A 115,343-nucleotide genomic window follows, 5' to 3' on the forward strand; every position below is an offset into this window, starting at 1 on the left:
GTGTCTTTGTTTTTGTAGTCGTATTTGCTGTAACCCAGCTCTTCGTCCAGTTCTGCCTCAAGTCCGTTTTCCATAAACTCCGCTATGGTTTCCTTGAACAGATTTTGAATGTCCTCCATACTGCCTATGTTGGACATTTGCAGCAACTCTCTGATTTTCTCTCTGCGTGCTTTTTCTTCCGGTGTGCGATTCTTTCTTGCCATTTTTTAACCTCCATTGTGTTGTCTCTATTTTACACCACTTTGGAGGTTTACACAAATTTTGAAAGGGTCTCAAAGACGGTTGAGAGTGCTTTGTGCATATGCGTTTTTCAGTTTCTCTGCTTTTGTAGTATATTTAAAGAAGAATCCGTTTGAGTTCTTCTGTCATCAATTCCTGCCTTTTTTCCATGAACTCTTCAAAGTTGCCTAAGTCATATGAAATTCCAAGCGGCAGATACTTTGCATTTTGGGCATTTTCAGGCGATTGCAACCAATCTGCAAGGGGTGTTTTATTTTTCTGTTCATTTTCTCGCCCTTCAAGAAGTTGCAAATTAGCTAATGTATTTCTCCGGTGTTGCCAATCGTAGATCTTCACCTCGTCCAGATGGGATCCATCTGGAAGCATAACCTTTTTTAACCGATTCGTTGTGAATCCAGCATAGGGATGCATATGATCCTGATGGAATCCCTTCTGACTGTACTTGAGATTGGGATAGAGCAGAGAAAGAACCATGAATGTATAAGACCCAATTTCCCAATCAAACAGAGCATCGATTTCTTCTTGTGTATAGCACAGAGTCCGGTCACCGGAGAAATGGATTCCCTGCAATACCGATAATGAGAAGGGTTTCCCAGGATTATCTTTCAGCTTCTCTCGAATGCTCTGTAAGGCTGAATTATTGGATGCACCGAAGACTTGTTTCAACTGTGCTACCACAATATATTTTTTCAATTCCCTTTTTGAGTCGCTGTCAAAAGGACCTCCGTGAAAACGATAATACACGATGGGCATGGCTGCCACATAAGAAACAAGGTTTTCTGCATTAAATCCAAACTCACAAAGCAAGTCTACAGTTTCCGCAATGGCATTTTCTATCTTAGGCCAGCTGTTCCGAATTTCCAAAACGCTGTCCTTGCGAAAGGTTTCCACTTTTAGCGTAGTAGGAAGATTAATTAAATACAAACTGCTTCTCATAATAAAGTCATTTGAGAATCGGAAACCTTCACCTTTACGGTTAATTCTTGTCAGCAGTTCATCAATCTTATCCCTTGCCTTATCCCAATGGGACACAACCGTCGAGAAAAGCAGATCGCTCTTAGAAAGGACAGTACCGCCCGAATTAACCCGAACAAAAATATCAAGAACGCTGTCAATAGCATCCTCTTCCACTTCAAAATAATTGATTAGTTCGCTTGTTACCAGATGCTCATGAAGCTTTAGGATATTTGTCATAACTATGCTATCCGTATTCCATCCCCTAGTATTTACAATTTGCGTCATGACATCTGTTGGGGATTTATACTGAAGGATGTCTTTGACACGATACCACAGTTTATCTGGCTTAGATTCAGCAACGCTATCATGTGCCATAAATGCGAACTCATATGTAATATCATCGTCCTCTGATTCCTTCTGACTGCGCAGATTGAAATACAGCTCTTTCTGCGGGAAAGCTTCATTGTTTGCCCATCGTTTCATTGGCAGTTTACGGCTTATGCTTCCTTGAAGCGCAATATACAGTGATGTAAGCCGTTGCTGCCCATCGAGAACAGCCCAAATAGAATCCGAAGAACCATCTGCTGGAAACGGTTGAGGGGCAGGTGGATTTTTGTAGGCGTCGCGCTCATGAAAATCTTTGATGAATTCATACATGGAATATTCCTTCTGGTTAACAATTCTCTTCTTTACTCGCCAAAAAAGGAACGTCCCGATTGGGTAGTCCAACATAATAGAGTCCATCAACCTAGTAATCTGCTCATCGCTCCAAACATATTTCCTTTGAATAGCTGGAAGATACATTTGTCTGCTATTTATCGCATCTAGGATCCAGCTAATCGTTACCTTTTTATATGCCATGACATTCCTCCTATGTATCTATAAACCAATGAAAAGTTTTTGTTATTATCAATTCCGTCCTACAAAAAGCTTTATGCAAAGGGGCAATATCACCTAGGGTGTTTTTTAGCCAACTTTTTTTCTTCTTTGTCCCATTCCTCCTGTATTTTTGCAAAAAATTCTTGGCTCTGGTCTGAAAAAGTGCCTCTCATATAACTAATTTCATCCATTAACCCTTGCCCCCAAGTAACATCAATGAGTTTTTCATTATGATATGTTGCTTCGCTTGTACATCGTGGAAGCACCGAATGTCCTGTGTTGTCCATCATGGCATACGGATACTGAATCCTTAAAATTGTATTATTTTTTTCAAGAATGTCATCCTCGATATTCTTATCCCAACATAACATGAGTAATTGTAAACTGTTGAATCTAAAAACAAACGCAAAAGCACAATTTTCAAATTCTTGTTTCTCCATCTTTTCTCGCAAGGCAATATGGCCGGTATTATAATCAATATTCAAAATTATACTGTTCGATAAAAAAAGTGGAGAATCTCCCCAACGCAGTTTCCTGTTTCCAAACATAAAATCGGGAGCTGGAGAAGTATTAACTGCTAAACCAGCTAAAAGTGTAATATTCTTCAGTGGTTCATTGTTTTCCTCGTGCAATAAAAAGTCCTTGATTCCATCGTCGAAAAAAGAAACATCCTTTTTTCTTACCCTTAAATCATTAAAAGCAAATTTCAGACTCATTTTTTGAATCATTGCATAGTCATAATCTACTGCGAGTGTGTCATCTTTTTCATATTTGACTGTAAAGTATTTTTTTATAAAGTTTTTAGCATACGAGTCGATATATGAAATCCTATTATTATTGCAGTCTGCACAAACATCTTTAACCAGTGGGTCTCCTTGATGAACTGCTTTCCTTTCACTATCAATCGTTACATAGCATTCTGGAAACAATCCAAGAATTCCACTTGAAATAATATGCTCTTTTGTACCTTTCGCTTCTTTGCCACAATAAGCACAAATCATACTTAACCCTCTTTCACATCCAATCCACTGCCCAACTACCCTTTTGACCCTCGAGTGGGCGAAACTGCTGTCAAGGCAAAATATCTAATCCGCTCACTGGTGGGTTGTGGCAGGGATTTAGATAACATAAGCTTTCCTTTGATATATTCCCCTCAACAGAAATAGTCAGGTGAGGGGGATTGCTGTCGGTTCTGTAATGTGTCAGAAAATACCGCAAATCAGGCATTTTTCGGACTTTATTTTTCGGTTTTTGACATCAAAACTACCGTCTCCACATGTGCTGTTCTGGGGAACATGTCTACTGGGGTTATTTTTTGTGGGGGATAGCCTAAGGTTTTTAGGATGGCTAAATCTCTTGCCAATGTTCCCGGGTCACAGGATACATATACTATTCTTTTTGGTGACATCTCTTTTATTGTATTTAACAGCTTCTCGTCACAACCTTTTCTCGGCGGGTCTACTATTACCACGTCGGGGCGGACTCCCTCTTTTTTAAGTTCATCGGCGGCATAAGAGGCGTCGCCGCAGAGAAATCTGCTGTTTTCCACATTGTTAATCTGCGCATTTATTTTTGCGTCTTTTATGGCATCCTCTACAATTTCAACGCCTACAAGCTCTTTTACCTTATTCGCCATTGTAAGGCCTATTGTGCCTGTGCCGCAGTACAGGTCAAGCAAAACATCGTCCTTACTGAGGTCTGCGTATTCTGCGGCTATACTGTACAGCTTTTCCGCCTGGCGTCTATTGACCTGATAAAAGGAATGAGGGGATATTCTAAAGCTTACGCCCAGCAGCTGGTCGGTTATGTATTCCTGACCGAATACAACACGGTTTCTTTTTCCTAATATAACATTAGTTTTATCCCTGTTGGAGTTTACGACTATGCTTTTTATCTGAGGGAATTTTTCCGTCAGCTCTTTTACAAGGATTGGTTCGTCTTTAAGTCCGTTTCCGTTTACCACAAGACATACCATTATTTCGCCGGTTTTTTCTCCTTGTCTTAAATAGATATGTCTAAGCTTTCCTTTGTGTGTTGTTTCATCATAGACATCGTTTTTGCTTGACTTCATAAAATCCAAAACAGTTTTATTTATCTGTGAGAAGATTTCAGGCTGGAGAAGGCAGTCGTCGCAGGATACTATTCTGTGACTGTGAAGTCCGTAAAATCCGCTGATGATTTCTCCCGACTGATTTTTGCCAACAGGGTACTGGGCTTTGTTTCTGTATCTTTCTTCAAGCTCAGACCCCACTATTTTATCAACCTTTACATCGGTGATTTTACCTATTCTTTCAACAGCGTCTCGAACACGCTGTTCTTTTATTTTAAGCTCTGCATCATAGGAAATATGTCTGTAGACACAGCCGCCGCACTGATAAAAACATGGACAGTCTGTTTCGATTCTGTCCGGGGAAGGGGAGATAAGCTCTTCAATTTTTCCAAAGGAATATTTTTTCAGCTTTTTGACAATTCTTACCTTTAGTGTATCGCCGACAGCGGAGTTTGGCACAAAGATTACCTCGCCGTTTTCCGCACGACAAATTCCGTTGCCCTCTGAGCTTACCGCTTCTATATGAGTTTCGATTATATCGTTTTTTCTAAGTTCCATTTCATTCTCCGTAAGCATAATAAATTACATATAAATATGTTTTTAAACAATTTTAACATAAAGATATTTTCTTTTCAATATTTGTGTCCCATTATGTTTTTTCGGCTAAAAGGGGAAGATTTTCTAAATGTTCAACAGAATATGTTGACGAAAAATTTAGAAATTTAGAAAAAGTAAAAAGGATGAAAAAAATTAAGAAAAAGACTTTATTTTTTTGTGTTTTAGCAATATAATATGTTCAGAGTATAATGGATTATCAAGGGTAAGGAGTGTCTGTATGGATTACAATAATTGTTTAAATAACGTAAAACACATACATTTTATCGGTATTGGCGGAAGCGGAATGTGTCCGCTGGCAGAAATTCTCAGAAGTGAAGGTTTTAAAATTTCAGGTTCCGACAACAACGAGTCTGACACACTTGAAAGAGTAAAACAAGAGGGAATAGAAGTTCATATGGGTCACCGTGGAGAAAATGTTGACGGTGCTGATATGGTGGTATATACTGCGGCAGTAAAATCAGATAATCCGGAACTCGTTGAAGCCAGAAAAAGAAAGATACCTTGTCTTGAAAGAAGCGTAATGCTTGGAATAGTTACAAGACGTTATAACAGAAGCATTGCTGTTTCCGGTACTCACGGAAAAACAACAACCACAGCTATGCTTTCTCAGCTTTTGATAGGAAGCGGTTTTGACCCGTCTGCAATTATCGGAGGAAAGCTCCCATTTATCGGCGGCAACAGCTATGTTGGAAAAAGCGATATAATTGTATGTGAGGCGTGTGAGTATGTGGATACTTTCCTTCAGCTTGCTCCTTATATTTCAATAATCCTCAACGTTGATGCAGACCATCTGGATTATTTCGGAAATCTCGAGAACATCAAAAAGTCATTTAAGAAGTTTGTGGCTCTCACCACAGGTGTTATCGTGGTAAACGGCGACGACCTCAATTCTCTTGAATGTGTAAGCGAAGCAAAGATAGAGAAAATTACTTTCGGTTTTATGGATACAAACGATTACTATGCTGCAAATATTGCAGAGAGCAAAGGTGTTAAGGAAGAGTTTGACCTTATGTACAGAGGTGAATTCCTTACAAGAATTAAGCTCAGCGTTCCGGGAAAGCATAACATATACAACGCTTTGGCAGCTGCTGCAACAGCTCATTTCCTGGGTGCAACTCCTGCGGAGATATCAGAGCATCTCCATAACTTCGGCGGTGTACACAGAAGATTTGAGGTTTTAGGAGAAGCAGGCGGAATAACAGTTGCCGACGACTTTGCTCATCATCCTACAGAGCTTACAGCAACTCTTACAGCTGCTGTGGAAATGGGATTTGACAGAGTTATAGCTGTGTTCCAGCCTCATACATTCTCAAGAACTGCAATGCTTTTGGATGATTTTGCAAAGGCTCTTTCAATTCCTGATAAGGTTGTTATTTCAGAAATCCTTGCAGTAAGAGAAACAAATACCTATAATATCTATTCCACAGACTTGGGCAAAAAGGTTCCTGGCGCTGAATGTATAGATAAATTTGAGGATATAACCAAGTATATCTGCTCAGAGGCAAAGCCTGGTGATTTGGTTCTTACAATGGGCGGCGGCGATGTGTATAAGTGCGCCAACATGATAATGACAGCTTTGAAGAACAAATACGAATAACAGAATAATCAAATAATAGAAAAACGGTTCGGATTTCCGAGCCGTTTTTTGTGTCGCTTTTATTTCAGAGTTGTTTCAATTTTGTTTCAATGTTATTTCAATTTATTGTCACCTTATAAGAATATTATTAAATCACAGCAAAGAACAACGGCAAACGCCGATAACATAATATTATTACGGAGGGAAAAGATATGTCAGACTATAATAACTTTGACGGTTTGAATAATAAAGAAAACGAAACGGAAAACCTTTCCGAAGAGAAAAATGAATATAAAGCTTCCGAAAGCGAGAGCACATACAGCTCAGAAGAACAGAGCGCAGAAGAAATATTAAAGGATGTTGAGTTTGCAGAGGAAGAGACCGCTTCTGCCGCTGATGACAGCAAGGGAACAGATGCTACTGATGAATATAAGACAACAGATTATTCAGCATCAAGCAGCTACAATAACACAAATTCCTATACAACAACATCAGGAAATAACGGCGGTACAGCCTCTTATGAATGGAATAACGGACAGTACAGCGGAAAATATACCACAGGAAGCTACAGCAATAACAGCAATTCAGGTTCTTATTCCTCAAATTCCTATTCATCAGGCAATTACAGATACGGCAGTCAGCCGTATAACAGTTACAGCTCAAACACAAACAACAGCTATAACAATAACACCGGAACAAACGGAACATATGGACAGAATTCCGGCGGCGCATACGGTTACGGAAATAATCAAAACTATAACCAGCAGGCAGGATATTACAATAATTCCTATGTGAATCCGGCAGGAAAGAAAAAGAAAGCTCCTAAGGCAAAGAAGGAGAAAAAGACTGTAAGAGTTTCAGCACTGGTTTTGACTGTAAGTCTTTTGGCTTCCGCAGTGTTGGGCTTCGGCGGAGGAATGGTTGCTAATTACGTAAACGGCGGAGGCTCCGGCGGAAACGGAATGACAATCAATAAGGTTGTTACAACAGCAGAAGAAACAAACTCAACAACCGGTGAAATGAGCACAAGCGATATTGTAGCCTCTACAAAGAACAGCGTTGTTGAAATTACAACAGAAATTGTAAAAACAGGCAGCTTCTTACAGCAGTACATTGAATCAGGCGCAGGAAGCGGCGTAATCATTTCGGAAAACGGATATATTGTTACAAACAACCACGTAATCGAGGACGCTTCAAGCATCACAGTTACTTTGGCAGACGGTACAAGCTACAGCGCAGAGCTGGTTGGAACTGACGCAGATTTGGACGTAGCTTTGATTAAGATAGATGCAACAGGTCTTGATCCGGCAGAGATAGGAGATTCTTCCACAACTCAGGCAGGTGACAAGGCAGTTGTAATCGGAAATCCTCTCGGACAGCTGGGCGGTTCTGTTACACAGGGAATTATAAGTTCTGTAAGCAGAGATGTTATGATTGACGGTGTTTCTCACAACGTAATGCAGGTGGATGCTTCTATCAACCCCGGAAACAGCGGCGGCGGACTCTTTAACGGAAGAGGAGAACTGGTTGGAATTATAATTGCAAAATCAGTTAATGAATCCGTTGAGGGTATCGGATTTGCAATTCCGATTAACGATGTATCAGATATTCTTGAGGACCTTATGAACTACGGATATGTAAGAGGCAAAGTAAGTCTCGGAATGTCCTTTGTTGATATAACAAACGCACAGACAGCAATGATGTACAGAGTTTCAGAGCCTGGATGTTATGTATCCAGCGTTGAGATAAATTCAAATGCCGCAAATGCAGGTTTCCAGAGCGGTGACCGCATTACAAGCGTAAACGGCACAAGCGTTTCAACCTCTTCAGATATTGAAACAGAAATAAGTAAAATGGCAGTAGGTGATACCGTTGAATTCACAGTTGAAAGAAACGGCAGAACAGGAACATTGAGCTTGGTTCTTGAAGAGGCAGTGCCTGAGGATATAGCTGCAAAGAACGAAAGCGGCAACGAGTCAGACGGTTCAAACGGAATCAGAGACAGCTTCGGCAACGATTACAATCCTTACGACAGCACAGGAAGTGCCGATGATTATTACTACTATTTCTTTAATTGATTTAAAGAAAACTTACTAACGATGAACATATAATCTTAACAGCGGATAATATGTTCTTTTACATAGATTAAATTTGTTTCTCATTTTTATTACTTCCTTTTATGTTTTTTAGCACAGAAGAACGCCGGTCATATATGTGACCGGCGTTCTTTTTATGGAAAAAAGTTGCCATATCATATATTTAGTAATGATATAATAGTAAAAGACGTACTTTAAAATAACAACGGAAAGTTAAATAGCTTTATTGATAATATAAGTATTTATGTTTGATTTTTACATTTATAATAAATATTAAAATAAAATAGCAACTGTAAACTTTTTATGTAATTTGTATATAAAGAGCTTGCAAAATACAGGTTTAATCCTTATTATTACATCTAATAAATAAAATAATTGTATAATTGATGAAAGAAACATGTTGAGTTAAGGGGATATATGTGGTATAATGCAAATATATTGCCTTATTTGTGTTTTTAGGTAGAAATATGTATTGTTATATATATGTTATATATATTTATAAAATTTCTTTTGTTTTATCTTTCAGCGGTTATGTTTATTTTCAAACAGCAGAAACCGCCTGTTGTTTTATTTTTATACATGGTGGAGAAATAGGATGGATCGTTATTTTACTCACATTTCAAAGACAAATATAATTCAAATAACTCAAAATGATATGACGCCAGAGGAAATAGTGGAATTCTTAAAAAACGGTGCTCTTTACAGAAGTTTTGCAGATTTGATTAAATGGGTTTATCCTGGTGATGACTTAAATGAGAGGCTTGTACATGGTTTAACCGAAATAAGCGGCAAAGACGAGGACAGTATTTCCAGAAAGGTGAGAAACTGGCTGAAGGGCAGTAATGTACCGCAAAACAGAGAGCAGTTATTTCAGATTTGCTTTATTTTGAATTTGAATGAGGAATTGGCCAATAAGCTTATTGCGAGCTCTTCGGAAACAGGCATCCACTACAGAAATCCCAGAGAGATAGTCTATGCTTTTTGCCTTAGAAAGGGAAAGTCATATGCTGAAGCTTTGGAACTGTATGAGAAAATGAATAAAATCTATATTGATGAAACAAAGGACAAGGAGAAAGATTTTATAACGGACTCTGATATAGTCTATACCAAACAGCTGAAAGACGAGTTCTCTTTGGTAGAAAATGAAAGTGAATTGGAAAGCTTTTTTAAAAACTACAGCAGAAATCTGGGAGTAATCCATGAAACGGCGTACAGAAAATTTATACAGCTTTTGAATTATCTGCAAAAGCCGGGAACAGATGAAGAGCTGTATTCTATTGAAAAAACAGTTGACCAATATCTTAGAATGCATATTCCAAAGACCAGATCTTTGAATGGGTTTAGTTATCTGCAAAGGGCTATAAAGAAAAACTGGCCAACAGAAAAAGAAATTTTAAGCATGAAAAACAGGAAAACAGACGTAAGCAGAAAAGCAATGCTGCTGTTGTTTCTTGTTACTGAAGATTTTATGACCGCAGAGGAAACAAAGGAGAGCACTTATACCTATGAGGATTTAATGGATTACGATCCTGATGTGAGATTAGAGGTTCGTATAAGACAGATAAACCTTTTTTTGAATCTGTATGGAATGAACCTTCTTGATCCGGGAAATCCTTTTGATTGTCTTACACTGTACGGACTGCGTGCCGCATACGGTGACAGCGCTATAAGCGAAAAGATAGAAACAGCACTTGGAAAGCTGTTTGGTGACGATAAAAATAAGGATGATTTTTTTGATGATTCTGAAAATGAATAATATTGTCAAAAAATAAAATGGTTGATAGATTTTTATTGTTGTGCTGAAAAAGGGAAAAAAGTTGCAGAAATATTTAACCTTATCCGTTAAAATTTATTAGTGTTGTTTGACAGGTAATATAACTATTAGGTATATGGGTTAAGCAAACTTTAATTTATCTGTGATAAAATCAACGGAGGTGTAACGATAAATGTCTTACCAACGTCAGCTTAGAGAAAACGGTGAGTATATAAGTTTGGGCGGCGTTTCATATCGTATAGACGGTGTAGAGGGACTCGGAGGCAGTTCTATCGTTTACAAGGCCAGCTATTCTGACGGACTTAATACAGAGCACAGTCATCAGGTTTATATAAAGGAGCTTTTTCCGTGGCATCCCAAGGGGTATGTATATCGTGAAAAGGACGGCTCTATTGTTGGGATAAATGACGGCTCTGACCTTATGAAATACAGCAAGCAGAAATTTCGTCAGGGTAATCAGATAAATCTTAAATTGCTGACGGAGATGCCTTCTCAGGTTTCCGGAAATATTAACTCTTTTGAAGCTTACGGCACATATTATTCTGTTTTGTCTCTCCACGGCGGGGAGAATTTGGAAAGCCTTTTGGAGCGCAAGGGAGATAGCCTTACGCTTCTTGAAGCGGCAGTGATAATGAAAAGGATAATTTCCGCTTTGGAGTGTTTTCATAAAAAATCCTTGCTTCATCTGGACATAAGTCCTGATAATATTCTGCTTATGGAAAACCAGGTGCTTTTGATAGATTACAACAGCGTTTGGAATATGAAAGATAATAACGTGCAGGATTATGCGTTTTCGGAAAAAGCAGGCTATACTGCGCCGGAAATTTCACTTAGAAATTTTTCTGAAATAGGATTTACTGCGGATATTTATTCCATATGCGCAGTGTTTTTCAAAATGGTAACAGGGTGCAGGCTTACGGAAAATGATATCTACGGAAACGGTATTATAAATAAGCTTTCAGAAGGCATACCTATATTGACCCGTGAGGCAAAATCTGCGGAGTTTAAAACCTGCCAGATTATTACAAAAGGACTTCATATTATTTCAAGAAAAAGATATCAAAATTTAGATGAGCTTAAAAAGGATATAGACGAGCTTATCAACAGAATAAATAAAAAAGGAATATCAAAGGCTGCTCTTTGGGAAAGCAGCAATATGCTTTTCAGAAAGCAAAATTTTTCTGAAACATTTCTTCCCAGAAAAATTAAGACAAAGGACAATTATGTCATAGGTTTACAGGAGCTTAATTCAATAATTGAAAACGGGGGAAAGGTTCTTTTAAAGGGCGCAGGAGGCTTGGGAAAAACCTTTATACTCCATAAGCTTTGGGGAGAAGGTGTGAAAACCTACCATCCGAAAGCGCCGGTATTTTGTTATGTTTCTTTAAAGGAGTACAACGACTATTCAGATAAGACCGGATATATAAGAAGAAGCCTGCTGAAAAATCTGAGCTTTAATTTTAAGACTCAAAGCGGAACAGCGGCTTTTTATGAACTTGAAAAGCTTATAGACGGCAAGGAAACCGGAGTGCAGACCGGAAAAGCCACTGTAGTTTTGCTTTTGGACGGATTGAGCGAAGCAGGAAACCGAAAGGAAAATCTTATAAGAGAAATTGAAGAAATCGGTAAAAAGCAGTCTGTTGGAATTTTGGTGACTGACAGAACAAAAGATGTGACAGAGTACGCTTTAAGCTCCTTTAAGGTTGCAGAGCTTTTGCCTTTGGAAGAGGAAACCGTTATTGAAGAGCTTAAAAGAAAAAATCTTGAGATACCTGAAAATGAGAAGCTGAGAGAGCTTTTAAAAAATCCTATGATGCTGGAGCTTTATAAGGAGATACTGTCGGCGGAAAATGATTCTAAGGAGTTTTTTCCTAAGGTTCAAAGCGTAAAGGACGTTGACGGATTGGTTTGCGTATATCTAAATAAAATGTATTCGGCGCAGCTGAAAGTTGACCCGGGAAACAGGTCTATGCAGCTTTGTCTGAAATATATTTTTTATCATTTGCTTCCGGATATTGCAAAGGAAATGAACAGGAAAAAACGACCTTGTCTTACCCTTGAGGAGATGTACGAGGTCGTAAATAAAAATTATAAAAAGCTTCACAGTAAAAATTTCGGAAAAGCTTTTCCCGAGTATCTGGGAAAAACAAGGCTTATGCTTTCTGAAATACACAACAGTGACGAATGGTTTGATTTCTCGGTAAATGAACAGCTTGCAGGAAAGCTCGGACTTATAGTTAGAAACGCCAACAATGGATATGAGCTTGTACACGGAAGTTTTTTAGATTGCCTTGTTTCTTTTTCTGATAAGAATAAAAAAATATACATAAGCAAACAGAAAAAAACCGCAGGCACAAAAGCGGTTTTGTGTATCGTGACAGGTTCGATTATTATTGCTGTTGCCGGAGGAATACTTGTAAATATGTACGGAACAGGGGGAAGTGTTCCTGCTGAAAAAAGCATGTACGGGGATGAATACGAAACAAATGTCAAAAGAGCTTTGCTTACTTTGCAATACAATATGGGTATATTAAGCTCTCAGGTGACAGCTCAAAGAAATGTGCTGGAAGAGGCGTCTTCCGACTCTATGTTAAATTCATACCCTGATGAAAATGTAAAATTTTCTCAGCTTATTGACCAGACCTACAGTAATATGGAGTCTTTGCCTATTTCAACGCTAAAAGCCGATGTTTTGGAAGAGCTTATTGTTCAAAATCCGGATTTGGAAATTGAATATTTAAAAGAGCTTTGTCAAATGCCCAACGAAATGAAAATTACAATGGAAAACGGTCTTTCAAGGCTCGAATATATTTATTGCGATATTGACAGTCCCTATAAAACGGCCGAAACAAGGGATGAAGTAGTGGAGGTCTACAGACATTATCTTGACTGTTATGCTAAATACTGTTTTTATAAGCTGGATTATTTTCTGTTAAACATGGCTCCCGATGATATCAGCAGCTTTTTAAACGACAGTCAGTATTCTGATATGTTCCGTGATTATTTTACAACAGTAAAAATCGGAGAACAAAACATAGATGAGGTAGAGGTCGCCATGAATTATGCACTGCGTGATCTGGAAGACGCAGAGGCGGGAATGTTAGAAAAGGGTTTTAAAATACAATAAGGCATTTATTATTTTAAAGAGGGGATATAATAATGAAAAAGCTTTTATCGGTATTTTTATTTGCGGTTATTGCTATGTCGGTTTTTACAGGATGCTCTGACAATCCATCCGGCGATGACTCATTAAGGGCAAGGGTAGGAGATTTTGCAATAGTTGTTGATGAATTTAAAGAAGCGTTGCTGTCCATGGACAACGACGGATATATTTACAGCAATGCTGTCCAGACAGTATGCGACTACACAGACGGCAAGGCAACACAGCAGGAGGCTGTAGACGCAGTTGTGCAGGCATACTCAGAGCTGGAAAAGGCTGAATCTGAAATTGAAGAAAAGACCCTTGATGAGGAAACAGAAAACATTCTCAAAGAATATGGAATATATCCGGAAGAATTTGAAGTGTTTATAAATTTCAGAACACAGGATTTAAGCACCTATATAGAAAACCTTAGCTATCTGTATTACTATCTTCAAAATGATGTAGAGTACAATTCAGAATTTAACACAAACAATCTCATATTTGTTTCAAAAATTGACAGGCTCATACAGGAAAATAACAGGGATTATTATTACTATGCAAATATAAATTATTGGTTTGTAGACAGAACCGATGAAGAGGTTGAGTATCTTTTACAAGAGCTTGATAAGGATTTAAAATGGTGCAGTGTAAGCGAAGATGAGTATGTATGGGAAAACAGTGCTGAGATAGTAGAAGAAAAATCTATGGAGTATATAAATATTTATGAGGATTATCTTAGCCTTTTTGCCGAATATCTGGGACTTTCTGAGGAAGAAAGCGAAGAGATGGACGATATGCTGGACAGATTGAAAAACATTGAAAAAGACAGGGAAGATAACGACAAACAAAGTGCAATACAGCTATAAAAGAAAAAGAAGTCAGTTTTTAAATGCTGACTTCTTTTTCTTTAAAAAATAATATTCAGTCCTGTCATATTGTAAACTTCAGATTCGGTGAAATGATTGTAGAAATAATAGTTCATAGGAACCTTTTCTCCGTCTTTTATGTAGTAATAGCCGTTTCTTGTTTCGGAGTATGAGTCGGTAAATGGGTAGTCATTAAAATCGTAGGAGATTTCATAGACGCTTCCGTCAGCTCCTGTAAAGTAGTAATGCCAATAGTCACCCTCCGGATTCATGTTTTCACGTTTTAGAATTTCGTATAGTGAACCAAAGCTAATTCCATATGCGTACTTGTTGGCAATGATATCATCGTAATAGTCGATATCTCTTTCATCATAAAGACTTTTGTCTGTTTGATTCCCTCGGTATATTCCCACGGGGTACATATAATTATCAAGAGATGATTTTATCTCCTCTGGGGAAAAGGACTGTAAATCCTCATATCTATAATCGAGAACCGTGGTTATATATTCTTTCTTCATATCCTCAAAAGAGTCTATACTTTTCGTGTTTCCCCAAGCATCACCGTCGTCAATAACATAATCTGTGATATTTCTCAAAGGATGAATATACTCAATCTGATAGGCTATCTGTAGATTATCATAGCCTAAATCATCAAAAGCCTTTTTAATATTTTCAAGCTCATCGTGACAGGCTTTTAACTCTTGGAGATTTTCATATTTTCCGGTTATTTCTCCGTAGAAAATACCGTCTTTTTTGTAGGTTGAGGTTTTAATATATTCAAACTTTGGAAGCTGAGTTTCTATATATGCCAGCACTGCTTCGTCGTAATCGTTTTTTAGATAGTTGGTAACGGATTCCATGCCCCAGTGATAGTCGTCAATCACGTGAAATTCTATTCCTGAGTCGGGAATTTTTGCTGTCCATATTCTGTCCGTGTAGCCGTCCTCACCCTTAAATTCCGTATATACCGGAAAAACAATGGCGTTTTTAACTCCGATATTTTCCGAAATTTCCTTTTCAATGTCGCTTTTCTCGTAGTCGGTGACACATCCGGAAAATATCATTGAGGCGGTACACAAAACCATTGCAGCGGAAATAATCTTTTTAAAACCATTCATACAATTCACCTGCTTTCGTGATATTTTATTATCCCAAAGGCTTTTGATTTTTATAAATTCTGTCAGTACAATTACAAATGCTTCACAGTATTTATCAGTTACCAAAATAACATGCACTGCACAGTGTTTTTCCTGACTCAGTTTTGAAAATCTTTTGATAAGCATTTTTTATAGCGTCATATTCTATTGAATCCTCATAAAAATTAACAAGAAAATCAGATTCTATCAGAATTTGATAGTCGATACCGTCTATATTGCTATATGTGTGGTGATGACCAACTAAATAACATATGCGCTCTATATCAGGCTCATCAAAATCGAGTTTTTCCAGCATTTTTCTTGCATATGCAGGGCCTTCTTGTTCCTGTAGTTTTCCGTTGGATTTTCCGTATTTTTCTTCCGATGGTCTTATTCCTATATCATGAACCAAGGCGGCACATTCAACCAAAAACTGAGTATGATTATCTAAGTTTTCCATATGACCTATAAGCTGGGCAAAGCGGTGTACCTTTATAAGATGATGTATTCTCATAGGGTCTTTTCTGTTAAAAAATATCATTTCTCTTTCAAGTTTTTCAATTATCTCCGAGTGTTTCATAAATCCTCCGATTATGTAATGGATTTCAGGCAAAGCTCAAGCAATTTTGAACCTGTTTCAGTTTGAAAAATTCTTCTTATGTATTCAATTTTTTCAGGGGTTGGGTGGCTTTCATAACAGTTCACTATTAAATCAGCCTCTATTAGTAGCTGTAAAAGCTTGTTTCGTGGTTTATCGTAGTCATGATGACTTATGACAAGTTCTGTTATTTTTGGAATATATGAGGGAGAATAATCGGACTGTTTCAAAAAATTCTGAACCAGATGCGGAGCTTCTCGTTTTTGTTTATCCTGACCTGCATCTCCGTTGTAATGTTCTTTGCAATATTTTATGGCAATATCATGCAAAATAGCTGCCGCCTGCAATATAGTCTGTTCCTCCTCAGGAATGTTTTCTCTTTCTCCGAGCAGTTTCGACAGTGAATAAACCTTTAAAATATGTTGTGTACGTCTGACATGACCTTCTTCATAAAGCAGAACACTGTATAAAAGATTAGCTTCGTTATTTATCATGTTATAAAATCCCTTCAAATAAAAATAAAAAGCCGGTCCGCACCGGCTTTTTATTTTGGTGCGGGTGACAGGACTTGAACCTGCACGGTGTTGCCACCAGAACCTAAATCTGGCGCGTCTGCCAATTCCGCCACACCCGCTTTTAAATTGTTACCAAATTATTATACTACAGTGAGGCTTAAAAATCAATATTTTTTAAGGATTTTTCCTGCCGTATCTCACTATGCTGAAAAATTCTTTGTAATCCTTTATCTTGAAATCACAAAGATTTTTTTCATCATCTACATCATCATTATCGCCTAAATAAAGACATGTGGCAATTCCTGCGTTTTTTCCGCCCTGCATATCGGAAGTGAGGCTATCTCCTAAGATTATTGCTTTTGATTTATCACAAAGTCCGATTTCTTCAAAAACCTTGTCAAAGAACTCCTTTTCAGGCTTTTGAAAACCAACTTCTTCGGAGATAAAAACCTTTTTAACAACCTTATCAATTCCGCTGTCTTTCATTCTTCCTTTTTGAGCGGCGGCAAGTCCGTTTGTCACCACGTAAACCTCTGCAATTTTGCAAATCTCCTGCAAAAATTCCATAGCGCCGGGAAGCATAAATCCGTGCTGTGACAGCTTGTCAATATAGCACAGGTGAAATTTATGGCAGTCCACTTCAAACTCATATCCCAGAGCTTCAAAAAAGCGGCTGAAACGCAGAGTTTTAAGCTGTTCCCTTGTAATCTCTTTTCGCTCGAGGGATTTCCAGGTTTCCTTGTTTATGCGGCTGTAAAGCTTTTCGTCCCCCTCTTTAAAGGGGAGACGAAATTCTTTCATAGCGTTTTTAATTGCAAAGTCCTCGGATTTTTTAAAGTCCAGCAATGTTTCGTCGGCGTCCATAAGGACAACCGGATATTTAAGTGTATCAGGCAAACTCCTCGCCGTCCTTGTTGAAAATATTCAGTCTTGTTACTCTTGGGAAAATCTCAAGTGAGTATTCCTTTTCCAGAGCGTCAACCAAAAGGGTAGGGTTCACGTTTAATGTACTTCCGGCAGGAAGCATAATTTTTATCTTTACATAATCGTCAACCAATGAAACGGTGTAGTCCGTAAGGTATTCTTTTAAATTGACCTGTTTAATTCCGGACTTGGATTTTTTGTCCACCATGATTTCATCCCTTGAGAAAAGCTCCTCTGTCTTTTTCAGAAGCTCCTCCGGTGTTGTTTCATCACAGTTCAGCTTTAATATATAAAGAGCCTTGTCGATAACTCCGGCTTTCATTTTCGGTTCGGTCACGTCAAAAACTCTTATTCCCTTTGGCAGGCAGTCGTTAAGACGGTCAATAATTTCTTTAAAAGAAAAATCATCCTCTAAAAGTCTCATGTCCATACATTCTTTTTTGCCTACAAAGCCCAAAGACAAGGGCATAGGGAAAGTGATAAAGGGGTGGGGGTTAAAGCCCTCTGTGTGCCATATGGGAATACGGCTTTTTTGAATTGCCCTAATCATACAGCGGTTTAAATCAAGATGGGAAATATATATGCACTGGTCTTTTTTCTCAAACCATACTCTCACGTTTTTCAAAACATACGCCTCCCTTATACTTTGCTGCTCCGCAGTTGCTGCACTTTAAGCGGCAGTGAGGTGTCGGAGTGTCCTCGTAAGCCTTTTTACATTCCCTGATGAGAAATTCCTTTGTAACACCGTAGTCGATGTGGTCCCAAGGGAGAATTTCATCAAAGCTTCTTTTTCTGTTGGCGTAAAATGCAGGGTCTATGCCGATTTCCTCAAAGATATCAAGCCATTTCTGCAAATCAAAGCAGTCAGACCAGCCGTCAAAATGAAAACCTCTTTCTGCTGCGATTTCCATTGCCTTGCAGAGCTTTCTGTCGCCACGGGCGAAAACAGCTTCAAGGAAGCTTGTGTCGGAGTCGTGGTAGTTGTAGGTGATTTTCTTTGTGGTGATGCTGTTTTTCAAATGCTGTTGTTTCTCTCTGAGCATTTCGATTGTGTCCTGAGGCTCCCACTGGAAAGGAGTGAAAGGCTTCGGAACAAAGGAGGATGCGGAAACGGTTACCCTTACTGACTTGCCCTTTGAATGGTTGGGGCAGTGGTAATAAGCGTCAACAACCTTCTGTCCAAGGTTTGCAATCTCCGCCACATCCTCAAAGGTTTCAGTTGGCAGTCCAATCATAAAGTAGAGCTTAACTGTAGTCCAGCCGCCGCCGAAAGCCACGGTACATGTGTTTAAAAGCTCGTCCTCCTGTACGTTTTTGTTGATAACGTCACGGAGACGCTGGCTTCCTGCCTCAGGGGCAAAGGTCAAACCGCTTTTTCTAACGGTTTTAATTTTGCTCATAATCTCATCGGTGAAGCCGTCAACACGCAGAGATGGCAGGGAAATGCTGACCTGTTCGTCCTGTGACCACTTGTTAAGCTTTGTGAGAAGCTCAACGATTTTTGAATAGTCGCTGGAGCTGAGGGAAGAGAGGGAAACCTCGTCGTAGCCTGTGTTCCGGCAAAGCAGGTGGCACTGGCGGTCAATGGTTTCAGGAGATTTTTCTCTTACAGGTCTGTAGAGGAAACCTGCCTGACAGAAACGGCAGCCTCTTATGCATCCACGGAAAATTTCCTGAACTGCTCTGTCGTGGACAATTTCAACCAGCGGCACAACAAAGTTGTCCGGATAATAGAGGTTGTCCATATCCATAATAAGTCTTTTATGAATTGTTTTCGGTGCGTTGTTTTTCGGGGTAAAGCTTTTTATTGTTCCGTCCTCGTTGTATTCAACATCGTAAAGTGACGGAACATAAACGCCCTGTATCTGAGCGGCAAGCTCTAAAAATTCCTGACGTGTCTTATTTTCAGCACGGCATTTTCTGAAAAGCTCCATAACCTCAATGTCAACCTCTTCGCCCTCTCCGATAAAGAAAAGATCGATAAAGTCGGCGATAGGCTCAGGGTTACAGGCGCAGGGGCCTCCGGCAACCACGATATTTGTAAGTCCTAAATCCATTCTGTCCTTTGTAAGAATAGGAATATTTCCAAGCTTTAACATATTTAAAACGTTAGTAAAGCTCAGTTCATACTGCAAAGTAAATCCGATAAAATCAAAATCGCTTATTGGGTCGCCGCTTTCAAGAGCGTAAAGGGGAATATTGTTTTTAACCATAAGCTCTTCCATATCAAGCCAAGGGGCAAAAACCCTTTCGCACCAGATATATGGAACAGAGTTAAACTGGCTGTACAAAATTTTCATGCCCAAGTGGGACATACCCACTTCGTATGTGTCGGGAAAACAGAAAGCAAATCTTATTTCCACGTCTTTTTTGTTTTTAATAACCTGGTTCAATTCGCCGCCAACGTAACGTCCCGGCTTCTGAACTTTAAGCAAAAGCTTTTCTACTTCTTTGCTGATCATTTATTTCCTCCGTTTTTAAAAATACAGTGATACTTATAATTTAACCATTTAATAATACCATATTTAATAATATTTTTGTAGTCCCAAGGCAAAAAAGTTTTCCACATGGCAGAGGCTCTATGTGGAAAACTTTTCGCTTTTGTTTTTTCCTGAAATAAATAAAGACATGGTGAGGTAAATCCCGATGAATAAAAGGGAGAAATTATAGGGTGAGTTGAAAAGTACAATAAATCCCAGAGTAAATATTGGGATTATCAAAAGAACTGTTAATACATTTATGGCTTTGGCGGCAAAGTCTGCGCCGAAAAAATTTGAAAGAAGTATTTCCAGCCCCACGCCGCCGTCAAGGGTACAGGCAGGCATAAGGTTGAAAAATCCCAAACCTAAATTAGTGAAACATAGCAATTTTAAAAAGTCATTATTCAAAAAATAATAAAGTCCGCCGAAAGTAAAAGCAAATAAAAGGTTGGAAATTATGCCGCCGTAGATTATAAAAAGCTCTTTGGAAAGAGGTTTGGAAATTTGATTTTTCTTTATGATTTCTCCGCCGAAAATCCTTATTTTTATTTTTTCTGCCGGATAACCGGAAATCTCCATGGCAAACAGATGACCAAGCTCGTGAAGAGCGGCACTTATAAAGCAGGCGGTAATTCCTCCGGTTTTGTCCAAAAGCAGGGAAAGGGCAAAGAGAGCTACTGCGGGAAAACTGAAACTTATTTTCTCCCGCAGTTTGATTTTTCTTTTATTCATTTTCATCACCGGAAGCGTTTTCCTGTGTTGTTTCTTCTGTAGGCTGAGAAGAATTTTCAGTGTTCTCCTGCTGTGCCATATTTAATTGATTTTCAGATATAAAATCAGTTATCACATCCGGCGTATTTATAAATTGGCTGTAGTATTTTTTTATCGTGTCGTATAAATCGCCGCCTATTGATTTTATAGTAAAAACTGCGATAGCCGCCAAAAGGCAGACAATAACCTGAAAGATTAAAATAGGATGGGCGATAGGTTTTTTCTCATGTACTGGCTCTTCGTTTTCATTTTGATTATAGTCCTGGGGATAATTTTCATAACTCTGATAGTTTTTGTAGTACCTCATTTTTCTGTATTCTTCCGGATTTATGTAAAGGTTATTTTGCTCATCGTCGCTGTAATAAAAATCTCGTCTGTCCACAAAAATCCCCCCCGATATCGTATTGTTTAAGTTTATGATACCGAGGGGCGTTTTATGAAGAATAAAGCTGTCAGTTGGAATTGTAAACCGAAATGATTTTTAATTTCTTATTGTTTTTTAGCTATGTGTGCAGTTCAGTGATAATTTTTTTCAAATATTCATTATCTGTTTATCTTTGTACCGTAATTCTGCAAGAATTTATACATGCTTTTAAAATATAAATATATTTAATTTATATTTTTCTTTGACATGGCAGTTTAAAATTGTTATAATAAATAAAAAGAATATTTTAAATTTATCCTTTATTTAGTCGGATAAGAATGTTAGAAAAAGCTTTGCACATCTTTGAATTTACAGAAAACATAGAAAAGGGGTGGACTTATGAATTTAGGTGAAAACATTAAAAGACTGAGAGAAGAAAAGGGTATTTCTCAGGAATATGCGGCTCAGAAAATGGGTGTAAGCGTACAGAGCGTAAGCCTTTGGGAAGAGAACAAAACAGTGCCGTCCATTGAAAACCTTGTTATGCTCAGCGAGATACTGGGAGTTACGGTTGACGAGCTTTTGGGCAGGGAAGCGGCACAGCCAGCCGATAACAGCCGTCAGCCTGTACAGGAACTTCATATAGGAACAGCGGCAGTTTCTAAAGATGATGAAAGCAAAAAGCAAGGCGTAAAGCTTTATTACCGCAAAAATATTTTATCAAGATGTGTAATAGCGGCAATAGGTTTAATTTATCTGTTTAATTCGTGTATGTTTATGCTGTTTGAAAGAAGCAGACTAAATCCCATATTTCTTTTTGTACCTTTCATATTTGTAGCTTTGGGACTTATGGTGCCGCTTGCTTTATCCCTGTATAAAAGGCATAAAAGCTTTAAGTCCATAAAGGACAGCGACAGTATTGAAAAGCTTTATTTTTACAGGCAGGGAATAGGATTTTCAACAGAGCGTCAGGACGAATACGACGGAAATTTTTTCGCATATTACAATGAGATTAACGGTGTGTTCATAAGCAAAAAACGGCTGGTTATTTCATACGCTCGAAAACTGTATACAGTAAACATGGATGATATTCAGGGTGACAAAGATGTTATATTAAAAATGCTTATAAATAATATAAGATATTTTTATTCTCAGGATGTGGCTTATAAATACCCTTTGTGCAGTATGAGCGAAGAAAGAATAAAGCTTTTCCAAAGGATAAACTGGACTTTGTTCTGTTTGATGATTGTATCAGCAAATGTCTTTGTTATAAAATTTATGTTTTTCGCAGACGGCTACAAAGGTTTACAATCCCTGAAGATTGCCTCGGGCGCATTTATAATTTTTTCATTGGCTTCACTTGCAACCGCAATTTTCGGAAAATCAAAGGGTTTAAAAACTGTCGGATATATTGTTGTCAGCGGAATTTTGACATTCTATGGGGCTATTGGATTTTTAAGCATCATGGCGTTTTCTGAGAATTATGTTCAAACAGATTACAGCCGTATGCAGGAGATTGAAACCGTAACAGGAATTGATTTTCCCGACGGCGGCGAAGCTTTTATAAAGGACAGCTCAAAAGATACGCTGTATTCATATTCCGGAATTGACATTGATAGTTTTATGCATTATCTTTTAATTGAAAAAGACAGTCTGTATGTGGATTTTACTGATGATCAGGGAATAGCCGAATTTGAAAAATACCTTGCGGAAAGCGGAGAATGGAAAACACAAACTTCGGATTTACCTCAATATTTATCCTATTTTTTTGAAGAACCAAATCAATACGACTATGATTATTATGCGGTTTTCAATGCGACCGACGGGGAAATAAATAAAACAATTACTGAAGCGGGAAATTATGAGCTTATGTTTTTAAAATATAATCAGAATGACAACAGACTTGTAATAATCGAATATGATTTAACTTTAACAGATTAAAAAAATAAGGCGTATGGTGTGAAAACCATACGCCTCGATTTTTTATCAGTGTTTTTTAATATCTCTTATAATTTTGAAAATCTGTATCAAAACAGTTGGGATAAATGCCATTAAGGCTACAATGCCCAGTTCCTTAATGCCGAAAGCAGGGGAAATCATAAACAAGCCGTTGAGTCCCGGTACAAAGAGAACCAGCAAAAGCAGGATAACTCCGCCGAAAAATGCAAGGTTTGAATATTTGTTTGTGGAGAATTTAAGCTTGAATATTGAGTTGCTTCCACGGCAGTTGAATCCGTGGAAAAGACGTGCCATTGTAAGTGTTGAAAATGCCATTGTGGAAGCCAAAGCGGCGTCGCCGTTTTGATAGCCGATATAGAATGATATCATTGTGACAACGGCGATAAGAAAGCCCTGAACACCTATTTTAGATAAGAAATCACGGGTTAAAATAGGTTCCTTCGGGTCACGTGGTTTCTGGTCAAGAAGTCCGTCACGGGCAGGCTCCATACCTATGGCGATTGCCGGAAGTGAGTCTGTAAGCAGGTTGATAAACAAAAGGTGAACAGCCTCGAAAGGAGCAGGCAGAGCCATTAAAGCCGCATAAACAACGGCAAAAATTCCCGCTGTATTACCTGAAAGCAAAAATCCTATTGAGTTTTTGATGTTTGTATAAACACATCTTCCGTTTACAACAGCCTTAACGATAGTTGCAAAGTTGTCGTCGGAAAGAATCATGGAAGCGGCGTCCTTGGAAACCTCTGTTCCTGTGATTCCCATTGCTACGCCGATATCGGCTTTTTTAAGTGCAGGTGCGTCGTTTACTCCGTCGCCGGTCATGGAAACAATGTTGCCTTTTCTCTGCCATGCGTTTACTATACGGATTTTGTGTTCCGGAGAAACACGGGCATATACGGAAACCTTTTCAAGACGCTGGTCAAGCTCATTGTCGCTCATGGCGTCAAGCTCTACACCGGAAAGGGCTTCGTCGCCCTCACGGAAAATACCAAGCTGTTTTGCTATGGCTGTTGCGGTCACCTTGTGGTCGCCGGTAATCATTATTGTGCGGATACCGCCTCGTTTTGCGTCTGCTACAGCCTGTATAGCTTCAGGTCTCGGCGGGTCAATCATGGAGATAAGTCCTAAGAATGTAAACTCCTTTTCATCCTCCAAAGTGAGAGGACGGACGCTGTCAAGCTCACGAACTGCAAAAGCCAGAACTCGAAGTCCCTGTTCTGAAAGCTCCATATTTATGCGGGCAATTTCGCTTTTTCTTTCCTCTGTCATAGGAACCTTGCCCTTGCTTGTCATAAGATATTTTGAACGGTCAAGAAGCACGTCCATTGCGCCCTTTGTAATGAGTGTTGGAACTCCCTCAATGTCGTGGAGTGTACTCATAAGCTTTCTGTCAGAGTCAAAGGCGATTTCTCCCAAACGTGGGTGAGTATCTCTGTATATTTCCTCTTCAACGCCGAAGTGTTCACCCAACATAACAAGAGCTACTTCTGTTGGGTCGCCGATTGATGTGCCCTTTTCAGGATCATGGGTGGCGTCGCTTGCCAAAAGAGCTGACTTTAAAAGCAGTCTTTGCACGTCATTTACAAGGTCAATATCCTCGCCATCGATTAAAATGCCGTCGGCATAGATTTTCTGAGGCTTCATCTTGTTTTGGGTCAGTGTTCCGGTTTTGTCGGAACAGATTACGGAAACACATCCCAAGCTTTCAACGGCTTTCAAATCCTTCATTATGGCGTTTTGCTGAGCCATTTTCTGTGTTCCCATTGCCAAAACTATGGTTACAATGGAGGAAAGAGCCTCAGGAATTGCGGCAACAGCCAAAGCTACTGCGAACATAAGGGAATCCAAAATTCCCATTCCGCTTCTGAAAATTGACAATGCAAAAACAAGAGCGGAAATTATCATAATGATAATTGCAAGCTTTGCGCTGAATTTATCAAGGCTTTCCTGCAAAGGTGTTTTTCTCTGCTGAGTTTGGTTCATCAAAGCGGCAATTTTACCAAGCTCTGTGTTCATTCCGGTTGCGGTTACAACTATTGTTGCTCGTCCGTAGGTTACAAGAGAACCGGAGAATACCATGTTTTTCTGGTCGCCCAGTGCAACCTTTTCAGAGTTGATAACATCTACTGTTTTGTCAACGCCCTCGCTCTCACCGGTGAGGGAGCTTTCGTTGACTTTAAGGGAGAAGTTTTCTAAAATTCTTCCGTCTGCAACAACCATGTCGCCGGCTTCCAAAAATACTATATCGCCTGGCACAATCTGTGCAGATGGGATTTCCATCTTTTTGCCGTCACGGAGAACCTTTGCCGTTGGTGATGACATGGCTTTTAAGCTTTCCAGGGATTTTTCAGCTTTAAAATACTGCACTGTTCCCAGTATAGCGTTGAGGATAAGAACTGCTATGATAACTATTGTGCTTTCAAGGTTTCCGGAAAAAGCGGAAATCAGCGCTGCGGCAATGAGAATAATAACCAGCAGATCTTTAAACTGTTCTAAAAATACCTGAATTACAGATTTTTTCTTTCCCTCATAGAGCTTGTTCTCGCCGAATTTTTCAATACGGCTTGAAGCTTCCTGTCCGGAAAGTCCGGCGGAAGTGGTCTTTAAATCGTCCAAAGCCTGCTGAGGGGTTTTAGAGAAATATTGTTCCATTTTGTACATCCTTTCATAAACTAAAAAACAATACCTAAAATTGGATTATTTTTTATTATAACAAAATAAATGTCATAAGTCATCAAAATACGGCAAAGTTTACACAGTTTTTTCAATTGACCTTTCCTTTGCTTTTTATTATTTTGGGACATTTTATCCTCTCTATTTCCATTTAGAAAAAAATTATAAAATAAAACAGGCGTCCGGCTTATTGCCAAACGCCTGTAGATGATTTAATTATGCCAATGCCATTTTAAGCTCTTCTGTTTTGTCTGTGTTTTCCCAGAGAACGCCCAAATCCTCACGGCCCATATGACCATAAGCGGCGAGAGGGAGATATTTTGTTTCTGTGAGCTTCAAATTCTTGATGATTGCTGCAGGACGGCAGTCGAATACCTTTTTAACTGCCTCTGCGATAGCCTCATCATTGTAGGAAGATGTGCCAAATGTATTTACAAGGATTGAAACAGGCTTTGCAACGCCGATTGCGTATGCAAGCTGAACTTCACATCTTTTTGCAAGTCCTGCTGCAACGATATTCTTTGCAATGTATCTTGCATAGTAAGCAGCACTTCTGTCAACCTTTGTCGGGTCTTTTCCGGAGAAAGCTCCGCCGCCGTGGCAGGCATATCCGCCGTATGTGTCAACGATAATCTTTCTTCCTGTAAGACCGCTGTCACCTACAGGGCCGCCGATAACAAATCTGCCTGTTGGGTTTACATAAATCTTTGTGTTTTCGTCCAAAAGGTTTGCAGGGATAATCTCCTTGATAACCTTTTCTGTAAGGTCTTTTCTAATCTGCTCAAGTGTTGCTGTTTCCTCGTGCTGAGTGGAAACAACAACTGTGTCAATTCTTACAATCTTGTCGTCGTCATACTCAACTGTAACCTGAGTTTTGCCGTCAGGTCTGAGGTATGGGAGAGTGCCGTTCTTTCTAACCTCTGTAAGTCTTTTTGCAAGCTTGTGTGCAAGAGAGATTGCCAAAGGCATAAGCTCCGGTGTTTCGTCGCATGCAAAACCGAACATCATACCCTGGTCTCCGGCGCCTGTGGAGTTGAAAACATCCTCTTCGCCGTTTTTAAGCTCGTAAGAAGCGTTAACGCCCATTGCGATATCCGGTGACTGAGAGTCGATTGAGGTGAGAACTGCGCAGTTGTTTCCGTCAAAACCGCAGTCAAGTGTGTTGTATCCTATATCGTTTATAACTTTTCTGGCAACAGCCGGAATGTCTACATAACAATCTGTGGTGATTTCACCCATTACGTGTACCATGCCTGTGGTTGCTGTTACTTCGCAGGCTACGTGGGCGTTTTTATCCTGTTCCAATATTGCGTCCAAAACAGCGTCAGAAATCTGGTCGCATACTTTGTCCGGATGTCCCTCTGTTACTGATTCAGATGTGAAAAATCTCTTTGCCATGTTTTTTCTCCTTCCGATTTTTTATTATCTAAAATAAGATGAAACTTTTTATAAAAAAATAAAACCGCCGGTCGGTGTTCCGAACAGCGGGTATAAACTCATCTTTCGGATTTACCGCAGGACTTGGCACCTTACATTAAGCAGGTTGCCGGACTTCACAGGGCCTGTTCCCTCAGTCACTCTTGATAAGCAGTAATTATTCTCTTTTTTGTAGTTCGTAATGTATTATAACCATAGCGGGGAAAAAAGTCAACAGCAGTTTTTGTAAAAATATTGCCTTAAAAACATAATAAATGGAATAATTATCAAATTTTAGGAAAAATTCAGATTTTATCAGTTTATTTTACCGTTTTTTATCAAAGTGTTTGCAAATGGACATATTGTTTGGTATAATAAATTAGATAGTCAAAAAGTATACCTATTTGAAATTTAAAATAAAGAATTGTTTGGTGAAATAATGAGAATAAGAAAGAAACCTTGGGCGGAACCGGAGCTTGCCGCCTGCGATTTTTATATAAAAAACCCGGCAGAAACAAGAGGAAACTGGAGCAAAGTTTTTGAAAAACAGCAGCCCCTGCATCTGGAGCTTGGCTGCGGAAAGGGAAGCTTTGTTGCCCAGGCGGCTTTGGCTTATCCCCATGTAAACTTTATTGCCGTTGACATAAAAAGCGATATGCTTGGCGTGGGAAGAAGAAATATTGTAAAATTCTTTCAGGAGGCAGGAAAAACCGTTGATGATGTAAAAAATATCGCTTTGGTTGCCTGGAATGTGGAGCAGATTGAAAAAATAATTTCTCCGGAAGATAAAATAGAGAGAATTTATATAAATTTCTGCAATCCGTGGCCAAGAGGAAAGCATAAGAAGAGAAGACTTACTTTCCCTTTGAAGCTTATGAAATACAGAGAATTTCTCGAAGAGGGCGGAGAAATCCGTTTTAAAACCGACGATGACGAGCTTTTTGAGGAAAGCCTTGAATATTTTGAAGAGTGCGGTTTCAGAATTGACTATATAACAAGGGACTTGCACAACAGCGATTTTTCAAAAATCTACGGGGAAAACTTTATGACTGAACACGAGAGAATGTTTTCCCAGGAAGGTATTAAAATTAAATACTGCACGGCAGTAAAGGACGTTTTGCCGGAAAAGAAAGACGGCGAAAAGGAAGTTTCCGAATAATTTTCATTAAAAAGGGAGGCGGAAAAATGAAGATTAAGGAGTTTTTGGCCTGCTTAACGGCGGGACTGCTGGCGGTGCTTATGAGCGGATGCTCCATAGCTAATCTTGACAGCAAAGACCTTATGCGTCCGCCAAGACCTACAGGAGACAAAGCTCAGATTCAGCATCTTATAGAGCAAAATGCAGGAAATCAGAAATATACACTTAAATATCCTCAAAGCGGTAATTACCGAAGCGCAGTTATACTTTATGATATGAACGGCGACGGAAGCGAAGAGGCTATAGGACTTTACAGAACAAAGGACGAAAACCCTCAGACTCATCTGGTAGTAATAGACGAGGTGGGAGAAGAGGAGGAACAGCAGTGGCAGATTGTTGGTGAATTTACCACAGCCTTTCCTGAAGTGACAGAGGTTGATTTTGCCGACCTCAACGGAGACGGAATTGACGAGATTATAGTGGGCTGGAACGCCAACAGCACAATGACAAATGTTTTATCGGTGTACAGCTATGATAACAACCAGTGCACTCAGATGTCCTCCGATGAAATATATTACGAGTTTGCGGTAGGAGATTTTACCCAAAGCGGATTTGACAGCATTGTGCTGATAAATTTAAGCACATCGGAAAAAAGTGCGGCGGCTTCTCTTTACTGCTACAACGACAACGATAAAAAAATCACATTGGTTTCAGAAGCTGCCATGGATTCGGAAGTCACAAGGCTGTTTAATGTGACCTCGGGAAAGGTTGACAGCACAGGAACCTTTGCGGTGTTTGCCGACGGTGTTACGGGACTGAGATATAACACACAGGTTATCTATTTCGATGTTCCTCAGTTCCAGCTGAAAAGCGAAACGGTGCAGAGCGGACTTATCAGCGAATACGATTCCATAAATCTTAAATCCACCTCCATTGTATCAAAGGATATCAACGGAGACGGAATAGTGGAAATCCCGGTATGCACCAAAATGCCTTCTGACTCATCGTCAACGGGCATGGAATATGCAGGACTTATTTCATGGTGCAACTACTCAACCACTGACAACAATACTGAGATAGTCAGAACTGTTGTATACAACAATAAGGGCGGATATTACTATATAATCCCCGACGAATGGTACGGACATGTTACTGCCGTAATCTCAGACGACGGAAGAACCATGACATTTATGGAATACAGCGACGGAGTTATAGGAGAAGCATTTTTCGCATTAAGACAGTACCCTGTAGGCGAATGGATTGACGGGGCAGACATGGACGGCTATTCCTTGATACTGAAAAACGAAAATAACGCATATGGTTATGTTTTAATGGGTGACAGCGCTTATATCCCGAAAGAACAGGATATTTTGAATTCCTTTAGAGCTGCCGGAACCGGCGAAACGGTATTTTAACCGGCTGAATTGACAGATTATAATATTGGAGAAATATAGATGGAGGAAGTTATGAAAAAAATTCTTGTTTGCGAAGACGAAACTGCTATAAGAGATTTTGTGGTTATAAACCTTAGAAGAGCCGGATATGACGTGGTTGAGGCGGACTGCGGCGAAGCGGCTCTGAAAAAATACGAGGAACACAACGGAGATTTTGATGTTGCTATTCTCGATATTATGATGCCGGGAATCAGCGGTCTTGACGTGTGCAAGGAGCTGCGCAATAAAAACGGCACAATCGGAATTATCATGCTTTCCGCAAGAACACAGGAAATGGACAAGGTTACAGGTCTTATGCTTGGCGCAGACGACTATGTGACAAAGCCTTTCAGCCCCAGCGAGCTTACCGCAAGAGTTGACTCTCTTTACAGAAGAGTTGCTTTGGCACGTGCTCACAGCGAAAATAATTTCAAAGAAGAGCTTACCTGCGGAATTTTCAAGCTTAACCTTAGAAACAGGTCATTTATGAAGGGCAATAAGGTTATAGAGCTTACACAGGTTGAGTTCCAGATTATGGAATACTTTTTCTCAAACCCAGGCGTTGCCCTTGACAGAACCGATATTCTCAACCATGTTTGGGGAAATGCATATGTGGGCGAAGAAAAAATTGTTGACGTAAATATAAGAAGACTGAGAATGAAAGTCGAGGACGAGCCTTCAAACCCGAAATATATTGTAACAGTATGGGGTATGGGCTATAAATGGGAAGCTTGATAAAAAGCTTAGGTAAATTAAAAACAAAAATCAGGGAGGCGAAAGGATGACAAGAGTAAAGGGTATTACCAGAAGATGGCTTATAAATACACTGGGAGTTATTGCTGCCATAGTTATTGTAATAGTTATCTGTCTTTCTTTTGCCATTAAAGTGTTTTTCTACAACAGCATTGAACAGACAATCAGCGGACGAAGCACAGAGCTTATAAATGTTTTCGGAAGCTACACCACGGAAAGTTCCACAGACTTTATAACAATGGCAACGGAATATGTTGAAAACTTTCCCGATAAGGAGCTTATGGAGCTTATGGTTATAAACTCCGCAGGAAGAGTTGTTATAACCTCTACGGGATTTCCTCCAGATGAAAGCCAGCCTATGCCTGACTATGAAATGGCAAAAAGCTCATCGGGCGGAGTTGCCACCTGGAGCGGAACACTTGTTTCCGGCGAGCCGGTAATGGCTCTTACAAGGGTTATCACAAATTCTCAGGGAAGCTATCTGGGTGCGGTTAGATATATCGTTTCCCTTGAAATGGCAAACCAGAGGGTTATGGCGTTTGTGGCTATATTTATAACCTCCGGTGTTGTGATTATTCTGCTTGTGCTGTTCTCCGGTTCTTTCTTTATAAGGTCTATTGTAAATCCAGTTAAAAAGATGTCGGTTACGGCTAAAAGAATTGCCCAGGGCGATTTTAACGCAAAAATCGACAAGCTTCACGACGACGAAATAGGCGACCTTTGCGACGCCATAAACAATATGGCTCAGGAGCTGGGTGTTGCGGAAAAGATGAAAAACGACTTTATTTCCAGCGTTTCCCATGAGCTTAGAACGCCTTTGACAGCCATTAAGGGCTGGGCGGAAACCATGCAGCTCGGAGGAGTTTCCGACAAGGAAACCTTTGACAAGGGCATGAGCGTAATTATAAAAGAGGCGTCAAGACTTACGGGAATTGTTGAGGAGCTTTTGGATTTCAGCAGACTGCAAAACGGCAGAATGATGCTTATGATGGATAAAACCGATATTTTGGCAGAGCTTGACGAGTCTATATATATGTTAAAGGAAAGAGCCTCATCAGAGGGAAAACATCTCCTTTACGATGAGCCTGATTATGTAGGTCCTGTTCTCGGCGACAGAAACAGGCTGAAACAGGTGTTCTTTAATATTATTGACAACGCTTTGAAATATACTCCTGCTGACGGAGTTGTGGCAATAGAGGTAAGCGCCGACCAGGATAACGTAAAGATAAAGGTTACCGACAACGGCGTGGGAATTTCTCCGGAGGATTTGCCGAGGGTAAAGGAAAAATTCTATAAAGCCAATCAGACTGTAAGAGGTTCAGGAATAGGCCTTGCGGTTGCCGACGAGATAATCTCCATGCACAACGGTACACTTGATATCGAGAGCAGTCTGGGAGTGGGTACAACAGTTACAATAACTCTGCCCCTTATAAAGGAGAAAAGTTCAGACTCGGGAAATCCACAGTGATGCTTTAAATAGTTATAATCTCTGTTAGAACACAGCGGTGTCACAGAAAAATCACAATCTTGTTTTAAAATTAACGGTGGTTTATTTTGTTATTTATTTTTATTATAGAAAGGTATAAGAATGAAAAAACATAAGGAAAATGTAAAAAAAATCACCTCAATAGGCGGAAGCGCACTTATTGAGGGAATAATGATGAGAGGTCCGAAAAAAACAACGGTTGCCGTGAGAACCGGCAAGGATGAGATTTATAAAGAGGATGTGGCCTACACTACAATTTCATCAAAGGGAAAGTTTTTCAGACTTCCTTTTATAAGAGGTATTGTGGGTCTTATAGATTCAATGAAGTTAAGCTATAAATCACTGGCTATTTCTGCGGACAAAGCCATGGGGGACGCTATGGATGAAGAGCCGGAAAGCCGTTTTGAAAAATGGCTTGTGGACAAATTCGGCGAAAAGATGATGACCGTGCTTATGTGGTTTGCAGGAATAGTCGGAGTTTTGCTGGCGGTTTTGCTTTTCTTCTTTTTACCAAGCTTTTTGTTTGACCTTTCCTCAAATGTGGTTCCTGCATTTCAGGGCGACGGAAAGGATGTAGTTTTTTATAAATCTGTTTTTGAAGGTATTTTAAAAATAGTAATTTTCTTGGGATACATACTTCTGGTTTCCGGAATGGAAGATATGAAAAGAGTTTTCATGTATCACGGAGCAGAGCACAAGACAATCTTTTGCTATGAAAGCGACGAGGAGCTTACCGTGGAAAACGTGAGAAAGCACACAAGATTTCACCCAAGATGCGGCACAAGCTTTATGGTGCTTATGCTGGTTGTGGGAATAATCGTAGGTCTTTTTGTTCCGGTTGCACCTTTCGGAATACCGGTTTTAAGACCTGTTATAAAAATTCTTTTGCTTCCTATTTCCTGCGGAATTGGTTACGAGCTTATTAAGCTTTGCGGCAAATACGACAACCTTGCCACAAGAATTATTGCAGCTCCGGGAATGTGGGCTCAGAGAATTACCACAAAAGAGCCTGATGACAGCATGATTGAAGTGGCAATCGCCGCTATAAAAGAGGTAATACCGGAGGACGGAAGCGATATTCTTACCGCCGGAAAATAAAAATTAGTGTGGGATAAAAATGACGGTTAAAGAACTATACCTCACAATAAAAAATATTTTATCTCAGGGCGGAGTCAGCGACCCGTCCTTTGAAGCTTCCTATCTTATGGAAGAAATTGCAGGCTATGACAGAAACAAAATTATAGTTTACGGTGACGATGTGATTTCAGACCGTGAGGAAGAAAAACTGCTGAATATGGCAAAGAAAAGAGCCGCCGGAGAGCCTTTGCAGTATGTTATGGGACTTTGGTATTTCATGGATTTGCCCTTTGCAGTGGGAAAAGGGGTGCTTATCCCCAGAGAAGATACTCAGGTGTGCGTGGATATCTGTATAAATAGGATAAAGGAAAATCCTGAAAAGGAAATGCAGGTTCTCGACCTGTGCGCGGGAAGCGGAGCTATATCCGTGGCGATTTCCAAATACTGCAAAAATGCAAAGGTAATTGCTGTGGAAAAATCTCCCGAGGCTTACGAGTATCTTTTAAAAAATATTTATATAAATCAAGCGGATGTAAAAGCGGTTAAATGCGATATTTTTTATCCTGAGAATTTTTTGCAGGATGAAGAGTTTGACATAATAGTTTCAAATCCTCCGTATATTAAAAGAGAAGAGCTTCCCACACTTCAAAGTGAAGTTCAGTACGAGCCTAAAATGGCGCTGGACGGGGGAGAAAGCGGACTGGATTTTTATTCCTTTATTACAAAGAGATACACAGAGTTTCTCAAAAAAGACGGAATGTTAGTTTATGAGCTTGGCGAGGGTCAGTTTGAGGATGTAAAAAAGATGATGACCGACGCAGGCTTTGGAAATATCTCTTCGAGTCTTGACATCGGCGGGGTGGAAAGAGCAATTTCCGGTTTTTATAAAAATAATTAGAAAATTAGTTCGAGAAAATTCTTTAAAATCATTGAATTTTTTTCTGTTCTGAATTATAATTGTCTTACGGCAGTGTAAGCCGTTTTGTATTGAATATATGACGTTTAATTTAGAGGAAAGAAAAGGAGAAGTAAAGATGGCAGATAAAAACAAGGCTTTAGAAACAGCTTTAATGCAGATAGAAAAACAATTCGGAAAGGGCGCAGTTATGCGTCTTGGTCAAAATGAGCATATGAACGTGGGACATGTTTCCACAGGCTCTTTGTCTTTGGATATCGCCTTGGGCATAGGCGGTTTGCCAAGAGGAAGAATCATTGAGATTTACGGACCTGAATCCTCAGGTAAAACAACACTTTCCCTCCACTGTATAGCAGAGGGTCAGAAAGACGGCGGAAACGTAGCTTTTATCGACGTTGAACACGCTCTTGACCCTGTTTATGCGGCGGCTTTGGGCGTTGACGTTGACTCTTTGCTTGTGTCACAGCCTGACACCGGTGAGGACGCTTTGGAAATTGCGGAAGCTCTTATCCGAAGCGGAGCTATCGACGTAATCGTTGTGGACTCTGTAGCCGCTCTTGTTCCTAAGGCGGAAATCGAGGGCGACATGGGTGACAGCCATGTGGGATTGCAGGCAAGACTTATGTCACAGGCTTTGAGAAAGCTTGCCGGCGCAATTTCAAAATCAAACTGCGTGGCAATCTTTATTAACCAGCTTAGAGAAAAAGTTGGCGTTGTTTACGGAAATCCGGAGGTAACACCGGGCGGACGTGCTTTGAAGTTCTACAGCTCAGTGAGAATTGATATAAGAAGAGTTGAGACATTGAAGTCCGGCGGCGAAATGGTCGGTTCAAGAACAAGGGCTAAGGTTGTAAAGAACAAAATTGCCCCTCCTTTCAAAGAGGCTGAGTTCGATATAATGTACGGTCAGGGAATTTCCCGAGAGGGCGAATTGGTTGACCTTGCAGTTAAGGCAGGCGTTGTTCAGAAATCCGGCGCATGGTTCAGCTTCGGCGATGTAAGACTTGGACAGGGCAGAGAAAATGTAAAGGAATTTTTCAAGAACAACAAGGAAATCGCCGACGAGATTGAAAAGCAGCTTTGGGAAAATATCGACAAGCTGAACCCAACAAAGACAGCTAAGGAAAAGAAAAATCCTGTTGTGATTCCGGTGGCTTCTGCTCCTTCAGCTGCTCCTGCATCTCAGGATAAACTGGACATTCTGGTTGAAGACTGATGATTATAACAGGAATTGAACCGAGAAAAAAAGGTTTAAGCGCAATATATATCGACGGCGAATTTGCCGTAAAGCTTGACACCAAAACAATTTTGGAAAACAGGGTGAAGGTGGGCGCAGATATTGACGATGAACAGCTTCACTTTTTGATACAGCAGTCTGATTTGCAGAGGGCAAAGGACAAGGCGCTGTGGCTTATATCCTATCGTGACCACTCAAGTCGAGAGCTGGAGGACAAAATTTCCAGAACCTGCAACAGGGAGGCGGCAAAGGGTGCGGTTGAACGCATGGAAGAGCTTGGACTGATAAACGACGAAAATTTTGCAAGAAGATACGCTTCACAGCTTTATGAAAATAAAAAGCTTGCGAAATCGGCGGTTATCTACAAGCTTTGCTTAAAGGGAATTGACAAGGAAACCGCATCACAAATTGCCGAAGAGCTTGAGCCGGAAAGCGACAGTCAGATTTATGCTGTTATAGAAAAGAAATATAAAAATGCTTTAAATGACGAAAAAGGCAGAAAAAGAGCCGTGGCGGGACTTCAAAGAATGGGTTACCGCTACGGTGATATAAAGAGAGTTTTGAATGAGTTCTGCGATGAACAGGAGTTCCCCGCAGAGGAATTTTAAGGAAAAATAATAAATTTGGAGATACTGAAATGGCGTATAAAGTTGGTATTATTTCTCTTGGATGTGCAAAAAACAGGGTAGATGCAGAAATGCTGTTGTACCGCATAAGAAACGCAGGCTACAAGCTCTGCGAGGATGTGGCAATGGCAGATGTGGCTATTATAAACACCTGCGGATTTATAGAGTCCGCAAAGCAGGAAAGCATTGAAGAAATTTTAGAGCTTTCAGAGCTTAAAAAAGAGGGCAAAATTAAGGCTATAATTGTGACCGGCTGTTTGGCAGAGCGTTACAAAGAGGAAGTTATGAAAGAAATTCCCGAAGCCGATGCAGTTGTGGGAATAGGCGCAAACGACGACATTGTAAAAATTATAGACGAGGTTTTACAAGGCAAGAAACAGCAGTGCTTCCCGGATAAGCTTTTGCTTCCTTTGGAGGGCGGCAGAATACAGTCCACACCTTATTATTACGCATATCTTAAAATTGCCGAGGGCTGTGACAACCACTGCACCTACTGCGCAATTCCAATGATAAGAGGAAAATTCAGAAGCCGTAAAATGGAAGATATAATCGCAGAGGCTAAACATCTTGCAGAAAAGGGTGTAAAAGAACTTGTGGTTGTAGCTCAGGATACAAGCCTTTACGGAAAGGACATTTACGGCGAACTTATGCTTGCAAAGCTTTTGAAGAAGCTTTGTGAAATTGACGGTATCAGATGGATAAGAGTTTTGTACTGCTATCCGGACAAAATCACAGACGAGCTTTTGCAGGTTATGGCAGAGGAAGAAAAGATTGTAAAATATCTGGATTTGCCTTTACAGCACTGCAACGGCAGAGTTTTGAAGACCATGAACAGAAAGGGAAACAAAGAGGAGCTTGTAGAGCTTATCGCAAAGATAAGAGAAAAGGTTCCGGGAATTGTGCTTAGAACCACATTCATTGCAGGTTTCCCAACAGAAACAGAAGAGGAATTTGCAGAGCTTGAGAATTTCGCCAAAGAGGTGAGATTTGAGAGAGTTGGTTGTTTTGCATATTCACAGGAGGAAAACACACCTGCGGCAAAGCTTGAACCGCAGATTCCTGAGGATGTTAAGGAAAGAAGAGCAGAAATTATAATGGAAAATCAGCAGGAAATCATGGAGGAGTTCTGCCAGAAGCTTGACGGAAAAACCATAGAGGTTCTTGTTGAGGGATATGACCAGTACGCCGAGTGCTTCTTCGGCAGAAGCGCTTGGGACGCTCCGGAGGTTGACGGAAGCGTGTTCTTTACTGTAACAGGCAGAAAACCTGCTCCCGGTGAATTTGTAAAAGTAAAAATTGATGATTTTCTTAATTGCGACCCCATAGGGGAAATGGTGGAGTAAGCAATTTTAAAAAATTGTAGAGGATGATTTTTATGAACCTGCCTAACAAACTTACGGTGCTTAGAATTTTGCTTGTTCCGTTTTTTGTGGCATCCCTTTTAATTCCTTTTCCGCACCATTATTTGGTGTCTTGTCTGATTTTTATTATGGCGTCTGTGACAGACTGCCTGGACGGAAAGCTTGCAAGAAAAAGAAACCTGGTGACGGATTTCGGAAAGTTTGCCGACCCATTGGCGGATAAAATCCTTGTTATTTCGGCTTTTGTCTGTTTCATAGCTTTGGGCATTACAGACCCTGTAATGGTAATAATAGTTTTGATAAGAGAGTTTACCGTAACCTCAATACGTCTTGTGGCGGCATCCCAGGGAAAGGTTGTTGCCGCAAATATTTGGGGTAAGGTGAAAACCGTAAGCCAGATTATTGCAATCTGCGCTGTAATGTTCAGCAGTTATATTTTGGAGCTTATGGACCTCAATATTATTTCTGTGTCATCGGAAGTTTATCAGCAGTTTAGCTCCGGATTTATGGTAATGGATCAGATTTTCCTTTGGGTGTCCACAATATTTGCCGTTATCTCCGGCGTTATCTATGTTATGGACAACAAACATGTTATTCAGGACTGGTAATAAGAAAAATCTTGCATTTGGATTTTCTTTGTTATATAATTAACTCAAAGTACATATTAGTATTATAAATGCATTGACCGGGAGAAGTACCGAAAACAAGACTTTACAGAGAGAAGCCTGTATGCTGAAATGGCTTTAATGAGGAGTTTCGGGAAATGCACCCGTGAGCAGACAGGGGGAAACAGAGTATCTCTGTACGGCAGTCACCGTTATATGACGCAGAAGGGTGTATACTATTATAATAGTATACGCTGAACTTGGGTGGAACCACGATTTGAACCTACAAACCGTCCCTTTCATAGGGACGGTATTTTTTATATCCGCCGCCGGATAGGGTGATGTAAGCTTTGGGTTAGTGCTGCGGCGGGGCAGGACTTAGATTTAGAAATTGGATTTGCATAGCTATTCATTGGATAGATTGATATAGTCTTAGGATTAGAACTGTGTCAGGGCAAGGGTTCACTTTGGAAGTAAAGTTGCTATTGTCGTTGTAAACTATATTATATGTATTGTTTTAAATAAATAATTTAATAAATAGAATTTGATTGTAACATAACCATTCTATAAACAAAGAAAAGGTTTCGCCCGCCGTGAAATGAAGTTCAATAGTAGCAGAAACGTGAGCACGGCGGAAATAAAAAACACGGCGGAAATAAAAAAAGAGGTGAGAGTGTGTTTAAGGCTTTGAAAGAGGATTTGGATTCTGTAATCGCCAGAGACCCGGCGGCGAGAAGCAGACTTGAGGTTTATTTCCTTTATTCGGGATTTAAGGCGGTTAGAGCCTATAGAAAAGCAAATTGGTGCTTCAGACACAACCTGAAGTTTTTAGCAAGATATATTTCACAGAGGAGCAGACATAAGACGGGAATTGAAATTCACCCGGGAGCTACCATAGGAAAAGGTCTGTTTATTGACCACGGCATGGGCGTGGTTATAGGAGAAACCACGGTTATCGGTGATAACTGCACAATATATCAAAACGTAACCTTGGGCGGTACCGGTAAAGAACACGGAAAACGTCACCCGACACTTGGAAATAATGTAATGGTTGGTTCCGGCGCTAAGGTTTTAGGACCTTTTAATGTGGGCGACAATGCACGAATTGCCGCAGGTGCGGTAGTTTTAAGCGAGGTTCCGGCAAACGCAACGGCGGTTGGTGTTCCGGCTAAAATAGTAAAAATCGGTGATGTGAGAATGAATGAAAATCTCGACCAGATTCATATCTGCGACCCGATTGCACAGAAGATAAATATACTTGAAAATGAGATAGAAAACCTTAAAGCTGAATTGGAGGAGTTAAAGAAATGAAAATTTACAACACGCTGACAAGAAAAAAAGAAGAGTTTGTACCTTTGAAAGAGGGCGAGGCAAAAATTTATGCCTGCGGCCCTACAGTTTACAACTATATCCATATAGGAAACGCACGTCCTCTCTGTATCTTTGATATTCTCAGAAGATACATGGAGTACAGAGGCTTGAAAGTTACCTTTGTTCAGAACTTCACCGATGTTGACGATAAAATCATCAACAAGGCAAACGAGGAAGGCACTGACTACATGACAATCTCCGAGAGATATATCGCCGAGTATAAAACTGACGCTCAGGGTCTCGGAGTTAAAGAGGCTTCAATTCACCCGAGAGCAACAGAGAACATCGACGAGATTATCTCTATTGTCAGCGGACTTATTGAAAAGGGTTACGCTTATGTTGCATCAAACGGCGACGTTTACTTCAGCCCTCTTAAATTTGACGAATACGGCAAATTGAGCCACCAGCCTATTGAGGATTTGGAAGCAGGAGCAAGAATTTCCGTTGGCGAAGTTAAGGAAAACCCAATGGACTTTGCACTTTGGAAAGCTGCAAAGCCGGGCGAGCCATACTGGGAAAGCCCTTGGAGCAAGGGAAGACCGGGCTGGCATATTGAATGTTCCGCAATGGCAAGAAGATATCTGGGAGAAACAATCGATATTCACGGCGGCGGCCAGGACTTGATTTTCCCTCACCATGAAAACGAGGTTGCACAGAGCGAATGCTGCAACGGCGTTCCTTTTGCAAGATATTGGATGCACAACGGCTACATCAATGTTGACAATGTAAAGATGTCAAAGAGCCTTAACAACTTCTTTACCGTAAGAGATGTTGCAGAAAAATACGGCTATGAGCCTATCAGATATCTGCTTATCTCCTCCCATTACCGCAGCCCGATAAACTATTCCGTAGAAAATATCGAGCAGTGCAAGGCGGCTTTGGAAAGACTTCACAACTGCTATGACAACCTTGTTTTCGCACTTTCAAAGGCTGAAAGCGGTGAAAAAGAGGGCGAAGCAGAGATAAAAGCAAAGCTTGACACTCACCGTGACGACTTTATCAAGGCTATGGACGATGACCTTAATACTGCCGACGCAATTTCCGCTATTTTCGAGCTTGCGAGAGATATCAACACATACACAGCGGCTTCAAATGCTCCTTCAAAGGAACTTTGCCAGTATGCACTTAATTTGTTCAACGAGCTTAACGACGTTATCGGCGTTATCACAATTAAAGAGGAAAAGAGCCTTGACGAGGAAATCGAAGCTCTTATCGCTGAGAGAACAGAGGCAAGAAAGAATAAGGACTGGGCAACTGCTGACAGAATCAGAGATGAGCTGAAAGCAAGACACATTGTTATTGAAGACACACCTCAGGGCATTAAGTGGAAATACGAGGAATAATAGTTAAATAAACAGAATTAAAAAAGCAATCACCTCATAATTATTATGGGGTGATTTTTTTATGAAAATTTTTGTTCTTACAAAAAGGAATATTATTACTGCGGCAATTTGCTTGGTTCTGGCAGTTTCCGTTGGGGCAGTGAGTATCTTGGGATTGACAAAAACTCAGGAAACCGCCGAAAGTGAAAGAATTATCCCTATTTATAATGTGGACTGCGGAGATAAAAAAGTGGTTTCAATCTCTTTTGACGCCGCATGGGGCAACGAACAGACAGAGGATTTGCTGAATATATTGGATGAGAAAAATGTTAAGGCCACATTTTTCCTTGTGGGCGATTGGGTGGAAAAATATCCGGACTCTGTTAAGGAAATAGCCGCCGCTGGGCACGATATCGGAAACCACAGCAGTACTCACCCGAAAATGACGGAGCTTTCGAGGGATAAAATGATGGAAGAGATTGAAAACTGCAACAGCCTTATTAAAAATCTTACAGGAAAAGAAGTAACCCTTTTCAGACCGCCCTACGGTGATTACAACAATTCAGTTGTGGAAACGGTAAATTCCTGCGGAATGTACTGTGTACAGTGGGATGTGGATTCTCTGGACTGGAAAGACCCCACAGCTCAGGATATGGTGGATAGAATAAAAAGCAAAATCTGCCCCGGCTCAATCATTTTAATGCACAACGGCGCCACAAATACCCCGGAGGCTCTTCCCATGATTATTGATGCGGTTAGGGAAATGGGTTATGAGTTTGTTCCAATATCGGAGCTTTTGCTGAAATGCGATTACACAACAGACCATAAGGGAACAATGATTCCGGCAGAACCCGAAGCCAAAACGGAAAGCACAACAGCCGAAACAACAAAAGAGACTACATAAAAAATAAGCCGTGGTTTAAAAGCCACGGTTTTATTTTATAATTTTCTTTAAAATAATTATCTTTTGTATTCTCTGTATTATAATTAGTAATACAGAGAATACAAGAAAGAGGTGATAATATGCTTTTGGAGCTGGATTTTTCAAGTGATATACCTATTTATATGCAGATACGAAACAGTATCGTGGTGGGAATTGCCGGAGGGGAACTGAGGGCAGGCGAGAAGCTTCCCACTATCAGGGGTCTTGCCGATGAAGCCGGTGTGAATATGATGACGGTCAATAAAGCATATTCACTGTTAAAGCAGGAGGGTTACATAATCACCGACAGAAGAAACGGAGCTTATGTCAATCCAAATATAAATTCCCCTCAGGCTCAGAAAGAAGAACAAATAAAAAAATTAAAGCTTGTAATTTCCGAAATTAAACTCAACGGCGTGACGGAAGAAGAATTTCTCAATATATGCCGTGAGATTTTTCAGGAAAAGGAGTAGTTTATGAGTGACATAGTATTTAAAATAGTGATGTTTGTCTGCTTTTATATGGCTTTGCCTATTATGTACGGTATGCTTAGAAACGAGGCGAAACCTAAGAAAAATCTTTTGATAGGAGCTACAATTCCACTTTGGGAACGTGACGGAAAAGAGGTTCAGGACATTGTAAAGAAGTATAAAAAGGACATGGATATATCCTTTGTTGTTCTTACGCTGCTTTCCTTGGCAATGTTTTTCTTTAATTACACGTCTGTGTTTTTTACGTTCGCTATGGTATGGCTTGTTGTGGCTATGATTGTTCCTTTTGCTGTATATGTAAAGTATAGAAGTAAGCTTATAAAGCTGAAAAAGGAAAATGGCTGGAACGGTTATTCAATGAATAAGGTTGCGGTTGATACAAAAGCCGCAGTGGGTGAAATAAAAATTCTCAACATGAAATGGTTTATTGCGCCTACAGTGCTTTCCTTTATCCCTGTACTTTTGGGAATATGGGATTTAATAAAGTCAAACGGTGATATAATTGGCATTGTTTCAATAAGCGTATGCGCAGCAATGTTTCTCACGGTTTTGTTTTGCCCTTTGTTTTATCATTTTATAAACAGACAGAAAAAGGACGCAATAAACAGGGATGTTAACATTACGAATTTACTTACCCGTGTGAGAAGATATAACCAGACTAAAATGTGGCTTGTCTGCGCATGGCTTACCGCCCTTTACAATATTTCAGTTTATATATTTATGAAGCTTAACTATGCCGGACTTGGTTTTATAATAGCTTCAATATTGTACACAATTTTGCTTATGTATTTTGCAATACGATGTGAAATGGTGGTTAGAAAGGCTCAGCAGAAGATTTCAGAAACTGCCGTAGATGAAAAATATTTTGACGATGACGACAAGTGGATTGGCGGTCTTTTTTACTACAATCCCAACGACGTCCACAATGTAGTCAATGCCCGTATAGGAATAGGAACCACAATGAATATGGCAAAGCCTGCCGGTAAAATCCTCATGGGATTTTCAGTGCTGTGTATTTTGGCAATGCCAATTCTGGGTATCTGGCTTATGACTGAAGAATTTACACCTATTAAAATTGAAACCACAGAAAATAGCATAGAGGTAGTTCATGTTGTAAAAGAATACGAAATACCCGTTGAGGATATTGTTTCTTATGATGTGACAAACGACCTGCCTTCAATGAACAAAATTATAGGTTCCAATATGGATAAGCTTTATAAAGGACAGTTCAATGTAAAGGGTTACGGCTCCTGCAATATATGTCTTGACCCAACCGGTGATGAGTTTCTTTGGATTACCACCAATGACCGGGACGGAGAAAAGATATATATAATCGGCGTTGACGATAAAGAGGTCATGGAAAACACCCTTGAATTTATTGCGGAGGCGGTAAAAGCATAAATCCTATTAAGCGTTACGGGAAATTCAGCCTGCATGGTTTAAAGCTGTGCAGGCTTAAATTTTTATGAAATGTTGTTAGTTTAAATATTTTTTGACAAATAATATAAAGGAAAGTTAAACCCTCATTGACTTGAATTGTTTATGATGATATCATATATAAACAGTTATAATTAGTATGGATGCTTCGTGCTATAGCGTCCGTGCAAAAATGGAGGTTTAAAAATGAAAAAGAAAAAAATTCTGTCGGTGCTGCTGACCGCATTTTTGCTTTTGTCAGCTATGCCTGCATACTCACTTGCGGCTGAGGGAGAAGTGGATGTAAATGCTGAAAATTTCCCGGATGAGGCTTTCAGAAGCTATGTTTCCGAAAACATTGACAAAGACCAAAACGGAAGTCTTTCTCAGGACGAGATAAATCTGGTGTTTTTCCTTAATGTAGGAAAAAAGGGGATATCTGATTTAACAGGTATTGAATATTTTACAAAACTTATATCTCTCAACTGTAACAATAACAATATTACAAGCCTGGATTTAAGTAAAAATACTGCGCTTTTGGGACTTCTTTGCCAATATAATAAGCTTACAGAGCTTGATTTAAGCCAAAATCCCAAGATGGAAGCAGTTACCGCCAATGATAATGAAATTGAAAATATCAAATTCAACGAAAATGCTCCTATAGAGAATATAGAGTTGATGAACAACAAGCTGACATCTATTGAGATAGTAAACCCTGACAAACTTGAGTTTTTATCATTGGACAGCAATAATCTCGGAACCTTAAACCTCGAGGGCTGTGTTAATCTGACAAAGCTGTATTGCAGAAATAATCAGCTCACTTCTCTGGATTTAAGCGACTGCAATAAGCTTGATTTTTTCAACTGTACTAACAATAAGCTTACAGAATTAAATATGGGTTCAAGCCAGGTTCTCACCAATTTCCTTTGTGACAAGAACCAGCTTACTTCTCTGGATTTAAGCAAAAATACAGGCTTAGTGAGCGTAATGTGCAAGAATAATAATCTCACAAATCTTAATGTAAATAATCTTGACAAGCTTACAGATTTGGATTGCAGAAGCAATCAGCTTTCCTCTCTTGATTTAAGCGACAACACTGCGCTGTCCTTTCTAAACTGCAATGACAATAAGCTTTCAAATATTGATTTAAGCAAAAACAAAAATATGGAAAGCTTATATTGCATGAATAATAGCCTTACAGATATTGATGTGACAAATAATACAAATTTAATAGATTTCTATTGTGATAAAAATAAGATTACAAGTCTTGATGTAAGCAATAATATAAAATTGGAAGACCTTTCCTGCGCTTTAAATAACATTACAAGCCTTGACTTAAGCAAAAATACAGCCCTGAAGTCATTGTCCGGCTACGGAAATCAGTATACAATAGAGATTGTAAACGGAAAATTTGACCTTACAACTCTTCCGGGAAGCTTTGACGTTTCAAAGGCAAGCGATTGGTACGGCGGCTCTGTAGAGGGAAATATTTTAACCGTAAGGGACGGTATCTCAAATGTTGACTACAACTATGATTTCGGCAACGGAAAATCAGATTCATTTACTTTGAAAGTAGTAAGAAAAGATGATGTTGTAGAGGGCGACGTTAATATGGACGGAGTAATGAATATCAACGACGCAACTGCTATTCAGATGTATCTTGCAGGAATTTCTCTCGAGAAATTTAATGCAGACGCCGCAGATATAAACAACGACGGAGATATTTCAATTTTGGATGTAACAGCATTGCAGATAAAGTTATCTGAAAGTAACTGATTAACCTAATAATTAACCCCACGCAATTTAATGCGTGGGGTTTCTTTTATTTCAGTTCTACTATTGTAACACCGCTTTCGCCTTCGCCGAAAACGCCTAATCTGTAGGATTTTACGTATTTGTTTCTCTTTAAGTGCATTTGAATTTCTTTTCTAAGTACACCGGTTCCTTTTCCGTGTATTATGGTCAAGGTGTTTACATTTGAAAGAATGGCGGAGTCTATTGCGCTTTCAACCTCCATTATCGCCTCTATCGCCGTCATTCCTCTTACGTCGATTTCCGTTGAAGCGTGAATATCAACATTTTTAGTGACGGTTCTTGGCTTTCTGGTCTGGGTTGTGGTGACTTTTGCTTCTTCTACAAGTCGCAGATTTGAAAGCTTAACTCTGGTTTTGATGATTCCAGCCTGTACCTGTACGTTTCCGTTTTTATCAGGCAGTGACAGAACAGTTCCCTTTTTGTCTATATCGTAAATAAGAACTGTATCGCCCACTTTCAGAGGTCTTGGAAGAGTGTAGCCGCTGTTGTCGGCGGATTTTGCCACTGGGTCTGCATGGTCTTCCATGGACTTTATGCTCTTTTTGAGCTTTGCCTTGCTTTCGGCGTCTGCTGCGGATTTCTGCTTCTTGATTTTCTCGATTTCATCAAGGAGGGCATAGGCTTCCGCTCTTGTTTTGGCGGTTATAGCCTGGGCTTCCGCTTTTGCTTTTTCGATTTCCTTTTCCGCCTGTTCCTGAATCAGCTTTCTTTCCTTTATTGCTTCTTCACGTTCACGGCGTGCCTGAGATTTCAGCCTGTCGGCTTCTTTCATCTTCTGCTCAAGCGTTTGACGGCGGTTTTCCAAAGTTTCAACAACTGTTTCAAACTCTCTGCTTTCCTCGGAAACAAGCTCTTTGGCACGTGCCACAATGTCTGCGTCAAGTCCCAGTCTTTTGGATATTGCAAAAGCGTTACTCTTTCCGGGAACGCCTATTAAAAGCTTATATGTTGGTCTTAAAGTAGCTACGTCAAATTCACAGCAGCCGTTTTCAACGCCTCTTGTCTTTAATGCATAGGCTTTAAGCTCTGCATAGTGGGTGGTTGCGGCGATTTTTGAACCGCAGAAACGAAGCTTTTCAAGAATTGAAATAGCAAGAGCTGCACCCTCAACCGGGTCTGTTCCTGCTCCCAGCTCATCCACAAGACAAAGGCTTGAACGGTCAGCAACCTTGATTATGTCGATAATGTTTGTCATGTGGGCGGAGAATGTGGACAGGGATTGTTCAATGCTCTGTTCGTCGCCTATATCAACAAGGATTTTTTTGAAAACTGAAAGCTTGCTGTTTTCACGGCATGGTGTCATAAGTCCGCACATTGCCATAAGGGAGAGAAGTCCTATTGTTTTCAGTGAAACTGTTTTACCGCCGGTGTTTGGACCTGTGATAACAAGGGTGTCAAAGTCCTTTCCCAGAGAAATATCAGTTGGTACAACCTTATCTTTGGCGATAAGGGGATGACGTGCGTTTTTCAAATCAATTATTCCACGGTCGTTAAGCTCCGGCACAACGGCGTTCATCTTGTAGCCTAAATTTGCCTTTGCAAAGATAAGGTTTAAATCAACCAAATTGTGGTAGCTTCCGGAAATGCTGTCCGCAAAACCTCCTGCAAGGGCGGAAAGCTCGAATAAAATTCTCTCGATTTCGTCGGCTTCCTTGCCCTGCAACACCTTTATATCGTTGTTTGCCTGAACAACGCCCATAGGTTCTATGAAGATTGTAGCGCCGCTGGATGATGTGTCGTGAACAAGTCCCGGCACGTTTCCACGACATTCGGCTTTAACAGGCACAACAAATCTTCCGTCACGCTGGGTAACTATGAAATCCTGCAAGTACTTTTGATAGGTACTGCTGTGGATTATTTTGTCGAGAATTTCTCTCGCCTTTGATGAAGCGGTTCTTATTTTTCTTCTTATATCATAAAGTGTTGAGGATGCGTTGTCGGCGATTTCCTCTTCTGACAAAATGCAGGTATTGATTTTGTCCTCCAAAAACTTGTTTGGAGAAAGTCCCTCAAAGCGGAAATCAAGACTTGTTTCTATTCCCGCAGACTTGCTTCTCCACTCTTTAAGGGAACGGATTATTCTCAGTGTTTCAGAGATTTTCAAAAGCTCTGAGGCGGTAAGACATCCGCCGGCTTCCGCTCTTCTCAAAGAGTTTGTGACGTTTTTAACTCCACCGAATGATGGAGTGCCGAAACGTCCGATGAGTACATAGGCGTCGTCTGTTTCCTTTAACAGTGCAGACGCTCTTTTCAAATTTGTTTCAGGTTCAAGCTGTTCTGCCAAAACTCTGCTGTCCTCGCAGGTGGTTTCATCAGCCAGCATTTTTAATATTTTATCAAGCTCAAGGGCTTTATAATGTCTGTTCATATTTTCCTCTTTATTTCTTATATTACTTTAGGCGGAGTTTTGGAGTAGCCCGCCATAAATTTGTAAAAGGTCAAGGTTTGAAAATCCCTTTCAAGCATATAATTCATAAACTGCTCGGTGGCTGTGTTCAGAAGAATAAGGCTTTCTTCCGGAAGATTAAAGGAAAAAAGCTTGCTTTCCTCGGCGTAAATTGTGTGCCTTAACGCCCTTGTGACGCCTTTTCCTAAAAGTAATGCGTAAGGGAGCTTTTCCTGACTTATGCACTTGTCGCAGGTCAATATGCCCTCTCTCGGTATAAAGTACATATTGTCGCTTTCGTAACAGCCGCATCCGCTGCACATTGTAAGCTGTGGCTGATATCCTGCATAGCACATAAGGCGCATTTCCACACAGGCTTTTACAAGCAGAGGATGACGTTTGTTTTCGGAGAGAAGATACAGACCGTTTAAAATAACCTTGAGTTGATTTTCCACAGGCTGTCCGTGGGGGCAGATGTGCATGGCGAGCTCACAAAAATACTGTGCCAGACACATGTTTTCTACGTTTCTGCGAAGCTTTGAAAACATATCTACAACCTTTGCTTCGTCAATTATAAAGGTATCCTTGTTTTTTCCGCTGTACACCACAAGCTGTGAATAGCAGAGAAGCTGGGTTGCAGCACCTTTGGGACTTCTGATATTTTTTGCGCCTTTTACAAAAGCACGTATCAGACCCATGTCGGCTGTTACTGCGGTTACAAGTTTATCCTTTTCTCCTACTGTCTGTTCCTTTACTATCAGACCATGTGTGGTCAACCTCATTTTTTGCCTCCGTTATACAGGAAATGGCATTTGAAAAATCCTTGTTTTCTTCTTTGCCTTTATATGCCAGATAATCCAGCACACTTCCCGTATTCCAAAACCTTTCCCAGTTCTTATCCCGTGTCATATCATCACCTCGTGATATAATTATACTTCACAGGTCATGAGGATTAAGGGATTTATTTGTATTGGTTTTATTTACCTTATTGTTTTAAAAGCTTTTATTTTGTAATAAGGGTGATTTATCAGTCAAAGTCGCTTTTGTCAAAGCCGAAGCTTTTCAAAAGTCCCTCACGGTTTCTCCAGTCCTCTTTTACCTTTACCCAGGTTTGGAGATTTACCCTGCAGTCAAAAAAGTTTTCCATATCCTGTCTTGCCTGACTGCTGATTTTTTTAAGCATTGAACCGCCTTTACCGATGATTATACCCTTGTGGCTGTCCTTTTCGCAGTAGATTGTTGCGTCAACATCCATAATGTCGCTTCCGTCGTCACGGGTTCTCATTTTTTCAACTACAACGGCTGTGCCGTGGGGGATTTCTCTGTCTGTAAGGCGGAGAATTTTTTCTCTTATCATTTCTGCGGCAAGGTTTCTTTCAGACTGATCGGTGAGAGCGTCCTCCTCAAAGAAATGACCGCCCTCCATGGCAAATTCCTTTAAAGCTTCTTTAAGCTCGTTTATTCCGTCGCCGTCATGGGCGGAAACAGGAACGATAGCCGCAAAGTCGTAAAGCTTTGAATACTTTAAAATCTGTGCCATCAAAACCTCTTTGTTTTTAAGGGTGTCTATTTTGTTAATGGCTAAAATTGCCGGAAGGTCAAGTGACTTGAATTTTTCGATGAGCATAAGCTCTGTCTGTGTGGGTTCTCTGTCGGCCTCTGTCACAAGCAGGCAGGCGTCAACGCCGGAAACGGATTCGTTTACGGAGCGAACCATATATTTGCCCAAAGATGTTTTTGGCTTGTGCATACCCGGTGTGTCTATGAAAACAAGCTGGTCGTCACCCTCGGTGAGAACGCCCATTATTCTTGTTCTTGTGGTCTGGGGTTTATTTGAAACTATGGCAACCTTTTGTCCTATCATTGCGTTGAGGATTGAAGATTTTCCCACGTTTGGTCTTCCTACTATGGCTATAAATGCTGATTTCTGCATAATTAGTCCTTTCTTTATCTATATTTAATTTGTATTTTTGTTTTATGTATTATTTTAAGATATATCATAGAAAAAATCAAGAAAAAAGCTGTTTCCGCAAAAGTGTAATGTGCAGAAACAGCCTTTCTAAGGAGTTAGTTATATGAAAAAAATTGTCAACTGATTTTATCCCGCTTTTGAGCTATGTCCAAATTCTTATTTTTAAACAGTCTTGGAAAAAAGCATATAAACAAAAGGGAAACAACAACCGATAAAGCAAGGGGAATTATAAGCAGGGGATTGTCCGCAAAGTAAAAAATAATTCTTTTAAATGCTTCAATATCCCAGAAAAGGATAATTCCCACAGCCGCAGCTCCTATTGATACCAGCAAAACTGCGCCGGAAGCGGCGTCTTTTACCGATTTTATCATGGGGTGATATTCCTTTGTGCAGTAGTCGCACAGTGTTTCAATGGCGGTATTGAAAGCTTCTGCCGCCATAACAAGGAAAATCACCGTAACCAACAACGCCCATTTTGTTTTTGTCATGTTGTAGAAATTTGCAAAGACAAGAACATATACAGCCGCCACCAGGTGAAACCTCATGTGTCCCTCGTTTAAAAATGTATACAGTATTCCTTCTGCCGAAACCTTAAAGCTTTTTAATTGCTTTTTCATTTTAGTGGGAATTTGTTAAGGCTCAATATAGCTGGAAGAGGCGGGAAGTCCCAGCTGCTCCATAACAAGCTCTTCTTTTTCTCTCATTCTAACACGCTCAAGATTGTTGTTCTCGTGGTCATAGCCGAGAAGATGAAGCATGCTGTGAGCGGTGAGAAATCCGACTTCTCTTTGCAGGCTGTGACCGTATGCCTTTGCCTGTTCCTGAGCCTTTTCAATGGAGATAACAATATCGCCGAGAATTTTTGCTCCTGTTTCAGGGTTTACGTCATAAACGCCGTTTTCGCCCATAGGAAAAGACAGAACGTCGGTTTCAATGTTTTTGTTTCTGTACTGAGCGTTATATTCTTTTATCTGCTCGTTGTTTACAAAGGTAACGCTTACTTCCACCGAGCCTTCAAACTTTTCCATTCTCAAAACTGCGTTGCAGCATCTGCGAATGAGCATTCTCAGTCCGGTGGGGATTTTAATGTCTTTTTGTTTGTTTGTGATGATAACTCTGATTTTATTGTCTGTCATTCCTTTTCCTTGCCTCCTCGTTTTTTTCGTATGCCTTGATAATGTCCTGAACAAGCTTGTGTCTTACAACGTCTTTTTCGGAGAAGTTGCATCTTGCTATGTCGTCAACATTTCTCAGCACCCTTATACAGTCTTTAAGTCCGCTTCGCACACCGGACGGCAGGTCAATCTGGGTAATATCGCCGGTGATAACCATTTTGGAGTTGAATCCCAGTCTGGTTAAGAACATTTTCATCTGTTCCGGTGTTGTGTTCTGCGCTTCGTCAAGAATGATAAAGCTGTCATCAAGAGTTCTGCCCCTCATATATGCCAAAGGAGCTACTTCAATGTTTCCACGTTCAAAATACTTTTGATAACCCTCCGTGCCAAGCATATCAAAAAGGGCGTCGTACAAAGGTCTTAAATAGGGGTCAACCTTGCTTTGAAGGTCGCCGGGCAAAAATCCCAGCTTTTCACCTGCTTCTACGGCAGGTCTTGTCAAAATAATTCGGTTTACCTCTTTTGCACGAAAAGCAGTAACTGCCATGGCAACGGCAAGATAGGTTTTTCCTGTTCCGGCAGGGCCTACCCCGATGGTTATGGTGTTGTTTTTGATACAGGAGCAATAATTTTTCTGACCCATAGTTTTCGGCTTTATGGGTTTGCCCTTCGCTGTGATACAGATACAGTCACCGGCGAGTGTTTCGATTTTTTCGTCGCTTCCCTCGTTTACAAGGGACATGCAGTATCTGATATTCTGGTCGTTGAGGGCTTCGCCCTTATTTATAAAGGAAAGAAGACCGTCTATGACTTTGGCAGCTTTCATTACGTTTTCGGCATCTCCGGAAATTTTAAGTTCGCTGCCTCTGATTAAAACGGAAACATTATATTCCTTTTCGATGGTTTTTATGTTTTGGTCAAAGCTTCCGAAAAGGGCAACTGCTGTTTCCATTCTGTCGATATTGATGATATGTTCCGTAAGCAAACAACTCCATTACACAAGAATTTTAAACAGTTCTACAGGTTAAAGTATAGCACACTTGAAGGGTTCTGTCAGTAAAAAATGAAAAATTTTGTTTATAAAACATAAAATTCGTATATTAGCACAAAGTATTATGTTAAAAGTGTTGTTTTTGTTGTTTATTTTTGGTACTTGTTCTGATTTTGGTTATTTTCTTTTTTAACACTATGGTCAATGTGTAAAAAATTAAGCCTTGTTTAACAGAAGTTCCGTAAATTTGAATTTTTTTGTATCTCGGGGGTTATTATTGTTTAACAGTAAAGAAAAAAGCTTGACAAAGACACTTAAACATAGTATAATCTTCAAGGTGTAATGAAAAAAACTTTACAGCATGGAAAACGGGAGGGCTTTTAATGGAAAAAGACATTAGAATTTCCCTTTTGTTTGATTTCTACGGCCCTGTGCTTTCCGATAAAATCAGGAAAGCCGTGGATTTATACCACAACGACGACTTGTCCCTTTCTGAAATCTCTCTGGAAATGGGAATAACAAGGCAGGGCGTCAGAGATTTGGTAAAAAGAGGAGAACAGAGGCTTTTGGAATATGAAAGCCAGCTTAAACTCTTTGAAAGATTCAACAATGTGAAATCCGGTATTGAGGAAATAAAAACTATTTCCGAAAGGATTATTACTGAAAGCTCACAGAGTCCTCAGGAGGACGCAAAAAAGATTGAGGAGATTGCGGAAAAAATTGTTGAAGAATTTTGATTAAAATCTACTATGAACAGCGGGAGGCGTAACAGATGGCTTTTGAGGGTTTGTCAGAAAAGCTTGGCAATGCGTTTAAACGTCTTAAAAATAAGGGAAAGCTTAAAGAATCCGACGTTAAAGAGGCTATGCGAGAAGTGCGAATGGCGCTTCTGGAAGCCGACGTAAACTACAAGGTTGCAAAAGATTTTACAAACAAAGTTACTGAACGTGCAATAGGCTCAGATGTTATGGAAAGCCTTACACCTGCGCAGATGGTAATTAAAATAGTGAATGAAGAGCTTACACAGCTTATGGGCGGAGAAAGCGAAAGACTTGATTTTGCGTCAAAGCCGCCTACAGTTATTATGATGTGCGGCTTGCAGGGTTCAGGTAAAACCACACATTCAGGTAAGCTTGCCATATATCTAAAAAAACAGGGTCACAGACCATTGCTTGCTGCCTGCGATATTTACAGACCGGCGGCTATTGAACAGCTGAAGGTTGTGGGAAACAAGGCAAACGCCCCTGTATTTGAAATGGGAAAAACAAATCCCGTTAAAATTGCCAAAGAGGCAATAAAATATGCAAAGGACCACGGAAACGATATTGTTATTTTGGATACCGCAGGTCGTCTGCATATAGATGAAGCTCTTATGAACGAGCTTAAAGAGGTTAAAAAAGAAGTAAATCCAAACGAGATACTTCTTGTTATAGACTCCATGACAGGTCAGGACGCAGTTAATGTGGCAAAGAGCTTTAACGAACTTTTGGACATTACCGGCGTAATCCTCACAAAGCTGGACGGCGACACCAGAGGCGGTGCGGCTCTCTCAGTAAAGACAGTTACCGGCAGACCTATAAAGTTTGTGGGTGTGGGCGAAAAGCTTGAGGACTTGGAGGTTTTCCACCCTGACAGAATGGCAAGCCGAATTTTAGGTATGGGCGATGTGCTCACACTTATTGAAGAGGCTGAAAGCAAGTTTGACCGCAAAAAGGCGGAGGAGCTTGCAGAGAAGATGACAAAAAACAAGCTGGACTTCAACGACCTTTTGGGTCAGTTCGAGCAGATTAAGAAGATGGGCCCAATAAAGGGAATCCTTTCAAAGCTGCCGGGCATGGAAAAGAAGATAGACAGCATGGACATAAACGAAAGACAGATTGACTGGACACAGGCAATAATTCTTTCAATGACACCTGAGGAAAGAGCAAATCCTTCCCTTATCAATCCTTCAAGAAAGAGAAGAATTGCGGCAGGCTCAGGAAGAACAGTTGAAGAGGTCAACAGACTTTTGAAACAGCTCGAGCAGATGCAGAAAATGATGCGCCAGCTCAGCGGAAAAAGCGGAACAAAGAAAAAAGCCCGCAGACTTCCGGGACTTGGCGGTATGCCTTTCAACGGAGGCAATAACGGCGGAAACGGCGGTTTCCCCGGAATGTAAAAAGCAGTTCAGCCGGAGTTTTATCCGGATGGATATATAAATTGTAAATCTTAAAATAAAAAATACTCAATTCGGAGGTAATTCAAATGGCAGTAAAGATTAGACTTCGCAGAATGGGCGCAAAGAAAGCTCCTTTCTATCGTGTAGTAGTAGCAGATTCAAGATATCCAAGAGACGGACGTTTCATCGAGGAAATCGGCACATACAATCCTGTTGCAAAGCCAGCTGAGGTAAACATCGACGCTGAGGCTGCAAAGAAGTGGATTGCAAACGGTGCACAGCCAACAGATACAGTAAAGGCTCTCCTCAAGAAGAATAACATCCTTTAATTCGGAAAAGAATTCATCTGACCGAAAGGAAGATAAATTATGGAGAATTTATTGCTGACCGTAGCCAAAGGACTTGTAAACGAGCCGGAGAAGGTTAGCGTTACCGTTGACGAACCCAAAGAGGACGGCACAGTGGTTTATCACATCCACGTTGCAGAGGACGACATGGGAAGAATTATCGGTAAGCAGGGCCGCATTGCAAAGGCTATCCGTACAGTAGCACGCAGCGTGGCTATCAGAAACGACCAGAAGGTTATGGTGGAAATCGACTGATATTAAAAGAGCAAAGAAAAAGCTTTGCTCTTTTTTGTTATCACCGTGGAAAAATTCTTTTGATGTCTGCCGTTATGGCGGAAAGGAATTACATTATGCTTAAAAAATATTTGGAAGCCGGAAAGATTGTGGGAACACACGGAATCAGAGGGGAAGTAAGGGTGGAAACCTGGTGCGATTCCCCGGTGTTTTTCAGCAAGCTTAAAAAGGTTTATCTTAAAAACGGCGAAACAGAGCTTTTGGTAAAAAGCCGTCCCCATAAAAATATAGCAATAATGAAAATTGCAGGTATAGACACCATAGAAGCTGCCGATAAATATCTTGGCAAGGTTGTTTACATGGACAGAGAACATGCCAATTTGCCGGAAGACACTTTCTTTATCGTGGATTTAATCGGTCTTGATGTGGTTGATATGGACAGCGGCAGTGTTTACGGGAAAATTTCAGATGTTTTTAAAACCGGAGCCAACGATGTTTACGAGGTTACAGACAATGAAAATAAAAAATATCTTGTGCCGGTAATCGACGATGTGGTTAAGGAGATAAATCCAAAGGATGGTTTTGTGAAAATTATTCCCATGAAAGGAATTTTTGACGATGAGGATTGATCTTATAACTCTTTTTCCCGAGATGTGTCAGAATGTAATGTCGGAGAGTATAATAGGAAGGGCGCAAAATAAAGGAGCATTAAAAATAGAATGTCACCAGCTTAGAGATTATGCCTTTGACAAACATAAAAGAGTGGACGACGCACCTTACGGCGGCGGAATGGGTATGCTGCTTATGGCTGAACCGATTGCCCTGTGCTTTGAGGATATTTGTAAACAGGTGGGAGAAAAACCATACTTTATATATATGTCACCTCAGGGTAAGGTTTTAAATCAGCAGAAAATAAAGGAAATATCAAAAAACGAGAATATTTGTATTCTTTGCGGACACTATGAAGGTGTAGACCAGCGTGTCCTGGACGCATATGTTGATGAGGAAATATCAATAGGGGACTATGTTCTCACAGGCGGCGAGCTTCCGGCTTTGGTGCTTATGGACGCTTTAAGCAGAATGGCTCCGGGAGTTTTAAGCGACGACGAGTGCTTCACGGTGGAAAGTCACTATAACGGTATGCTGGAATATCCCCAGTTTACAAGACCTAATCCGTGGCGTGGGGTTGAAGTTCCGCCGGTAGTAATCAGCGGCGACCATGCCAAGGTGGATAAGTGGAGATATGAGCAAAGTTTAATATCTACTGCGCAAAAAAGGCCTGATTTGCTTGAAAAACTGGATTTAACACCGGAAGAAAAGCAAAGAATATACAGTCTTGCCGAGGAAAAAACGGCGTCAAAAACACAAATAAACACCGATTAAAGGAGTATATTCCTTATTTATCGACAGGGAGAATGTGTAATTTTTCAATAAATGGAAATTAAAAAAATATTTTGGTTGAGTTGCACAAGAAAATCAACAGCGTTTTGTTGCTAATCGTGTATGGGTACGAATTTAACGATAATCTGTTGACCTTGTCAAATAATGCGGTTATAATAGTAATGCTGGAAAATAAAGTTAAAGCATTTAGGATATTTTAACATGAATTTTTAAATTTTCAGGGAGGGTCCTATCATGTATGTTAAGGAAGTTTTAGTACAGAATAAAGCCGGACTTCATGCACGTCCTGCTACATTTTTCATCCAGAAGGCAAATGAATACAAGTCATCTGTATGGGTAGAAAAGGAAGAGAGAAGAGTAAATGCTAAGAGCCTTCTCGGCGTACTTTCTCTTGGAATTATCGGCGGAACAACAATCAAGATCAGCGCTGACGGTTCTGACGAAACAGATGCTGTTGAGGGTCTTGTAGCTCTTGTTGAGTCTGGTTTTGCTGAGTAATCTTATTTTATTGAAGACTTACTGGGACGGAGCATTATCCGTCCCGTTTTTCTTTTTACAGCGTTTTTGAAAGGAAGGTGAGAAGATGAACCCTAAAATGGGAGAACTGAGAAAAAAAGCCATGGGACTGCCGTTACAGCCAGGCGTATATATAATGAAAAACAAAAAGCAGGAGATAATATATATAGGAAAAGCGAAAGCTTTGAAAAACAGAGTTAGCCAGTATTTCGGCTCACAAAACAACCATCCTGAAAAGGTGAGAAGAATGGTTGAAAATGTTTTTGACTTTGACTATATTATCACCGACAGCGAGTTTGAAGCCCTTATTCTTGAATGTAGTTTAATCAAGCAGAACAAGCCCCACTATAACATTCTTTTAAAGGACGACAAGGGATACAGCTATATAAGGGTGACAAATGAGAAATGGCGCAGGCTGTCCTGGGTTTTTCAAAAGGAAAACGACGGCTGTACCTATATAGGCCCATATACGAGCAGTTTCTATGTAAAAAACGCCTTGGACGAAGCAGTAAAGATTTTTAAAATCCCCACATGCAGCAGAAAATTTCCGGAAGATTTCGGCAAAAAGCGACCCTGTCTGAATTTTCATATAAAGCAGTGCAGCGGAGTCTGCACAGGAAAGGTTTCATTGGAGGATTATAACGAAAGCATTGACGAGGCTTTGGAGTTTCTCAAGGGCGGTTCAAACACATCTTTAAAGCTTCTCACCGAAAGAATGAATACAGCGGCAGAAAATCTTGATTTTGAATTGGCTGCAAAAATCAGGGACAGAATAAAAGCTGTAAAAAACATGAACAACCGCCAAAAGGTTGTGAGTATGAACGTAAAGGAACAGGACGTAATAGGCTTCTGGAGCGACGGAAAAAAGGGATGCTTCGAGGTTTTCAGATTTTCCGACGGAAGGCTTGTTGACAGAGAGCATTTTATAATCGACGACCCAGGCGAGGAAAAAGAGGCGAGAACCGAATTTATAACAAGCTATTACGGTATGAGGGACTTTGTGCCGAAAAATGTTACCCTTGACGGCGAAGCGGAGGACAATGAAATCCTTGAAAAATGGCTTTCCGAAAAAAGAGGAAGCCGTGTTTATATAACAGTTCCTCAAAGGGGAGAACAGGCGCAGCTTGCCCAGATGTGCCGCCAAAATGCGGCGGAGAGAATCGCTCAGATAAAGGGAGCTACAGGCAGAGAGTATTCCGTTTTGGAGGAATTAAGGCAGATACTGGGAATGGATAAAATCCCTCAGTATATCGAATCCTATGATATTTCCAATTTCGGAGGAAGCGAAAACGTAGCCGGAATGGTTGTATTTGAAAACGGCAAGCCATTAAAGTCAGCATACAGGAAATTCACCATAAAAAGCTTTGAGGGACAGGACGACTATGCCTCAATGAGCGAGGTTTTGGAAAGACGTTTTAAAGAATATCTTTCAGACAAAAGCGGAAAAGGCTTCGGCAGACTTCCGGATTTGATTTTGCTGGACGGCGGTAAAGGTCAGGTTTCTGCGGTTTTGCCGGTGCTTAAAAATCTGGGAATTGACGTGGCTGTTTTCGGAATGGTAAAGGATAGCAAGCACAGAACAAGAGCCATAACCACCGACGGCGAGGAAATTGCCATAGGAAACAACAGGCGTGTTTTTAACTTTGTGTCCTCTGTTCAGGATGAGGTTCACCGCTTTGCAATAAGCTTTATGCACGGAAAAAGAAGCAAAAGAACATTCCACAGTTCCCTTACTGATATCGACGGAATAGGCGAGATGAGAGCAAAAGCCCTTTTAAAGCATTTTAGAACAATTTCCAATATTTCAAAAGCAGATTTGGAAGAGCTTGAAAATGCTCCAAAAATGAATAAAAATGCGGCGGTGTCAGTTTATAATTATTTTCATCGTGACAGCGAGGATGAAAATGTATAAAAAATGAGATTTTTTTAAATAGACAGGAACAAATTGTTGTAATAATTATTTTTATGTGCTATAATAACCCATGTAGTATGCATTTGTATAAAGGAGAAGTATATGCGTGTAATTACCGGAAAGGCGAGAGGCAGACGCCTTGAAACACTTACTGGAGAAGATGTAAGACCTACTGCGGATAGAATTAAGGAGGCTATTTTCTCCGCTTTGCAGTTTGAAATTGAGGGAAGACTGTTTTTGGATTTGTTTGCAGGCAGCGGTCAAATGGGAATTGAAGCCCTCAGCAGAGGAGCTGCAGGCGCAGTTTTTGTGGATGAAAGCAGAGAAAGCGCCGGCGTTGTGAGAAAAAATCTCCAAAGCACCGGACTTATGGAAAATGCTTCTGTTATGAATATGGATTCCATAGGTTTTTTAAAGATGAAATCCGGTAAATTTGATATAGCCTTTCTTGACCCGCCATACAGAACCGGTTTGCTTCAAAAAGCTTTGGAGCTTGTTGTAGGTTCGGTTAAGAAGACAGGAGTTATTGTCTGCGAAAGTCCTCTTGATGAGGAACTGCCGGAGAACTGCGGTGATTTTACCGTGGACAGAACTTACCGTTACGGCAAAATTAAGGTTACCATGTACCGCCACAAGGATATGCTGACAGAGGAGTAATTCTTGCTGACGGGTAGAAAAGAGAGGATATATAATGGGCAAAACAGTGATTTGTCCGGGAAGTTTTGACCCGGTTACTTTGGGACATTTGGATATAATTACAAGAGCTTCAAAACTTTTTGACCACGTTATCGTTGCGGTTCTCACTAATCTGGCTAAAAAGCCAAGCTTCACAATCGAAGAGAGAATAGAACTTTTAAAGAAGGCCACAAAGGGCATCGACAATGTTGAAATTGTAGGATTTACGGGACTGCTTGCCGAGTATGCTAAAGAAAGAAATGCGACGGCTGTTGTAAAGGGTCTTAGGGCCGTTTCTGACTTTGAGTATGAATTTCAACAGTGCCTTATCAATAAAAAATTAAATCCAAATCTGGAAACCGTTTTTCTGACCACAAGTCAGGAGAATATGTATCTCAGCTCCAGCATAGTCAAGCAGGTAGCATCGCTGGGGGGAGATATAAGCACCTTTGTTCCGTCATGCATACATGGCGAAATATTAAAAAGATTATCGCAAGGAGAGATGAAAGATGAAGGTTGATGGATTGATTACTGAACTCAGAGATATTATGGAAACAGCAAAGGGTATGCCTTTTTCCGGCGGTAAAGCTCTTGTGGACACAAATAATGTTCTCGATATCATCGAGGAAATAGAGCAGGAATTTCCACAGGAATTCCGTCAGGCAAAGTCTATTGTTGCTGACAGAAATCAGATAATTGCAGACGCCAAGAGAGAGGCAGAGGAGATTATCAGAGCTGCTGAAGAGCGCAAAAAGGCTATGGTTAATCAGCACGAGATTATCAGACTTGCAAGACAGCAGGCAAACGAAATCATTGCGGACGCCAAGGACAAAAACGCAAAGATGAAGGTTGTTACTAACAAGTATGTTGACGACCTGCTCAAGAAGGTTGACGATTCAATCACAGGCTATTACACAGACATCAAGAATGTAAGACAGCAGATTAAATCCATTCAGAAGACCCAGGAATAATTTACAATGAAAGATAATAATAATTCCCGCAAAGGATGTGCGTTTGCGGGAATTTTATTTTATATAATATTCTGAATTGAAAAGAGGATTGTTTGTCCATGAAAGAAAATTTTGTTATAAGACCGGCTAAACGAGAGGAAACCGGAAAAATCCTTGATTTTATAAAGTATATAGCCGAGTATGAAAAAATGCTTGACCAGGTTGTGGTCACGGAGGAACTTTTGGATGAGTGGATTTTCCAAAAGGGGCTGGTGGATGTGCTTTTCGCCGAGGAAAACGGCGAGGTGGTTGGCTTTGCCCTTTTCTTCAGCAACTTCTCCACCTTTGTGGGACGTGCAGGTCTTTACCTTGAGGATTTATTTGTAAAACCTGAACACAGAGGCAAGGGCTACGGAAAGGCCTTGCTTAAAAAGCTTGCCCAAATCGCAGTGGAGAGAAAATGCAGGAGAATGGAGTGGTGCTGTCTCGACTGGAATACTCCAAGTATAAATTTCTATAAATCAGTTGGCGCAATTCCAATGGACGAGTGGACTACATATCGTCTTGCAGGTGAAAGCCTTGATAAATTTGCAGCTGAGGAATAAATAAACAAATACTAAATAACGGCAAAGGACATTCGATTATCTCGAATGTCCTTTGTTTTGTGTCCGGATATATAGAACCCCTTTTGTCGATATATATGCAAAGCTATGATACGTGGGAACAGAAGGGTTGAATTGTCTGAAGTAATGTTGTTTTTAAGCGATGATTTCAGTATGCAAGAGTATAGCCTAATCCTCTGATTGCTCTGATTTTTGTCTTAGAATTTAGCTTGCTGAGTTTTTTTCTTAAAAAGGACATATACACTTCCGAATTATTGTATTCTGCCTCGTTATCATATCCCCATATTTTTTCCGTTATTTGTTCTTTTGTTATAATCTTTTCCTTGTTGAGAAGCAGCAATTCCATGAGCTGATACTCTTTGCCGCCAAGTTTAATTTTTTGCCCGTTGCAGCTTATCTCGCCGGTGGCTGTGTTTAAAACAAGATCACCGAAGGAGACAGAGTCGTCAGAGTCAATGGCTGTTCTTGCTCTTATCAACGTGCGAACCCTTTTCAGCAATTCCTTAGGTTCAAAAGGTTTTGTCAGATAGTCGTCTGCGTCAGCGCTGAGTGACTGCTGTTTTTCCTCAAGCTCGGCTTGTGATGCAATCAGGATAATCGGAACATTTATATTTCCTTCCCTCAAATGTATCAGCAGTTCAAGTCCGTTGATTTTTGGAAGGATAGAGTCCAAAATAATTGCGTCGTAAATACCGCTTAAAGCGCAGTCCAAACCGTACTCGCCGTCATGTGCGCAATCGGTTAGAAAGTTCTCTTTTTCAAAAGTTTTGACCAGTGCATCTGACAGGCTTTTTTCGTTTTCGATAAGAAGTAATCGCATGATCCCGCCCCATTCCATTTCGTAATATGATTGTAATAAGGTAAGACATAATTGATTGTTACGTCCTGTCTATAGCATTTAAACACGCTATTTTATTTTTTAATTATACCATAAAAAATCGAAACAATATTGAAAAAACGTGTAGTTTTATCCTTTTTTTTGCGAAAATCAAAAAAATTCCATTCATTACGTATGCGTATCTCATGCATATTTATTCTTTAGGTTTTTTTTGACTTGATTTCGCTGGAAAATATACAAAAAGGAAAATATAAAATAGGGCTGACTCAACAGAGAATGTCGAATCAGCCCTTGCTTTTACTTTTTATTATAATAATACAGAGGGAAATAATAAAGTTATTTCGCTACTGCCAGCTGTATTGCAGTTACGTCAATCACGTTAAATTCACCGTCACCGTTAAAGTCATAGTTTGCAATGCTGAGAGTGTCATACGCTTCTTTCTTTGTAAGCTTTCTCTGGAGAAGAGTTGCGTCTTCTATGCTCAGAACATTGTCATCGCTGTAATCGCCTAAAGTGATTATGCTTTCTCCGATGAATTTGATATTATTTTCTTTTGCATATCTTTCTGCGTATGAACCCTTAACACCATAAATTGTAAGGTTGGGGCAGTTATCGAAAGCTGTTTCATCGATATATGTTACATTTTCGGGTATGTATATAATGCTGAGGTTTGTACATCCCTGAAATGCGTTGAACTCGATAGATGTTACTGTTTCAGGAATAGTTACATTTGTAAGATTTTCGCAGCACTGGAATGCTGATTTATCAATGGTTTTAATACCTTCGGAAATAATTATTTCTTCAAGATTTGTACAGCCGTCGAAAGTGCAAATTCCGATAATTTCAATATTTGGAGTAACTTCTATTTCAGTTAAATTTTTACACTCGGCAAAAACAGAATTTGTAATACTTTTGGTCTCATCTCTAAGGATTGCCTGTTCAATATCTTTGTCAACAGCTATAAGGTGATTTCCCAAATAGAGCATGTGATTATCCCAGTTGTCCCTGTTGTTGAAATATGCGGTATTTTCAAAAGCTGCGTATCCGATTTCAGTTACGCTTTCCGGGATATTTATCACTGTAAGATTCGTACATCCGCTGAATGTCCAAGGTTCAATTTTCAAAACGCCCTTTGGAATTGTGATTTCTTCCAAAGATTTGCAGTCTGTAAATGCATTGTTTTCTATTACTGTAACGCTCTGCGGTATATTTATTTCTTTAAGATTTTCGCATCCGTAGAAAGCTCCGCTTTTGATTGTTTCAATGGTATCGGGAAGGGTGACTTCCGTAATATCAGTGTTAGAGAAGAAAGCGTCTTTTCCGATTGCGGTAACAGGCATTTCATCTATTTCAGAAGGAATTGAAACATGACCTTCAGCATTTGTATATCCTGTTATCGTTACAGCTCCGTTTTCAACAGTATATGTAAAATCTTCTCGTGAAGCATATTCAGAAGCGGATGCTAAATCCGGCTGGATATTTTCCTCACCGAAAGCGAATATTGTTCCCGATGCAGTGATAAAAACTGCAAGGCAAACTGCCAAAGCAAAGCGCAAAGGTCTGAATTTGTAATTCTGTTTCATATCTTTCCCTTCTTTCCATCAAAACGTGTTTTATAGTCATATATTATAAAAAGAATTAACAGTTTCTTTTTATATTTGTAGTATAGCATAATTTTAATTGATATGCAATAAAAATTATAATATTGTAATAAAAATTTTGCCGTGTTAAACGCTTGTATAGAAAATGGTTACAGACAATAATCTAAAGATTACAACATGATACTTAATTGTCAAAAGAGTAACAAAGAAACATTCCTGTAAATATGGTGGAGACTTTCCATAAATAATGAGCCAAAACTTAAAATAGTGGAAAAGGCTTTAGCTTAATAAAATTATATTAAAAAAAAGAAATTTTGTGAATTTATGCTTTATTTAAGTTTTGGCGAAAATTGATAAGAAAAATTGAAAATTGATATACTGTATATTGATTTTGTTGTACAATTATTTTTATGACAAAAACTATATTTTGTTTATATTTTATGAAACGATATAACGATATAAATATAAAAATAATTATATATATTTAAAATATATTTGATTTTATTGCTTTGTATCTTTTCGCTAATCTAAATGTAATAAAATATTTATCCAACTGGCAATTATGCTTTTTTATTTAATAAGAACAAAATATTATTTTTAATGCTGAACAGCGATTTTTATAAAAAAATCTATTTTTACGAAACTTTATAAAAAGTTTTTTAAATAAGCCAATTTTATCTATTTGATATATTTAATTTTTTAGAAAAGGAGTGTAAAAGTAGTGAAAATTGGAAATTTAAAATGGAGAAAAATAGCGTCCGCAGCGCTTGCCGGAATGATTCTTTTATCATCCCTTCCGGCTTTCTCCGCACAGGAAAAGGAGCCGCTTGTTTCCTCCGTTCAGGAAAACAGCGAATCTGACGCTCTCAGACTCTGGTATACCGCACCATCTTCTAAATGCGGAGCCAGCGGAGAGAAAGACATTTGGCAGCAGTGCACTCTCCCAATCGGAAACGGAGATATCGGTGCAAATGTTTACGGAGAAATTGTAAACGAAAGGCTTACATTTAACGAAAAAACTCTGTGGACAGGCGGCCCAAGTGAAAGCAGACCGGATTATAACGGCGGAAATCTTACTCAAAACGGTCAGAACGGCGAAACAATGAAACAAATTCAGCAGCTTTTCGCAGAGGGAAAAGACGCTGAAGCTTCAAGCCTGTGCAATAAATTGGTTGGCACAAGTGACGGATACGGCTCTTATCAGTCATGGGGCAATATCTATTTCAACCATACAGGACTTAATGAAAACAACATTACAGGTTATGTTCGTGATTTGGATTTGAATAATGCAATCGCAAGTGTTGAATTTGATTCAAACGGAACACACTATACAAGAGAATATTTCATAAGCAACCCGGACAATGTTCTTGTGGCTCATTTCACAGCAGAGGGTTCGGACAAGCTTAATATGGAGATAACTTTCCCATCCAACCAGGGCGGAAAGACAGTGGCAGAGGGCAACAGCCTTTACCTTGCCGGTGAGGTAAGCGACAACCAGCTTAAATATGACTCAGTTCTTAAAGCTGTGACAGAAACCGGAAAGGTTGACGCTTCCGGAGATAAGCTTGTTGTAAGCGGAGCCCAGGAGCTCACTGTATATGTAAGCGCAGATACAGACTATAAAAACGAGTATCCTAAGTACAGAACAGGTGAAACAGCGGAAGAACTCCACGAAAAGGTAAACACTACAGTGGAAAATGCCGCTGCAAAACCATATGAAGAGGTTAAAAACACACATGTTGAGGATTACAGCGACCTTTTCGGAAGGGTTGAGCTTGATTTGGGACAGTCTGTTTCAGACAAAACAACAGACGCACTTTTGAAAGCTTACAACAACGGAACAGCAACTGAAGAAGAGCAAAGACAGCTTGAAGTTATGCTTTTCCAGTATGGACGTTACCTGACAATAGCTTCTTCAAGAGAAAATTCTGAACTTCCATCAAACCTCCAGGGTGTATGGAATAATGTGAACAATCCTCAGTGGAGTTCAGACTATCATATGAACGTAAACCTTCAGATGAACTACTGGCCTACATATTCCACAAATCTTGCAGAGTGCGCAGACCCCCTTATAAGATACGTGGATTCACTGAGAGAGCCGGGAAGAGTTACAGCCGCTATTTATGCAGGTGTTGTAAGTGAAGAAGGGGAAGAAAACGGCTTTATGGCTCATACCCAGAACACACCATTCGGATGGACTTGTCCCGGATGGGCATTTAGCTGGGGATGGTCACCGGCTGCTGTTCCGTGGATTTTGCAGAACTGCTGGGAGTATTACGAGTACACCGGTGATTATGATTACATGGTAAATAATATCTATCCAATGCTTCGTGAAGAGGCAATGCTCTACAACTCCATGCTTATAAAGGACGAGGACGGAAAATATGTTTCATCACCAACATACTCTCCTGAGCAGGGACCTTACACAGCAGGAAATACATACGAGCAGTCATTGATTTGGCAGCTTTTTGAAGATGCAATAACTGCCGGAAAGCTTGTAGGCGAGGACGAAGAGGTTATCGCCCAGTGGCAGGAAAAGCAGGATAATCTTAAAGGACCTATCGAAATAGGTGACGACGGACAGATTAAAGAATGGTACATAGAAACTTCATTTAATAAGGACGAAAACGGAAACACATTGGGCGAGGGCTACGGTCACAGACATCTTTCCCATATGCTTGGTTTGTTCCCGGGCGATCTTATTACAGAGGATACACCTGAATGGTTCGAGGCTGCAAAGGTTTCAATGAATATGAGAACTGATTCCAGCACAGGCTGGGGTATGGGCCAGAGAATAAACACATGGGCAAGACTTGGCGACGGAAACAGAGCTCATAAGCTTATCACAGACCTGTTTAAATCCGGTATTTACATGAACCTCTGGGATACACATCCTCCTTTCCAGATTGACGGTAACTTCGGTATGACCTCAGGTGTTTCCGAAATGCTTGTTCAGAGCAACGCCGAATATATAAATCTTTTGCCGGCTCTCCCTGATGAATGGGCAGACGGAAGCGTAAGCGGTCTTGTTGCAAGAGGCAATTTTGAAATCACAATGAACTGGGAAAACAAGTCAATTCAGACTGCAACTTTGCTTTCAAATAACGGCGGCGAAGCTATAGTACAGGCTGACAGAATTTCCCTTGGAACAGTTAAAGACAGCGACGGCAACTATGTTGATTTTGAAGTATTAAAGGACAACAGAATTTCCTTTGAAACAGAGGCAGGAAAGAGCTACACAATCTCATCAATTCCTGCTGAGGAAGAAAAGGCAGAATCTCCTGCAAATATCAAGGCATACAAGCTTACAGACGGACAGACAGAAATCCTCTGGGACGCTGTTGACGCAGAAAATGCAGTTTACAATGTATACAGACAGATTAACGACGGCGAATGGTACCTTATCGGAACAGATATCTCCGATTTGAGCTTTAAGGATACTGACGCTTACGATGTTTTGGGAACCTTATCCTATAAGGTTTCTGCCGTTATAGACGGTGAGGAAACAAAACTCAGCGATGCAGTTTCTGTTATGGACATGAGAAACATGGCAGGAATGATGGACGACCAGGATTCCAGAATAGTTTACAGCGGAAACTGGGGCAACTGGACAGGGGACGCCGACAACTACAAGGGAACAATCAAATTCCTTGAAACACCGAATGGCAGTGAAACAATTTCCCTTACCTTCTGCGGTACAGGTATTGAGGTTCTCACCTGCAAAAACCACGACAGAGGAACAATGAGGGTTGATATCGACGGAGTTGACATGGGAACAGTCGATACATATTCTCCTACAACACAAAGACAGGTTAAAATATTCTCTAAGGATGATTTGGAGTACGGAATACACACAATAACACTTACAGCTACAGGCGAACATTCAGCTCAGAGTTCAAAGGCAAAGCTTGAGTTTGACGGATTTAATGTACTTGACAATTCAGTGGTCTATCCTGAATCACTGAAGGTTGTGTCATCAAACGGTATTACCACAGTTTCCAAGGCTGATACACAGCTTCAGATGAAGGCTTACAGTATGCCTGAGGGAACAGAAAATACAGGCGTTGTATGGTCTGTTGAAAGAAAGAGCGGAAACACAACTGCAAAGATAGACGAAAACGGACTTTTGACACTTGACGGTGAAAACGGCGTTGTAACAGTCAAGGCATCTATGAAGAACAACGGTAATATAGCCGGAACTGTAGATATAACAGTTGCAATTCCAACAGAGAATGATAACTATGAAATAGTAGAGGATTCCGTAAATAAGAAAAATCCGAACCCTGCTATTACTTGGAACGGTTCATGGTCAACATGGGCAGGCGAACCCACAAGACACCATGGCGGCACAAAGACAGACGGTTCAAGAGCCGGCAGTTCATTTAGCTACACCTTTACAGGAACAGGAATAGAGCTGTATGCTCAGAAGAACCTGAAATACGGCAAGTACACAGTTGTTCTTGACGGTGAGGACGCAGGAGAAGCAAGCCTTGTAGGTACTGTTCAGGGCGGCGAAGACCAGCAGCTTGTTTATTCAAAGCTTGGCTTGGAAAATAAAGAGCACACAATCACATTTACAGTTGCCGCAGTTGACGGAAATACAACCGTAAATATGGACTATTTCAAGGTTTACAAACCATCTGAAGAGATTGTTGATAAATCACAGCTTCAGGAAGCAATAGAAAAGTACGGCGACAGAACAGAAGCCGAGTACACACAGGAAGCATGGGCTCCTTTTGAGGCTGCAATGAAAGCTGCTGTAGAGGGAATGAACAGCAGTGAAACAACAGCAGAGCAGGTACAGACACTTGCAGACAATCTGAACAAAGCAGGCGAAGAGCTTGACAAGCAGGAAATTGTAGCCCCTGAATTTGCAGAGAACGCAAAGGCTGTAGTTTCAGGAATAGAGTCCGACAAGGTTACTCTTATCTGGGATAAAGCCGAATGTGCAGTGTCCTATAAGGTTGTTGTAAAGGACAACGAGGGCGCAGAGGTTAAGACAGCTGAGACAGATAATAGCTATTTGCAGATAAATGAGCTTAACCCGAATACAGAATATGTATTTGAAGTTTACGGAGTAAACAGAAACGGAAAAGCTTCCGAAACTCCGTTGACCGTAAAGGGAACAACAGCGGCTCCAATCGACAACGAAGCTCCTGCACAGGTTACAGGACTTGCTGTTACTGAAATTTCCGGAGCAAATCAGGCTAAAATAACCTGGGAGAAATCCACAGACCCACAGGGCAGCGTGATTACTTATGAAGTTTATATCAACGGTATTAAGACTGCTGAAACCCAGGAAACAGAGTTTATTTTCGACATAATCGACGGCACATCCTATAGCATAAGAATAGTTGCTGTTGACGAGGCAGGAAACAAATCTCTGCCGGCAGTTTATAACTATGCTACCGGTTCACAGTCCGTAAAAGGCGACGTAAATAAGGACGGAAAAGCGGATGTAGAGGACGTTACCTTAATTCAGAAATTTATAGTTAAAATTGATTTAGGAGAAACTATATTTGATGAAAAGGTTGCAGATGTAAACGGTGACGGTGCAATCACAGTAACCGACGCAACAGAAATACAGATAATGCTTGGCCGCAGTTAATGTTTGTAAAAGTATAAATAAGATTTAACGGTCATAAAATTGGCTGTCAGCAAAGACTTTATAAACCTCTGCTGACAGCCTTTTTAATTAGACAATTCTATAAGACAAAATAAAAAGAGCTGATTTAAAATTATTAGTTTTAAATCAGCTCTGTATTTTCTCAGTCGAAAATGTATTTTTAGAACAAGATTATTTTGCGTAATCTATAGCTCTGGATTCTCTGATGATGTTTACTTTAATCTGACCCGGATATTCCAAATCGGATTCAATTTTCTTACAGATTTCTCTTGCCAGAGGAATCATACCCTCATCTTTAACAACCTCAGGTTTAATCATTATTCTGATCTCTCTGCCCGCCTGGATTGCGAAACATCTTTCAACTCCGTTAAATGAAGAAGCAACCTCTTCAAGCTTCTGAAGTCTCTTGATGTAGTTTTCAAGATTTTCACGTCTTGCGCCAGGTCTTGCAGCAGATATTGCGTCTGCCGCCTGTACTATGCAGGCAACAACTGTTTTTGCCTCAACGTCGCCGTGATGAGCCTGAATGGCATGGATAACAGCGTCGTTTTCTCTGTATTTTCTTGCAACTTCAACACCGAGTTCGATATGGCTTCCCTCGTGCTCGTGGTCAAGAGCCTTACCGATATCGTGAAGAAGTCCCGCTCTTTTTGCAACAGTAGGATCAAGTCCAAGCTCTGTGGCTATAAGTCCGCACAGATAAGCAACCTCTATTGAATGATTTAAAACATTCTGACCGTAGCTTGTTCTGTAGCGAAGTCTTCCCAAAAGCTTTATAAGCTCAGGGTGAATTCCGTTTACACCAACTTCGATGACAGCTCTTTCACCGTCCTGCTTAATGGCAAGCTCAACTTCACGTCTTGCTTTTTCCACTGTCTCTTCGATTCTTGCAGGATGTATTCTTCCGTCGGAAATAAGTTTTTCAAGGGCAACTCTCGCAATTTCTCGTCTTACAGGCTCGAAGCAGGAAAGTGCGATTGCCTCAGGTGTGTCATCAATAATAAGGTCTACGCCTGTAAGGGTTTCGATTGTCCTTATGTTTCTGCCTTCTCTTCCGATGATTCTTCCCTTCATTTCATCGTTGGGGAGAGGTACAACGGAAACAGTGGCTTCTGCAACCTGGTCAGCAGCCAATCTCTGGATTGCGAGTGTGATAATGTTTCTCGCCTTTGCGTCGGCTTCTTCTTTCAGCCTCTGCTCATACTCCATAATCTTGGTGGCTTTCTCATGGGTAAGCTCGGAATCAAGCTGTGAAAGCAGATAGCTTTTTGCCTGCTCTGCTGTGTATCCTGAAATTCTCTCAAGCATTTCAAACTGGCTGCTCTTAATCTTCTCGATTTCCTCCAGCTTTGCATCTGCATCCTTGAGTTTTTTGGATACCTTTTCTTCCTTAGCTTCCAAGTTGTCCAGTTTCTTGTCGAGGGTTTCCTCTTTTTGCTGTATGCGTCGTTCCTGTCGCTGAACTTCCTTGCGGCGGTCAGCAATCTCTTTTTCATTTTCACTGCGCAGACGATGAAGCTCATCCTTTCCCTCAAGAACAGCTTCTTTCTTCTTAGCTTCTGCGGTCTTTATCGCTTCGGAAACAATTCTCTTTGCTTCCTGTTCGGCACTGCCAATTTCTGCTTCTGCAATCTTTTTTCTTCTCTGTATACCAAGGTAAATACCTGCGGATATACCTATAAGAAGAGCTGCGACTGCAATCACAATGGCTAACCAAAACGGCATAGAATGGACACCTCCTTGATAAGTTTTGTTCAATTTTCAAGTTTCGAATAAAATATAATTTAAGAATAATTAAAAGCAATCAAGCTCAAGTACTTTTGGGATAACAAAAAATAAATAAAAAACGTCAGAATTTGGAAATGTCCCGAAATAGAAAAGAAAACAACACATATACACAAATGTACGGATAGTCATTGCAAGTTATCCCAAATGAGTAATAGTATTGTTCTTAATCCAAAACATATTCTTTTTTTAAAAATATTTTTTATATGTATATCCATCTGCCCTGAAAGGCGAGGTTTTATATCAATTAAAATATCCTAAAAATCAATATTCACAGGAATAAAATTTCCTATAACAGCCATTCTCCTATTTGAAAATAACGACATTCAATTTATTTATTTTCTTTATTCGCAAATAAAAACGCCGATACAGACGCTTTTCAGTACAAGACAATATTGATTGACCTGAAAGGAAAAGAGTTTAAAAAATAATACAATCTGTATTGATAAAAAGAATATGCAAAAAAGCATTTACAACCAATACATACTGTACTTGCTCGTATTCCTCACCATATATAGTAATATATTTTGTGTACATTGTCAAGATAAAACCTTGTAAATAAGTCACATTTTATTTAAAGTAAGGTTTAAACGGACTTGATATTAAATTTTTAAAGTACGAAAGGTAAAAATTTTATGTGATAAAAATGGGGAAATGGTCAAAACTTAAATATGCGTAAAAATAAATCGTAAAAATCATTGATTTGAACAAATATAATAATTTTTAATAACCGTTTTTGTCGCTTAAAGGGATTTTATTAAAAATATGTAAAATTTAAAAATTTTTTTCTTTATTTTCGTATAAGCTCTTGAAATTTTACGCTAAATGTAATATTATATAAGTACCATATTTTGTATTGGAGGAATTAAAAATGGCAATTAAAGTTGGTATTAATGGTTTTGGCCGTATCGGCCGTCTTGCTTTCAGACAGATGTTCGGCGCTGAAGGATATGAAGTAGTTGCTATCAACGATTTGACAGATGCAAAAATGCTTGCACACCTCTTGAAGTACGATTCAGCTCAGGGCCGTTATGCTCTCGCTGATAAGGTTGAAGCTAAAGAGAATTCAATCGTTGTAGACGGCAAAGAGATCACAATCTATGCTGAGAAAGACGCTAACAATCTTCCTTGGGGAGAGCTTGGTATCGACGTAGTTCTCGAGTGCACAGGTTTCTACTGCTCAAAGGATAAGGCTCAGGCTCACATCAACGCTGGCGCTAAGAAGGTTGTTATTTCTGCTCCTGCTGGTAAGGACCTTAAGACAATCGTTTACGGCGTTAACGAGAAGACTCTCACAGCTGATGATACAATCATTTCTGCTGCTTCCTGCACAACAAACTGCCTCGCTCCTATGGCTAAGGCTTTGAATGATTATGCTCCTATCAAGAGCGGTATCATGGCTACAATCCACGCTTACACAGGCGATCAGATGATCCTCGACGGTCCTCACAGAAAGGGTGACCTCAGAAGAGCTCGTGCTGGTGCAGTTAACATCGTTCCTAACTCAACTGGTGCTGCTAAGGCTATCGGCCTTGTTATCCCAGAGCTCAACGGCAAGCTCATCGGCGCTGCTCAGCGTGTTCCTGTTCCAACAGGTTCTACAACAATCCTCACAGCTGTTGTTGAGGGTACAGTTACTGTTGATGGCATCAACGAGGCTATGAAGGCTGCTCAGTCTGAGAGCTTCGGCTACAACACAGACCTCATCGTTTCTTCTGATATCGTTGGTATGAGATACGGCTCATTGTTCGATGCAACTCAGACAATGGTTACAAATCTTGACAACGGCACATCTCAGGTTCAGGTAGTTTCTTGGTACGACAACGAGAACAGCTACACAAGCCAGATGGTTAGAACAATCAAATATTTCGCAGAACTCTAATTAAATATTTGAATTCCTTTTAATACCCACGTGGGCGGGAAGACGGGAGTTTTCCTGCCCATGTTTTTTTAAATCTTATTTGTTAACTTTTTTTGAAAAAAATTAAAAAAAGTCTTGACAACAGCTATTGGTTTTGCTATAATAATCAAGCACGGTAACGGAAACGACCCTGTGATATGCGGATATGGCGGAATTGGCAGACGCGTATGGTTCAGGTCCATATGAATGCAAGTTCATGCAGGTTCAAGTCCTGTTATCCGCACCAATTATGGGAGCATAGCTCAGCTGGGAGAGCATCTGCCTTACAAGCAGAGGGTCATAGGTTCGAGCCCTATTGTTCCCACCAAGAGAGAGTACATTTTGTATTCTCTCTTTTTTGTTTTAATTAAACATTATGGATAAGTGATAAAGGTTTTCATTTGCCCATATTAGTCCTTGAAAAAGTTAAAGAACTGTTTTGCTTATTCTGTATTTTAAAGTATTTTATACAGAGTATTTAAAGCTCAATTAAAAAATTAACCCCGCTGTGACTTTTCAGCGGGGTTTTTGTAATTATAAGAATGTTACGCCGTTTTCAGGGTCGGCGGATTTTATTATTGCAAGTGACTCAAGGCGCACTCCCATTTCTCTGAGGATTTTTCCTCCGTCCTGGAAACCTTTTTCAATCACAATTCCACAGCCGGCAAGCTTTGCGCCTGACTGTTTTACAATGTCGATAAGTCCCAGCAAAGCCTGACCTTTTGCCAGAAAATCGTCGATTATGAGAACATTGTCCTCGGGGCTGAGATATTTTTTTGATACCTGAACGTCATAGGTAATTCCTTTGGTAAATGAGTGAACCTTGGATTTGTAAAGTTCTCCGTCAAGATTTTTTGACTGGGTTTTCTTTGCAAAGATAACAGGAACATATCCGAAGTGACCGGAGGTCAGTGCGGCAATTCCGATGCCTGAAGCTTCGATGGTGAGAATTTTAGTAATTTTCTCGTCTGCAAATCTTTTTGCAAATTCCTCTCCTATTTGATTAAGAAGCTGTATATCCATTTGATGATTTAAAAAGCTGTCAACTTTAATAATGTTTCCGGCTTTTATGTGTCCGTCCTTTAAAATTCGCTGTTTCAAAATTTCCATAAGACATGTAACCCCCAGAAGTGAATATACACTATATTTTATCACATCTCGACGAGAAATACAATTATTTTTATTTGTTTATGAAATTTTATCTGAAAGATTTAATAGTCTTTATTTTTAAATATTTTCAAAGAACACCAGTAGGATATAAATAATGACAGATAACCAAGTATACTGCATATCCAGAATATTGTAATTAAAGTATTTGTATCCATATATACCCCGTAATAATTGACATAGCGGTAAGCGCTGCCTCCTTCATCATAGTAAATATAATTGTGCGCCTGTGAAATACAGGCATAATATATAGGAAAGACCACGCACAGAAAGGCGAACAATGAAATAAAAATTCCTTTTAAAGGGCTTGATGAGTAAGCGCAGGGGATAAATACAGCTACGGTTATGCAGATAAAAAGAATGGCAGAAGATGAAAAGAGAATTAAATCAAAATATGCGGCAGTATTTGACTCGAGAATAACTCGGATACTTCCAAAGAAAAGCATGGTAATTTGTATCAATACGATTAAACCTGTTGATACAATGAATTTCTCTCCCACGATTTCTTTTTCTGACAAAGGAAGGGACTTTACATATTTATTCCAGCCTGAGTTATACTCATTTGAAAAAAGTCCGTAGATTGCAATTGTGGGCAGCCAAAATAATATAATAAGATTTTTCATGGCGTCACTGCTTAAAGGAGCTGTCAAAACTAAAGCGTCAATAAATAAAAGTACAGATACAGGCAAGGCGATATATTTTAAATCTTTTATCAACAAAGCTTTCATAAAAATTCCCCTTTCCTAAAAATTTTAAAAATCACGTTTTTCAAATAGATGACAGGTTACAAGATAGGATATGAACATGATTGCGATGCTCATTATAAATACTGAAATATAAAATGCCATGGGGTAGCCTTGGTAGGGAACAGCCGCAGGATTTAAAATTTTTGCCTGCAATGTAAACATGAGATAAATAACTGTAAATAATAAAAAGAACATAGCCGCAGCACTTTTAATTCCCATACCTATGGCGGCAGGCAGTGATATTGAAAGGGATACCACCGCCGTAAGGTAAGCAATCATAGCAACAGCGATAATTGCTGACGGTTCAGTGTTTGAACCAGATGCCATAGAACCGGCAAATCCCCATAATACAAGGAATATACCTGTAAACAAAGCTATACACAGGGCGAGAGTGTATTTGGCTCGTACAATGTCTTTTCTTTTGATTGGCAGAGCTAATGAGAAGCTGCTCCAGCCTGAAGCGTTGTCTTTGTCTATTATATTTATAAAAGGTAATAAAGCGATGAGAACGAGAAATATTAAAAGGTCATATCTTTGTTCTATATGTCCTGTTGAAAAAATAATAAATGTTAAAAGTAAAAACGAAAATATGCCGGGCAATATGGCTTTAAATTCTTTTTTCAAAATGCTGTTCACGGAAATCACACCTTTATCATATGAATAAGCACGTCTTCCAAGGTTGTTTTCTCTGTTTCTAAGTCAATACCGTTTAACTTGCTTTTGTCCAAAATAAGCTTCAAGCTGTAGTTTGTGTTTTCCACGCTGATTACGGCTTCTTTTGGTATATCGTTGTACTGTTCCGTTGTGCAGTTGCAGAGAACGTATTTTTCAAGAATTTCGTCCTTTTCTTCAATAAACTGTATCTGTCCGTTGTCTATAAGGCAGATGTAGTCGCAGAGTTTTTCCAAGTCGCTTACAATATGTGAGCTTATAAGCACAGAGCAATCCTCTTCACGGGTAAATTCAAAGAGTATATTTACAATTTCGTCACGGGCTACAGGGTCAAGACCTGTTGTGGGTTCGTCCATGATAAGGAGCTTTGCGCCGTGGCAGATGGCTGTCATTATGGAAAGCTTTGCTTTCATTCCCTTTGAAAATTCCTTTATCTTTTGGTCAAGGGAAAGATGAAACTTTTTTGCATATTCAAGGAAAAGAGGTTCGTTCCACTCTCTGTAAATACCGCCCATAAGCTTGTTTATTTTTATCAGTGTGTAGTTTTCATCAAATATTCCGCTGTCGGGAACATAGCCTATATATTGTTTTGTGTATTTAAAATGTTTTCTGTTGTCACAGCCGAGAACGGTAATAGTGCCGCTGTCGGCTTTTGCTATGCCCAAAATTAGCTTTATAAGGGTGGTTTTACCGGCTCCGTTTTTTCCAACCAGTCCCATGATGCAGCCTGTGGGCAGGTTAAGATTTATGTCCTTCATTGAAAACTGTCCCAAAGTTTTGTTTACGTCTTTGATTTCTATAGCGTTCATATTACCGCTCCTCTCCGTATAGAATAAACATTTTTATTATTTCATTTTGTTCAAGTCCGCATATGTCGGCAATTTCATATATCTCGGCGATGTGTTCTTCAATCTTTTTAAGATTTTCTTCCATTATAAGGTCCTTGTTTTTTTCAGCCACGAAACAGCCTTTTCCCTGAACTGTATATATGTAGCCGTCCTTTTCCAGTTCGTCATAGGCTCGCTTTGTGGTTATTACGCTTATTTTCAAATCTTTTGCAATACCTCTTATGGAGGGAAGTGGCTCTCCCGGTGATAATTCGCCTGAAATAATAAGATTTTTGATTTGGTCGTACATCTGTTGATATATAGGTGCATCTTTTTTATTGCTTATAACTATATTTATATGAATCACCAGCTTTAAATCGTTCTTACTGTATATATACAGTATATACAGTTGTAACAAAAAAGTCAATAGGTTACAAAGGTTTTTTACATACAAAATTTACATTAAAGCCTAAAGTTAACATAGATTTTACACAGAGAAAAGCGTTTTAAATTTTTTATATAAAAAAGAGGGAAAGTTAACATGGATTTTACATACAGCAGATATCACAGTTAACAGGCTTTAACGTATAATCTATGTGTACCCTGAGGGCGGGGGAAACAGCCCGAATACTAAACTTAAAAATAATAAGGAGAAATAAGAAATGTTTAAGAAAGTAATTTCTGTTATGATGGCAGTAATGATGTCAGCAGCAATCTTCACAGGCTGCGGCGGCAATAACACAACCACAGAAGGTACAACAGACGGTGCAACAGAGGGCGGCTCAACAGGTGAGGCAATCACAGTTTGCTCAAGAGAAGACGGTTCAGGTACAAGAGGTGCATTCGTAGAGCTTTTCGGTATCGAGCAGGAAGATGAGAGCGGCGAAAAGGTTGACATGACAATCCCAACTGCTGAAATCACAAACAGCACATCTGTTATGATTACAACAATCGTAGGCAACAAGAATGCAATCGGTTATATCTCACTTGGTTCACTTGATGAATCAAAGGTAAAGGCTTTGAAGATTGACGGAGCAGAGCCAACAGTTGAGAACATCAACGCAGGTACATACAAGGTTTCAAGACCATTCAACATCGCAGTTAGAGAAGACGTAAGCGAAGCAGCTCAGGACTTCATCAGCTTCATTCTCAGCTCAGACGGTCAGGCAGTTGTTGAAGAAAAAGGTTACATCAAGGCTTCTGACGCAGAGGCATACACACCAAGCGGTGTTACAGGTAAAATCACAGTTGCAGGTTCTTCTTCCGTAAACCCAGTAATGGAGAAGCTTGCAGAGGCTTATGAAGCTCTTAACGAGGGCGTAAGCGTTGACATTCAGATGAACGACTCATCAACAGGTATCCAGTCAGTAGCAGAGGGCAGCTGTGATATCGGTATGGCTTCAAGAGAGCTCAAGGACAGCGAGCTTGAGAAGGGCCTTACACCTACAGTAATCGCTATCGACGGTATTGCAGTAATCGCAAACCTTGAGAACCCTGTAACAGACCTTACTTCAGAGCAGGTAAAGAGCATCTACACAGGCGAAATCACAAACTGGGGCGAGATCGAGTAATCTACATTCAGTTAGTTCAAATAAAATCCCATTAAAAATACATAGCTGTAGGTAAACCTTTGCCTACAGCTATAGTTTAGAATAGCATAATCTCTCGAAAGATGTACTCAAGCAAGAGGAGAATGGTTAGATAATGAAGAAATTTTCAGAAATTGCAATGAAAGTAGTGTTCCTGCTTTCTGCCTGTATCTCTATAGTGGCTGTTTTGCTTATATGTCTTTTCCTTTTTGCAAACGGCATACCTACTATAGGCGAGATAGGGCCTCTTAACTTCCTGCTGGGCACAACGTGGCGTCCGGGAAATGATATATACGGAATACTTCCGATGATTTTGGGAAGCGTGTATGTAACAGCAGGAGCAATCATAATAGGCGTGCCAATAGGAGTGCTTTGCGCAGTATTTCTCGCAAGCTACTGTCCTAAAAAACTTTATACATTTTTAAAGCCGGCGGTTGACCTTCTTGCCGGAATACCTTCCATAGTATACGGTTTCTTTGGTTTGGTTGTTATCGTTCCGATGTTCCAAAATCTTGTGGGAGGCGGATTCAGCGGAAAGAGTATTCTTACAGCATCAATTTTGCTGGGAATTATGATACTGCCCACAATCATCAGTGTCACAGAGTCATCTTTGAGAGCTGTGCCTGTTCAGTATTATGAAGGTGCATTGGCTTTGGGTGCTACAAAGGAAAGAAGTATTTTCAGAGCTTCAATGCCTGCGGCTAAATCCGGTATCACAGCGGGTATTATCTTAGGCGTTGGACGTGCAATCGGTGAAGCTATGGCTATTACATGGATTGCAGGAAACCAGGCGATTATACCTGACAGTATTTTCAGCGGTGTAAGAACCCTTACCGCAAATATAGTTTTGGAGATGGGATATGCAAGCGATTTGCACAGAGATGCGCTTATTGCAACAGCAGTTGTACTGTTTGTATTCATCCTTATAATAAATCTCTGTTTCTCTATGCTTAAAAGGAGGAATAAGACTTGAACCATTACATTAACAAAGTTACCTTTTCGGAGAAACTCAAAACTTACAGAAAGCACCCCCTGTCTTTTGTAATGCTTTTGATTATCTTCTTAGGCGCAATTTTGACAATAGGTACACTGCTGTATCTTATCGCTTATATTCTTATAACCGGTATTCCAAACATCAAGCCGGAGCTTTTCGAGTGGGAATACAATTCTGAAAACGTATCCATGATGCCGGCGATAATCAATACGATTACCATGACATTCCTCACATTGTTAATGGCTGTGCCAGTAGGAATTTTCTCTGCTATCTACCTTGTAGAATATGCAAAGAAAGGAAACAAGCTGGTTTCTGTAATAAGAATTACCACAGAAACACTTTCAGGTATTCCTTCAATTGTTTACGGATTGTTTGGTTTCCTTATGTTCAACGTAACCTTTAAATGGGGTTATTCCTTCCTTTCAGGTGCAATAACCCTTGCTATAATGATACTGCCCCTTATTATAAGAACAACGGAAGAGGCTTTGCTTGCGGTTCCTGACTCTTACCGTGAAGGCAGCTTTGGCTTGGGCGCAGGCAAACTTAGAACAGTTTTCAGAGCGGTTCTTCCATCTGCTGTTCCGGGAATTCTTGCCGGCGTAATCCTTGCAATAGGAAGAATTGTGGGCGAAACAGCAGCCCTTATTTATACATCCGGTACCGTTACCGGTATTCCGGAAAATCTTATGGATTCGGGAAGAACTCTTTCCGTTCACATGTACGCATTGCTTTCCGAGGGTCTTTACATGGAACAGGCGTATGCAACATCCGTAGTTCTTTTGGTTTTGGTTCTTGGCATCAACACATTGTCAGGATTTATTGCAAAAAAAGTGGGAAAGGTGTAAAAGGTACTGATGAAAAGCTTAAAATCTTTTGTAATGAACAATACTACTTCACAGACAAATGTAAGCAGTTCTGCCCCTGTTTCTGAGGCTGAGAACTCTTCTATGCCTAAATTTGAGGTTTCAAATCTTGATCTGTATTACGGCGACTTTAAAGCCCTTAAAAATATAAATCTTAAAATTCCGGAAAAGAAAATAACAGCTTTTATCGGACCTTCCGGCTGCGGCAAGTCAACATTGCTTAAATCACTTAACAGAATGAACGATTTGGTTGAGGGATGCAGAATTGACGGAAGCGTGCTTCTTGACGGTGAGAGCATCTACGGCGGTATGGACGTAAACCTTTTGAGAAAACGTGTAGGAATGGTTTTCCAGAAGCCTAATCCATTTCCTATGAGCGTGTTTGACAACATAGCTTTCGGCCCACGTACTCACGGAATTAAGTCAAAGTCAAAGCTCAACGATATAGTTGAAAAATCCTTGAGAGACGCAGCTATCTGGGATGAGGTTAAAGACAGACTTAACAAAAGCGCATTGGGACTTTCCGGCGGTCAGCAGCAGAGACTTTGTATCGCAAGAGCTTTGGCTGTAAACCCTGAGGTTCTTCTCATGGACGAACCTACCAGCGCCCTTGACCCGATTTCCACTACAAAAATTGAGGACTTGGCTGTCGAGCTTAAAGAAAAATATACAATAATTATGGTTACTCACAATATGCAGCAGGCTGTCAGAATTGCCGACAACACCGCCTTCTTCCTTTTAGGAGAAGTGATTGAGTACAGCAACACAGAAAAAATGTTTTCAACTCCTAAGGACAAGAGAACAGAGGATTACATTACAGGGAGGTTCGGTTAATGCGAGTACAATTCGACAAGCAGCTTGAAACTTTAAACATAGAGCTTATTAAAATGGGTGCACTTTGCGAGGACGCAATTTCCTGCGCCGCAACATATATGCTTGAGGGCGGAAAAAATCTTTTGGACAAGGTTTTTCAGGCCGATTCCGCTATAGACAGAAAAGAACGTGAGATTGAAACAATCTGTATGCGACTTTTGCTTCAGCAGCAGCCTGTAGCTAAGGATTTGAGAACAGTTTCATCCGCTCTGAAAATGATTTCCGATATGGAGAGAATAGGCGACCAGGCGGCTGATATCGCTGAGATTATGAAATACACAGAGGAATTCAATGTTCCAAGTAAGCTTCATATAGGCGATATGGCAAGAGCTACAATTCAGATGGTTACAGACAGTATCGAATCATTTGTTAAAAAGGACTACAATACAGCCATCGCCGTTATCAAGTACGACGATAAGGTTGACCATCTTTTTGCTAAGGTTAAGAAAGAACTTACAGACTATATCGCAAAAGACCCGGAAAACGGCGAGCTTTATCTGGACCTTTTGATGATTGCTAAATACTTCGAGAGAATCGGCGACCACGCAACAAATATTGCAGGCTGGGTATGCTATTCAATTACAGGAAAGCATAACTCAAGTATCAATTGATGAAAGCGGATTTTCGTGATATAATTTACAGGTCAGGCTATAGTATGGAGTCTGACCTGTATTGTTTGTAAATTTTAGTTTTACATATAAATTTGCTCAAGAGGTGTAATTGAAATGATATTCCTTTTGGAAGACGACGGAAATATTAGAAAACTGGTGGAATACACACTTAACGCCAACAACATGGATGTTAAGTCCTTTGGACTACCCTCTGATTTTTGGGAGGCAATGGGAAACGACAAGCTTCCGGAGCTGATTTTGCTTGATATCATGCTTCCTCAGGAGGACGGCATGGATATTTTAAGAAAAATCAGAAACGACAATGTCACAAAAAGTATTCCTGTTATAATGCTTACCGCAAAAGGCACGGAGTTTGACAAGGTTATCGGCCTTGACTGCGGAGCTGACGACTATGTGTGCAAGCCATTTTCACCACTTGAGCTTGTTGCAAGAATAAAAGCGGTAAAAAGAAGAGCCGGTCACGCAATTAAGAGTGACAGCTCTACATACAATATAAACGGAGTTATAATTATTGACGGTCAAAGCCACAGAATTGAAGTTGTCGGCGATGAAATATCTCTTACCCCTAAAGAGTTTAACCTTATTGAAATTTTGGCAAAAAATCGTGGAAATGTCCTTTCCCGTGAAGAGCTTCTTAGAAAAATCTGGGGATACAATTTTGACGGAGAAACAAGAACCGTTGATGTCCACATAAGAAAACTAAGACAAAAGCTGGGAGATTATGCGGACTTAATTGAAACCGTAAAGGGTATAGGTTACTGTATAAAAGGAGAAAACGATGAGTAAGCGAATTTTCAGAGCCATCTGCATTGTGGCATGTATTGTACTTGTTGTTTCGGTATCCTTGACCGTCGGTGTGCTTTATACTCATTTTGAAAACGAGTTAAACTACGAAATGAAAAGCGAAGCTCAGGCTTTGGCTTATGTTATGGATAAAAACGGGATTGACTTTATAGAGGAAATGCCTAAAACAGACAAAAGAATAACTGTGATCGCTTCCGACGGAACTGTCATGTATGACAACTCTGTGGACGATATTACTTCCATAGAGAATCACCTTGGCAGAGAAGAGGTATCAGAAGCTTTGCAGTATGGTTTTGGCGAAAGTTCCCGTTTTTCAACAACCATTGCGGAAAAGACGGTTTACTATGCGGTGAGAACCTCAGAGGGAAGTATATTGCGTATAAGCGATACACAGTATTCTTTGTTTACTATAATCATGGGCACTTTACAGCCTATTATAGTTATAATAATTATAATGATTGTGCTTGCCGCTTTCTGCGCTTCACGTGCTTCAAAAGCCATTGTGGCGCCAATTAACGGTATTGACCTGGAAGCTCCGGAGAACGGCAAAATCTATGAGGAGCTTGCTCCGCTGGTTACAAAAATTTCAAGACAGAACCGCACAATCAGGGAACAGCTTGAAGAAGCAAAGCAAAAGCAGGAGGAGTTTCTGGTAATCACGGAAAACATGCTGGAAGGTCTTATACTCATTGACACAAAGTCAAATATTATTACCTGCAACAGCGCCGCAAAGCGTCTTTTAAATTCCGATGTTCCTTATGACCACTGCTGTGTGCTTATTTTAAACAGAAGCACAGAGTTTTCCTCCTGCGTAGAAAAGTCCCTTGCCGGCGAGCATTGCACTGAGGTGCTGGAAAATGAGGGAAGATTTTGCAGGCTTGTTGCTGACCCCGTGAAAAACGACGGCAAGGTTGTGGGCGCCGTTATAGTTATTCTTGATATAACCGAAACGGCAAAGCGAGAGGAGCTAAGACGTGAGTTTACGGCAAATGTTTCTCACGAGCTTAAAACTCCCCTCACATCAATAGCAGGTTTTGCCGAGCTTATGAAATACGGAATGGTAAAGCCGGAAGATATAAAGGATTTTTCCGAAAGCATTTACGACGAAGCTCAGAGGCTTATCACTCTTGTAAACGATATTCTCAACCTCTCAGCCCTTGATGAGGGAGGTTTGAGCGACGAAAAGGAAAGCGTTGATTTGTTTGAATTGTCGGGGGATATTTTGAAAAGCCTTAAAATACCTGCTGAAAAGAAAAACATCACTTTGGAGCTTCAGGGAAAAAATACGACAGTTATGGGTTCGAGAAAAGTAATCAGGGAAATGATTTTTAACCTGTGCGACAACGGTATCAAATATAACGTAGACGGGGGAAATGTCACCGTTAATGTGATTGATGATGTTGATTGTGCAAAGGTTGTGGTTTCCGACAGTGGTATAGGTATACCAAAAGCCGACAGACAGAGAGTTTTTGAAAGATTTTACCGTGTTGATAAAAGCCATTCAAGGGAAATCGGCGGCACAGGCCTTGGTCTTTCAATAGTAAAGCACGGCGCCGTTTATCACAATGCTGATATTTCCCTGGAAAGCGAACCGGGAAAAGGTACTGTAATTACAATAAGTTTTCCGAAAAAGTAATAAAGATGTATGGCAGTTTTCTTTTGGTTGCTGCTGGTTTAAAGACAGGCGTCCTCGGACGTCTGTTTTTTAATATTCAAGTGTTTCCAGAAATACTTCAAGCACTTCCTCCAGATGTATAGGGTCAAGTTCTTCCGTGTTAAATTCCATTGTCATTTTGAGAATAGTTTCAAAATCCTCTGTTATGTCTTCAAACCTAAGAAATTCTTTGTTATCCATAACCGCAACTATGCCGTATGAAATCCTGTCCTTGCGGACAGTCCTGATAGCCCGATAATACATGTTCGTCCCCCGTACAGTATGATAATAAGATGTGAATATATCAATACATTATGTGAATATTTTTCACTAGTTTAATTTATCATTTTTGGGAAGGAATGTCAATACAAATTACAATTCTGTAATTATAAATTATATAAATAAAGGGTCGAGATATAGTGATTTTGGATTTTTTTAACCGGCGTTTTTTATTATAATAGGTTATTAAAGCTTGAATTTAATAACTATATATCGAAAGGTGAAAGTTTACTGAAAAATCTCAAGTTATGTTGTGAATTATTGACAAGTATTGATAAGGAAGATATAATTTAGAAGACTAGATTAAAAGTTTTATCTTTTTAAAGGAGTGTTATAGATGTCCTTTTTTAATGATTTAGGAAAGAAAATCAGCGAGACCAGTCAGGGCGCTGTCAATAAAACAAAAGCAATGGCTGAAACCTCCAGACTTAATTCAGCTATAAATGACTGCAAAAATAAAATCGATATGGCATACATGGAGATAGGCAATTTCTATGTAAATAAATACGGAGAAAATCCTAACCCTGAGGTTGCCGATAAAGTAAATATGATAAAAGAGCTTGAGGGCAATATAAAGAATATGCAGGAAGAAATCAGAAAAATAAACGGATACGCTGTATGTCCGAAATGCGGAAAAACAGTGAGAAACGACGCTTTCTTCTGCGACGGATGCGGTGAAAAGCTCAGAAGTCAGGAGCCGGATAACCGCTGCGCTTTCTGCGGAGCCACATTACAGCCAAACGCTTCTTTCTGCACAAAATGCGGAAAGCCAAGAAATGCTGCACCACAGCCACAGCCTCAACCTCAACCACAGCCACCTTATCAGCCTCCATACGGCGGCCAGCCTTTTAACGGTCAGCCGAAAATGAATGTGGACAGTCAGCCTGTCAACAATACAGAGAATGTTAAGGAACCGGCTCCCGCAAAGAAAATATGCCCGGTATGCGGATATGAGCTTGACGCAAGCCAGGAGATTTGTCTCAGATGCGGAGAAAAACTGTAAAAGCAATTGTCACGAAAGGATAATATATGGAAAAAACTTATGTAACGGCGATTATCGTTGCCGCAGGAAGTTCCACCAGAATGGGCGGTCACGTTAGCAAACAGCTTATGTGTATTTTGGGAAAATCTGTTATAGAGCACACTTTAAACGCCTTTGAAAATGCCGAAAGCATTGACGAGATTGTCATTGTTGCCAGAGACTGTGACCGTGAGGAAATTCAAAAGAGAATAGACAGAAACGGTTTTGAAAAGGTTAAAAAGATAGTGACCGGAGGAAAAACCAGAAGCGAAAGTGTTAGAAACGGTATTGCCCAGTGTGATGAAAAAACCACCCATGTGGCTATTCACGACGGCGCAAGACCGCTGGTTACCACTGAGGATATAGAAAACGTGGTTGATGTCGGTCTTTGCTACGGCGGAGCCACTTTGGGAACAAAGGTAATAGACACCATAAAGGTTATAGGAAAAGACAGTGTTATAACATCAACACCTGACAGGGATAAGCTTGTGGCGGTTCAGACTCCACAGGTTTTCAGACTTGAGGACTATATATCCGCTTTGGACGAATTGAAGTCAAAGGGAAAAGAGGCGGAGTTTACCGACGACTGCGCAATTTTTGAAGCAACCGGAAGAAATGTAAAGGTTGTGGAGGGAAGCAGAGAGAATATAAAAATCACCACCGCCGAGGATATAACCACAGCGGAAAATATTATGCGCAGCAGAAGAAAGGCGTGAGTTTATGGATATAAGAGTGGGTCACGGCTATGACGTTCATCGCCTTGTGGAAAACAGAAAGCTTATAATCGGTGGAGTTGAAATCCCCTGGGAGCTGGGACTTTTGGGTCACAGCGACGCAGACGTGTTGCTTCACGCCATAAGCGACGCAATTTTGGGAGCGGCGGCCCTGGGAGATATCGGCAGACATTTTCCCGACACCGATGAGAAATACAAGGGCGCAGACAGCCTTATGCTTTTAAAAGAGGTCTGCGCAAAGGCGGCTGAAAAGGGCTATCGTGTTTCAAATATCGACGCAACGGTTATTGCCCAGAAGCCAAAGATGAAGGATTATATACCTAAAATGTGTGAAAATGTGGCAAAGGCCTGCGGTGTTGACACTGACAGGGTGAATATTAAAGCCACCACAGAGGAAAAGCTTGGCTTTACAGGCAGACAGGAGGGCATTTCCGCCCACAGTGTTTGTCTTTTGATAAAAGAATAATAATCAGAATATTTCTGACCACGGAGGATAGTTGAAGATGCATAAAAAAAGAAAAAAGGGAGCTTCTTTCTTGAAAAAAGGGATTTCTTTGGCGATGGGAGCTTTGATGCTTGCATGCACGGTGCTGGGATTATCAGGCTGTGTTTCACAGGAGCCGGACGAATATCCGGATAAGGAAGCTTTGAAAATCGCTATTGTAAATTACTACGACTCGGATAAGGATGTGGAGTTCAATCAGGCTGTTGTCAACGAGATAAACACATATCTTGACAATATGGGCTGTGAATACAAGGTTGAATTTTCCGGCATACAGCTGTCAGATGAAAATTTCAGGGACAGTGACGCTTATAAAAAACTGAAGGAAGCCGACATAGTTTATGCCGCTCCTTATTCCACCGTGGGAGATAACAAGGCAACACTTATTGATGTACTGAACGCACTTATCGACGACGGTTATGCCGCTAATCTCAGCGAAAGCCTTGATGGCGGATTAAAGGACGCCGCCGCAGTTTTGGAAAATTACGGTTTTGAATTTGGGGACGAGGTTTATTCACTTCCCCTCAATGTGCAGATTCCCGTAAGCGCAGGCATTAAAATTGAAAAAGAACTGCTGGATAAATCAGGCTTTGAGCCGAGAGCATTGGAAAGCTTTGAGGACTGCGCAGAGCTTTTTGAAAAGCTTTACAAAGCCAACGAAAACGACGCTTTTCTTTTTGTTGACCAGTCAGCCAGCACAGTTGGTTATATAGAGGTTGGCTACAAAACCACAAAGCCTGCCGTTATGGACTACTTGAGAGACTACATGTTCATAAGCGCATCAACCGCAATAGATTTGAAAACAGGCGAAGCGGTAAATGTGTACGAAGAGGAAAAAGCCAGAGATTATATAAAAACAATGTACTCCTATTCCGACAAGGGCTACACAACAGGAACATCAAAGGATGCACAGGCTACTTTTGATATAGCTGTTTATCCTGAGCCATATATGGAGAAAAGCGGTTCAGATGACGAGGAGAACTCATACTATTATGTTCTGCCTATAGGCGACGTGATTTCCAGCTATTCAAAGGAAAAACCAACTTCCGGTGTTTGCATTTCAGCGAATACACAGCACAAGGACTGGGCAGAGCAGTTTATAAACCTTGTATACAGCGATGAGGATTTCAAAAGGATTGTAATGTTCGGCGATACAGAAATGACGGTTGAAACCTATCTTACATATCTTGAGGACCATCCAAGAAAGGGACTTAATCCAACATATGCAGTTCCTTTTATGGAAATGGATGAGGATTTGAACAACATCTACAACTACACAGACCTTGAGGGCAACACCCTCACAATGGAGGGGATCTATTCTGCGGCAAAGGAACAGGCTCCTGAGTCTAAGTTCTGTATAGACGCTGTGGACTTCCAGTCCCTCGAAGATGAAATAATGGCTGTAGATGAAAAAATGAAAGAAATTCTCAAAGATCAGCCGTACATTTTCGCAAACGACGGAATACTTTCCGAAAGCGATGAAACCACCGGCGAATCATTTATAAACAATGAAACAATTGACGCAGGTCTTGACGAATTAAGCCGCCAGCTTTCAGAAGCCGGAGGAACAACAATAACCGATGAGATAAACAGACAGCTTGGGTATTGATTTTGGTTAATTTAGATAAAAATAGTTATCTTGTGATGTGCAGATATACAAAAATTAAAAAATCCTTTACAACGACAGATTCCTGTGATATACTAATAACACAAGGAAATAATTTATATTGAAGATTGTAACTGGTAATGCAGGCAAAACTCCATTAGGTATCTAACGTGGGTTTTGCCTTTTTTTTATGCTTTTTGTGTGCAGGTATTTTATACAGGGGGAACAGTAAATGATTATAACAAAGGTTTTGAATAACAACGCTTTTGTGGCTTTAGACGATAACAATAAGGAAATTATCGTCATGGGCAGGGGTGTTGGTTTTAAAAAGAAAGCGGGTCAAAAAGTAGAGTTAATGCCGGGTGCGCAGGTTTTTTCCAACCAGGACCAGTCCCTCAACTCAAAAATGAAAGAAGTTATAGCAAATATACCCGGCGAATATTTGGATATTACAGAAAAGGTTGTTTCAATTCTCAGCAAAGAATACAACAAAAAGGTACACGATATAATTTACGTATCCCTTACTGAACATATCCAAAGCGCAGTTGAAAGATACACAAAGGGATTTGAAATTGAAAATCCTTTGCTCAACGAGATAAAAAGAATATATAGAGAAGAGTATGAGGTTGCGGTTCGTGCTCTTGAATTGATTAAGGATAAGTTCGGCGTTGAGTTTACCAAGGACGAAGCCGGATATATAGCTTATCACATTGTAAATGCAGAGCTTGACGGAGGCATGAACAATGTGGCTGAGATGACCCACATAGTGGAGAACATCTTAAATATCGTTAAAAAATATATGAATATAGAGTACAATGAAGAGTCCCTTCATTACGACAGATTTATAACTCATCTTAAATTCTTTGCCCAGAGAATTCTGTGCAATACGGTTTATAACGATGATGAAGAGGAGCTTTTCTCATTCCTCAAAACAAAATATCCACAGTGTTATGACTGCATGACGGAGATTAAAAAGTTTATTGAGGAAGAATATATGTACAAGCTGACAGAATCAGAGCAGATGTATCTGATAATACATATTCAGAGAATTGTCAGCGCCTGTTAAACAGTCGGTTGCCGAACCGGCAATGAAATCACAAAAGAAATATAAAAATTTCAAGGCGCCTGAGATTTTTACAAATCTTTTGTGACTGCTTCAGAAACAGTAACGGGAATTTTTCAAACCATTTATGAAAGCTAATTTGAATAATGAAAACAAGGGTACAAATTTTGAAAAATATCTCCGGCTGAAAAGCTGAATGAATTTATTTGGTTCGGAAAATATAAAAGTAAATTCAATCAGAATGGAGGAGTTTTAATGGATTACGCAAGAACAGCGGAAAAAATCCTGGAAAGAGTAGGAGGAAAGGACAATGTTCTGGGTCTTGTACATTGCATGACCAGACTGCGTTTTACTCTGAAAGATGAGTCTATTGTAGACGACGATTTGGTAAAGAGAACAAAGGGCGTTATGGGCGTTATAAGAAAGGCAGGTCAGTATCAGGTTATTATAGGAAACGACGTTGCCTATGTTTATGAAGAGCTGTGCAAGCTTGGAAACTTTAAGGGCCAGCCTGCACCTCAGAAAGCAAACAATGCCCCTAAGAAAAAACAAAGTATTCCGGCTATGCTGATGGATACTATCTCCGGTATTATGTCACCGGTAATTCCGGCAATCATCGGTGCGGCGATGATAAAGGTTCTTCTGACACTGCTGCCTATGATTGGCTGGCTGAATACAGAAGGTCAGACCTATCAGATTTTAAGCGTTATAGGCGACGGAGCTTTCTATTTTATGCCTGTGCTTATAGCTATTTCTGCGGCAAGAAAATTCAACACAAACACATATTACGCCGCAAGCCTTGCACTCATTATGCTGCATCCTAACTTTGTAAGCCTTATGAGTGCGGCTAACGAAGCGGAACAGACTGTTAAGTTTTTGGGAGTAATTCCGGTTACATACGCAAATTATGCTTATTCGGTTATTCCGATTATACTTTCCGTATGGATGCTCAAGTATGTTGAAAAACTGGTTGACAAGATTACTCCGGTTATCACTAAGAACTTCTTAAAGCCTATGCTTGTTGTGCTTATTGCAGCTCCTATTGCACTTATTGTTTTAGGACCTCTCGGAGCTATCTGCGGCGAATGGCTTTCAAAGATTGTATACTTTGCTCATGATAAGCTTGGATTTATCGCTGTGGGAATTGTTGCAGGTGTGTTCCCATTTGTTGTTATGGCTGGTATGCATCACGCATTTACACCGATTAAGCTGGGAATGATTGCTACAGGCGGATATGAAGCATTTATCTGTATTGCCGAGCTTTGCTCAAATATGGCTCAGGGTGCAGCAGCTCTTGCAGTTGCAGTTAAGACAAAGAACAAGGATTTTAAGCAGGTTGCAGGTTCTTCCGCATTCTCCGCCCTTGTTGCAGGTATCACAGAGCCAGCCCTTTACGGTGTTACAGTAAGACTTAAAAAACCAATGCTCGGAGCATGTATAGGTGCAGTTGCCGGCGGTCTTTTCGGCGGATTTATGCAGATGAAGTGCTACGGTATCGCAACTCCTGCTATTGTAACAATAGTTCAGTATGCAGAACCTGGCAACGCAATGAGCCTTGTTATTGCCGCTTTGACAATTCTCATCACAGTGGTTGTAACATTTATCGCAACAATGATTATAGGCTTTGAGGACATTGTAGACGAGGATGACGATGATATGCCATCACCGGAGCCTGCAAAGATTGTAGAGCCAAAGAGCAAGTTTGACAAGGTTGTAAGCCCTGTTGAGGGAACTGCGGTTAAGTCCGAAATCCTTAAAAATCAGGAACAGTCAGAGTTTTCAAAAAATTTCGATATGGTGATGAGCCCGGAGAAAGAAACCGTTTATGCTCCTTTTGAGGGAAAAGTTCTGAAAGTATCTCAGGACGGAAAAGTTATTGAAATGGAAAAAGCAGGAAGCGGACTTAAAGTAACTTTGAATGTTTTCGGAAGTAAAAATGCTTTTGAAATAAAGAAAAACCCAGGCGACAACATGTCAGTAGGGGAAGAAATAGGAAAAATAAATACTAATGATTTGAAAAATGCTCTTGTAGGCATAAGCGTTCAGGAAAAGGAAAAATACATGGACGTTGTGCCGTCACAGAAAGATGTTTTTAGCAGACAGGATGTTTTGGTAACAGTTGTCTGAAATGATTTTGATTTGAGGTGACCTTGATGAAAAATTTGAAAATGCCCCAGAACTTTTTATGGGGAGCGGCTTCGGCTTCTTATCAGATTGAGGGAGCTTATCTGGAGGACGGAAAAGGCCTTACAAACTGGGATAATTTCGTAAGAATAGAGGGTAAAACCTTTAAGGGAACAACCGGCGATGTGGCTGTTGACCATTATCACAGATACAAAGAGGATATCGCCCTTATGGCAGAAGCCGGACTGAAAACCTATAGATTTTCAATAGCATGGGCAAGAATTTTCCCAAACGGCAGAGGAGAAGTAAATAAAAAGGGTATTGAGTTTTATAACAATATTATAGATGAATGTCTTAAATACTCCATAGAGCCTATGATTACCATATATCACTGGGATTTGCCCCAGGCTTTGGTTGATGAATACGGCGGCTGGGAAAGCAGAAAGATTGTTGATGATTTTGTAAACTATGCAACAACACTCTTTAAAGCTTTCGGAAATAAGGTAAAATACTGGATTACCTTAAACGAGCAGAATATATTTACATCTCTGGGCTGGCTTACAGCTATGCATCCTCCGGGAAAATTCGACGACCAAAAGACTTTTTATCAGGTAAACCACCACGCCAACATGGCTCACGCAAAGACCGTTATTGCCTACAGGGAAATGGGATTTACCGGAATGATAGGCGCAAGCTTTGCCTATACACCTTCTTACGCTCTCAACTGCGACCCTATAAACGCAATGTCAAAGGTTAACTACGACGATTTAAAAAATTTCTGGTGGATGGATATTTACGCTTACGGAAGATACCCGAAAGCCGCTATGAAATACTTGCAGGACAGAGGATTTGCCCCTGATATTCAGCAGGGCGATATGGAAATACTCAAAGAAGCCGCTTCAAAAATCAGCTTTATGGGCGTGAACTACTACCAGTCTTGTGTCTGCGAGTACAATCCTCTTGATGGCGTTACACCTTACGGAACAATGAACACAACAGGCAAAAAGGGAACAGGTGCAGTTGTGGGAATTCCTGGAGTTTATAAAAATCCGGCAAATACATTCCTTAAAACCACTGACTGGGATTGGACAATAGACCCCAGCGGCTTGAAATACTGCTGCCGTGAAATCACAAGCAGATATAATCTTCCAATAGTGATTTCTGAAAACGGCTTGGGAGCTTTTGACAAGCAGGAAGAGGACAAGAGCATCCACGACCCTTACAGAATAGCCTATCTCAAAGAGCATTTAAAGGCTTTGGCTGAAGCTTTGGACGAGGGCTGTGAGGTTATTTCCTACTGCGTGTGGTCATTTACAGACCTTTTAAGCTGGCTCAACGGCTATCAGAAGCGTTACGGACTTGTGTATGTTGACCGTGACGAAACAGACAGCGGAAGCCTTGACAGATACAAAAAGGACAGCTTTTTCTGGTATAAAAAAGTAATAGAATCTCAGGGAAAAGCCCTTTTTGATGAATAAGATTTACTCCTTTATCTCTTTCATATATTTCAAACAATCTCTGAAGAAACCCCTGCGCATTTAATGCGCAGGGGTTGGTTTTTTTATCAAGAGAAAAACACAACCTTTAAGTATAATAATTAAAGGCTGTGTTTTGTTATAGTTGATTTAACTGCCGAAATTTAAACTTATTCCATATTTTTCTTCGAGCTTTTCTGCATCCTCAGGATTGAAAATTTCATCTTCCGACGGCGTTTCCCTTATAACCAGAATTGCCGGAAGCTGTGAGGTTGAACCCACGGATACAAGGGTTGACTCAGGACCGTAACGATAAATATCACCGGAACAGGACAAAAGTCCTCCTTTTTCAACTTTGTAGTATTCCATAAAACTGTTTGATGTATAACCGGATTGGTCAATGCTTGTGACTGCCGCTTTGGTTTTTGAGCCTAACTCAGAACCTATAACCTCTTCGACAGTCATGTCCTCGGGAACTCTGAATGTAATGGCTATTTTACCTGTTTCTGAAAATTCTACGCCCTGTATTCCGGATGATTTTTCATCGGAACAACCGGAAAAACAAATTGTTATTGCTATTATTATTGTAAACAAGAGAGTTTTCAAAGCTTTGCTGTTCATTATTTTCCTCCGATATTTTTGTAACAAGAAATATATTTTTATACCAGTGGAGCGATTGCTGAACGTGCTTCCTCAAGAATTTTTTTCATTTTTTTCTTAGGAAGCATTGCTACAAAACCGTCAAGATTTGACTCTCCTGTTATGGCGTCACCCATCCATCCCTGCAAAGTTATCTCTGTTTTTGAGAAAATTATTCCGAAATTCTGCTGTTTAAGTACAACACCGTCGCCTTTTGACCAGCACTGTTCACCTTTTATAATTTTTTCCTTATAGCCGTTTGAAGAAACTATACGGGCAAACACGTTTTGCACTGCATTTACATCGTAGTCTTTGGTTACACGAATAGTAATACTTGTTCTTGGCATAATAATCACCTGCTGAATATTGTCAGCTTAATTCCTTTCTTATTAAATTTTATTTTAATTTGTGGTTACATTTCGGACAGTATTCGCTGTCTCTTGTGGTTTTACAGTTACATACTGGACATGAAATAAAGTTTACTCTTCCGTTTCCTACATCGCTCATATCCTGTACATTTTTGGAATAGTAAATTTTGCTTACAATCATCAGAAGCAGTATGATTATTCCGATTATGAGCATGCCTATTCCTATGTATTTTGTTATAATTACCCCTGCTTCATATTCTGTATAGGGAAGTCTGAATGTATATCCTCTTGCTGTGCTCATTTCTATATTGGTAATAATGATATTTATAAAGCCAATAAAAGTCATAAGTGCGCCTATAATAAAACCAATAATCTTTTTCATAAACTCACCCCCTCCCATTTGTAAAAATTATAGTACAAAAAGGTATTAGTGTCAATACCTTTAGTGCTTATTTAGTGCTCTAAAGGTCGTTGAATGACGGATAGAAGTATATTAGGATATAAATATATAGCCTATAGTGCAGAAAGGCGGTTTATATGGAGAGAGAAGATATAGCCAAAAATCTTGGCAATAATATAAAAAGGTTTCGTTTAGAAAAGGGATTCAGTCAGGAAAATTTAGCTTTGCGTGCCGGTATTCATCCGGCTTATTTGGGACGTCTGGAAAGAGGGGAAAAGTGTCCCACTTTGGACACGGTTTTTAAAATCTGTGACGCTCTTTCAGTTCCTGTGGCTGACATTATTACTTTTTCCGAAAAGGAGAACAAGTCTGAGGGAGATAAAAAGACTGTGGAAGAAATCCTTGAAAAGCTTCCTAAATCTAAACAGGACAAGCTTTTGGATATAATAAAAAATATTGCAGAGCTTATGGAATAAAAAAGGTCAAATGGATTGGAATTAACTTTCCTTTCCATTTGACCTTTTAAATATTATTTATTTTTTTCTTTAAGTCTTTTCGCCATGGATAAAAGCACCTCTAAGTCCTCTTTTTCCAAGGATAAAGATATATTGTAAAGTTCACGGACAAGCTGTGGGTCCTTTGTTTCCTCGTCAAAAAATTCCTTTGGGGTTACTCCCAAGTATTCGCAGATATACAGAAACTCGGATAGAGAGGGGAGAGCTCTGCCTGCCGATATACTCTGTACATAGCTTTTGCTGTGTCCTAAATCAAGGCTCATTTTATATTCGGATATACCCTTTTTAGTCCGCAGGATTGATATTCTGTCACGGATAAATTTATCATTCATTCCTATCACCTCATATAAACACAAAAGACTGCGGATTTTCCGCAGTCTTTTATATTTTATTTAATGAAAAATCAGGCTTTTTTATCTCCACGGATTTCTGTTCTTCTGATTTTTCCGCTGATTGTCTTAGGAAGTTCGTCTACGAACTCTACAACTCTCGGATACTTATAAGGTGCAGTGTTGACCTTTACATACTGCTGGATTTCCTTTTTAAGCTCTTCGCTCGGTGTGTAGCCCTTTGCAAGAACGATTGTTGCCTTTACAATCTGGCCTCTGATTGGGTCAGGTACGCCTGTGATTGCACATTCAAGACAGCATGGGTGTTCCATGATAACAGATTCAATCTCAAACGGTCCTATACGATAACCTGATGACTTGATGATGTCGTCTGTTCTTCCCACATACCAGAAATAGCCGTCCTCGTCTTTCCATGCGGTGTCGCCTGTGTGGTAGATGTTGTTGTCCCAAACTGTTTTTGTAAGCTCCGGATTTTCATAATATCCGTCAAACATACCACATGGCTTGCCCTTGTCTGTTCTCAAAACAATTTCACCTACGGAACCTGTTGGAACGCTGTTGCCGTCGTAATCGATAAGGTCGATATTATATGCAGGTGACGGCTTGCCCATTGAGCCTGGCTTTGGTGTTGTTCCAACCATGTTGAACAGTGTAAGAGTTGTTTCTGTCTGACCGAAGCCCTCCATAAGCTTCAAGCCTGTTGACTGCAAGAACTTGTTGTAAACCTCAGGGTTCAAAGGCTCACCTGCAACAGTTGCGTGCTTTATAGATGAAAGGTCGTACTTATCCAAATCTTCCTTGATGAAGAATCTGTACATTGTAGGCGGTGCGCAGAATGTGGTTATGTTGTATTTTGCGAACAATGGCAAAAGCTCGGCAGGTGTAAACTTGTTAAAGTCACATACGAAAATTCCTGCTTCCATAAACCACTGACCGTAAAGCTTACCCCACATGGCTTTCATCCAGCCTGTGTCGGAGATAGTCAGGTGAAGTCCGTCAGGAATTACATTGTGCCAGTATTTTGCTGTTACAATGTGGCCGATTGGATAGGTGTGGTCGTGCCATACCATCTTTGGCATTCCTGTTGTACCTGATGTAAAATACAGAAGCATTGGGTTTGTTGCGAGTGTTTCGATTCTGTCCATTGTGTCAGGATATTTTTCCAGCTCACTGTCAAAATCTGTCCATCCCTCGTGGCTGCCCTTTACGGAAATTTTTACCTTAACTGTAGGTGAGTCAGGCAATGCTGATTCAACATGCTCTATAACGTCGCCGTCTGTAGTGGCGATTATGCCCTTTACATGGGCTGCGTTAAATCTGTAAACATAGTCCTTCTTTGTGAGAAGATTTGTTGCAGGAATTCCTACAGCTCCGATTTTATGAAGACCTAAAACACAGAACCAGAACTGGTAATGTCTTTTAAGTACAAGTACAACTGTGTCGCCACGTCCAATTCCCAAAGAAGTGAACATATTTGCAGCCATTGTGCTGTATCTTGAAATATCGCCGAAAGTAAAGGTCTTATCGTTGCCAAAATCGTCTGTCCAGAGCATTGCACGTCTCTGTGGCTCTGCCTTTGCTATTTCGTCGATTACATCATATGCAAAGTTAAAGTTTTCCCCGTATACGGGCTGGAAATCTACCAATTTACCGTCAAAGAAAGTTTCACGGCAAAATTTCTGGTGTATATTTATCATGTTTACTTGATACCTCTTTTTGTTTATTTAAAAGACTTACTTGTTTTCTTTGTTTGGGCCGTGGATTGTGATTGCAAGGAATACACATTCTTCTCCGCCTGTTGCTATCATTCCGTGGTCCTCAGCGGAATTGTAGTAAACGCTGTCGCCTGCGTTGAGAATTTCTGTCTGTCCGCAGAACTGACATTTAAGAGAACCGCTTATAATATAGTCGAACTCCTGACCGGCATGTCTTGACATAATAATAGGCTTGTCCTGCTCTTCTTCAATATACGGAGCTTTTACAAGAAAACATTCCGCAAGCTTGTTTTTGAAACGGTAGCCGAGATGCTCATACTTAAATCCCTTACGGCGTGTAATGTTGAGGCCCTTGCCTTTTCTTACAACGCAGTATCTGGAAAGGTGAGGATTTTCTCCTGTGAGAAGCTCTACTATGTCAACTCCAAGCTTTGCAGCTACATTGTTGAGGAAAGTAAAGCTCAAGTCGCATGTTCCTGATTCATATTCAAGATATTTTTCCAAAGGAACATTTACAGCTTCGGCAACTTCTTCGGGTGTGTAGTCGCTGAGTTCTCTCAGGCCTTTAATTCGCTCTGCTATTTCAATAATACTTGTATCCATAATATCCCTCCGTCGGTAAAATAGTCTATATTTGTAAATATTGTCTTTTTAAGTATATATCACCTGTGTTCAGGTGTCAAGCTAATTTCTCAAAACTTGGAATGAATTTATGCATAAAAATACAAATAAGGTGAATAATTCACGTTAATTCAAGGAATACTGTGTATATTTACATAATGTATGGATTTTTGCGCTGTTTTACATATAATAAAATAGTGTTTGATTATATGGGCTTGTTCTGATATAATAAAGGTAATTTATAGAATTTAAAACAAAGGAGGAATTTTTTTGAAGTTAAGAAAAAGATTTATATCTGCTTTTCTTTCACTGTGCATGGTTATTTCTTTGGCTTCCGTGGCTGTCAGTGCTCAGGAAGAAGAGGAGATTTCTTATGCAACAAGCGAATATATCACATTTTCAAATCCTGACGATGACAATATCGGCGAAATAGTAGAGGATTTGTATGAAGCAAAAATGACTGTAATTTCCGGTCTTGAATCCTTGCAGAGAAAAATCGATGTGCGAGGCATGGGAGTTACAAGAGATGTTGTTCAGGATTTCTACATGAGTATTCTCTTTGATAATCCTCAGTTTTTCTACGTATTTACTTATTTGAAGTATGGATATGTAGGAGATGAAGTTCTTTATATTTACCCTCAGTATATCACATCAAATAAAAATCCCGGTGAGGATACAGATGAGGAAATAGCTAAGCAGAATATTGAAATCGGCAAAATGCAGGAGGCTTTTGATAGAAATACTCAGCAGCTTTTGTCAAGCGTAGATGAGTCTATGACCGATGAGGAAAAGCTTCTTGCTCTTCATGATGCATTGGTTTGTCATGTATCATACAGCAAAGAAAGCACTGGAAAATATAAAAACTCAATTTACACCGCTTACGGAGCTATCGTAGAGGGCACAGGCGTTTGTCAGTCCTATGCACTGGCTTATGAGTACCTTGTAAGACTTGCCGGAATACAGGATATTCACATTGTTTCAAATACAATTCATTCATGGAATATGGTTAAGCTTGACGGCAACTGGTACCATATTGATGCGACCTTTGATGACCCGGTAAGCGATGTTAACGGAAGAGTGCTGCATAAGTATTTCTTAATCAGCGACAAGAAGCTTTCAGAAAACGACAGCAGTGAAAGCCATGGAACATGGGCTCCAAATTATTCAGCAGAAAGCACAAAATACGACAGCGGCGATTATTACTGGCTTGATACCGAGTCCCAGGTAATATTTGACGGCGGAAAAATTTACTATGTGGATATGTCAAGCAATACGTCTGCCGGAAGTAAGATGGGAATTATTACACAGATAGACGAAAGTGGAAAGAAAACCCAGCTTGCAAAAACCGAAGACCTCTGGAGTGCCGGAACAGGTTTCTATGCAGGAAATTATACAAGACTTTTTAAAGAAGGGGATTACCTCTACTTTAATAATTCAACCACTGTTATGAGAGTCAATGTAAATGACTGCAAGCAGGAGGTTGTCTACACGCTTCCGGATGATATCAAAGAATCAAACTGCATTTACGGACTTAAAAAAGGTGACAATACAATTTACATTGGATACGGAAAAACACCTACCAGTGTTATGACAATTGTTGAATACAAATACGATTTCAACAGCGGTACAACTCCTAAATATGAAATGGGAGATGTGAACCATGATAATATTTTAAGCATTGCAGACGTAACAGCGGTTCAAAGTTATATTGCGGGAAACAGTGTAGAAATTGATATTTCCCTTGCAGATATGGACAAAGACAGCTTGATTACAATCGGTGACTGTACAGCCATTCAAAAGATTATCGCAGGAATGGCGGCTTAACAATCTAATAATCGACGGGCAGGAGATGAAAATCTTGTCCGTTTTTTATTTGTATGAATAATTGATTATAGCGGTTGATAAAATATTAACTTGTTGAATTATCATAAAAGTATTGAAAAATACATAAATAAATGGTACAATTTTATATGTAAGCTTTAACAGATAATAAAAAAGGAGTTGATATTTGATGTTAAAAAAGATGTTATCTGTTCTTATGGCGGCATCAATGCTTCTCAGTGTATTTGCGGTTTCTTTCACATCCGCAAGTGCTGCTGAATCGCCTCAAATTACCGGTGTAACCGGATATGCTGAAAGTGAGGACCCTACCCGTGTAATGGGTGACGCAGTAGACGGAAATACCGAGACTTTCTGGCATACAAAGTTTAACAGCAATGAAGTTAACTTTGAAACAGACACAAAGAACAGCTATTACTTGGATTTGGGTGCAGAATATTTTGTAGATAAATTCGAGTATGTGCCGAAGCAGAGAGCTGACAAGAACGGTAAGATTACAGATTTCGAACTTTACGGAACATTGGACACAGACAGAGAAAGTGCAGAGTGGTCTTTGATTACAACTGTAAACGGTTGGACTTATGGAACATCCGGCGAAGGTACAGAAAGTCATTCAGTAGAGATTGCTGATCCTAAGCCTTGGAGAATGATAAAGATTACAGTTAAAGGCTCAACAAAAAATGACGGAGATCCTAACAGCTTTATCTGTGCCGCAGAGTTCAGAGTTTTCGGAACTGAAGAGCCGTCAGAAGTTTCTGTATGGGAGTATGAAGAAGTAGGCACTGATTCTGCAAGAATTACAAAGTACAACGGAACAGATGTAAATGTTGTTATTCCTGAAACAATAGACGGAAGAACAGTTTCCTCTATCGGTGCAATGAGTACAAGCACATCAGTATTTAAAGAAGCTTACGACAAAGGCGTTATGATTGAAAGTGTTGAGATGCCTGATACAGTAGTGCTTATAAACCAGCATGCTTTCAGAGGTATAGCTTCTCTTAAAACTGTTAATCTGAGTCAGAATCTTACTGAAATCAGAACAAGTGCTTTCCTTGACTGCTCATCATTGGAGAAAATCGATATTCCTGCAACTGTTACAGATATAGGAAACAACGCATTTATCGGCTGTGAAGCTCTGAAAACTGTAATAATCAGAGGCAAAAATACATATATAAACAATGAAGGAGCTTCAGCTTATACAGCAGCTTTCGGATTTATGGAAATTTCCCAAAAGACAAAGATTGAGGGAATTACAATGGTTGGTGTAGAAAAATCATTTGCGCAGAGATATACAACGACATACCCACACATCGCTTTTATGACCATTGAAGATTATGAAACAAGACCTGAGCTTATGTGGGAATACACAATCAATGAAAGCAACAAGGAAGCAAGAGTTACAAAGTATCTTGGAAATGACGTAAACGTAGTTGTTCCCGATAAGCTTGAGGGATACGATGTAGTCGCTATTGAAGAATACACATTTAAGGATGCATATGATAAGGGAGTAAAGGTTGAAAGCGTTGTAATTCCCGATACAGTAATCTTTATCAGAGATAATGCTTTCAGAGGACTTGATTCTTTAAAGAGTGTTACAGTTGGAAATTCAGTAAAAACAATAAATAGATATGCATTCAGAGATTGTACCGGATTGGAAATTATTGACCTTCCGGCAAGCTGTAGTACACTTTCTGACGGATGCTTCATCGGATGTGCAAATCTCAAAACAATTATTATCAGAAGCGAAAATCCGTTTATTGATAATGCAGGAGCATCTTCATGGCTTGCAGCTATAGGATTTATGGATATAACCCAAAATGAAAAAATCGAAGGTATAACAATGGTTGGTGTTCCGGGAACAAATACCGAGAAATATACTCAGAAATATCCGCATATTAATTTCATGTCAATCGAGGATTATGAGAGAGGCGGAATTTTAGGTGATGTAAACGGTGACGATGAACTTACTGTTGACGACGCTACATTGATTCAGATGTACATTGTAGGAATGCCTGTTGAGAACTTTAATGTTGAGTTGGCAGATGTAAACGAAGACGGTCAAATCAGCATTTATGACGCAACATTGGTTCAGATTAAAATCGTAAATAAATAATTACAGAGACGTTGAAAAGTCAAATGTAAAAAGGGGAGAGGTTCACGCCTCTCCCTTGTATTTTGCAAAAATAAAACCGGCGGTTTTCCGATTTTGGATTACCGTCGGTTTTGTATGTACTAAAGATTAAATTACATTCCCAAAGCGGAAGAGTCAATGTACCAGCTGCCGTCAACCTTTACATAGCTCAATGACTGTGTTTCATCTTCAACACCATCTGCTTTTGCAAGAACGTCTGCTGTAGCTTTGTCACCGTCAATTTTGATGTTTGAAACTTCAAGCTTTACAGTTTTGATATCAAAAGGCATTGCTGACTCAAACTGCTCAATAATTGATGTGTAGTACTCGCTTTCTTTGAAGTCGTCCATTGACATTCCAAGAGCCTCGAGGGATGTTTCAAGCTGTTCCTTAACCTGAGCACCTGTTTCAGGCTCGATGCAATCGTAGATTCCCAAGATATCCATATCGTTCATGCATTTCTGGAATTTAGCTGTAACATCTTTGATTCCCTGTTCGTCTGCGCTGCCTGAATTTCCACCGCATCCTGCCAAAACAGTCATAGCCATAATCAGTACCAGAACAAGAGCAGATACTTTTTTCATTGTTTTCATTTTACTACCTCATTTCGTATAATAATTGGTGAGTACATTCTAATATAATTGTGCAGTTTTGTCAACACTTAATAAACTTAAATATAATAACATATAAATTATAAATGTGTTGTTTTAGTGTGGTTGAAATATAAGAGGTTAGTAATTGTTTAGGCAAATATAATTATTTTGTTTTTAGGTTAAAAAAATTTCCCGTCGCCTTATAACAACAGGAAATTTCTGTAATTTCTATTATGCAAGACCGCTGCCGCTTCCGTCAATGTACCATGTTCCGTCAATCTTTTTAAATGTAAGCTCGCTTGTGGAGTCTTCTACATCATCGGCGTTAAGTGTAACATCGGCTGTTGCGGTTTCACCGTCTATAACGATGTTTTCAGTGGTGAATTTTGCTGAACTTGGATTTGAGGAGAGCTGTGCAAAGAAGCTTGATGCGATTTCATCTTTAGTCATTCCAAATTCAGAAGCCTGGTCAATTACTGTCTGAACCTCGGCAGATGAATCAGGGTCGAAGCATTTGAGCATATCGTCAATGTTCTGAGTCTGAACACTTTTTTCAAACTGTGCTACAACCTCTTTGATTGCGTCTTCGTCGCTTGTTCCTGTTCCGCCGCATCCTGCAAATATTGCCACTGACAAAAGCACAGCAATAAGAAGAGCAGATACTTTTTTCATTGCTTTCATAATAATACCCCATTTCATATAATAATTGGTTACTAAATTCTAATACAATTGTACAATTTTGTCAATGGAATATGATAAAATCATATTAAAATTTTATATCGTAATCAGTTAAATATATTTCGGGGACTTTAAAGAGAAAGGTTTCGGACTCTCTGTTTTTAAAAAGCTTTTTGCCGCCGCAGTCGCCTGTAAGCTCTAAAAGCCGTTCTCTTTCAGTTGGCAGAAATATTGTGGGACTTCCGAAGCTGTTTTCTGAATATACACGACCCAGAGATTTTCCGCTTTTCTTAAACTCTTCCGTAAAATTTAAAAATTCATCGCTTTTAAAATGTGGCTGGTCGCAGACAAAAAAGCATAGAATGTGGTTTGCATCTGCTGAATTTACTCCGGCTCTCACAGAAGCGGCGATGCCCTCCACAGGGGGAGGGGCATCTATAACTTTATATCCGTATTCTTCCGCTTTTTCTGCGATTTCTTTATTGGACGTCACCACGGAAACCATGTAGTCATCTCTGTTTTTAAAAACAGAAACAATATCAAAGGCGTATAAAAATAATTTTTTGCCTTTAAATTCAGATGTCAGCTTGTTTCCGTTAAAGCGTCTGGAAGCTCCGCCGGCAAGAAGAATAATTTCCGTAATCATTATTTGTCCTCTTTTTCAGCAAGCGCCAAGGCTATCTGCTCCGCCTTTATTGGAAGTGTGCGGAAGAAAAGTCCTGTTGCATTGTAGATTGCGTCTGTGATTGCAGGGGATGGGGTGTTTATTACAAGCTCACCTATGGATTTTGCTCCGAAAGGACCTGTCGGCTCGTAACTGCTTTCAAATTCAACCTTGATAGTTCCTAAGTCTGTTCTGGCTGGGATTTTGTATTGCAGGAATGAATTGTTTATCATGCGTCCCTGTTCGTTGTACTGAATATCCTCATAAAGAGCCATTCCTATTCCCTGAACTATACCGCCTTCGGTCTGTACACGGGCAAGGTTTCTGTTTACAACTGTTCCGCAGTCAACTGCTGCGGCGTAGTCAACCACCTGAACATATCCTGTTTCAGGGTCAAGGTCGATTTCCGCAATTCCCACCATAAACGGAGGAGGTGAAATCGGGGAGGAGTGAGAGCAGGAGGCAGAAAGACTCTTGTTGTGTCCCTCAAAGCTTGCGTAACCGATTTCTGAAAGTGAAACGCTTTTTCCTGTTTCAAGGTCAAACACCTTTTCTCCGTCAAAGTCGCCTTTTTCCTTGTCAATGCCCAAAAGCTTGCAGCCTGTTTCAAGAATTTTTTCTCTAAGCTCCTGACAGGTTTTTACAACAGCCATTCCGGTAACATAGGTTGTGGATGATGCATAAGAGCCTGTGTCGTAAGGGGATTGGTCTGTGTCAACGCCTCTTACAGCGATTTTGTCTATATCACAGTCAAGACAATCCGCCGCCATCTGGGAAAGTATTGTGTCACAGCCTGTTCCCATATCGGTACAGCCTATAAGCAAGGTGTAGAAGCCGTCGTCGTTTAGTCTTATTTCTGCGTTTGCTATGTCAACACCGGAAATACCGCTGCCCTGCATAGCCATGGCAACGCCCACACTTCTTATGTGACCGTTATCAAGCTTTCTTGCCGGGTACTTGCTGTCCCAGTCTATCATCTCTTTGGCTTTAGCCATACATTTGTCAAGGGTACAGCTGTTGCATGGCTCACCGTAGTAGGTTTCCATTGTCTGACCCTCTTTTACCATGTTCATTTCACGGATTTTGCATGGGTCCATGTTCAGCTCTGCCGCAATTTCATTTACGGCAGTTTCAATGGCGTAAATTCCCTGGGTCGCGCCGTAACCTCTGTAGGCTCCGCCGCCCATTGTGTTTGTGTATACAACATCGCAGGCAAATTTTGCCGCTTCAAGATTTCCGTAAAGTGAAAGAGATTTGTGTCCTACAAGTCCGATAGTTGTCGGGCCGTGGTCGCCGTAAGCTCCGGCATTTGAAAGGGCGTAAAGGTCCATAACCTTAATTCTTCCGTCCCTGTCTGCGCCGATTCTGACTTTCATCTGCATTTGATGACGTGGTGAACCATTGGTCATGCTCTCTTCTCTTGTGTAAACAATATAAGCGGCTCTTCCGGTTTTCATTGTGACGATTGCCGGGAACTGCTCGCTTACAACGCTCTGCTTTGCGCCGAAACCGCCGCCGATACGTGGCTTAACTACTCTGATTTTTGATTTTGGAATTTCCAAAGCGTTGGAGAGGATTCTTCTCACGTGGAAAGGAACCTGTGTTGAGCTTACCACGTTAAGTCTTCCGTACTCGTCAATATAGGTAAAGGTGCGGAATGTTTCCATCATTGCCTGGCTGTTGGCTTTTGTGTTGTAGGTTCTCTCAAGTACAACATCGCAGTTTTTTAAGGATTCCTCAACATTGCCCACCTCAAAAACATCGCTGCTGCAAATGTTTCTGTTCTTGTCTGTTCCCACATTGCAAAGAGCCTTGAAATTGTCCTCCGGATGAACAATTATAGGGTTGTCCATTGCCTTTGTGAAGTCCAAAAGTGGTTCAAGGACATTGTATTTTACCTTTATAAGCTTTAAAGCCTTGTCAGCCGCCTTTTCATTTTCCGCCGCAACAATAGCCACAGGGTCGCCGGCACAGCGCAGAAGCTTGTCAAGAATAAGTCTGTCATAGGGGCTTGGCTCAGGATATGTCTGTCCGGCTGTAGTAAATCTTGAGTTTGGAACATCCTTATAGGTGAGTATGCACTCAACGCCGGGAACCTTCATAGCCGCCGCAGTGTTGATGTCAATAATTTCAGCCCTTGCGTGGGGGCTTCTCAAAAGCTTTACCACCAAAGCGTTCTGGGGAACAATATCACCTGTATAAACAGGTTTACCTGTAACAAGGCTCATTGCGTCTTTTTTTCTTATATGAGCGTTGACGTATTTCATTTTTGTTCCTCCTTTTGCTTAAAATCAAGATATTTCTTTATGGCTCTCATCTGGCTTTGATATCCTGTACAGCGGCAGAGATTGCCCTCGAGGTATTTTTTTATTTCCTCGTCTGTTGGATTTTTAAGCTCTTTTACCATTGCCAAAACATTCATAATAAATCCCGGACTGCAAAAACCGCACTGTTCGCCGCCCTCGTCCGCAAGAAAAGCTCCGAACTCTTCCGCTTCCTTTTGAAGTCCCTCAAGGGTGGTTATCTCCTGACCGTCGGCACGAACTGCCAAAACACTGCATGAAAGCACAGGATTCGAGTTCATATGAACGGTGCAAAGTCCGCAGTTAGAGGTTTCACAGCCTCTTTTAACGGAGTAACAGCCGTGACTTCTCAGATAATCTAAAAGAACTGTATCGGGGGCAACTTCGTCCTTGTAGGTTTTTCCGTTTATTTTAACTGTAATAATCATTGTTCGCCCTCCTTACAGACAAGTTTTTTATAGGCACGCTTCAAAAGTACAAGGCAGAGATGTTTTCTGTATTCCTTTGACGCCCTTGTATTGGTTCCAAACTCTGTTTCAGCTTGGATTTTTTCAAAGAATTTAAAAATTTCTTCAGAGTTTTCCACATCGGAACAGTCCATTGTGGAAACTTTTCCCCTCATTGGTCTTGCGCCCACAGCGGCATAAAGCTTTTTGCCGTCATATGCAAGGGAACAGTTTAAAACAGGAATGTCCGTCTGTGTGTTTCTAAAGCTTTCATAGGCGGCTTTTCTGCCGTCCTTTTTGATGTGTATGTTTACAACAATATCGTTGTCATAATCTCTTTGGGAGTATTCCTCCATGGAAACAGTTTCGCCGCCGGCAAGCTCAACCTCTGTACCCAAAACAATCAGAGAGGTGACAATATCTGAAAATCCGAAGCGTGAGAAAACACTGCCGCCTATAGTTGCGCAGTTGCGGAACTGCACGCCTACAATATGTGTAAATGCATCTTTAAAGTAATTGCCAAAATATTTTTCTATAACAGGGCTTGTTTCAATGTCACGGAGAGTGACCATAGCGCCTATTATTATTTCGTCGTCGGTTTCTGTTATTTTATCAAGTCCCAAACTGCTGAGGTCTATCAGTGTGTTGATGTTCTTTTTTCCCATCTTCATCCAACAGCCGCCGCCAAGAACTTTGTTGGTTCTTTTTTTGTTCAGTTCAAGGGCTTCCTGAAGGTCTGAAGCTTTAATATAATTTTGAGCCTTAAACAATATAATTCCTCCTTTTGCTGACAGAATTGACCTTTTATTTTTTGTCTTATTATATCATTTTATGTCAGGTTTTCCAATATAAAAATCCCTCTTCCGACAAATTAAGGTCATTTCCGTAAACGGGTATAAGTTTTTTCAAAAGGCTTTTTGCAAATTCATCCGTTTTTGGTATGATGTCCACTTTTTTATCCTTTATAAGCAAGATACCGTCGCCGTACTGTAGGGCAAGGTTGGGGTCGTGAACGCTGAGTATTATAAGCTTGTTTTGATTTTCCTTTGAAAGGGCTTTGACCTTTTTCATAAAATCCTGCTGGCGTTTTACATCAAGTCCCGAGGTTGGCTCGTCCAGCAGAATATAGTCGGTTTCCTGGGTAAAGGTTTTGGCAAGGCAGGCAAGCTGAAGCTCTCCTCCGCTTATTTCCTCTGTACTTCTCTGAGAAAGGTGGGAAATCCCCATTTCCTCTATATATTTTTTTGCCTTTTCCCTGTGGCTTTTTTGAGGCTGCTGAAAAGGGGAAAGGTAAGGGGTGGCGCCCATTGTTACAAAGTCCTCAACGGTCATTGACTGAGAATAAAATTTCTGGGGCATGTATGCGATTATTTTTGCTCTTTTCTTTATCGGTATGTTTTTAAGGGGAATATTGTCATAAAGAATATCGCCCTTTTCCGGCGTTATATATCCTCCAAGAGTTTTTATAAGTGTGGATTTTCCCGAGCCGTTAGGCCCTAAAAGAAACCATATTCCGCCTTTTGATATTTCAAAGGAAACATTTTCAAGTATTGGATTTTTATGAAACCCGGCGGTAAGGTCTTTTACCTGAATTTTCACAGTCTGTTTCCTCCTTTTTTATCAAAAAATCTTCTTATAAGCAGGAATGTAAGGAACACGCTTCCGAATAGTGATGTGAATATACTTATAGGAAGCTCAAGTCCCGAAATATTTCTTGCGAAAAGGTCGGCTGCCATCAAAAGCACGCCGCCGGTAAAGAAAACAGCACCCATATTTTTGCTTATGTCACGGCTTATGCAAAGTCTGACTATATGGGGAGCGATAAGTCCTATCCAGCTCACAACGCCCGCAACAGATACCACTGCGGAAACAGGCAGAGTGGCTAAAACTATAAAAAATATCCTTGTTTTAAGGGGAGAAATTCCCAAGCTTTGCGCCTGCTCGTCGCCGAGGGATAAAACTTTCAGGCGGTATCTCAAAAGATACATTAAAATCAAAGGGATTATTGTGATTGATACAACAAGTATGAGCTTGCTGTTTGTTGAGTTTTGAAATCCTCCCATAAGCCAGTATTCAATGGCTGGGAGCTGGTTTAACGGGTCTGCCACCATTTTGAAAATCATAAGCACAGCGGAAGCGGCACTGCTGACAATAATTCCAGCCAAAACCATGCCTAAAATCCTGTTTGATTTTACAAATGAGGACAGAAACAGGGCAAACGCCACCACCAAAAGTCCGAAAACAAAGGCAGAGCCCTGTACCGCCCACATGGCTGAGGGCAGGAAAAGCATGGCAAAAACTGCGCCTACGGAGCATCCGCTGGTGACGCCCAAAACATCGGGAGATACCAGTGGGTTTGAAAAAAGAGTCTGAAAAACTGCGCCAGAAACAGCCAAAGCTCCTCCGCCGTATGCCACCAAAAGCACACGGGGAAGCCTTATTTCCCAAAACAGGGAAACGGCAGTGGCTGACTCATGTCTGCCTGTTATAATCAGAAAAATATCCTCAAGTGATAAAGGGTATCTTCCGACGCAGGCGGAAACGAGTATAAGAGCCACCCATAATAGCGCTGTTATCAAAAGTCTTTTTTTCATTTCGGTATCTCCCGTTGTTATTGTTATATTTTTGTTTAAAGAAAATTAAGCCGCAGCTGTTTCGTAGTTGTTTACATCCTCAAGGGTTACGTCGATGTCGAAATACTCCTTGTAGAACTCTGATACTCTTGTTTCAAGGTCCTCATCGGAAACAAGCTCAGGGTGCAAGTCGTTTGCAAGCCACAAAACGCCCAAAGGTGCGGAAGCTGTCGGATAATCCCATGGCTCTATAGCTCCTGGGAATACCTTTACATTTTCCTCAGGTGACTGTGTTGCTGTAAGCTGAGGATATGCGGCGATAAATTCGTCCATTGTGTAATCGCTGTAGGAAACAACGTAAACCTTTTCAGGATTCCATGAGAGAAGCTCTTCTGCTGTTATGTCAACCCATGCGCTGTCCTCGATGGATGCGGCTGCGTTTGTGCCGCCTGCAATCTCGATGAGGTCGTTCTGGTACATGCCTGTTCCGGCTGTTCTCAGCATGTCACTGCCTGCGATGTAAACAAGAGGTTTGTTTTCAACGTCTTTTGTAAGCTCGGAAACCTCTGTGATAACCTGGTTGTAATCGTCGATAAGGCTCTGTGCCTTTTCCTCACAGCCTGTGAGCTTGCCCAAAATGTCAACTGTTTCAAGGAAGCTGTCAAGTGTTTCAGGGTCAATAACTACTACCGGAATGTTCAAAGCTTCAAACTGCTCTACAGAGTCGGAAAGCTTCTTTGGAATGATAACAAGGTCAGGTTCCAAAGCGGCGGTTTCCTCAACGTTTATGCCCTTGCCTGAGCCTACTGCCGGCAAATCAAGGAACTGAGGAGCGGCGAGCTTATAGAGTCCTCTTGTGTCTGCTTTCATCTCGATGCCCACAACCTTATCCTCTGCGCCAAGTGCGATGAGCAGGGAAGAGGAGAGATAGTAAGCGGAAACGATTTTCTCAGCCGGAGCCTCGAGGGTTACCTCTCTACCTATCTGGTCTGTAATTGTGATTTCGCCTGTGGTTTCTGCGGTTGTTTCCTGTGCTGCTGTGGTCTGCTCTTCTGTTGTGGTATCATTGTTTCCTGCGCATCCTGCGAAAACAGAGAACATCATAATCAAAGCCAAAAGAAAAGCAAGTGTCTGTTTTTTCTTCATTTCGAATTTTTCCTTTCTTTTTAATTTTATTTTATCAAAAAGGCGCAAGCCTTGTCGATAGCTTAATGTGTTTTTATTATATAATAAGGTTTTATTTATGTGAAAAATGTCAAATCAAAAGGGCTGTCATTCAATGTGGGCTAAACACGCCCGGCATTGAAGACAGCCCCGGGAATCCTGTCGTTAAGGACTCAAATATTCTTATTTGTCTTTGTATTCCTCACGGACAACCTTTGAAACCTTTTCGTCGTCTGTTTCTTTGTCCTTTGGAAGAATAAGGTTAAATACGGTAGCGATTACGAAAGTCATGATAATTCCGTTCTGTGCGAAAATCTGGCTAACCCATTCAGGCATAAGACTAAGTGACTCAGGAACCATACCGATACCAACGCCCAAGCCGAGAGCAAGGGAAATGATGATTTCGTTTCTGCCTGTGAGCTTCTCTCTCTGGAGTGAACGCATACCGCTAACCAAAATCATAGCGAACATGATTACAGCTGCGCCGCCCAAAACTGACTGAGGCATTACTGAGAGAATAGCGGAAAGCTTTGGAACAAATCCGCAGAGAATGAGGAAAACTGCACCGGTCATAATGCAGAATCTGTTTACAACCTTTGTAACAGCTACAAGACCTACGTTCTGGCTGAATGATGTGTTTGGAAGAACACCGAACACAGCAGCCAAAAGGCTTCCGAAACCGTCAGCGATTACGCCGCCGGAAAGCTCTTTGTCGGTTGCTTCTCTGTCAAGTCCGCCGTTGGCGATACCTGAAATGTCGCCGACAGTTTCAACGGCAGTTGCCACGAACATGATGAGCATTGCAACGATTGCCTGCCAGTTAAAGTCCATAGCTATCGGCATAAGATGTGGAAGGCTTATCCAGCTTGCCTCTGCAACCTGAGTAAAATCAACCATTCCAAGGCAGATTGCAAGGATATATCCAACGATAATACCGATAAGGATTGAGGAAACACTCAAAAATCCCTTTGTAAACTGCTTGAAGAAAACGATTGTGAGAACAACAACTGTACCTACCAAAAGGTGTTTCCAGTTGCCGTAATCTGCGCTGCCTGAGCCGCCTGCGAAATAATTAACGCCTACAGGAAGCAGTGAAAGACCGATTGACATGATAACAAGGCTTGTAACAACCGGAGGGAAAAGCTTTTTCAAAGGCTTGATGAAGAAACCTAAGAAAATTTCAAAAATTGCGCCTATGAGGGAAGCTCCCAAAATTGCGCCGTAGCCGTAGTTTACACCTATGGCTTTGCAGGTTCCGATAAAGCCTGAGCTTGTACCCATTACTACAGGAAGTCTGCATCCGACTTTCCAGATTGGATAAAGCTGAATAAGGGTTGTGATACCTGCAATGAACATTGCGTTCTGAATAAGCATTGTTTTCATAGCCGGGTCCATCTCAATAAGACCGCAGACAATGAGCAGAGGGGAAACATTGCCCAGAAACATTGCAAGAACGTGCTGAATTCCCAAAGGAATTGCCCTTGACAGAGGTACTCTTCCGTCAAGCTTGTAAATGTTGCTTACTTGATTTGACATAAAAAAACTCCTCATATTATTTGCGTTTTTCGGCATAATATGAGGCAGGCAGGGAAACAGACGCCATTTTTAAAATGACGTCTGCCGTTATTCCTGCGTAGTCCTTTATTACGGATAAAGGGTAGAAACTTACAGCCCATTATGCTGAAATATACGCATTTTTTTTAAATTTTAACATACTTTAGCGGAGTTTTAAAGGCATTAACTCCAAAAAGTGACGGCTTTATGAATTTTCGTATTATTGTACGAAAATTCCGGAAATTTTCTTTACATATGTCATGTTTTGACAAAAAATCACAGTAAAATAATGTTGCCCTCTTTGCATTTTTCAACCATATCGGCAGGCCACAGGGAAACCTGTACTTCGCCGATGTGAGCTTTGTCAAGCATAAGCATACAAAGTCTTGACTGTCCGATGCCGCCGCCTATTGTAAGCGGGAGTTCATCGTTTAAAATCATCTTATGATATTCAAATTTTGTTCTCTCTGTTGCATTGCAGATTTCAAGCTGTTTCATAAGTGACTGAGCATCAACTCTTATTCCCATTGAGGAAATCTCAAGGGAAGCGTTTAATGCGTTGTGCCAGAAGAACAGGTCGCCGTTTAAGCTCCAGTCGTCGTAGTCAGGTGCTCTTCCGTCGTGCTTCTTGCCGCTTTTGAGAACAGAGCCAATCTGAGAGATAAACACAGTGCCGTGCTCTTTTGTGATTGCGTTTTCTCTTTCCTTTGAGGTCATGTCAGGATACATATCCTCAAGCTCCTGAGATGTTATAAAGAATACATCTCTGTTGAAGTCGCCCTGGATTTTAGGATACTTTGCTTTTACCCCATAGAAAGTGTCAACAACTGCATGGGCGATTGTTTCAACTGTCTTTTTCAGAAAATCTGTGTTTCTGTCCTCTCTTGTGAGAACTCTTTCCCAGTCCCACTGGTCAACAAAGATTGAATGTGTGTTGTCAACATCGTCGTCACGTCTTAAAGCATTCATATCTGTGTAAATACCCTCGCCGTTTTGGTATCCGTAACGGTGGAGAGCCATTCTTTTCCATTTTGCCAAGGACTGTACAACCTCGGCAGTGCCGTCGATTTCCTTCATGGAGAAAGAAACCTTGCGCTCAACTCCGTTAAGGTCGTCGTTTATTCCGCTGTCGCTGAAAACAATAAGGGGAGCGGTAATTCTGTCAAGGTTAAGTCCTGCGATAAGCTTTTTCTGGAAAGTATCTTTGATGTATTTTACCGCACTTTGAGTTTCTCTCAAAGTAAGCGGTGAGGAGTAGTTCTCCGGAATTATAAGATTTTTCATATTTTCTTATCCTTTCGTAGTGTTAGAAAGCCTTATCTGATGCTTCCTACTGTTCTCGGGTAAAGAATTACGTCACGGATGTTGCTCATACCTGTTACATACATGATAATTCTTTCAAAGCCAAGACCGAAGCCGCTGTGCGGAACAGAGCCAAACTTTCTAAGCTCAAGGTAATCTGCATATTCATCCATGTTCATGTTTCTTGCTTTCATTGCCTCAACCAGCTTGTCGTAGTCAGCTTCTCTCTCGCTGCATCCGATGATTTCGCCTACGCCGGGAACAAGAAGGTCTGTTGCGGCAACTGTCTTTCCGTCCGGATTTTGCTTCATATAGAAAGACTTGATGTCCTTAGGATAGTTTGTGATAAATACAGGCTTGTTGAATACTTCCTCTGTGATGTATCTTTCATGCTCTGTCTGAAGGTCGCAGCCCCACTCAACAGGGTATACAAACTCTTTCTTTGCGTCCTTGAGGATTTCGATAGCCTTTGTGTAATCGAGAATTTCAAACTCGCTGTCCAAAAGGTGCTGGAGCTTGTCGATAAGACCCTTTTCAAAATGCTGGTTGAAGAAAGCAAGCTCCTGAGGGCATTTTTCCATAACGTCTCTTACTATATATTTTATCATGTCCTCGGCAATTTCGATTATGTCGTCAAGCTCTGCAAAAGCAACTTCCGGCTCAATGTGCCAGAACTCTGCAACGTGTCTTGGTGTGTTGCTGTTTTCAGCTCTGAAGCTTGGACCGAATGTGTAGATTTTGCCCATTGCCATTGCGGCAACCTCGCCCTCAAGCTGACCTGAAACGCTCAGACCTGCTTTCTTGCCGAAAAAGTCGTTGCTGTAGTATTCCTCTTCTGATTTGTACTGGTCGGAATAACCAATTGTAGTTACCTTGAATACCTCGCCTGCGCCCTCGCAGTCGCTTCCTGTGAGAAGAGGTGTGTTGATATATACATAGTTTCTGTCCTGAAAATACTTGTGGATTGAGGCAGCCATAACTGAACGAACTCTCAAAACAGCGTTAAATGTGTTGGTTCTAACTCTGAGGTGTGGCATAGTTCTCAAAAATTCAAGGGTGTGGCGTTTTTTCTGCAAAGGATAATCTGCCGGACAGTCGCCCAAAAGTGTGATTTCCTTAGCGTTTATCTCAACACTGCCCTGTCTTGCAGGAACTACTGTACCTGTTACCTTTAAAGCAGTTCCAAGCTTTAAAGCAAAGTCGTAATTGTCAAGGGCTGACTTGTCGATTACGATTTGAAGATGTTTAAGGCTTGTTCCGTCGTTCATCTCGAGAAAAGCCATGTTTTTTGAATCTCTGGAAGTTCTTACCCAGCCGCATACTGTGACGTCTGTGTCTACATATTCAGCTTTTGTCTGAATGTCTTTAATGTCGATGTGTTTCATAAGTTTTCTCCTTGTATACTTTTGTTTTATTTAAGATTATTATTTCCAAAATAAAAAACCGCCGTCCTATTTAATTAGGACGAGCGGCTATAACACCCGTGGTACCACCTATATTACCGGAAAACCGGTCACTCTAAGCTTCATAAAAAAGCATCCTGTTTAACGCACAGTCAACGGCATCACCTACTTGGGGATATTCCTGTTCAGATAGCTGCTCCGAAGTGTTATTCACGAAAGCTCTGCTGTACGGTTCACACTGTCCCGTACTCACTGTAAGCGAATTCTTTTGCTACTTCTCTTCATCATAGCATTTAAGGCTTTTGTTAAATTTTTATTATCAGCTCTGCAAAATGACTTTACAAAGCGCAGATTACTTAATCATTATATGCTTTATAAAAACTTATGTCAAGTATTTGATGTGATTTTTAAGGATAAAAAAATATTTTTTGAAAATCAGTAATCACTATTGACTTTTACTATATATGGTGCTAGAATATGTGTGCACTCAGAGAGAAACACAATATTTAGTAATGGAGGTTAACTTATGAATATAAATGTAGTAGGCGGAAATCTTTCCCAGGAAGAGATAAATGTATACGTTGAACAGCTTAAAGCAAATCATCCTGATAAATATATAAAATCTGTAGAACTTAAAGTAGACGGCGAGTTCGTTGACATGAGATACGAGTATGACCCTGTTCCTTTTGAGAGAATCAGAAGAATTACAGGCTATCTTGTAGGAACTGTTGACCGTTTCAACAATGCAAAGAAAGCAGAAGTAAACGACCGTGTAAAGCACAGCTTGGGCTGCTCCTGCTCAATGGAAGAAATCGCTTAAAATTTTTCCTTAGTTAAACACTATCCTTAACATAATAGATATCCGGCAAAAGTCTTGATAAAAATCAAGGCTTTTTTTCTTTAATAACGCTTTCATTAAAACTTCCTTAATAAAAACAACGCCTCGAAAACTCGGGGCGTTAATTTTTTATGGTATATTTAAGAAAACAGATGTATTTATTATTTGTTTTCTTCTTTGAGAACCTCTTTGATTGCGTCTCTTAAAATGCCGAGACCCTCAAGAAGTGTTTCGTCCTCGATAATAAGAGGAGGCATTGTTTTCAAAACAGCGTTCTTTCTGCCTGCGCCCTCGATTATGAGCTTATGGGCAAAAGCGTAATCCTGAACCTTATCGGCAAAGCCCTTTACAGGAATTTCGGAGAAATCAATTCCCCAGATAAGTCCTATGCCACGCATTTTAATTCTGCTGTCAAGAGGAAGAATTTCTTTTTCAATAAATTCTTTTTCGATTTCGCCTTTTCTTCTTGTTTCTGCTTCGATGTTATGGCTCAGCATGTACTCAAGACCTGCTTTTGCAGTGATAAAGGCAATCTGGTTTCCTCTGAATGTTCCGTTGTGCTCGCCCGGTGTGAATACGTCAAGCTCAGGCTTGAACAAAGTCAAAGCCAGAGGGAAGCCGTAGCCGCCGATTGATTTTGAAAGTGTAAAGATGTCAGGCTTAATTCCGGCACGTTCAAAGGAGAAGAAGGTTCCGCTTCTTGCGCAGCCAACCTGAATATCGTCAACTATAAGGAGAATTTCGTGCTTTGTGCAGAATTCTCTTACTCTTTTCAGCCATTCAACATCGAATACCTGAATTCCGCCCTCTGCCTGAATTGTTTCAATAACAAAAGCGGCCGGCTTTTCAACACCTGAATGGTCGTCTGTGAGAAGTGTTTCCATGTACTTGATTGTGTCAAGCTCAGGGAACATATAAGGTGCAGGAATGTGAACTACATTTGAGTCAAGGGGAACGCCTGCGCCTCTTCTTGAGGCTTTGTCAGTGGTGAGAGCCAAAGCGCCCAATGTCATTCCGTGGAATGCGCCCATGAGAGCCCAAACAGTTCTGCGCTTTGTGTACTTTCTTGCAAGCTTCAAAGCGGCTTCAACAGCGTTTGTGCCTGTAGGGCCCGGGAACATGATTTTGTAGTCCAAATCTCTTGGCTTCAAAACCTTTTCCTCAAAATATTCTATAAAATCTCTTTTAGCTGTGGTATACATATCAAGTGAATGAGTTATACCGTCGTTTGCTATATAGTCGAGAACTTTTTCCTTTATATAATCGTTGTTGTGGCCGTAGTTTACAGCACCTGCTCCGCAGAAAAAGTCTATATATTTATTTCCGTCCTCATCGAAGAAGAAAGCTCCCTTTGATTTAGTGAAAACAGTAGGGAAATGTCTGCAGTATGAACGGACTTCGGACTCGTATTTTTCAAATGCTAAAGTATTCAAACCGATACTTCCTTTCTGATAACTATACATATACAAGTTTTCATTCATTTGCCATTATACAATTACCTGTTAATGAAGTCAACAAAAACAGGACTATTCCTTAATAAAATATTAAGGCTGGAAAGTTTAAAAAATTATGCATAATATCTATCAATTTC

The 115,343-nt window shown here is 40.3% G+C and carries 102 protein-coding genes, 3 tRNA genes, 1 pseudogene, 2 riboswitches and 2 other annotated features; of the genes and pseudogenes, 56 read left to right on the forward strand and 50 right to left on the reverse strand.

The window, feature by feature from the left end:
• The 4 genes and pseudogenes from B5F08_RS02880 to rlmD all read right to left on the reverse strand — a co-directional run.
• Nucleotides 1-203 (reverse strand): annotated as a pseudogene (locus tag B5F08_RS02880) (IS256 family transposase); the annotation flags it as partial.
• 133 nt (nucleotides 204-336) lie between these two features.
• The gene (locus tag B5F08_RS02885) at nucleotides 337-2,058 is read right to left on the reverse strand and encodes a DUF262 domain-containing protein (RefSeq protein WP_087376330.1); all 1,722 of its coding nucleotides are present in this window, start codon (nucleotides 2,056-2,058) and stop codon (nucleotides 337-339) included.
• Nucleotides 2,059-2,147: 89 nt separating this feature from the next.
• Complete coding sequence (locus tag B5F08_RS02890; protein WP_087376331.1) at nucleotides 2,148-3,077, reverse strand: hypothetical protein; 930 nt, start codon at nucleotides 3,075-3,077, stop codon at nucleotides 2,148-2,150.
• A 236-nt stretch (nucleotides 3,078-3,313) separates the two neighbouring features.
• Nucleotides 3,314-4,684 carry a 23S rRNA (uracil(1939)-C(5))-methyltransferase RlmD gene (rlmD, locus tag B5F08_RS02895; protein ID WP_087376332.1) on the reverse strand — a complete coding sequence of 457 codons (1,371 nt, stop codon included), beginning with the start codon at nucleotides 4,682-4,684 and terminating at the stop codon, nucleotides 3,314-3,316.
• Between the two features lie 277 nt (nucleotides 4,685-4,961).
• On the opposite strand from rlmD, the gene murC reads away from it, so the two are divergent.
• From murC to B5F08_RS02920, 5 genes are all read left to right on the forward strand, one after another.
• Nucleotides 4,962-6,341 carry a UDP-N-acetylmuramate--L-alanine ligase gene (gene murC / locus B5F08_RS02900; RefSeq protein WP_087376333.1) on the forward strand — a complete coding sequence of 460 codons (1,380 nt, stop codon included), beginning with the start codon at nucleotides 4,962-4,964 and terminating at the stop codon, nucleotides 6,339-6,341.
• A gap of 191 nt (nucleotides 6,342-6,532) precedes the next feature.
• Nucleotides 6,533-8,398, forward strand: coding sequence for a S1C family serine protease (locus B5F08_RS02905; protein WP_087376334.1), 1,866 nt, complete (start codon nucleotides 6,533-6,535; stop codon nucleotides 8,396-8,398).
• Nucleotides 8,399-9,011: 613 nt separating this feature from the next.
• Nucleotides 9,012-10,172, forward strand: a complete 1,161-nt coding sequence (locus B5F08_RS02910; protein WP_087376335.1) for a hypothetical protein — start codon at nucleotides 9,012-9,014, stop codon at nucleotides 10,170-10,172.
• A gap of 190 nt (nucleotides 10,173-10,362) precedes the next feature.
• Complete coding sequence (locus B5F08_RS02915; RefSeq protein ID WP_087376336.1) at nucleotides 10,363-13,317, forward strand: protein kinase domain-containing protein; 2,955 nt, start codon at nucleotides 10,363-10,365, stop codon at nucleotides 13,315-13,317.
• Between the two features lie 32 nt (nucleotides 13,318-13,349).
• A complete protein-coding gene (locus B5F08_RS02920; RefSeq protein ID WP_087376337.1) occupies nucleotides 13,350-14,198 on the forward strand; it encodes a hypothetical protein in 849 nt (282 codons plus the stop codon).
• 41 nt (nucleotides 14,199-14,239) lie between these two features.
• On the opposite strand, the gene B5F08_RS02925 is transcribed toward B5F08_RS02920, so the two are convergent.
• From B5F08_RS02925 to B5F08_RS02965, 9 genes are all read right to left on the reverse strand, one after another.
• Nucleotides 14,240-15,316, reverse strand: a complete 1,077-nt coding sequence (locus tag B5F08_RS02925; protein WP_143256350.1) for a hypothetical protein — start codon at nucleotides 15,314-15,316, stop codon at nucleotides 14,240-14,242.
• A gap of 94 nt (nucleotides 15,317-15,410) precedes the next feature.
• The gene (locus B5F08_RS02930) at nucleotides 15,411-15,914 is read right to left on the reverse strand and encodes an HD domain-containing protein (protein ID WP_087376339.1); all 504 of its coding nucleotides are present in this window, start codon (nucleotides 15,912-15,914) and stop codon (nucleotides 15,411-15,413) included.
• 11 nt (nucleotides 15,915-15,925) lie between these two features.
• The gene (locus B5F08_RS02935) at nucleotides 15,926-16,426 is read right to left on the reverse strand and encodes an HD domain-containing protein (RefSeq protein WP_087376340.1); all 501 of its coding nucleotides are present in this window, start codon (nucleotides 16,424-16,426) and stop codon (nucleotides 15,926-15,928) included.
• A gap of 56 nt (nucleotides 16,427-16,482) precedes the next feature.
• Nucleotides 16,483-16,566, reverse strand: a tRNA-Leu gene (locus tag B5F08_RS02940).
• A 55-nt stretch (nucleotides 16,567-16,621) separates the two neighbouring features.
• A complete protein-coding gene (locus tag B5F08_RS02945) occupies nucleotides 16,622-17,344 on the reverse strand; it encodes a YjjG family noncanonical pyrimidine nucleotidase (RefSeq protein WP_087376341.1) in 723 nt (240 codons plus the stop codon).
• Nucleotides 17,337-17,987, reverse strand: coding sequence for a TIGR03936 family radical SAM-associated protein (locus B5F08_RS02950; protein WP_242968237.1), 651 nt, complete (start codon nucleotides 17,985-17,987; stop codon nucleotides 17,337-17,339). The genes B5F08_RS02945 and B5F08_RS02950 overlap by 8 nt, the downstream gene beginning before the upstream one ends.
• Nucleotides 17,971-19,833, reverse strand: a complete 1,863-nt coding sequence (locus B5F08_RS02955; RefSeq protein WP_087376343.1) for a TIGR03960 family B12-binding radical SAM protein — start codon at nucleotides 19,831-19,833, stop codon at nucleotides 17,971-17,973. The genes B5F08_RS02950 and B5F08_RS02955 overlap by 17 nt, the downstream gene beginning before the upstream one ends.
• A gap of 117 nt (nucleotides 19,834-19,950) precedes the next feature.
• Nucleotides 19,951-20,583, reverse strand: coding sequence for a hypothetical protein (locus B5F08_RS02960; protein ID WP_087376344.1), 633 nt, complete (start codon nucleotides 20,581-20,583; stop codon nucleotides 19,951-19,953).
• Entirely contained in the window at nucleotides 20,576-21,004 is a 429-nt protein-coding gene (locus B5F08_RS02965) for a hypothetical protein (RefSeq protein ID WP_087376345.1), read from the reverse strand. The genes B5F08_RS02960 and B5F08_RS02965 overlap by 8 nt, the downstream gene beginning before the upstream one ends.
• 381 nt (nucleotides 21,005-21,385) lie before the next feature.
• Between B5F08_RS02965 and B5F08_RS02970 the strand changes: the two genes are divergently transcribed.
• On the forward strand, nucleotides 21,386-22,927 hold the full coding sequence (locus tag B5F08_RS02970; protein ID WP_087376346.1) for a helix-turn-helix domain-containing protein: 1,542 nt from the start codon (nucleotides 21,386-21,388) through the stop codon (nucleotides 22,925-22,927).
• A 45-nt stretch (nucleotides 22,928-22,972) separates the two neighbouring features.
• Here the strand turns inward: B5F08_RS02970 and B5F08_RS02975 are convergent, their stop codons facing one another.
• Together B5F08_RS02975 and metK are read right to left on the reverse strand one after the other, a co-directional pair.
• On the reverse strand, nucleotides 22,973-25,594 hold the full coding sequence (locus B5F08_RS02975) for a cation-translocating P-type ATPase (protein ID WP_087376347.1): 2,622 nt from the start codon (nucleotides 25,592-25,594) through the stop codon (nucleotides 22,973-22,975).
• A gap of 237 nt (nucleotides 25,595-25,831) precedes the next feature.
• Nucleotides 25,832-27,013 carry a methionine adenosyltransferase gene (gene metK / locus B5F08_RS02980; protein ID WP_087376348.1) on the reverse strand — a complete coding sequence of 394 codons (1,182 nt, stop codon included), beginning with the start codon at nucleotides 27,011-27,013 and terminating at the stop codon, nucleotides 25,832-25,834.
• 95 nt (nucleotides 27,014-27,108) lie between these two features.
• Nucleotides 27,109-27,205, reverse strand: a riboswitch (SAM riboswitch).
• Nucleotides 27,206-27,470: 265 nt separating this feature from the next.
• On the opposite strand from metK, the gene trmB reads away from it, so the two are divergent.
• From trmB to B5F08_RS03060, 16 genes are all read left to right on the forward strand, one after another.
• The gene (trmB, locus tag B5F08_RS02985; protein ID WP_087376349.1) at nucleotides 27,471-28,190 is read left to right on the forward strand and encodes a tRNA (guanosine(46)-N7)-methyltransferase TrmB; all 720 of its coding nucleotides are present in this window, start codon (nucleotides 27,471-27,473) and stop codon (nucleotides 28,188-28,190) included.
• Nucleotides 28,191-28,216: 26 nt separating this feature from the next.
• Complete coding sequence (locus B5F08_RS02990) at nucleotides 28,217-29,584, forward strand: hypothetical protein (RefSeq protein ID WP_087376350.1); 1,368 nt, start codon at nucleotides 28,217-28,219, stop codon at nucleotides 29,582-29,584.
• 51 nt (nucleotides 29,585-29,635) lie between these two features.
• Nucleotides 29,636-30,337, forward strand: coding sequence for a response regulator transcription factor (locus tag B5F08_RS02995; protein ID WP_087376455.1), 702 nt, complete (start codon nucleotides 29,636-29,638; stop codon nucleotides 30,335-30,337).
• A gap of 46 nt (nucleotides 30,338-30,383) precedes the next feature.
• Nucleotides 30,384-31,823 (forward strand): sensor histidine kinase, encoded by a 1,440-nt coding sequence (locus tag B5F08_RS03000; protein ID WP_087376351.1) that lies wholly within the window; start codon nucleotides 30,384-30,386, stop codon nucleotides 31,821-31,823.
• Nucleotides 31,824-31,943: 120 nt separating this feature from the next.
• A complete protein-coding gene (locus B5F08_RS03005) occupies nucleotides 31,944-32,939 on the forward strand; it encodes a DUF1385 domain-containing protein (protein WP_087376352.1) in 996 nt (331 codons plus the stop codon).
• A 19-nt stretch (nucleotides 32,940-32,958) separates the two neighbouring features.
• Entirely contained in the window at nucleotides 32,959-33,816 is an 858-nt protein-coding gene (gene prmC / locus B5F08_RS03010) for a peptide chain release factor N(5)-glutamine methyltransferase (RefSeq protein ID WP_087376353.1), read from the forward strand.
• Nucleotides 33,817-33,952: 136 nt separating this feature from the next.
• Nucleotides 33,953-35,050: a recombinase RecA gene (gene recA, locus B5F08_RS03015; protein WP_143256351.1), complete on the forward strand. Its 1,098-nt coding sequence runs from the start codon at nucleotides 33,953-33,955 to the stop codon at nucleotides 35,048-35,050.
• Nucleotides 35,050-35,679 (forward strand): regulatory protein RecX, encoded by a 630-nt coding sequence (locus B5F08_RS03020; RefSeq protein ID WP_087376355.1) that lies wholly within the window; start codon nucleotides 35,050-35,052, stop codon nucleotides 35,677-35,679. Before recA ends, B5F08_RS03020 begins: the two co-directional genes overlap by 1 nt.
• A 29-nt stretch (nucleotides 35,680-35,708) precedes the next feature.
• Complete coding sequence (gene rimO / locus B5F08_RS03025; RefSeq protein WP_087376356.1) at nucleotides 35,709-37,040, forward strand: 30S ribosomal protein S12 methylthiotransferase RimO; 1,332 nt, start codon at nucleotides 35,709-35,711, stop codon at nucleotides 37,038-37,040.
• A gap of 32 nt (nucleotides 37,041-37,072) precedes the next feature.
• Complete coding sequence (gene pgsA / locus B5F08_RS03030) at nucleotides 37,073-37,666, forward strand: CDP-diacylglycerol--glycerol-3-phosphate 3-phosphatidyltransferase (RefSeq protein WP_087376357.1); 594 nt, start codon at nucleotides 37,073-37,075, stop codon at nucleotides 37,664-37,666.
• A 64-nt stretch (nucleotides 37,667-37,730) separates the two neighbouring features.
• Nucleotides 37,731-37,964, forward strand: a binding site (T-box leader).
• Between the two features lie 374 nt (nucleotides 37,965-38,338).
• Complete coding sequence (gene cysE / locus B5F08_RS03035) at nucleotides 38,339-38,974, forward strand: serine O-acetyltransferase (protein WP_087376358.1); 636 nt, start codon at nucleotides 38,339-38,341, stop codon at nucleotides 38,972-38,974.
• Nucleotides 38,971-40,377, forward strand: a complete 1,407-nt coding sequence (gene cysS, locus B5F08_RS03040) for a cysteine--tRNA ligase (RefSeq protein WP_087376359.1) — start codon at nucleotides 38,971-38,973, stop codon at nucleotides 40,375-40,377. The genes cysE and cysS overlap by 4 nt, the downstream gene beginning before the upstream one ends.
• 61 nt (nucleotides 40,378-40,438) lie before the next feature.
• The gene (locus B5F08_RS03045; RefSeq protein WP_087376360.1) at nucleotides 40,439-41,260 is read left to right on the forward strand and encodes a polysaccharide deacetylase family protein; all 822 of its coding nucleotides are present in this window, start codon (nucleotides 40,439-40,441) and stop codon (nucleotides 41,258-41,260) included.
• 119 nt (nucleotides 41,261-41,379) lie between these two features.
• The gene (locus B5F08_RS03050) at nucleotides 41,380-41,751 is read left to right on the forward strand and encodes a GntR family transcriptional regulator (RefSeq protein WP_087376361.1); all 372 of its coding nucleotides are present in this window, start codon (nucleotides 41,380-41,382) and stop codon (nucleotides 41,749-41,751) included.
• Nucleotides 41,752-41,754: 3 nt separating this feature from the next.
• Nucleotides 41,755-43,170 (forward strand): PH domain-containing protein, encoded by a 1,416-nt coding sequence (locus B5F08_RS03055; RefSeq protein WP_087376362.1) that lies wholly within the window; start codon nucleotides 41,755-41,757, stop codon nucleotides 43,168-43,170.
• A 222-nt stretch (nucleotides 43,171-43,392) separates the two neighbouring features.
• Nucleotides 43,393-44,961, forward strand: coding sequence for a dockerin type I domain-containing protein (locus tag B5F08_RS03060; RefSeq protein ID WP_087376363.1), 1,569 nt, complete (start codon nucleotides 43,393-43,395; stop codon nucleotides 44,959-44,961).
• Nucleotides 44,962-45,007: 46 nt separating this feature from the next.
• On the opposite strand, the gene B5F08_RS03065 is transcribed toward B5F08_RS03060, so the two are convergent.
• The 7 genes from B5F08_RS03065 to B5F08_RS03090 form a co-directional block, all read right to left on the reverse strand.
• A complete protein-coding gene (locus B5F08_RS03065; protein ID WP_087376364.1) occupies nucleotides 45,008-47,368 on the reverse strand; it encodes an endonuclease MutS2 in 2,361 nt (786 codons plus the stop codon).
• A 17-nt stretch (nucleotides 47,369-47,385) separates the two neighbouring features.
• Nucleotides 47,386-48,168, reverse strand: a complete 783-nt coding sequence (recO, locus tag B5F08_RS03070) for a DNA repair protein RecO (RefSeq protein WP_087376365.1) — start codon at nucleotides 48,166-48,168, stop codon at nucleotides 47,386-47,388.
• A complete protein-coding gene (locus tag B5F08_RS13220) occupies nucleotides 48,110-48,295 on the reverse strand; it encodes a hypothetical protein (RefSeq protein ID WP_158096196.1) in 186 nt (61 codons plus the stop codon). Before B5F08_RS13220 ends, recO begins: the two co-directional genes overlap by 59 nt.
• Before the next feature lie 118 nt (nucleotides 48,296-48,413).
• Nucleotides 48,414-49,319 carry a GTPase Era gene (era, locus tag B5F08_RS03075; RefSeq protein WP_087376366.1) on the reverse strand — a complete coding sequence of 302 codons (906 nt, stop codon included), beginning with the start codon at nucleotides 49,317-49,319 and terminating at the stop codon, nucleotides 48,414-48,416.
• 155 nt (nucleotides 49,320-49,474) lie between these two features.
• A complete protein-coding gene (locus tag B5F08_RS03080) occupies nucleotides 49,475-49,975 on the reverse strand; it encodes a diacylglycerol kinase family protein (RefSeq protein ID WP_087376367.1) in 501 nt (166 codons plus the stop codon).
• A gap of 15 nt (nucleotides 49,976-49,990) precedes the next feature.
• Nucleotides 49,991-50,494, reverse strand: coding sequence for an rRNA maturation RNase YbeY (gene ybeY / locus B5F08_RS03085; RefSeq protein WP_087376368.1), 504 nt, complete (start codon nucleotides 50,492-50,494; stop codon nucleotides 49,991-49,993).
• On the reverse strand, nucleotides 50,481-51,425 hold the full coding sequence (locus B5F08_RS03090) for a PhoH family protein (RefSeq protein ID WP_087376456.1): 945 nt from the start codon (nucleotides 51,423-51,425) through the stop codon (nucleotides 50,481-50,483). The genes ybeY and B5F08_RS03090 overlap by 14 nt, the downstream gene beginning before the upstream one ends.
• Before the next feature lie 422 nt (nucleotides 51,426-51,847).
• Between B5F08_RS03090 and B5F08_RS03095 the strand changes: the two genes are divergently transcribed.
• From B5F08_RS03095 to B5F08_RS03150, 12 genes are all read left to right on the forward strand, one after another.
• Nucleotides 51,848-52,201 carry a sigma factor-like helix-turn-helix DNA-binding protein gene (locus tag B5F08_RS03095; protein ID WP_087376369.1) on the forward strand — a complete coding sequence of 118 codons (354 nt, stop codon included), beginning with the start codon at nucleotides 51,848-51,850 and terminating at the stop codon, nucleotides 52,199-52,201.
• 35 nt (nucleotides 52,202-52,236) lie between these two features.
• Nucleotides 52,237-53,622 carry a signal recognition particle protein gene (ffh, locus tag B5F08_RS03100; protein ID WP_087376370.1) on the forward strand — a complete coding sequence of 462 codons (1,386 nt, stop codon included), beginning with the start codon at nucleotides 52,237-52,239 and terminating at the stop codon, nucleotides 53,620-53,622.
• A gap of 86 nt (nucleotides 53,623-53,708) precedes the next feature.
• A complete protein-coding gene (gene rpsP, locus B5F08_RS03105) occupies nucleotides 53,709-53,951 on the forward strand; it encodes a 30S ribosomal protein S16 (RefSeq protein WP_087376371.1) in 243 nt (80 codons plus the stop codon).
• Nucleotides 53,952-53,990: 39 nt separating this feature from the next.
• Nucleotides 53,991-54,224, forward strand: coding sequence for a KH domain-containing protein (locus B5F08_RS03110; protein ID WP_087376372.1), 234 nt, complete (start codon nucleotides 53,991-53,993; stop codon nucleotides 54,222-54,224).
• 95 nt (nucleotides 54,225-54,319) lie between these two features.
• Nucleotides 54,320-54,832: a ribosome maturation factor RimM gene (gene rimM, locus B5F08_RS03115; RefSeq protein ID WP_087376457.1), complete on the forward strand. Its 513-nt coding sequence runs from the start codon at nucleotides 54,320-54,322 to the stop codon at nucleotides 54,830-54,832.
• The gene (gene trmD, locus B5F08_RS03120) at nucleotides 54,822-55,586 is read left to right on the forward strand and encodes a tRNA (guanosine(37)-N1)-methyltransferase TrmD (RefSeq protein ID WP_087376373.1); all 765 of its coding nucleotides are present in this window, start codon (nucleotides 54,822-54,824) and stop codon (nucleotides 55,584-55,586) included. Before rimM ends, trmD begins: the two co-directional genes overlap by 11 nt.
• A 252-nt stretch (nucleotides 55,587-55,838) precedes the next feature.
• Complete coding sequence (locus B5F08_RS03125; RefSeq protein WP_087376374.1) at nucleotides 55,839-56,102, forward strand: HPr family phosphocarrier protein; 264 nt, start codon at nucleotides 55,839-55,841, stop codon at nucleotides 56,100-56,102.
• An 85-nt stretch (nucleotides 56,103-56,187) separates the two neighbouring features.
• Nucleotides 56,188-58,032, forward strand: a complete 1,845-nt coding sequence (gene uvrC / locus B5F08_RS03130) for an excinuclease ABC subunit UvrC (RefSeq protein WP_087376375.1) — start codon at nucleotides 56,188-56,190, stop codon at nucleotides 58,030-58,032.
• 102 nt (nucleotides 58,033-58,134) lie between these two features.
• Nucleotides 58,135-58,689, forward strand: coding sequence for a 16S rRNA (guanine(966)-N(2))-methyltransferase RsmD (gene rsmD / locus B5F08_RS03135; protein ID WP_087376376.1), 555 nt, complete (start codon nucleotides 58,135-58,137; stop codon nucleotides 58,687-58,689).
• A gap of 34 nt (nucleotides 58,690-58,723) precedes the next feature.
• Complete coding sequence (coaD, locus tag B5F08_RS03140) at nucleotides 58,724-59,227, forward strand: pantetheine-phosphate adenylyltransferase (RefSeq protein ID WP_087376377.1); 504 nt, start codon at nucleotides 58,724-58,726, stop codon at nucleotides 59,225-59,227.
• Nucleotides 59,217-59,678, forward strand: a complete 462-nt coding sequence (locus tag B5F08_RS03145) for an ATPase (RefSeq protein ID WP_087376378.1) — start codon at nucleotides 59,217-59,219, stop codon at nucleotides 59,676-59,678. The genes coaD and B5F08_RS03145 overlap by 11 nt, the downstream gene beginning before the upstream one ends.
• Before the next feature lie 98 nt (nucleotides 59,679-59,776).
• Nucleotides 59,777-60,262, forward strand: coding sequence for a GNAT family N-acetyltransferase (locus B5F08_RS03150; RefSeq protein ID WP_087376379.1), 486 nt, complete (start codon nucleotides 59,777-59,779; stop codon nucleotides 60,260-60,262).
• A 166-nt stretch (nucleotides 60,263-60,428) separates the two neighbouring features.
• Here B5F08_RS03150 and B5F08_RS03155 read toward each other — a convergent pair whose 3' ends face one another.
• Entirely contained in the window at nucleotides 60,429-61,100 is a 672-nt protein-coding gene (locus B5F08_RS03155) for a response regulator transcription factor (protein WP_087376380.1), read from the reverse strand.
• 354 nt (nucleotides 61,101-61,454) lie between these two features.
• A complete protein-coding gene (locus tag B5F08_RS03160; protein WP_087376381.1) occupies nucleotides 61,455-62,702 on the reverse strand; it encodes a leucine-rich repeat protein in 1,248 nt (415 codons plus the stop codon).
• A 739-nt stretch (nucleotides 62,703-63,441) separates the two neighbouring features.
• On the opposite strand from B5F08_RS03160, the gene B5F08_RS03165 reads away from it, so the two are divergent.
• Nucleotides 63,442-68,328 carry a glycosyl hydrolase family 95 catalytic domain-containing protein gene (locus tag B5F08_RS03165; RefSeq protein WP_087376382.1) on the forward strand — a complete coding sequence of 1,629 codons (4,887 nt, stop codon included), beginning with the start codon at nucleotides 63,442-63,444 and terminating at the stop codon, nucleotides 68,326-68,328.
• A 189-nt stretch (nucleotides 68,329-68,517) separates the two neighbouring features.
• Here B5F08_RS03165 and rny read toward each other — a convergent pair whose 3' ends face one another.
• Nucleotides 68,518-70,071 (reverse strand): ribonuclease Y, encoded by a 1,554-nt coding sequence (rny, locus tag B5F08_RS03170; RefSeq protein ID WP_087376383.1) that lies wholly within the window; start codon nucleotides 70,069-70,071, stop codon nucleotides 68,518-68,520.
• Nucleotides 70,072-71,002: 931 nt separating this feature from the next.
• On the opposite strand from rny, the gene gap reads away from it, so the two are divergent.
• The 3 genes from gap to B5F08_RS03185 all read left to right on the forward strand — a co-directional run bounded on the left by gap (nucleotide 71,003) and on the right by B5F08_RS03185 (nucleotide 72,359).
• Nucleotides 71,003-72,013 (forward strand): type I glyceraldehyde-3-phosphate dehydrogenase, encoded by a 1,011-nt coding sequence (gap, locus tag B5F08_RS03175; protein WP_087376384.1) that lies wholly within the window; start codon nucleotides 71,003-71,005, stop codon nucleotides 72,011-72,013.
• Between the two features lie 178 nt (nucleotides 72,014-72,191).
• Nucleotides 72,192-72,278: transfer RNA gene (locus tag B5F08_RS03180), tRNA-Leu, on the forward strand.
• A 5-nt stretch (nucleotides 72,279-72,283) separates the two neighbouring features.
• Nucleotides 72,284-72,359: transfer RNA gene (locus B5F08_RS03185), tRNA-Val, on the forward strand.
• A 206-nt stretch (nucleotides 72,360-72,565) separates the two neighbouring features.
• On the opposite strand, the gene B5F08_RS03190 is transcribed toward B5F08_RS03185, so the two are convergent.
• The 5 genes from B5F08_RS03190 to B5F08_RS03210 form a co-directional block, all read right to left on the reverse strand.
• Nucleotides 72,566-73,141 carry a xanthine phosphoribosyltransferase gene (locus B5F08_RS03190; RefSeq protein ID WP_087376385.1) on the reverse strand — a complete coding sequence of 192 codons (576 nt, stop codon included), beginning with the start codon at nucleotides 73,139-73,141 and terminating at the stop codon, nucleotides 72,566-72,568.
• A gap of 101 nt (nucleotides 73,142-73,242) precedes the next feature.
• Nucleotides 73,243-73,926 (reverse strand): ABC-2 transporter permease, encoded by a 684-nt coding sequence (locus B5F08_RS03195; RefSeq protein ID WP_087376386.1) that lies wholly within the window; start codon nucleotides 73,924-73,926, stop codon nucleotides 73,243-73,245.
• A gap of 24 nt (nucleotides 73,927-73,950) precedes the next feature.
• Complete coding sequence (locus tag B5F08_RS03200; protein ID WP_158096197.1) at nucleotides 73,951-74,580, reverse strand: ABC-2 transporter permease; 630 nt, start codon at nucleotides 74,578-74,580, stop codon at nucleotides 73,951-73,953.
• Between the two features lie 5 nt (nucleotides 74,581-74,585).
• The gene (locus tag B5F08_RS03205) at nucleotides 74,586-75,425 is read right to left on the reverse strand and encodes an ABC transporter ATP-binding protein (protein ID WP_087376388.1); all 840 of its coding nucleotides are present in this window, start codon (nucleotides 75,423-75,425) and stop codon (nucleotides 74,586-74,588) included.
• A gap of 1 nt (nucleotide 75,426) precedes the next feature.
• Nucleotides 75,427-75,801, reverse strand: a complete 375-nt coding sequence (locus B5F08_RS03210) for a GntR family transcriptional regulator (RefSeq protein WP_087376458.1) — start codon at nucleotides 75,799-75,801, stop codon at nucleotides 75,427-75,429.
• Nucleotides 75,802-76,105: 304 nt separating this feature from the next.
• Here B5F08_RS03210 and B5F08_RS03215 point away from each other — a divergent pair, with 304 nt between their 5' ends.
• The 7 genes from B5F08_RS03215 (at nucleotide 76,106) to B5F08_RS03245 (ending at nucleotide 82,834) form a co-directional block, all read left to right on the forward strand.
• The gene (locus B5F08_RS03215; RefSeq protein ID WP_087376389.1) at nucleotides 76,106-77,014 is read left to right on the forward strand and encodes a substrate-binding domain-containing protein; all 909 of its coding nucleotides are present in this window, start codon (nucleotides 76,106-76,108) and stop codon (nucleotides 77,012-77,014) included.
• A gap of 133 nt (nucleotides 77,015-77,147) precedes the next feature.
• Entirely contained in the window at nucleotides 77,148-78,005 is an 858-nt protein-coding gene (gene pstC, locus B5F08_RS03220; RefSeq protein WP_087376390.1) for a phosphate ABC transporter permease subunit PstC, read from the forward strand.
• A gap of 71 nt (nucleotides 78,006-78,076) precedes the next feature.
• Nucleotides 78,077-78,871 carry a phosphate ABC transporter permease PstA gene (gene pstA, locus B5F08_RS03225; protein WP_087376459.1) on the forward strand — a complete coding sequence of 265 codons (795 nt, stop codon included), beginning with the start codon at nucleotides 78,077-78,079 and terminating at the stop codon, nucleotides 78,869-78,871.
• Between the two features lie 102 nt (nucleotides 78,872-78,973).
• Nucleotides 78,974-79,723: a phosphate ABC transporter ATP-binding protein PstB gene (gene pstB, locus B5F08_RS03230; protein WP_242968241.1), complete on the forward strand. Its 750-nt coding sequence runs from the start codon at nucleotides 78,974-78,976 to the stop codon at nucleotides 79,721-79,723.
• Nucleotides 79,723-80,373 (forward strand): phosphate signaling complex protein PhoU, encoded by a 651-nt coding sequence (gene phoU / locus B5F08_RS03235; RefSeq protein WP_087376391.1) that lies wholly within the window; start codon nucleotides 79,723-79,725, stop codon nucleotides 80,371-80,373. Before pstB ends, phoU begins: the two co-directional genes overlap by 1 nt.
• A 114-nt stretch (nucleotides 80,374-80,487) precedes the next feature.
• Complete coding sequence (locus tag B5F08_RS03240; RefSeq protein WP_087376392.1) at nucleotides 80,488-81,180, forward strand: winged helix-turn-helix domain-containing protein; 693 nt, start codon at nucleotides 80,488-80,490, stop codon at nucleotides 81,178-81,180.
• On the forward strand, nucleotides 81,173-82,834 hold the full coding sequence (locus tag B5F08_RS03245; protein ID WP_087376393.1) for an ATP-binding protein: 1,662 nt from the start codon (nucleotides 81,173-81,175) through the stop codon (nucleotides 82,832-82,834). The genes B5F08_RS03240 and B5F08_RS03245 overlap by 8 nt, the downstream gene beginning before the upstream one ends.
• A gap of 69 nt (nucleotides 82,835-82,903) precedes the next feature.
• Here B5F08_RS03245 and B5F08_RS03250 read toward each other — a convergent pair whose 3' ends face one another.
• A complete protein-coding gene (locus tag B5F08_RS03250) occupies nucleotides 82,904-83,116 on the reverse strand; it encodes a DUF6514 family protein (protein ID WP_087376394.1) in 213 nt (70 codons plus the stop codon).
• Nucleotides 83,117-83,468: 352 nt separating this feature from the next.
• Between B5F08_RS03250 and B5F08_RS03255 the strand changes: the two genes are divergently transcribed.
• The 7 genes from B5F08_RS03255 to B5F08_RS03285 all read left to right on the forward strand — a co-directional run bounded on the left by B5F08_RS03255 (nucleotide 83,469) and on the right by B5F08_RS03285 (nucleotide 91,659).
• A complete protein-coding gene (locus B5F08_RS03255) occupies nucleotides 83,469-84,134 on the forward strand; it encodes a zinc ribbon domain-containing protein (protein ID WP_087376395.1) in 666 nt (221 codons plus the stop codon).
• A 26-nt stretch (nucleotides 84,135-84,160) separates the two neighbouring features.
• Nucleotides 84,161-84,868, forward strand: a complete 708-nt coding sequence (gene ispD / locus B5F08_RS03260; RefSeq protein ID WP_087376396.1) for a 2-C-methyl-D-erythritol 4-phosphate cytidylyltransferase — start codon at nucleotides 84,161-84,163, stop codon at nucleotides 84,866-84,868.
• A gap of 10 nt (nucleotides 84,869-84,878) precedes the next feature.
• Complete coding sequence (ispF, locus tag B5F08_RS03265) at nucleotides 84,879-85,352, forward strand: 2-C-methyl-D-erythritol 2,4-cyclodiphosphate synthase (RefSeq protein WP_087376461.1); 474 nt, start codon at nucleotides 84,879-84,881, stop codon at nucleotides 85,350-85,352.
• A gap of 37 nt (nucleotides 85,353-85,389) precedes the next feature.
• A complete protein-coding gene (locus B5F08_RS03270) occupies nucleotides 85,390-86,997 on the forward strand; it encodes a hypothetical protein (protein WP_087376397.1) in 1,608 nt (535 codons plus the stop codon).
• Nucleotides 86,998-87,226: 229 nt separating this feature from the next.
• Nucleotides 87,227-88,060, forward strand: a complete 834-nt coding sequence (gene licT / locus B5F08_RS03275) for a BglG family transcription antiterminator LicT (protein WP_087376398.1) — start codon at nucleotides 87,227-87,229, stop codon at nucleotides 88,058-88,060.
• Between the two features lie 252 nt (nucleotides 88,061-88,312).
• On the forward strand, nucleotides 88,313-90,184 hold the full coding sequence (locus tag B5F08_RS03280) for a PTS transporter subunit EIIC (RefSeq protein WP_087376399.1): 1,872 nt from the start codon (nucleotides 88,313-88,315) through the stop codon (nucleotides 90,182-90,184).
• A 26-nt stretch (nucleotides 90,185-90,210) separates the two neighbouring features.
• Entirely contained in the window at nucleotides 90,211-91,659 is a 1,449-nt protein-coding gene (locus B5F08_RS03285) for a glycoside hydrolase family 1 protein (protein ID WP_087376400.1), read from the forward strand.
• 147 nt (nucleotides 91,660-91,806) lie between these two features.
• Here the strand turns inward: B5F08_RS03285 and B5F08_RS03290 are convergent, their stop codons facing one another.
• From B5F08_RS03290 to B5F08_RS03300, 3 genes are read right to left on the reverse strand one after another with little or no spacing between them, the layout of a single operon-like run.
• Nucleotides 91,807-92,277, reverse strand: coding sequence for a hypothetical protein (locus B5F08_RS03290; protein WP_087376401.1), 471 nt, complete (start codon nucleotides 92,275-92,277; stop codon nucleotides 91,807-91,809).
• Between the two features lie 38 nt (nucleotides 92,278-92,315).
• Complete coding sequence (locus B5F08_RS03295; protein ID WP_087376402.1) at nucleotides 92,316-92,642, reverse strand: hypothetical protein; 327 nt, start codon at nucleotides 92,640-92,642, stop codon at nucleotides 92,316-92,318.
• A gap of 49 nt (nucleotides 92,643-92,691) precedes the next feature.
• On the reverse strand, nucleotides 92,692-93,045 hold the full coding sequence (locus B5F08_RS03300) for a hypothetical protein (RefSeq protein ID WP_087376403.1): 354 nt from the start codon (nucleotides 93,043-93,045) through the stop codon (nucleotides 92,692-92,694).
• A gap of 155 nt (nucleotides 93,046-93,200) precedes the next feature.
• Between B5F08_RS03300 and B5F08_RS03305 the strand changes: the two genes are divergently transcribed.
• Nucleotides 93,201-93,539, forward strand: coding sequence for a helix-turn-helix domain-containing protein (locus B5F08_RS03305; RefSeq protein WP_087376404.1), 339 nt, complete (start codon nucleotides 93,201-93,203; stop codon nucleotides 93,537-93,539).
• Between the two features lie 53 nt (nucleotides 93,540-93,592).
• Here the strand turns inward: B5F08_RS03305 and B5F08_RS03310 are convergent, their stop codons facing one another.
• From B5F08_RS03310 to B5F08_RS13505, 3 genes are all read right to left on the reverse strand, one after another.
• Nucleotides 93,593-93,910: a helix-turn-helix domain-containing protein gene (locus B5F08_RS03310; protein WP_087376405.1), complete on the reverse strand. Its 318-nt coding sequence runs from the start codon at nucleotides 93,908-93,910 to the stop codon at nucleotides 93,593-93,595.
• 71 nt (nucleotides 93,911-93,981) lie between these two features.
• Nucleotides 93,982-95,625: an AMP-binding protein gene (locus B5F08_RS03315; protein ID WP_087376406.1), complete on the reverse strand. Its 1,644-nt coding sequence runs from the start codon at nucleotides 95,623-95,625 to the stop codon at nucleotides 93,982-93,984.
• A gap of 36 nt (nucleotides 95,626-95,661) precedes the next feature.
• Nucleotides 95,662-96,246 (reverse strand): helix-turn-helix domain-containing protein, encoded by a 585-nt coding sequence (locus tag B5F08_RS13505; RefSeq protein WP_087376407.1) that lies wholly within the window; start codon nucleotides 96,244-96,246, stop codon nucleotides 95,662-95,664.
• 288 nt (nucleotides 96,247-96,534) lie between these two features.
• On the opposite strand from B5F08_RS13505, the gene B5F08_RS03325 reads away from it, so the two are divergent.
• Entirely contained in the window at nucleotides 96,535-98,088 is a 1,554-nt protein-coding gene (locus B5F08_RS03325) for a dockerin type I repeat-containing protein (protein WP_087376408.1), read from the forward strand.
• A 187-nt stretch (nucleotides 98,089-98,275) separates the two neighbouring features.
• Nucleotides 98,276-100,216 carry a leucine-rich repeat protein gene (locus tag B5F08_RS03330; protein ID WP_087376409.1) on the forward strand — a complete coding sequence of 647 codons (1,941 nt, stop codon included), beginning with the start codon at nucleotides 98,276-98,278 and terminating at the stop codon, nucleotides 100,214-100,216.
• Between the two features lie 131 nt (nucleotides 100,217-100,347).
• Here the strand turns inward: B5F08_RS03330 and B5F08_RS03335 are convergent, their stop codons facing one another.
• The 12 genes from B5F08_RS03335 to asnS form a co-directional block, all read right to left on the reverse strand.
• The gene (locus B5F08_RS03335) at nucleotides 100,348-100,827 is read right to left on the reverse strand and encodes a hypothetical protein (protein WP_087376410.1); all 480 of its coding nucleotides are present in this window, start codon (nucleotides 100,825-100,827) and stop codon (nucleotides 100,348-100,350) included.
• A gap of 231 nt (nucleotides 100,828-101,058) precedes the next feature.
• Nucleotides 101,059-101,508, reverse strand: coding sequence for a YybH family protein (locus B5F08_RS03340; RefSeq protein WP_158096198.1), 450 nt, complete (start codon nucleotides 101,506-101,508; stop codon nucleotides 101,059-101,061).
• Nucleotides 101,509-101,593: 85 nt separating this feature from the next.
• Complete coding sequence (locus B5F08_RS03345; protein ID WP_087376412.1) at nucleotides 101,594-102,151, reverse strand: nucleotidyltransferase family protein; 558 nt, start codon at nucleotides 102,149-102,151, stop codon at nucleotides 101,594-101,596.
• Entirely contained in the window at nucleotides 102,151-104,436 is a 2,286-nt protein-coding gene (locus B5F08_RS03350) for a xanthine dehydrogenase family protein molybdopterin-binding subunit (protein WP_087376413.1), read from the reverse strand. Before B5F08_RS03350 ends, B5F08_RS03345 begins: the two co-directional genes overlap by 1 nt.
• A complete protein-coding gene (locus tag B5F08_RS03355) occupies nucleotides 104,433-104,900 on the reverse strand; it encodes a (2Fe-2S)-binding protein (protein ID WP_087376414.1) in 468 nt (155 codons plus the stop codon). Before B5F08_RS03355 ends, B5F08_RS03350 begins: the two co-directional genes overlap by 4 nt.
• Nucleotides 104,897-105,688, reverse strand: coding sequence for an FAD binding domain-containing protein (locus B5F08_RS03360; RefSeq protein ID WP_087376415.1), 792 nt, complete (start codon nucleotides 105,686-105,688; stop codon nucleotides 104,897-104,899). Before B5F08_RS03360 ends, B5F08_RS03355 begins: the two co-directional genes overlap by 4 nt.
• Nucleotides 105,689-105,752: 64 nt before the next feature.
• Entirely contained in the window at nucleotides 105,753-106,517 is a 765-nt protein-coding gene (locus tag B5F08_RS03365) for an ABC transporter ATP-binding protein (protein ID WP_087376416.1), read from the reverse strand.
• On the reverse strand, nucleotides 106,514-107,512 hold the full coding sequence (locus B5F08_RS03370; protein WP_087376417.1) for a FecCD family ABC transporter permease: 999 nt from the start codon (nucleotides 107,510-107,512) through the stop codon (nucleotides 106,514-106,516). Before B5F08_RS03370 ends, B5F08_RS03365 begins: the two co-directional genes overlap by 4 nt.
• Before the next feature lie 45 nt (nucleotides 107,513-107,557).
• Nucleotides 107,558-108,637, reverse strand: coding sequence for an ABC transporter substrate-binding protein (locus B5F08_RS03375; protein ID WP_087376418.1), 1,080 nt, complete (start codon nucleotides 108,635-108,637; stop codon nucleotides 107,558-107,560).
• A gap of 201 nt (nucleotides 108,638-108,838) precedes the next feature.
• Nucleotides 108,839-110,191, reverse strand: coding sequence for a uracil-xanthine permease family protein (locus tag B5F08_RS03380; RefSeq protein ID WP_087376419.1), 1,353 nt, complete (start codon nucleotides 110,189-110,191; stop codon nucleotides 108,839-108,841).
• A 78-nt stretch (nucleotides 110,192-110,269) separates the two neighbouring features.
• A riboswitch (purine riboswitch) is annotated at nucleotides 110,270-110,368 on the reverse strand.
• Nucleotides 110,369-110,485: 117 nt separating this feature from the next.
• Nucleotides 110,486-111,493: an aspartate--ammonia ligase gene (asnA, locus tag B5F08_RS03385; RefSeq protein WP_087376420.1), complete on the reverse strand. Its 1,008-nt coding sequence runs from the start codon at nucleotides 111,491-111,493 to the stop codon at nucleotides 110,486-110,488.
• A gap of 32 nt (nucleotides 111,494-111,525) precedes the next feature.
• A complete protein-coding gene (asnS, locus tag B5F08_RS03390; RefSeq protein ID WP_087376421.1) occupies nucleotides 111,526-112,896 on the reverse strand; it encodes an asparagine--tRNA ligase in 1,371 nt (456 codons plus the stop codon).
• 72 nt (nucleotides 112,897-112,968) lie between these two features.
• Nucleotides 112,969-113,211 (reverse strand) — a binding site (T-box leader).
• 229 nt (nucleotides 113,212-113,440) lie between these two features.
• On the opposite strand from asnS, the gene nrdD reads away from it, so the two are divergent.
• Nucleotides 113,441-113,734, forward strand: a complete 294-nt coding sequence (gene nrdD / locus B5F08_RS03395; RefSeq protein WP_087376422.1) for an anaerobic ribonucleoside-triphosphate reductase — start codon at nucleotides 113,441-113,443, stop codon at nucleotides 113,732-113,734.
• 179 nt (nucleotides 113,735-113,913) lie between these two features.
• On the opposite strand, the gene ectB is transcribed toward nrdD, so the two are convergent.
• Nucleotides 113,914-115,185 (reverse strand): diaminobutyrate--2-oxoglutarate transaminase, encoded by a 1,272-nt coding sequence (gene ectB / locus B5F08_RS03400; protein ID WP_242968228.1) that lies wholly within the window; start codon nucleotides 115,183-115,185, stop codon nucleotides 113,914-113,916.
• Nucleotides 115,186-115,343: the final 158 nt, after the last annotated feature.

The sequence above is a fragment of the Anaeromassilibacillus sp. An172 genome (assembly GCF_002160515.1).
Lineage (GTDB): Bacteria > Bacillota > Clostridia > Oscillospirales > Acutalibacteraceae > Limousia > Limousia pullorum.

Bases quoted from the DNA above. Each gene is read 5' to 3' on its own strand.
- B5F08_RS02885 (WP_087376330.1), bottom strand. From the start codon at position 2,058: ATGGCATATAAAAAGGTAACGATTAGCTGGATCCTAGATGCGATAAAT.
- B5F08_RS02890 (WP_087376331.1), bottom strand. From the start codon at position 3,077: ATGATTTGTGCTTATTGTGGCAAAGAAGCGAAAGGTACAAAAGAGCAT.
- rlmD (WP_087376332.1), bottom strand. From the start codon at position 4,684: ATGGAACTTAGAAAAAACGATATAATCGAAACTCATATAGAAGCGGTA.
- murC (WP_087376333.1), top strand. From the start codon at position 4,962: ATGGATTACAATAATTGTTTAAATAACGTAAAACACATACATTTTATC.
- B5F08_RS02905 (WP_087376334.1), top strand. From the start codon at position 6,533: ATGTCAGACTATAATAACTTTGACGGTTTGAATAATAAAGAAAACGAA.
- B5F08_RS02910 (WP_087376335.1), top strand. From the start codon at position 9,012: ATGGATCGTTATTTTACTCACATTTCAAAGACAAATATAATTCAAATA.
- B5F08_RS02915 (WP_087376336.1), top strand. From the start codon at position 10,363: ATGTCTTACCAACGTCAGCTTAGAGAAAACGGTGAGTATATAAGTTTG.
- B5F08_RS02920 (WP_087376337.1), top strand. From the start codon at position 13,350: ATGAAAAAGCTTTTATCGGTATTTTTATTTGCGGTTATTGCTATGTCG.
- B5F08_RS02925 (WP_143256350.1), bottom strand. From the start codon at position 15,316: ATGAATGGTTTTAAAAAGATTATTTCCGCTGCAATGGTTTTGTGTACC.
- B5F08_RS02930 (WP_087376339.1), bottom strand. From the start codon at position 15,914: ATGAAACACTCGGAGATAATTGAAAAACTTGAAAGAGAAATGATATTT.
- B5F08_RS02935 (WP_087376340.1), bottom strand. From the start codon at position 16,426: ATGATAAATAACGAAGCTAATCTTTTATACAGTGTTCTGCTTTATGAA.
- B5F08_RS02955 (WP_087376343.1), bottom strand. From the start codon at position 19,833: ATGATCAGCAAAGAAGTAGAAAAGCTTTTGCTTAAAGTTCAGAAGCCG.
- B5F08_RS02960 (WP_087376344.1), bottom strand. From the start codon at position 20,583: ATGAATAAAAGAAAAATCAAACTGCGGGAGAAAATAAGTTTCAGTTTT.
- B5F08_RS02970 (WP_087376346.1), top strand. From the start codon at position 21,386: ATGAATTTAGGTGAAAACATTAAAAGACTGAGAGAAGAAAAGGGTATT.
- B5F08_RS02975 (WP_087376347.1), bottom strand. From the start codon at position 25,594: ATGGAACAATATTTCTCTAAAACCCCTCAGCAGGCTTTGGACGATTTA.
- metK (WP_087376348.1), bottom strand. From the start codon at position 27,013: ATGGCAAAGAGATTTTTCACATCTGAATCAGTAACAGAGGGACATCCG.
- trmB (WP_087376349.1), top strand. From the start codon at position 27,471: ATGAGAATAAGAAAGAAACCTTGGGCGGAACCGGAGCTTGCCGCCTGC.
- B5F08_RS02990 (WP_087376350.1), top strand. From the start codon at position 28,217: ATGAAGATTAAGGAGTTTTTGGCCTGCTTAACGGCGGGACTGCTGGCG.
- B5F08_RS02995 (WP_087376455.1), top strand. From the start codon at position 29,636: ATGAAAAAAATTCTTGTTTGCGAAGACGAAACTGCTATAAGAGATTTT.
- B5F08_RS03000 (WP_087376351.1), top strand. From the start codon at position 30,384: ATGACAAGAGTAAAGGGTATTACCAGAAGATGGCTTATAAATACACTG.
- B5F08_RS03005 (WP_087376352.1), top strand. From the start codon at position 31,944: ATGAAAAAACATAAGGAAAATGTAAAAAAAATCACCTCAATAGGCGGA.
- prmC (WP_087376353.1), top strand. From the start codon at position 32,959: ATGACGGTTAAAGAACTATACCTCACAATAAAAAATATTTTATCTCAG.
- recA (WP_143256351.1), top strand. From the start codon at position 33,953: ATGGCAGATAAAAACAAGGCTTTAGAAACAGCTTTAATGCAGATAGAA.
- B5F08_RS03020 (WP_087376355.1), top strand. From the start codon at position 35,050: ATGATTATAACAGGAATTGAACCGAGAAAAAAAGGTTTAAGCGCAATA.
- rimO (WP_087376356.1), top strand. From the start codon at position 35,709: ATGGCGTATAAAGTTGGTATTATTTCTCTTGGATGTGCAAAAAACAGG.
- pgsA (WP_087376357.1), top strand. From the start codon at position 37,073: ATGAACCTGCCTAACAAACTTACGGTGCTTAGAATTTTGCTTGTTCCG.
- cysS (WP_087376359.1), top strand. From the start codon at position 38,971: ATGAAAATTTACAACACGCTGACAAGAAAAAAAGAAGAGTTTGTACCT.
- B5F08_RS03045 (WP_087376360.1), top strand. From the start codon at position 40,439: ATGAAAATTTTTGTTCTTACAAAAAGGAATATTATTACTGCGGCAATT.
- B5F08_RS03050 (WP_087376361.1), top strand. From the start codon at position 41,380: ATGCTTTTGGAGCTGGATTTTTCAAGTGATATACCTATTTATATGCAG.
- B5F08_RS03055 (WP_087376362.1), top strand. From the start codon at position 41,755: ATGAGTGACATAGTATTTAAAATAGTGATGTTTGTCTGCTTTTATATG.
- B5F08_RS03060 (WP_087376363.1), top strand. From the start codon at position 43,393: ATGAAAAAGAAAAAAATTCTGTCGGTGCTGCTGACCGCATTTTTGCTT.
- B5F08_RS03065 (WP_087376364.1), bottom strand. From the start codon at position 47,368: ATGAACAGACATTATAAAGCCCTTGAGCTTGATAAAATATTAAAAATG.
- recO (WP_087376365.1), bottom strand. From the start codon at position 48,168: ATGAGGTTGACCACACATGGTCTGATAGTAAAGGAACAGACAGTAGGA.
- B5F08_RS13220 (WP_158096196.1), bottom strand. From the start codon at position 48,295: ATGACACGGGATAAGAACTGGGAAAGGTTTTGGAATACGGGAAGTGTG.
- era (WP_087376366.1), bottom strand. From the start codon at position 49,319: ATGCAGAAATCAGCATTTATAGCCATAGTAGGAAGACCAAACGTGGGA.
- B5F08_RS03080 (WP_087376367.1), bottom strand. From the start codon at position 49,975: ATGAAAAAGCAATTAAAAAGCTTTAAGGTTTCGGCAGAAGGAATACTG.
- ybeY (WP_087376368.1), bottom strand. From the start codon at position 50,494: ATGACAGACAATAAAATCAGAGTTATCATCACAAACAAACAAAAAGAC.
- B5F08_RS03090 (WP_087376456.1), bottom strand. From the start codon at position 51,425: ATGGAAACAGCAGTTGCCCTTTTCGGAAGCTTTGACCAAAACATAAAA.
- B5F08_RS03095 (WP_087376369.1), top strand. From the start codon at position 51,848: ATGGAAAAAGACATTAGAATTTCCCTTTTGTTTGATTTCTACGGCCCT.
- ffh (WP_087376370.1), top strand. From the start codon at position 52,237: ATGGCTTTTGAGGGTTTGTCAGAAAAGCTTGGCAATGCGTTTAAACGT.
- rpsP (WP_087376371.1), top strand. From the start codon at position 53,709: ATGGCAGTAAAGATTAGACTTCGCAGAATGGGCGCAAAGAAAGCTCCT.
- B5F08_RS03110 (WP_087376372.1), top strand. From the start codon at position 53,991: ATGGAGAATTTATTGCTGACCGTAGCCAAAGGACTTGTAAACGAGCCG.
- rimM (WP_087376457.1), top strand. From the start codon at position 54,320: ATGCTTAAAAAATATTTGGAAGCCGGAAAGATTGTGGGAACACACGGA.
- trmD (WP_087376373.1), top strand. From the start codon at position 54,822: ATGAGGATTGATCTTATAACTCTTTTTCCCGAGATGTGTCAGAATGTA.
- B5F08_RS03125 (WP_087376374.1), top strand. From the start codon at position 55,839: ATGTATGTTAAGGAAGTTTTAGTACAGAATAAAGCCGGACTTCATGCA.
- uvrC (WP_087376375.1), top strand. From the start codon at position 56,188: ATGAACCCTAAAATGGGAGAACTGAGAAAAAAAGCCATGGGACTGCCG.
- rsmD (WP_087376376.1), top strand. From the start codon at position 58,135: ATGCGTGTAATTACCGGAAAGGCGAGAGGCAGACGCCTTGAAACACTT.
- coaD (WP_087376377.1), top strand. From the start codon at position 58,724: ATGGGCAAAACAGTGATTTGTCCGGGAAGTTTTGACCCGGTTACTTTG.
- B5F08_RS03145 (WP_087376378.1), top strand. From the start codon at position 59,217: ATGAAGGTTGATGGATTGATTACTGAACTCAGAGATATTATGGAAACA.
- B5F08_RS03150 (WP_087376379.1), top strand. From the start codon at position 59,777: ATGAAAGAAAATTTTGTTATAAGACCGGCTAAACGAGAGGAAACCGGA.
- B5F08_RS03155 (WP_087376380.1), bottom strand. From the start codon at position 61,100: ATGCGATTACTTCTTATCGAAAACGAAAAAAGCCTGTCAGATGCACTG.
- B5F08_RS03160 (WP_087376381.1), bottom strand. From the start codon at position 62,702: ATGAAACAGAATTACAAATTCAGACCTTTGCGCTTTGCTTTGGCAGTT.
- rny (WP_087376383.1), bottom strand. From the start codon at position 70,071: ATGCCGTTTTGGTTAGCCATTGTGATTGCAGTCGCAGCTCTTCTTATA.
- gap (WP_087376384.1), top strand. From the start codon at position 71,003: ATGGCAATTAAAGTTGGTATTAATGGTTTTGGCCGTATCGGCCGTCTT.
- B5F08_RS03190 (WP_087376385.1), bottom strand. From the start codon at position 73,141: ATGGAAATTTTGAAACAGCGAATTTTAAAGGACGGACACATAAAAGCC.
- B5F08_RS03195 (WP_087376386.1), bottom strand. From the start codon at position 73,926: ATGAAAGCTTTGTTGATAAAAGATTTAAAATATATCGCCTTGCCTGTA.
- B5F08_RS03205 (WP_087376388.1), bottom strand. From the start codon at position 75,425: ATGAACGCTATAGAAATCAAAGACGTAAACAAAACTTTGGGACAGTTT.
- B5F08_RS03215 (WP_087376389.1), top strand. From the start codon at position 76,106: ATGTTTAAGAAAGTAATTTCTGTTATGATGGCAGTAATGATGTCAGCA.
- pstC (WP_087376390.1), top strand. From the start codon at position 77,148: ATGAAGAAATTTTCAGAAATTGCAATGAAAGTAGTGTTCCTGCTTTCT.
- pstA (WP_087376459.1), top strand. From the start codon at position 78,077: ATGCTTTTGATTATCTTCTTAGGCGCAATTTTGACAATAGGTACACTG.
- pstB (WP_242968241.1), top strand. From the start codon at position 78,974: ATGCCTAAATTTGAGGTTTCAAATCTTGATCTGTATTACGGCGACTTT.
- phoU (WP_087376391.1), top strand. From the start codon at position 79,723: ATGCGAGTACAATTCGACAAGCAGCTTGAAACTTTAAACATAGAGCTT.
- B5F08_RS03240 (WP_087376392.1), top strand. From the start codon at position 80,488: ATGATATTCCTTTTGGAAGACGACGGAAATATTAGAAAACTGGTGGAA.
- B5F08_RS03245 (WP_087376393.1), top strand. From the start codon at position 81,173: ATGAGTAAGCGAATTTTCAGAGCCATCTGCATTGTGGCATGTATTGTA.
- B5F08_RS03250 (WP_087376394.1), bottom strand. From the start codon at position 83,116: ATGTATTATCGGGCTATCAGGACTGTCCGCAAGGACAGGATTTCATAC.
- B5F08_RS03255 (WP_087376395.1), top strand. From the start codon at position 83,469: ATGTCCTTTTTTAATGATTTAGGAAAGAAAATCAGCGAGACCAGTCAG.
- ispD (WP_087376396.1), top strand. From the start codon at position 84,161: ATGGAAAAAACTTATGTAACGGCGATTATCGTTGCCGCAGGAAGTTCC.
- B5F08_RS03270 (WP_087376397.1), top strand. From the start codon at position 85,390: ATGCATAAAAAAAGAAAAAAGGGAGCTTCTTTCTTGAAAAAAGGGATT.
- licT (WP_087376398.1), top strand. From the start codon at position 87,227: ATGATTATAACAAAGGTTTTGAATAACAACGCTTTTGTGGCTTTAGAC.
- B5F08_RS03280 (WP_087376399.1), top strand. From the start codon at position 88,313: ATGGATTACGCAAGAACAGCGGAAAAAATCCTGGAAAGAGTAGGAGGA.
- B5F08_RS03285 (WP_087376400.1), top strand. From the start codon at position 90,211: ATGAAAAATTTGAAAATGCCCCAGAACTTTTTATGGGGAGCGGCTTCG.
- B5F08_RS03290 (WP_087376401.1), bottom strand. From the start codon at position 92,277: ATGAACAGCAAAGCTTTGAAAACTCTCTTGTTTACAATAATAATAGCA.
- B5F08_RS03295 (WP_087376402.1), bottom strand. From the start codon at position 92,642: ATGCCAAGAACAAGTATTACTATTCGTGTAACCAAAGACTACGATGTA.
- B5F08_RS03300 (WP_087376403.1), bottom strand. From the start codon at position 93,045: ATGAAAAAGATTATTGGTTTTATTATAGGCGCACTTATGACTTTTATT.
- B5F08_RS03305 (WP_087376404.1), top strand. From the start codon at position 93,201: ATGGAGAGAGAAGATATAGCCAAAAATCTTGGCAATAATATAAAAAGG.
- B5F08_RS03310 (WP_087376405.1), bottom strand. From the start codon at position 93,910: ATGAATGATAAATTTATCCGTGACAGAATATCAATCCTGCGGACTAAA.
- B5F08_RS03315 (WP_087376406.1), bottom strand. From the start codon at position 95,625: ATGATAAATATACACCAGAAATTTTGCCGTGAAACTTTCTTTGACGGT.
- B5F08_RS13505 (WP_087376407.1), bottom strand. From the start codon at position 96,246: ATGGATACAAGTATTATTGAAATAGCAGAGCGAATTAAAGGCCTGAGA.
- B5F08_RS03330 (WP_087376409.1), top strand. From the start codon at position 98,276: ATGTTAAAAAAGATGTTATCTGTTCTTATGGCGGCATCAATGCTTCTC.
- B5F08_RS03335 (WP_087376410.1), bottom strand. From the start codon at position 100,827: ATGAAAACAATGAAAAAAGTATCTGCTCTTGTTCTGGTACTGATTATG.
- B5F08_RS03340 (WP_158096198.1), bottom strand. From the start codon at position 101,508: ATGAAAGCAATGAAAAAAGTATCTGCTCTTCTTATTGCTGTGCTTTTG.
- B5F08_RS03345 (WP_087376412.1), bottom strand. From the start codon at position 102,151: ATGATTACGGAAATTATTCTTCTTGCCGGCGGAGCTTCCAGACGCTTT.
- B5F08_RS03350 (WP_087376413.1), bottom strand. From the start codon at position 104,436: ATGAAATACGTCAACGCTCATATAAGAAAAAAAGACGCAATGAGCCTT.
- B5F08_RS03355 (WP_087376414.1), bottom strand. From the start codon at position 104,900: ATGATTATTACAGTTAAAATAAACGGAAAAACCTACAAGGACGAAGTT.
- B5F08_RS03370 (WP_087376417.1), bottom strand. From the start codon at position 107,512: ATGAAAAAAAGACTTTTGATAACAGCGCTATTATGGGTGGCTCTTATA.
- B5F08_RS03375 (WP_087376418.1), bottom strand. From the start codon at position 108,637: ATGAAGAAAAAACAGACACTTGCTTTTCTTTTGGCTTTGATTATGATG.
- B5F08_RS03380 (WP_087376419.1), bottom strand. From the start codon at position 110,191: ATGTCAAATCAAGTAAGCAACATTTACAAGCTTGACGGAAGAGTACCT.
- asnA (WP_087376420.1), bottom strand. From the start codon at position 111,493: ATGAAAAATCTTATAATTCCGGAGAACTACTCCTCACCGCTTACTTTG.
- asnS (WP_087376421.1), bottom strand. From the start codon at position 112,896: ATGAAACACATCGACATTAAAGACATTCAGACAAAAGCTGAATATGTA.
- nrdD (WP_087376422.1), top strand. From the start codon at position 113,441: ATGAATATAAATGTAGTAGGCGGAAATCTTTCCCAGGAAGAGATAAAT.